Origin of the sequence: Sediminicola luteus, from assembly GCF_040566555.1 — a bacterium.
In the GTDB taxonomy this organism is placed as follows: Bacteria; Bacteroidota; Bacteroidia; order Flavobacteriales; family Flavobacteriaceae; genus Sediminicola.
In genome coordinates this window covers 1-115,343 of the sequence record NZ_JBEWYP010000006.1, presented here as the reverse complement: position 1 = coordinate 115,343, position 115,343 = coordinate 1, and the positions used below count along the sequence as shown (strand labels likewise).

At 39.1% G+C, this 115,343-nt stretch carries 109 protein-coding genes and 1 tRNA gene (1 of these 110 running past the window's edge); 49 read left to right on the top strand and 61 right to left on the bottom strand.

Features of this window, described 5'->3' with window-relative positions:
• The 7 genes from ABXZ32_RS11420 to ABXZ32_RS11390 all read left to right on the top strand — a co-directional run.
• Positions 1-422: the 3' end of a homocysteine S-methyltransferase family protein gene (locus tag ABXZ32_RS11420; RefSeq protein ID WP_354618810.1), read on the top strand. The gene continues 583 nt to the left of window position 1, outside the view; only the last 422 of its 1,005 coding nucleotides appear in the window; its start codon lies beyond the left edge, outside the window; it ends in the stop codon at positions 420-422.
• Between the two features lie 15 nt (positions 423-437).
• Positions 438-3,161, top strand: a complete 2,724-nt coding sequence (metH, locus tag ABXZ32_RS11415; RefSeq protein WP_354618808.1) for a methionine synthase — start codon at positions 438-440, stop codon at positions 3,159-3,161.
• Positions 3,162-3,366: 205 nt separating this feature from the next.
• Positions 3,367-4,320, top strand: coding sequence for a methylenetetrahydrofolate reductase [NAD(P)H] (gene metF / locus ABXZ32_RS11410; RefSeq protein ID WP_354618807.1), 954 nt, complete (start codon positions 3,367-3,369; stop codon positions 4,318-4,320).
• A 115-nt stretch (positions 4,321-4,435) separates the two neighbouring features.
• Positions 4,436-5,536 (top strand): acyloxyacyl hydrolase, encoded by a 1,101-nt coding sequence (locus ABXZ32_RS11405; RefSeq protein ID WP_354618806.1) that lies wholly within the window; start codon positions 4,436-4,438, stop codon positions 5,534-5,536.
• Between the two features lie 59 nt (positions 5,537-5,595).
• Positions 5,596-6,360 carry a head GIN domain-containing protein gene (locus ABXZ32_RS11400; RefSeq protein ID WP_354618805.1) on the top strand — a complete coding sequence of 255 codons (765 nt, stop codon included), beginning with the start codon at positions 5,596-5,598 and terminating at the stop codon, positions 6,358-6,360.
• 102 nt (positions 6,361-6,462) lie between these two features.
• A complete protein-coding gene (locus tag ABXZ32_RS11395; RefSeq protein ID WP_354618804.1) occupies positions 6,463-7,542 on the top strand; it encodes a serine hydrolase domain-containing protein in 1,080 nt (359 codons plus the stop codon).
• A gap of 163 nt (positions 7,543-7,705) precedes the next feature.
• Positions 7,706-10,864, top strand: coding sequence for a WD40/YVTN/BNR-like repeat-containing protein (locus ABXZ32_RS11390; RefSeq protein ID WP_354618803.1), 3,159 nt, complete (start codon positions 7,706-7,708; stop codon positions 10,862-10,864).
• 98 nt (positions 10,865-10,962) lie between these two features.
• Here ABXZ32_RS11390 and gldA read toward each other — a convergent pair whose 3' ends face one another.
• The gene (gldA, locus tag ABXZ32_RS11385; RefSeq protein WP_354618802.1) at positions 10,963-11,859 is read right to left on the bottom strand and encodes a gliding motility-associated ABC transporter ATP-binding subunit GldA; all 897 of its coding nucleotides are present in this window, start codon (positions 11,857-11,859) and stop codon (positions 10,963-10,965) included.
• Positions 11,860-12,347: 488 nt separating this feature from the next.
• On the opposite strand from gldA, the gene ABXZ32_RS11380 reads away from it, so the two are divergent.
• Genes ABXZ32_RS11380 through ABXZ32_RS11365 form a run of 4 tightly spaced genes read left to right on the top strand, consistent with a single transcriptional unit; the run spans position 12,348 to position 16,280 of the window.
• A complete protein-coding gene (locus ABXZ32_RS11380; protein ID WP_354618801.1) occupies positions 12,348-13,178 on the top strand; it encodes a prephenate dehydratase in 831 nt (276 codons plus the stop codon).
• Positions 13,175-14,320 (top strand): pyridoxal phosphate-dependent aminotransferase, encoded by a 1,146-nt coding sequence (locus ABXZ32_RS11375; protein WP_354618800.1) that lies wholly within the window; start codon positions 13,175-13,177, stop codon positions 14,318-14,320. The genes ABXZ32_RS11380 and ABXZ32_RS11375 overlap by 4 nt, the downstream gene beginning before the upstream one ends.
• Before the next feature lie 5 nt (positions 14,321-14,325).
• Positions 14,326-15,186, top strand: a complete 861-nt coding sequence (locus tag ABXZ32_RS11370) for a prephenate dehydrogenase (RefSeq protein ID WP_354618799.1) — start codon at positions 14,326-14,328, stop codon at positions 15,184-15,186.
• A gap of 11 nt (positions 15,187-15,197) precedes the next feature.
• Positions 15,198-16,280, top strand: coding sequence for a bifunctional 3-deoxy-7-phosphoheptulonate synthase/chorismate mutase type II (locus ABXZ32_RS11365; protein WP_354618798.1), 1,083 nt, complete (start codon positions 15,198-15,200; stop codon positions 16,278-16,280).
• Positions 16,281-16,342: 62 nt separating this feature from the next.
• Here ABXZ32_RS11365 and ABXZ32_RS11360 read toward each other — a convergent pair whose 3' ends face one another.
• Positions 16,343-16,786: a hypothetical protein gene (locus ABXZ32_RS11360; protein ID WP_354618797.1), complete on the bottom strand. Its 444-nt coding sequence runs from the start codon at positions 16,784-16,786 to the stop codon at positions 16,343-16,345.
• A 104-nt stretch (positions 16,787-16,890) separates the two neighbouring features.
• Between ABXZ32_RS11360 and rsgA the strand changes: the two genes are divergently transcribed.
• The 12 genes from rsgA (at position 16,891) to ABXZ32_RS11300 (ending at position 30,208) form a co-directional block, all read left to right on the top strand.
• Positions 16,891-17,841, top strand: coding sequence for a ribosome small subunit-dependent GTPase A (gene rsgA / locus ABXZ32_RS11355; RefSeq protein WP_354618796.1), 951 nt, complete (start codon positions 16,891-16,893; stop codon positions 17,839-17,841).
• Complete coding sequence (gene dtd / locus ABXZ32_RS11350) at positions 17,842-18,294, top strand: D-aminoacyl-tRNA deacylase (protein ID WP_354618795.1); 453 nt, start codon at positions 17,842-17,844, stop codon at positions 18,292-18,294.
• An 80-nt stretch (positions 18,295-18,374) separates the two neighbouring features.
• On the top strand, positions 18,375-20,282 hold the full coding sequence (locus ABXZ32_RS11345) for a DUF3857 domain-containing protein (RefSeq protein WP_354618794.1): 1,908 nt from the start codon (positions 18,375-18,377) through the stop codon (positions 20,280-20,282).
• Positions 20,283-20,305: 23 nt separating this feature from the next.
• Positions 20,306-22,318 carry a transglutaminase domain-containing protein gene (locus tag ABXZ32_RS11340; protein WP_354618793.1) on the top strand — a complete coding sequence of 671 codons (2,013 nt, stop codon included), beginning with the start codon at positions 20,306-20,308 and terminating at the stop codon, positions 22,316-22,318.
• A gap of 4 nt (positions 22,319-22,322) precedes the next feature.
• Positions 22,323-22,649, top strand: a complete 327-nt coding sequence (locus ABXZ32_RS11335) for a nucleotide pyrophosphohydrolase (RefSeq protein WP_354618792.1) — start codon at positions 22,323-22,325, stop codon at positions 22,647-22,649.
• Between the two features lie 97 nt (positions 22,650-22,746).
• Positions 22,747-23,979: a 3-phosphoshikimate 1-carboxyvinyltransferase gene (locus ABXZ32_RS11330; protein WP_354618791.1), complete on the top strand. Its 1,233-nt coding sequence runs from the start codon at positions 22,747-22,749 to the stop codon at positions 23,977-23,979.
• 87 nt (positions 23,980-24,066) lie between these two features.
• Positions 24,067-25,116, top strand: coding sequence for a tRNA preQ1(34) S-adenosylmethionine ribosyltransferase-isomerase QueA (gene queA, locus ABXZ32_RS11325; protein ID WP_354618790.1), 1,050 nt, complete (start codon positions 24,067-24,069; stop codon positions 25,114-25,116).
• Between the two features lie 90 nt (positions 25,117-25,206).
• Positions 25,207-26,250 (top strand): 23S rRNA (adenine(2503)-C(2))-methyltransferase RlmN, encoded by a 1,044-nt coding sequence (rlmN, locus tag ABXZ32_RS11320; RefSeq protein WP_354618789.1) that lies wholly within the window; start codon positions 25,207-25,209, stop codon positions 26,248-26,250.
• Positions 26,251-26,432: 182 nt separating this feature from the next.
• A complete protein-coding gene (locus ABXZ32_RS11315) occupies positions 26,433-27,410 on the top strand; it encodes a polyprenyl synthetase family protein (RefSeq protein ID WP_354618788.1) in 978 nt (325 codons plus the stop codon).
• A gap of 210 nt (positions 27,411-27,620) precedes the next feature.
• Positions 27,621-28,187, top strand: coding sequence for an RNA polymerase sigma factor (locus ABXZ32_RS11310; protein WP_354618787.1), 567 nt, complete (start codon positions 27,621-27,623; stop codon positions 28,185-28,187).
• A 90-nt stretch (positions 28,188-28,277) separates the two neighbouring features.
• Positions 28,278-29,042 (top strand): hypothetical protein, encoded by a 765-nt coding sequence (locus tag ABXZ32_RS11305; RefSeq protein WP_354618786.1) that lies wholly within the window; start codon positions 28,278-28,280, stop codon positions 29,040-29,042.
• A gap of 98 nt (positions 29,043-29,140) precedes the next feature.
• A complete protein-coding gene (locus tag ABXZ32_RS11300) occupies positions 29,141-30,208 on the top strand; it encodes a porin family protein (protein ID WP_354618785.1) in 1,068 nt (355 codons plus the stop codon).
• A gap of 22 nt (positions 30,209-30,230) precedes the next feature.
• Here the strand turns inward: ABXZ32_RS11300 and ABXZ32_RS11295 are convergent, their stop codons facing one another.
• Entirely contained in the window at positions 30,231-30,485 is a 255-nt protein-coding gene (locus ABXZ32_RS11295; RefSeq protein WP_354618784.1) for a zinc-ribbon domain-containing protein, read from the bottom strand.
• Positions 30,486-30,599: 114 nt separating this feature from the next.
• Between ABXZ32_RS11295 and dnaG the strand changes: the two genes are divergently transcribed.
• Complete coding sequence (gene dnaG, locus ABXZ32_RS11290; protein WP_354618783.1) at positions 30,600-32,579, top strand: DNA primase; 1,980 nt, start codon at positions 30,600-30,602, stop codon at positions 32,577-32,579.
• Positions 32,580-32,640: 61 nt separating this feature from the next.
• On the opposite strand, the gene ABXZ32_RS11285 is transcribed toward dnaG, so the two are convergent.
• Both ABXZ32_RS11285 and nadE read right to left on the bottom strand, forming a co-directional pair.
• Positions 32,641-33,270 (bottom strand): response regulator transcription factor, encoded by a 630-nt coding sequence (locus ABXZ32_RS11285; RefSeq protein WP_354618782.1) that lies wholly within the window; start codon positions 33,268-33,270, stop codon positions 32,641-32,643.
• A 172-nt stretch (positions 33,271-33,442) separates the two neighbouring features.
• Positions 33,443-34,231: an NAD(+) synthase gene (gene nadE, locus ABXZ32_RS11280; RefSeq protein ID WP_354618781.1), complete on the bottom strand. Its 789-nt coding sequence runs from the start codon at positions 34,229-34,231 to the stop codon at positions 33,443-33,445.
• 93 nt (positions 34,232-34,324) lie between these two features.
• Here nadE and gldB point away from each other — a divergent pair, with 93 nt between their 5' ends.
• The 3 genes from gldB to ABXZ32_RS11265 are packed head-to-tail and all read left to right on the top strand — an operon-like array spanning position 34,325 to position 36,129.
• A complete protein-coding gene (gene gldB / locus ABXZ32_RS11275) occupies positions 34,325-35,287 on the top strand; it encodes a gliding motility lipoprotein GldB (RefSeq protein WP_354618780.1) in 963 nt (320 codons plus the stop codon).
• Between the two features lie 53 nt (positions 35,288-35,340).
• Entirely contained in the window at positions 35,341-35,676 is a 336-nt protein-coding gene (gene gldC, locus ABXZ32_RS11270; RefSeq protein ID WP_354618779.1) for a gliding motility protein GldC, read from the top strand.
• A 57-nt stretch (positions 35,677-35,733) separates the two neighbouring features.
• A complete protein-coding gene (locus ABXZ32_RS11265) occupies positions 35,734-36,129 on the top strand; it encodes a GTPase (protein ID WP_354618778.1) in 396 nt (131 codons plus the stop codon).
• A gap of 7 nt (positions 36,130-36,136) precedes the next feature.
• On the opposite strand, the gene yihA is transcribed toward ABXZ32_RS11265, so the two are convergent.
• Positions 36,137-36,763, bottom strand: coding sequence for a ribosome biogenesis GTP-binding protein YihA/YsxC (gene yihA, locus ABXZ32_RS11260; RefSeq protein ID WP_354618777.1), 627 nt, complete (start codon positions 36,761-36,763; stop codon positions 36,137-36,139).
• 12 nt (positions 36,764-36,775) lie between these two features.
• Positions 36,776-37,540 (bottom strand): alpha/beta fold hydrolase, encoded by a 765-nt coding sequence (locus ABXZ32_RS11255; protein WP_354618776.1) that lies wholly within the window; start codon positions 37,538-37,540, stop codon positions 36,776-36,778.
• A gap of 268 nt (positions 37,541-37,808) precedes the next feature.
• On the opposite strand from ABXZ32_RS11255, the gene mraZ reads away from it, so the two are divergent.
• The 15 genes from mraZ to ABXZ32_RS11180 all read left to right on the top strand — a co-directional run bounded on the left by mraZ (position 37,809) and on the right by ABXZ32_RS11180 (position 53,937).
• Positions 37,809-38,273 carry a division/cell wall cluster transcriptional repressor MraZ gene (gene mraZ, locus ABXZ32_RS11250; RefSeq protein WP_082591131.1) on the top strand — a complete coding sequence of 155 codons (465 nt, stop codon included), beginning with the start codon at positions 37,809-37,811 and terminating at the stop codon, positions 38,271-38,273.
• Positions 38,260-39,156 (top strand): 16S rRNA (cytosine(1402)-N(4))-methyltransferase RsmH, encoded by an 897-nt coding sequence (gene rsmH / locus ABXZ32_RS11245; protein WP_354618775.1) that lies wholly within the window; start codon positions 38,260-38,262, stop codon positions 39,154-39,156. Before mraZ ends, rsmH begins: the two co-directional genes overlap by 14 nt.
• Before the next feature lie 36 nt (positions 39,157-39,192).
• Entirely contained in the window at positions 39,193-39,510 is a 318-nt protein-coding gene (locus tag ABXZ32_RS11240; RefSeq protein ID WP_354618774.1) for an FtsL-like putative cell division protein, read from the top strand.
• On the top strand, positions 39,510-41,516 hold the full coding sequence (locus ABXZ32_RS11235; protein WP_354618773.1) for a penicillin-binding protein: 2,007 nt from the start codon (positions 39,510-39,512) through the stop codon (positions 41,514-41,516). The genes ABXZ32_RS11240 and ABXZ32_RS11235 overlap by 1 nt, the downstream gene beginning before the upstream one ends.
• Positions 41,513-42,976, top strand: coding sequence for a UDP-N-acetylmuramoyl-L-alanyl-D-glutamate--2,6-diaminopimelate ligase (locus ABXZ32_RS11230; protein WP_354618772.1), 1,464 nt, complete (start codon positions 41,513-41,515; stop codon positions 42,974-42,976). The genes ABXZ32_RS11235 and ABXZ32_RS11230 overlap by 4 nt, the downstream gene beginning before the upstream one ends.
• A gap of 42 nt (positions 42,977-43,018) precedes the next feature.
• On the top strand, positions 43,019-44,239 hold the full coding sequence (gene mraY / locus ABXZ32_RS11225; RefSeq protein WP_354618771.1) for a phospho-N-acetylmuramoyl-pentapeptide-transferase: 1,221 nt from the start codon (positions 43,019-43,021) through the stop codon (positions 44,237-44,239).
• Positions 44,239-45,573, top strand: coding sequence for a UDP-N-acetylmuramoyl-L-alanine--D-glutamate ligase (gene murD / locus ABXZ32_RS11220; RefSeq protein ID WP_354618770.1), 1,335 nt, complete (start codon positions 44,239-44,241; stop codon positions 45,571-45,573). The genes mraY and murD overlap by 1 nt, the downstream gene beginning before the upstream one ends.
• A gap of 1 nt (position 45,574) precedes the next feature.
• Complete coding sequence (locus tag ABXZ32_RS11215; RefSeq protein WP_354618768.1) at positions 45,575-46,774, top strand: FtsW/RodA/SpoVE family cell cycle protein; 1,200 nt, start codon at positions 45,575-45,577, stop codon at positions 46,772-46,774.
• Entirely contained in the window at positions 46,761-47,852 is a 1,092-nt protein-coding gene (gene murG, locus ABXZ32_RS11210; RefSeq protein ID WP_354618767.1) for an undecaprenyldiphospho-muramoylpentapeptide beta-N-acetylglucosaminyltransferase, read from the top strand. Before ABXZ32_RS11215 ends, murG begins: the two co-directional genes overlap by 14 nt.
• Positions 47,853-47,871: 19 nt before the next feature.
• Positions 47,872-49,224 (top strand): UDP-N-acetylmuramate--L-alanine ligase, encoded by a 1,353-nt coding sequence (gene murC / locus ABXZ32_RS11205; protein ID WP_354618766.1) that lies wholly within the window; start codon positions 47,872-47,874, stop codon positions 49,222-49,224.
• On the top strand, positions 49,214-49,933 hold the full coding sequence (locus ABXZ32_RS11200) for a cell division protein FtsQ/DivIB (protein WP_354618765.1): 720 nt from the start codon (positions 49,214-49,216) through the stop codon (positions 49,931-49,933). The genes murC and ABXZ32_RS11200 overlap by 11 nt, the downstream gene beginning before the upstream one ends.
• Positions 49,934-49,936: 3 nt before the next feature.
• A complete protein-coding gene (gene ftsA / locus ABXZ32_RS11195) occupies positions 49,937-51,268 on the top strand; it encodes a cell division protein FtsA (protein ID WP_062058499.1) in 1,332 nt (443 codons plus the stop codon).
• Between the two features lie 47 nt (positions 51,269-51,315).
• On the top strand, positions 51,316-53,295 hold the full coding sequence (gene ftsZ / locus ABXZ32_RS11190; protein ID WP_354618764.1) for a cell division protein FtsZ: 1,980 nt from the start codon (positions 51,316-51,318) through the stop codon (positions 53,293-53,295).
• 101 nt (positions 53,296-53,396) lie between these two features.
• Positions 53,397-53,846: a GatB/YqeY domain-containing protein gene (locus ABXZ32_RS11185; protein WP_354618763.1), complete on the top strand. Its 450-nt coding sequence runs from the start codon at positions 53,397-53,399 to the stop codon at positions 53,844-53,846.
• A 17-nt stretch (positions 53,847-53,863) separates the two neighbouring features.
• Positions 53,864-53,937: transfer RNA gene (locus ABXZ32_RS11180), tRNA-Arg, on the top strand.
• A gap of 407 nt (positions 53,938-54,344) precedes the next feature.
• Here ABXZ32_RS11180 and ABXZ32_RS11175 read toward each other — a convergent pair.
• From ABXZ32_RS11175 to ABXZ32_RS11160, 4 genes are all read right to left on the bottom strand, one after another.
• The gene (locus ABXZ32_RS11175) at positions 54,345-54,947 is read right to left on the bottom strand and encodes a YceI family protein (protein WP_354618762.1); all 603 of its coding nucleotides are present in this window, start codon (positions 54,945-54,947) and stop codon (positions 54,345-54,347) included.
• A gap of 245 nt (positions 54,948-55,192) precedes the next feature.
• Positions 55,193-56,170 (bottom strand): YpdA family putative bacillithiol disulfide reductase, encoded by a 978-nt coding sequence (locus ABXZ32_RS11170; protein ID WP_354618761.1) that lies wholly within the window; start codon positions 56,168-56,170, stop codon positions 55,193-55,195.
• 2 nt (positions 56,171-56,172) lie between these two features.
• Positions 56,173-56,832 (bottom strand): ribulose-phosphate 3-epimerase, encoded by a 660-nt coding sequence (gene rpe, locus ABXZ32_RS11165; protein ID WP_354618760.1) that lies wholly within the window; start codon positions 56,830-56,832, stop codon positions 56,173-56,175.
• 132 nt (positions 56,833-56,964) lie between these two features.
• On the bottom strand, positions 56,965-58,203 hold the full coding sequence (locus tag ABXZ32_RS11160) for a DEAD/DEAH box helicase (RefSeq protein WP_354618759.1): 1,239 nt from the start codon (positions 58,201-58,203) through the stop codon (positions 56,965-56,967).
• Between the two features lie 789 nt (positions 58,204-58,992).
• Here ABXZ32_RS11160 and ABXZ32_RS11155 point away from each other — a divergent pair.
• Positions 58,993-59,967 carry an NmrA/HSCARG family protein gene (locus tag ABXZ32_RS11155; RefSeq protein ID WP_354618758.1) on the top strand — a complete coding sequence of 325 codons (975 nt, stop codon included), beginning with the start codon at positions 58,993-58,995 and terminating at the stop codon, positions 59,965-59,967.
• Between the two features lie 107 nt (positions 59,968-60,074).
• Here the strand turns inward: ABXZ32_RS11155 and ABXZ32_RS11150 are convergent, their stop codons facing one another.
• The 8 genes from ABXZ32_RS11150 to ABXZ32_RS11115 form a co-directional block, all read right to left on the bottom strand.
• Positions 60,075-62,273, bottom strand: a complete 2,199-nt coding sequence (locus ABXZ32_RS11150) for a B12-binding domain-containing radical SAM protein (RefSeq protein ID WP_354618757.1) — start codon at positions 62,271-62,273, stop codon at positions 60,075-60,077.
• 289 nt (positions 62,274-62,562) lie between these two features.
• Positions 62,563-63,351 carry a PhzF family phenazine biosynthesis protein gene (locus ABXZ32_RS11145; RefSeq protein WP_354618756.1) on the bottom strand — a complete coding sequence of 263 codons (789 nt, stop codon included), beginning with the start codon at positions 63,349-63,351 and terminating at the stop codon, positions 62,563-62,565.
• A 96-nt stretch (positions 63,352-63,447) separates the two neighbouring features.
• The gene (locus ABXZ32_RS11140; protein ID WP_354618755.1) at positions 63,448-66,564 is read right to left on the bottom strand and encodes a beta propeller repeat protein; all 3,117 of its coding nucleotides are present in this window, start codon (positions 66,562-66,564) and stop codon (positions 63,448-63,450) included.
• A gap of 121 nt (positions 66,565-66,685) precedes the next feature.
• Positions 66,686-67,840 carry a serine hydrolase domain-containing protein gene (locus ABXZ32_RS11135; protein WP_354618754.1) on the bottom strand — a complete coding sequence of 385 codons (1,155 nt, stop codon included), beginning with the start codon at positions 67,838-67,840 and terminating at the stop codon, positions 66,686-66,688.
• Positions 67,841-67,906: 66 nt separating this feature from the next.
• Positions 67,907-68,503, bottom strand: a complete 597-nt coding sequence (locus tag ABXZ32_RS11130) for a GNAT family N-acetyltransferase (RefSeq protein ID WP_354618753.1) — start codon at positions 68,501-68,503, stop codon at positions 67,907-67,909.
• A 56-nt stretch (positions 68,504-68,559) separates the two neighbouring features.
• Complete coding sequence (locus tag ABXZ32_RS11125; RefSeq protein ID WP_354618752.1) at positions 68,560-68,988, bottom strand: hypothetical protein; 429 nt, start codon at positions 68,986-68,988, stop codon at positions 68,560-68,562.
• A 95-nt stretch (positions 68,989-69,083) separates the two neighbouring features.
• The gene (locus tag ABXZ32_RS11120; protein WP_354618751.1) at positions 69,084-69,467 is read right to left on the bottom strand and encodes a VOC family protein; all 384 of its coding nucleotides are present in this window, start codon (positions 69,465-69,467) and stop codon (positions 69,084-69,086) included.
• A 134-nt stretch (positions 69,468-69,601) separates the two neighbouring features.
• Entirely contained in the window at positions 69,602-70,114 is a 513-nt protein-coding gene (locus ABXZ32_RS11115; protein WP_354618750.1) for a lactoylglutathione lyase family protein, read from the bottom strand.
• Between the two features lie 120 nt (positions 70,115-70,234).
• On the opposite strand from ABXZ32_RS11115, the gene ABXZ32_RS11110 reads away from it, so the two are divergent.
• Positions 70,235-70,549 carry a winged helix-turn-helix transcriptional regulator gene (locus ABXZ32_RS11110; protein WP_062058547.1) on the top strand — a complete coding sequence of 105 codons (315 nt, stop codon included), beginning with the start codon at positions 70,235-70,237 and terminating at the stop codon, positions 70,547-70,549.
• 3 nt (positions 70,550-70,552) lie between these two features.
• Here the strand turns inward: ABXZ32_RS11110 and ABXZ32_RS11105 are convergent, their stop codons facing one another.
• Positions 70,553-71,815, bottom strand: a complete 1,263-nt coding sequence (locus ABXZ32_RS11105) for an aminotransferase class V-fold PLP-dependent enzyme (protein ID WP_354618749.1) — start codon at positions 71,813-71,815, stop codon at positions 70,553-70,555.
• Between the two features lie 322 nt (positions 71,816-72,137).
• On the opposite strand from ABXZ32_RS11105, the gene ABXZ32_RS11100 reads away from it, so the two are divergent.
• The gene (locus tag ABXZ32_RS11100; RefSeq protein WP_354618748.1) at positions 72,138-73,442 is read left to right on the top strand and encodes a serine hydrolase domain-containing protein; all 1,305 of its coding nucleotides are present in this window, start codon (positions 72,138-72,140) and stop codon (positions 73,440-73,442) included.
• A 20-nt stretch (positions 73,443-73,462) separates the two neighbouring features.
• Here ABXZ32_RS11100 and ABXZ32_RS11095 read toward each other — a convergent pair whose 3' ends face one another.
• The 10 genes from ABXZ32_RS11095 to ABXZ32_RS11050 all read right to left on the bottom strand — a co-directional run bounded on the left by ABXZ32_RS11095 (position 73,463) and on the right by ABXZ32_RS11050 (position 83,765).
• Positions 73,463-74,431, bottom strand: coding sequence for a zinc-binding alcohol dehydrogenase family protein (locus ABXZ32_RS11095; RefSeq protein WP_354618747.1), 969 nt, complete (start codon positions 74,429-74,431; stop codon positions 73,463-73,465).
• 70 nt (positions 74,432-74,501) lie between these two features.
• On the bottom strand, positions 74,502-75,335 hold the full coding sequence (locus ABXZ32_RS11090; protein ID WP_354618746.1) for a helix-turn-helix domain-containing protein: 834 nt from the start codon (positions 75,333-75,335) through the stop codon (positions 74,502-74,504).
• 124 nt (positions 75,336-75,459) lie between these two features.
• A complete protein-coding gene (locus ABXZ32_RS11085) occupies positions 75,460-76,188 on the bottom strand; it encodes an oxygen-binding di-iron domain-containing protein (protein WP_354618745.1) in 729 nt (242 codons plus the stop codon).
• 135 nt (positions 76,189-76,323) lie between these two features.
• Positions 76,324-76,881, bottom strand: coding sequence for a dihydrofolate reductase family protein (locus ABXZ32_RS11080; RefSeq protein WP_354618744.1), 558 nt, complete (start codon positions 76,879-76,881; stop codon positions 76,324-76,326).
• 80 nt (positions 76,882-76,961) lie between these two features.
• Positions 76,962-78,224, bottom strand: a complete 1,263-nt coding sequence (locus tag ABXZ32_RS11075; protein WP_354618743.1) for a M14 family metallopeptidase — start codon at positions 78,222-78,224, stop codon at positions 76,962-76,964.
• 104 nt (positions 78,225-78,328) lie between these two features.
• Positions 78,329-78,940, bottom strand: coding sequence for a MarR family winged helix-turn-helix transcriptional regulator (locus ABXZ32_RS11070; protein WP_354618742.1), 612 nt, complete (start codon positions 78,938-78,940; stop codon positions 78,329-78,331).
• 70 nt (positions 78,941-79,010) lie between these two features.
• Entirely contained in the window at positions 79,011-79,244 is a 234-nt protein-coding gene (locus tag ABXZ32_RS11065) for a thioredoxin family protein (protein WP_354618741.1), read from the bottom strand.
• 233 nt (positions 79,245-79,477) lie between these two features.
• Entirely contained in the window at positions 79,478-82,684 is a 3,207-nt protein-coding gene (locus tag ABXZ32_RS11060; protein ID WP_354618740.1) for a PAS domain-containing sensor histidine kinase, read from the bottom strand.
• Positions 82,685-82,696: 12 nt separating this feature from the next.
• Complete coding sequence (locus ABXZ32_RS11055; protein ID WP_354618739.1) at positions 82,697-83,143, bottom strand: response regulator; 447 nt, start codon at positions 83,141-83,143, stop codon at positions 82,697-82,699.
• Between the two features lie 226 nt (positions 83,144-83,369).
• On the bottom strand, positions 83,370-83,765 hold the full coding sequence (locus ABXZ32_RS11050; protein ID WP_354618738.1) for a hypothetical protein: 396 nt from the start codon (positions 83,763-83,765) through the stop codon (positions 83,370-83,372).
• 327 nt (positions 83,766-84,092) lie between these two features.
• On the opposite strand from ABXZ32_RS11050, the gene ABXZ32_RS11045 reads away from it, so the two are divergent.
• The 3 genes from ABXZ32_RS11045 to ABXZ32_RS11035 all read left to right on the top strand — a co-directional run bounded on the left by ABXZ32_RS11045 (position 84,093) and on the right by ABXZ32_RS11035 (position 88,002).
• Positions 84,093-85,322, top strand: coding sequence for an APC family permease (locus ABXZ32_RS11045; RefSeq protein WP_354618737.1), 1,230 nt, complete (start codon positions 84,093-84,095; stop codon positions 85,320-85,322).
• Positions 85,323-85,959: 637 nt separating this feature from the next.
• Positions 85,960-87,222, top strand: coding sequence for a putative DNA modification/repair radical SAM protein (locus ABXZ32_RS11040; RefSeq protein ID WP_354618736.1), 1,263 nt, complete (start codon positions 85,960-85,962; stop codon positions 87,220-87,222).
• A 6-nt stretch (positions 87,223-87,228) separates the two neighbouring features.
• Positions 87,229-88,002 (top strand): TIGR03915 family putative DNA repair protein, encoded by a 774-nt coding sequence (locus ABXZ32_RS11035; RefSeq protein WP_354618735.1) that lies wholly within the window; start codon positions 87,229-87,231, stop codon positions 88,000-88,002.
• A gap of 42 nt (positions 88,003-88,044) precedes the next feature.
• On the opposite strand, the gene ABXZ32_RS11030 is transcribed toward ABXZ32_RS11035, so the two are convergent.
• The 12 genes from ABXZ32_RS11030 to ABXZ32_RS10975 form a co-directional block, all read right to left on the bottom strand.
• Positions 88,045-89,976, bottom strand: coding sequence for a S9 family peptidase (locus ABXZ32_RS11030; RefSeq protein WP_354618734.1), 1,932 nt, complete (start codon positions 89,974-89,976; stop codon positions 88,045-88,047).
• 140 nt (positions 89,977-90,116) lie between these two features.
• Positions 90,117-90,974, bottom strand: coding sequence for an RluA family pseudouridine synthase (locus tag ABXZ32_RS11025; RefSeq protein ID WP_408017151.1), 858 nt, complete (start codon positions 90,972-90,974; stop codon positions 90,117-90,119).
• A gap of 100 nt (positions 90,975-91,074) precedes the next feature.
• Positions 91,075-91,713 carry a DUF998 domain-containing protein gene (locus tag ABXZ32_RS11020; protein WP_354618733.1) on the bottom strand — a complete coding sequence of 213 codons (639 nt, stop codon included), beginning with the start codon at positions 91,711-91,713 and terminating at the stop codon, positions 91,075-91,077.
• A 151-nt stretch (positions 91,714-91,864) separates the two neighbouring features.
• Complete coding sequence (locus ABXZ32_RS11015; protein WP_354618732.1) at positions 91,865-92,308, bottom strand: hypothetical protein; 444 nt, start codon at positions 92,306-92,308, stop codon at positions 91,865-91,867.
• 246 nt (positions 92,309-92,554) lie between these two features.
• A complete protein-coding gene (locus ABXZ32_RS11010) occupies positions 92,555-92,983 on the bottom strand; it encodes a hypothetical protein (protein ID WP_354618731.1) in 429 nt (142 codons plus the stop codon).
• 83 nt (positions 92,984-93,066) lie between these two features.
• Positions 93,067-93,996: a TolB family protein gene (locus ABXZ32_RS11005; RefSeq protein WP_354618730.1), complete on the bottom strand. Its 930-nt coding sequence runs from the start codon at positions 93,994-93,996 to the stop codon at positions 93,067-93,069.
• Between the two features lie 256 nt (positions 93,997-94,252).
• A complete protein-coding gene (locus ABXZ32_RS11000) occupies positions 94,253-94,768 on the bottom strand; it encodes a flavodoxin domain-containing protein (protein ID WP_354618729.1) in 516 nt (171 codons plus the stop codon).
• 102 nt (positions 94,769-94,870) lie between these two features.
• On the bottom strand, positions 94,871-95,290 hold the full coding sequence (locus ABXZ32_RS10995) for a nuclear transport factor 2 family protein (RefSeq protein WP_354618728.1): 420 nt from the start codon (positions 95,288-95,290) through the stop codon (positions 94,871-94,873).
• 531 nt (positions 95,291-95,821) lie between these two features.
• On the bottom strand, positions 95,822-96,214 hold the full coding sequence (locus ABXZ32_RS10990; protein ID WP_354618727.1) for a VOC family protein: 393 nt from the start codon (positions 96,212-96,214) through the stop codon (positions 95,822-95,824).
• Positions 96,215-96,248: 34 nt separating this feature from the next.
• On the bottom strand, positions 96,249-96,875 hold the full coding sequence (locus ABXZ32_RS10985; protein ID WP_354618726.1) for a hypothetical protein: 627 nt from the start codon (positions 96,873-96,875) through the stop codon (positions 96,249-96,251).
• A gap of 190 nt (positions 96,876-97,065) precedes the next feature.
• Positions 97,066-97,599 carry a MepB family protein gene (locus ABXZ32_RS10980; protein WP_354618725.1) on the bottom strand — a complete coding sequence of 178 codons (534 nt, stop codon included), beginning with the start codon at positions 97,597-97,599 and terminating at the stop codon, positions 97,066-97,068.
• Between the two features lie 131 nt (positions 97,600-97,730).
• On the bottom strand, positions 97,731-98,270 hold the full coding sequence (locus ABXZ32_RS10975; protein WP_354618724.1) for an SRPBCC family protein: 540 nt from the start codon (positions 98,268-98,270) through the stop codon (positions 97,731-97,733).
• Positions 98,271-98,760: 490 nt separating this feature from the next.
• Here ABXZ32_RS10975 and ABXZ32_RS10970 point away from each other — a divergent pair, with 490 nt between their 5' ends.
• Complete coding sequence (locus tag ABXZ32_RS10970; protein ID WP_354618723.1) at positions 98,761-100,101, top strand: APC family permease; 1,341 nt, start codon at positions 98,761-98,763, stop codon at positions 100,099-100,101.
• Between the two features lie 114 nt (positions 100,102-100,215).
• On the opposite strand, the gene ABXZ32_RS10965 is transcribed toward ABXZ32_RS10970, so the two are convergent.
• From ABXZ32_RS10965 to ABXZ32_RS10875, 19 genes are all read right to left on the bottom strand, one after another.
• Complete coding sequence (locus ABXZ32_RS10965; protein WP_354618722.1) at positions 100,216-101,367, bottom strand: DUF3179 domain-containing protein; 1,152 nt, start codon at positions 101,365-101,367, stop codon at positions 100,216-100,218.
• A gap of 63 nt (positions 101,368-101,430) precedes the next feature.
• Complete coding sequence (locus ABXZ32_RS10960) at positions 101,431-102,018, bottom strand: dioxygenase family protein (protein WP_354618721.1); 588 nt, start codon at positions 102,016-102,018, stop codon at positions 101,431-101,433.
• A 178-nt stretch (positions 102,019-102,196) separates the two neighbouring features.
• The gene (locus tag ABXZ32_RS10955; protein ID WP_354618720.1) at positions 102,197-103,636 is read right to left on the bottom strand and encodes a pyridoxal phosphate-dependent decarboxylase family protein; all 1,440 of its coding nucleotides are present in this window, start codon (positions 103,634-103,636) and stop codon (positions 102,197-102,199) included.
• 257 nt (positions 103,637-103,893) lie between these two features.
• Positions 103,894-104,511, bottom strand: coding sequence for a hypothetical protein (locus ABXZ32_RS10950; RefSeq protein WP_354618719.1), 618 nt, complete (start codon positions 104,509-104,511; stop codon positions 103,894-103,896).
• 99 nt (positions 104,512-104,610) lie between these two features.
• Positions 104,611-105,006 (bottom strand): VOC family protein, encoded by a 396-nt coding sequence (locus ABXZ32_RS10945; RefSeq protein ID WP_354618718.1) that lies wholly within the window; start codon positions 105,004-105,006, stop codon positions 104,611-104,613.
• Positions 105,007-105,415: 409 nt separating this feature from the next.
• On the bottom strand, positions 105,416-105,811 hold the full coding sequence (locus ABXZ32_RS10940; protein ID WP_354618717.1) for a toxin-antitoxin system YwqK family antitoxin: 396 nt from the start codon (positions 105,809-105,811) through the stop codon (positions 105,416-105,418).
• Positions 105,812-106,004: 193 nt separating this feature from the next.
• Positions 106,005-106,694: a DUF6090 family protein gene (locus ABXZ32_RS10935; protein ID WP_354618716.1), complete on the bottom strand. Its 690-nt coding sequence runs from the start codon at positions 106,692-106,694 to the stop codon at positions 106,005-106,007.
• Positions 106,691-107,422 carry a DUF6090 family protein gene (locus ABXZ32_RS10930; RefSeq protein ID WP_354618715.1) on the bottom strand — a complete coding sequence of 244 codons (732 nt, stop codon included), beginning with the start codon at positions 107,420-107,422 and terminating at the stop codon, positions 106,691-106,693. The genes ABXZ32_RS10935 and ABXZ32_RS10930 overlap by 4 nt, the downstream gene beginning before the upstream one ends.
• Before the next feature lie 329 nt (positions 107,423-107,751).
• Positions 107,752-108,519, bottom strand: a complete 768-nt coding sequence (locus tag ABXZ32_RS10925) for a DUF6090 family protein (protein WP_354618714.1) — start codon at positions 108,517-108,519, stop codon at positions 107,752-107,754.
• Between the two features lie 317 nt (positions 108,520-108,836).
• The gene (locus tag ABXZ32_RS10920) at positions 108,837-109,121 is read right to left on the bottom strand and encodes a hypothetical protein (RefSeq protein ID WP_354618713.1); all 285 of its coding nucleotides are present in this window, start codon (positions 109,119-109,121) and stop codon (positions 108,837-108,839) included.
• 1 nt (position 109,122) lies between these two features.
• A complete protein-coding gene (locus tag ABXZ32_RS10915; RefSeq protein WP_354618712.1) occupies positions 109,123-109,620 on the bottom strand; it encodes an RNA polymerase sigma factor in 498 nt (165 codons plus the stop codon).
• A 295-nt stretch (positions 109,621-109,915) separates the two neighbouring features.
• Positions 109,916-110,215 carry a type II toxin-antitoxin system RelE/ParE family toxin gene (locus ABXZ32_RS10910; RefSeq protein ID WP_354618711.1) on the bottom strand — a complete coding sequence of 100 codons (300 nt, stop codon included), beginning with the start codon at positions 110,213-110,215 and terminating at the stop codon, positions 109,916-109,918.
• Positions 110,208-110,459: a type II toxin-antitoxin system ParD family antitoxin gene (locus ABXZ32_RS10905; RefSeq protein ID WP_354618710.1), complete on the bottom strand. Its 252-nt coding sequence runs from the start codon at positions 110,457-110,459 to the stop codon at positions 110,208-110,210. The genes ABXZ32_RS10910 and ABXZ32_RS10905 overlap by 8 nt, the downstream gene beginning before the upstream one ends.
• Positions 110,460-110,734: 275 nt before the next feature.
• The gene (locus tag ABXZ32_RS10900; protein WP_354618709.1) at positions 110,735-111,487 is read right to left on the bottom strand and encodes a DUF6090 family protein; all 753 of its coding nucleotides are present in this window, start codon (positions 111,485-111,487) and stop codon (positions 110,735-110,737) included.
• Positions 111,488-111,650: 163 nt separating this feature from the next.
• Positions 111,651-112,604: a hypothetical protein gene (locus ABXZ32_RS10895; RefSeq protein ID WP_354618708.1), complete on the bottom strand. Its 954-nt coding sequence runs from the start codon at positions 112,602-112,604 to the stop codon at positions 111,651-111,653.
• Between the two features lie 160 nt (positions 112,605-112,764).
• Complete coding sequence (locus ABXZ32_RS10890; protein WP_354618707.1) at positions 112,765-113,130, bottom strand: hypothetical protein; 366 nt, start codon at positions 113,128-113,130, stop codon at positions 112,765-112,767.
• On the bottom strand, positions 113,130-113,513 hold the full coding sequence (locus tag ABXZ32_RS10885) for a hypothetical protein (protein WP_354618706.1): 384 nt from the start codon (positions 113,511-113,513) through the stop codon (positions 113,130-113,132). Before ABXZ32_RS10885 ends, ABXZ32_RS10890 begins: the two co-directional genes overlap by 1 nt.
• 148 nt (positions 113,514-113,661) lie before the next feature.
• Complete coding sequence (locus ABXZ32_RS10880) at positions 113,662-114,189, bottom strand: DUF4304 domain-containing protein (RefSeq protein ID WP_354618705.1); 528 nt, start codon at positions 114,187-114,189, stop codon at positions 113,662-113,664.
• A gap of 161 nt (positions 114,190-114,350) precedes the next feature.
• Entirely contained in the window at positions 114,351-114,830 is a 480-nt protein-coding gene (locus ABXZ32_RS10875) for an SRPBCC family protein (RefSeq protein ID WP_354618704.1), read from the bottom strand.
• Positions 114,831-115,343: the final 513 nt, after the last annotated feature.

The following is a 115,343-nucleotide window of genomic DNA, read 5'->3' as shown; positions in this document are numbered from 1 at the left end:
TGAAGGAGGAAAGGGGCGTAGAAGTACCTATTATGGTCAGTGGTACCATTACGGATGCTTCTGGAAGAACCTTATCCGGCCAAACAGCGGAAGCGTTTTTGATATCGATAAGTCATATCCCTATCCTATCCGTAGGTTTTAATTGTGCCTTGGGAGCCAATCAATTGGTGCCCCATTTGGAGGTATTGTCTGGAAAAACAGAATTTTTTGTCTCGGCACACCCCAATGCGGGGTTGCCAAATGCCTTTGGGGAATATGACGAAACACCCGCCCAGATGGCTGCTCAGATAAAGGAATATTTGGAAAAAGGATTGGTAAATATAGTTGGAGGTTGCTGTGGGACCACTCCGGCACATATCAGGGCCATAGCCGATCTGGCAGAAAATTTTAAGCCGAGAAAGTTGTTGGTTGAAAGTATATAGTTGAAGGAAAGATAAATGAGCATTATAAAGCCAAAATATTTAAAATTATCGGGTCTTGAGCCCTTGGTCATCACTCCGGAAAGTAATTTCGTGAACGTGGGGGAGCGCACCAATGTAGCCGGATCTAAAAAATTCCTTCGTCTAATCAAAGAAGAGAAATTTGAAGAGGCCTTGGATATTGCGCGCGACCAGGTAGAAGGGGGCGCACAGATCATCGATGTCAATATGGACGACGGACTCATAGATGGGAAAGAGGCCATGGTGAAATTCCTGAATCTTATAGTCGCCGAACCAGACATTTCCCGTGTTCCAATCATGATAGATAGTTCCAAATGGGAGATCATTGAAGCTGGCCTTCAGGTAGTCCAAGGGAAATGTGTGGTGAACTCCATCAGTTTAAAGGAAGGGGAAGCAGAATTTATCCACCATGCCAAATTGGTAAAAAGATATGGGGCTGCAGTTATCGTAATGGCCTTTGATGAGGTGGGACAGGCAGATAATTATGAGCGCAGGCTGGAAATCAGCAAGCGTTCCTATGAAATCTTGGTGAACAAGGTGAAGTTTGCTCCCGAGAATATCATTTTTGATCTCAACGTATTTCCTGTGGCCACGGGAATGGATGAGCACAAGCGTAATGCCCTCGATTTTATTGAGGCTACGGCTTGGGTAAAAAAGAACCTCCCACATTGTAGTGTCAGTGGGGGTGTGAGCAACGTGTCCTTTTCCTTTAGAGGCAACAATCCGGTTAGGGAAGCCATGCATTCTGTGTTCCTTTACCACGCCATAAAAGCAGGGATGAACATTGGTATCGTAAACCCCACAATGTTGGAAGTATACGATGATATTCCCAAGGATCTCTTGGAGCGCGTAGAAGATGTTATTTTGAACAGAAGGGACGATGCTACGGAACGTTTGCTGGACTTTGCTGAAACCGTTGTCGGTACTGCCAAGGAAAGCAAGGTAGACCTTACTTGGAGAACGGAAGCCCTACAGAATAGGATTACCAGGGCCTTGGTCAAAGGAATAGACCAGTACATCATTGAAGATGTGGAAGAAGCCAGACAGAGTGTGGACAAGCCCATTAAGGTGATCGAAGGCCATCTGATGACAGGGATGAATGTGGTAGGTGACCTATTTGGAAGTGGGAAGATGTTTTTACCACAGGTTGTTAAGTCGGCTCGGGTTATGAAGAAGGCCGTGGCTTATTTACTGCCTTATATAGAGGAGGAAAAGTTGAAGAATCCCCTACCTGAAGGCAGCAGTTCTTCGGCAGGAAAAATATTGATGGCAACCGTAAAAGGGGATGTGCACGATATTGGAAAGAATATTGTGAGTGTGGTTCTTGCATGCAATAACTATGAGATTATAGACCTTGGGGTTATGGTGCCCCCAGAAAAGATTATCAATGCTGCCAAAGAGCATCAGGTAGATATTATAGGGCTCAGTGGCCTGATCACCCCCTCTTTGGATGAGATGGTTTATTTGGCCAAGGAAATGGAACGTCAGAATTTTTCCGTACCCTTATTGATAGGGGGAGCTACCACCAGCAAGGCCCATACAGCGGTTAAGATAGATCCACAGTATAAGAATACAGTGGTTCATGTGAACGATGCTTCCAGGGCCGTAACCGTAGTGGGGGACTTGTTGCAAAAAGAAACATCAAGGACTTATAAGGATTCCATTAAACTGGATTACGAGGAATTCAGAACTCAATTTGCCAAACGAGGGAAGCGTAAGGAGTATTTGCCATTGTCGGAAGCGCGTGTGAATAAATATAAAATTGACTGGAACCAAAAGGACATCGCTGTACCAAAAAATCTGGGGGTACAGGTGATTAAGGATTTAGAGCTTCGAAAATTAAAGGATTTTATTGATTGGACCCCATTTTTTAGAAGTTGGGAGCTCCATGGAAAGTATCCTGCGATCTTAACCGATGAGGTGGTGGGAAAGGAAGCAACCGAACTTTTTAAGGATGCCCAAACCTTATTGGAAAAGATCTTCGATGAGAAATTGCTCACTGCCAAAGCGGTTTTTGGGCTGTTTCAGGCAAATAGCATTAATGATGACGATATTGAGGTGATTGTGCCACCCGGGCATCATGCCAAAAAACACCAAGGAGAAAAGAAATTTGTGTTTCGGACCTTGAGACAACAATTGAAAAAATATGAGGGCAAACCAAATTTTGCCCTGGCGGATTATATAGCCCCAAAGGAATCGGGGATTGAGGATTATATGGGCTTCTTTTGTGTTTCTACAGGGTTTGGCACCGCCGAGTTGGCCGCCGCTTATGAAAAGGATCTGGATGATTACAATTCCATAATGATCAAAGCATTATCGGACCGTTTGGCCGAGGCCTTTGCCGAGTATTTGCACAAGGAGGTAAGAACTGATCATTGGGGGTATGCCTCCGATGAGCGATTGACCAATGAAGAGTTGATCTCAGAATCATATAAGGGAATAAGACCGGCCCCAGGGTATCCGGCATGTCCCGACCATTTGGAAAAATTGACCATTTGGGAACTGTTAAGGGTAAAACAGCGTATTGGTGTTAAACTTACCGATAGCTTGGCAATGTGGCCTGCGGCCAGTGTGAGCGGCTACTATTTTGCCCATCCTGAGGCCAGATATTTTGGAGTAGGAAAAATAAAGGAAGATCAGGTGTATGATTTTGCAAAACGCAAGGCAATCTCAGAAGAAATGGCTGAAAAATGGTTGGCGCCAAATATTGCCGATGATTGACGGAGTCTTTTAATGAAAACTGATTTGCGTTAGGGATAGGAGCGATATCATTTTTATGAAGGTCTAAAAGTATTGGAAACAACTGAGAGCATGAGCATAAAAATATTTAGCGGATAGCCCGGTGATACGCCCAAAGAGAATTAATAACAAAGTAAAATACCCCAAACAAGCCGAAACTTATGAAAGATTAGGCTGGGGAAAGAATATGAAAGTAATAGATCACATAAAAAACGCCGAAGGGAAAACCTTGTTCTCATTTGAGATCATCCCTCCGGTAAAGGGAAAAAATATACAGGAGCTATACGACAATATAGACCCATTGATGGAATTTAAGCCCCCCTTTATAGATGTGACCACATCAAGGGAAGAATATGTATATATTGACAGGGACGGGCTTTTGGACAAGAAATTGACCCGTATGCGCCCAGGAACTGTTGGGATCTGTGCCTCCATAAAACATAAATACGATGTGGATACCGTACCCCACGTGCTCTGCGGAGGGTTTACCAGGGAGGAAACGGAATACCTTTTAGTGGATTGCCATTATTTGGGCATCCAAAATGTAATGGCCTTAAGGGGAGACGCCATGAAGGAGGAAAAATATTTCAATCCTATACAGGGGGGGCATACCTATGCCATTGGCTTGGTAAAACAGATCCAAAACTTAAACCGAGGTAAATATTTGCACGAAGTAATTGAGACCGATGAATGTGCCGACTTTTGTATTGGGGTGGCGGGTTATCCCGAAAAGCATTTGGAGGCTCCTTCTTTGCAATCCGATCTAAAAAGGTTGAAGGAAAAGGTAGATGCAGGGGCGGATTATGTAGTGACCCAAATGTTTTTTGATAACCAGAAATACTTTCAATTTGTGGAAGCTGCCAAAGCTATGGGAATTAATGTACCCATCATCCCGGGGATAAAACCCATTGCCATAAAAAGGCATTTACAATTGTTGCCACAGGTATTTAGGATAGATATCCCACAAGAATTGATAGAAGCCGTGGATGACTGCAAAAATAACGCTGCCGTGCGTCAAATTGGGATAGAATGGGCCATTCAACAATCCAACGAGCTAAAGGCAGCAGGCGTTCCCGTCTTGCATTATTATTCCATGGGAAAATCGGATAACATTAAGGCGATAGCGAAGGGAGTGTTTTAATGGAATCTTCGTTTCCAAAAAAAAAGTCAGAGTAGGAGTACAAGTTGGATTCTAATCTAAGATTTGGCATTTGCAATGCGGAACGACTTAAATCTATTTGCTATTTTTACGCCCCATGAATCGAAACCTATTTCTCGCCTTCTTTCTTGTAGGTGCCCTTTGCTTTTCTCAGACAGTTGATGTTCCTGAAAAATATACGGTAGATGTCAATCAGTTTTATGGTTCCGTAATTCTGCACAACCCGGACATCTCCCATTTGATCTCTGCCCATCCAGGTGGGTTGATCCTTGGAGTGAATAGAAAGACCTACGGTTTTGAGGAATGGGAGGCAACGTATAATTATCCGGATGTGGGCTATTCGTTCATCTACCAGGATATGAACAATTCTACCCTTGGTAAGAACTATGGGTTGTATGCCCATTACAATTTCTATTTGCTCAATAGAAACCTTCAATTCAGAATTGGTCAGGGTATTGCTTATAATTCGAATCCGTATGAAAAAGCAGAAAATTTCAGGAATAACGCCTATGGATCAGACTTTTTGAGTTCTACCTATTTGATGTTGAACTACCATAAGGGGAATATTTTCAAGGGATTGGGATTCAATGCGGGATTATCTTTGATACATTATTCCAATGCCAATTTTAGGGCTCCCAATACCTCTACCAATACCTTGGCCTTTAATGTAGGGCTGGTATATGATTTGGACGGTGGGGAGACCATAGATTACCTACCTGCACAGGCGGGTGAAGAAATTTCGGAACCTATCCGTTATAATTTTGCCTTTAGAACGGGACTAAACGAAAGTGATGTAATCAATTCCGGGCAGTACCCTTTTTATATTGTTTCAGCCTATGCAGATAAAAGATTGGGAAGAAAAAGTGCCCTTCAATTGGGAGCGGACGTGTTTTTCTCTAAATTTTTAAAGGAATTGATCAGGTTCCAATCCATATCATTTCCAGAATTGGAAGTTTCAGCTGATGACGATTATAAAAGGGTGGGGTTGTTTGTAGGTCATGAACTTTTTATAAATCAAATGTCAGTCATCTCTCAATTGGGGTATTATGTATATTATCCCTTTGATTTTGAAGGAAGGATCTACAATAGAATTGGTCTTAAACGTTATTTTGGTGATAACCTATATGCGGCTATTACCTTAAAATCACATGGGGCAAAAGCGGAAGCTGTAGAATTCGGAATCGGCATACGGTTATAATTTTGGTCGCCATGCTGGCTGGTTAAAATAGAAATTATTTGATATCAATACTATATAAAATGATGATCAAAATATTGAAAGTTGTACCTTTTTTGTGGTTGGTTCTCCTTACTTCTTGTAACGGGGAAAACGCGCCCGATTGTTTTCAAAATGCCGGAGACCTGGTGTTGGAGGAAGTGACTGTTCCTGAATTCAATAAAATAACGATCTACGATAATGTTGAATTGATTTTAAAACAAGGAGATGTTACCAAGGTGGAAATTGAAACGGGCGAATTCTTGCGAAACGAGGTAACTGCCGAGGTCGTTGAAGGGAGACTGTTGTTGCGGGATGAAAACGATTGTAATTTTACCCGTAAATATAACCTCACAAAGATTTACGTGACAGCACCAGATATTGTCGAGATAAGAAGCAGTACTGGATTTCCAGTAAGCAGTGATGGTGTTCTTGAGTACCAAAACTTAACGTTGCTTTCTGAATCATTCACAGTTCCCGATGCTGAAAATACAAGTGGTTCCTTTGATTTACAATTAAATACCGAATCCGTTCGTATCGTTTCAAATGGGATATCCTATTTTAAATTACGGGGTAATACAGTGAACTTCAACATTGTTTTTGCCGCAGGGGATTCTCGTTTGGAGGCCAATGAACTGATGGCGGACAATATCATTCTAAGCCATAGGGGAACCAATGACATGCTCTTGCGCCCAACACAATCTCTAAAGGGTACCTTGAAAGGTACGGGAGACGTTATCAGTTATGAACGTCCATCCGTGGTAGAGGTGGAGGAAATATATAAAGGGCGACTCATATTCAGGGATTAGTGTACTAAGGAGTTGTGCTTTGCTGCACTTGTCAAGGATTTAATCGGGATCCCGGTCCACACAGTTTTGAATGGATATAGTTATGTTTATATTTAGTTGCATATGACCCTTCCACTTTTTACATACCTCAAGAATTTATTTGTTTCCAAAAGAATCTTTGGAGGAGGTTTAGTTCCCGAAAACTTGAGCCAAGCAGATGTTTTATTGCAAGGGCTCATTGAGGCAAGGAAGATACCAGGATTGGCCATTACAGTTTTAAAAGAAGGAGGCACCATTTTTCAAAAAGGGTACGGTTATGCCGATCTGGATACCAAAAAGGGAGTAAACCCAAGGAAAACCATATTTAGGATTGCCAGCGTATCCAAACCTATAGCCGCCACGGCTTTGGCCCAAATGGTTGAAGAAGGTGTAATAGATCTGGATACTTCTTTTTATAAATACGTGCCCTATTTTCCGATAAAGCAATATGATTTTACAATTCGGCAATTAGCGAGTCACACCGCAGGTATAAGAGGATACAGGGGAAAGGAGCATGGGTTGAACAAGCCATACTCCATTAAGGAAAGCATACAAATTTTTAAGGATTCAGATCTGCTTTTTGAACCCGGAACAAGTTATCATTACAATAGTTTTGATTGGGTGATGGTCTCCCTTGCCATGCAGGAGGCCAGTGGGGTCCCTTTTGATGAGTATGTCAGGGAAAAGGTTTTGCTTCCATTAAAATTATACAATACAACTCCTGAAGTTGCCGGTATAAAATATCCCAAGGCGGCAACTTTTTATTCCAAGAACAGGATTGGCTTTAGAAAGGCAATCCCCGTTAATAATTGGTACAAACTGGCAGGAGGTGGATTTCTTTCCACCTCCGAAGATATCGCCAATTTTGGGAATGCCTATCTCCAAAAAAAAGTAGGCAGGGAACACCCTTGGTCCCAATTTGTGACTTCAGAAATGGTGGAGAATAAACCCACCTATTACGGGTTGGGGTGGCAAGTGAGTAGGGATAAAAAGGGGAGAGCTTTTTACGGACATATCGGCAATGGGGTAGGGGGCTATTCCAATTTTTTTGTGTATCCAAAACAACAGGTGGTATTTTCCCTTTTGGTGAACTGCACGAATCCGGAAATTCAGCAAGAGCTGGATGAGGTTGTAGATGAGATTTTAAACAACCTAAAGGCGTAGGTAAACAGGACCGGGGATGCTCGACATTCTATCTTGATTACTTTTTTAAATTCCTGCGAAAAGTTTCTTTATATTTATGCGAACCGACCAAAAATGGAATAGTTTTTCAATTGTTCTTTGATTTGTGTCGGCTTTAATTCATAAATAATCCAACTAAACCAATATGATGAGCACTGTTCGTTTACTCCTGTTTACTTTTCTTTTACTCCCCTTATTTTTATATCCTCAACGCAGCAAAAAGAAAAATCCCGTACCGGAAACCGTACTGGTCGATAAGGATTTTCACCAGCTAAAATGGCGAAATATAGGTCCATTTAGAGGGGGGAGAAGTGTCACGAGTACAGGTGTGGTAGACCAGCCAATGACCTATTATATGGGTTCTACTGGAGGTGGGGTTTGGAAAACCGTGGATGACGGCATTACATGGAAGAATATTTCAGATGGATTCTTTAAGACAGGGACCGTAGGTGCCATAGCAGTTGCTGAAAGCAATTCCAATATTGTGGTAGTAGGGATGGGGGAACATGCCGCCAGAGGGGTGATGACCTCAATGGGAAATGGAGTTTATAAATCCATGGATGCAGGGAAAACGTGGAAGCACATTGGGCTGGAAAATAGCCGACATATTTCTGATGTGGTCATAGATCCCAAGGATCCTAATATTATATTCATCTCTGCCCAAGGGGCTCAATATGGAGCATCTTCGGATAGGGGCGTTTACCGTTCCAAAGATGGTGGCGCCACCTGGGAAAAAGTACTTTTTGTAAACAATCTTACCGGGGCATCCTCTTTGAGTATGGATATGAACAATCCCCTGATCCTATATGCCAGTATGTGGGAACACCAACGATTTCCATGGGCCATGGTTTCTGGCGGAGAAGGTTCCGGTCTTTATAAATCTACTGATGGCGGTACCACTTGGGAAAGGATGAAGGAAGGTTTGCCCAAGGAAATGGGGAAATCGGGTATTTCGGTATCACGTGCAAATTCTGACAGGGTGTATGCAGTTTTGGAGGCCGAAGGAAAGCAGGGTGGGGTATATCGTTCTGATGATGGCGGAAAAAAGTGGAAACAGACAAACAAGGACAGAATCAATATTGCCAGATCTTGGTATTATATGGAAATTTTTGCGGATCCCCAGAATGAGGATTGGGTATATGTACTTAATGCACCCGTGACAAAATCCATCGATGGTGGGGCAAGTTTTAGTCCACTATCCACTCCCCATGGTGATAACCATCATTTGTGGATACACCCAAAAAACCATGATATTATGATCAACTCCAATGATGGTGGGGCAAACGTTTCCAATAATGGGGGCAAAAGCTGGAGTACCCAGGAAAATCAACCCACGGCACAATTTTATAGGGTGATCACGGACAATTTGGTGCCTTACAACATTTATGGGGGCCAGCAGGACAATTCTTCTGTGTCCATAGTGAGCAGGACCACGGATAATGGCATCGATTGGAAAGACTGGCAGCCTGCATCTGGATGTGAAAGTGCATATTTGGCCTTTGATCCCAATAATCCCGATGTGATCTACGGTGGGTGTTACCAAGGGATCATTGAAAAATTTTATAAGGCTTCGCAACAATCAAAATCCATTAAGGAATATCCTGAACTGGGGTTGGGCGTAGCCCCAAGTGATTTTAAGTTCCGTTATAATTGGAACGCACCTATCATAGCCTCTCCTCATGATGTCAATACCATTTTTCACGCAGGGAACGTCGTTTTTAAAACCATGGATGGGGGAACAACTTGGGAGACCGTTTCCGGTGATCTTACCAGAAATGATAAAACCAAACAAGGACCCGGTGGTGGACCGTATACCAATGAAGCCGCAGGTGGTGAAAATTACAATACCATTATGTACTTAGTTGAGTCGCCCCATGAAAAAGGGGTGCTATGGGCAGGTTCGGATGACGGACTTGTGCATATCACCAAGGATGGTGGCACCTCATGGCAAAATGTGAGTCCAGCTGGGTTGGGTGAAGGCATTGTCAATCATATTGAAGTATCTCCCCATAATCCTGCTACGGCCTATGTGACCGTTATGAAATACAAGTTTATGGACCTTGCCCCATACATTTATAAGACAACAGATTACGGAGCTACTTGGGCCAAGGTGGTCAATGGTATTTCCGATCCACATACCTTCGTAAGGGTAGTAAAGGAAGATCCAAAGAAACCGGGACTGCTTTATGCCGGTACGGAGACTGGACTTTATATTTCCTTTGATGCAGGGATCAATTGGCAACCTTTTCAATTGAACCTACCCGTAGTGGCCATTAATGATTTGGCGATACATGACAATGATCTTATTGCCGCCACGGCGGGAAGGTCGTTCTGGATCTTGGATGACCTTAGCGCCCTACAGAATACCGAATTCAATAAAGAGAGTTTGGCATTGTTCCAGCCTAAGGATACCTACCTTCTTTTTGGGGGTAGTAGTGACGAGCCAGTGCCTGGAATAGGACAGAACCCTAAGGAAGGCGTTACCATGGATTATTACTTGCCCAAGGCTGCGGATAGCTTGGATTTAAAATTGGAAGTATTTAAAGGTGATAAGCTAATCAGAACGTACACCAATAAAAAACCAAAGGATTTTAGATCATGGCCAGGAGGTCCGTCCAAGCCTGAAGTACTTTCCTCAAAAAAAGGGTACAACCGTTTCACTTGGGATTTTAGGACCGAAGATATTCCAGTGGTGGAGAAGGTGTTTTCCATGGGTGGGAATAGTGGCTATAGAGTTGGACCCGGTACTTATTCCTTAAAGCTTTCCTTGGATGGCAAAGTTTCTGAGACAACCGTAACTGTTATGATGAATCCAAATATAGAGGCAACTACCGCTGATTATGCAGACCAACAAGACCTATTGGCCACCATAGACCAGACTATTCAGGATATGCATGAAGCTGTTAATCAAATGCGCTCCGCAAAAGGTCAGATTGAGGCTTATAAAAGGTTATTAGAAAAAAACAATACCATAAGCGGCGCCAAAGAACTGGTGGTTCTAGGAGACTCCTTGGTAACCCGTATAGAAACATGGGAGGAGAATTTGATCCAACCAAAACAGGAGACTTTTCAGGATGTCATCAACTTCAACAATAAATTAAGTGCCCAATTGTTGCATTTGAAGGGTTATATAGATGAAGCTTATCCAAAAGTAACCCAAGGTGCCAAGACCAGATTGTCCGATTTATTGGGACAATGGAATACTTTTAAAAAGGAGCGCGATGCAATGGTAGTTGCCGAAATGCAGGCCTATAACGAGATGTATAAAAAATTGGAAATCCCGGCCTTGATTATGGGCCAATAACATGTTTTTCAACTCTTTCGGATGATCCGATGTAGAACTAAGAAAAAAAGAGCCTCCACTGGAGGCTCTTTTTTTATTTATGAAAAACGAATTGGCTTTTAGATATTGGTCAATTCCGTGAACAGGCTTTCTAGATTCTTGTTCTTTCTACTTAATTGTAGGGTCTTAAGTTTATTGTCATGGGCAAAATCAAAGACAACGGGTCGCATATCTACAGAGGTGTTGAAAGTAATATCATAGACAAAGCCTCCGATGTTTTTTACATGGACCACATTGGGCAATTTTTGCAAAAAGGCCTCCTCCACCCTATAGTCGAATTCAACCTCTATAATTTGTTCTTCCTCAGATCTTAATTCCTCCAGTTTCTTATCGGCCACAACAACTCCTTTGTTGATGATAATGACACGGTCACAAACGGCTTCTACCTCCTTCATAATATGTGTAGACAGTAAGATGGTTTTTTGTTTCCCGATCTCTTTGATCAATTTGCGTATTTCCAAAAGTTGATTGGGGTCCAGTCCCGTGGTCGGTTCATCCAAAATCAACACTTCAGGATCGTGCAACAAGGCAGCTGCAAGTCCCACCCTCTGACGGTATCCCTTTGAAAGTTGTCCAATTTTTTTGTGTGACTCTGGAGTCAGACCTGTTTGGTCGATGACAGTTTCAATGCGGTCTTTCCCTACCTTATAAACATTGGCATTGAATTCAAGATACTCCTTTACATACATATCCAAATAGAGTGGATTGTGTTCTGGAAGGTATCCGATACTTTTTTGCACCTGTTTTTTATCGGTTTGCACATCAAAGGAATTTACAGCTGCTTCCCCTTTGTCTGCAAGACTATAAGTCGTAAGAATTTTCATCAGAGTTGATTTGCCAGCACCATTGGGCCCTAAGAACCCAACAATTTCCCCTTTTTCTATGGTAAAGGAAATGTTTGATAATGCTTTTTGGGAACCAAAACTTTTAGAGATGTTTTTGACCGCTATGGACATAAAAATAATTTTTATCAAAAATAAAGCAAATTAACGAAACCAGGATTTCTATTTCTCGGTTGGTAACAGTATACAAAATAGAGAATTTTAAGAACTATTGAATAGAAAGGTTTTGTACTTTAAGGATTCCGGGGATAATTTGAAAATCAATTATTCTCAATATTTGTTATTTTTTACCTCCAATTGAATGGCAATTGTTTAATAAATTGGAATATTTGAAAAAAGAACCTCATAAAAGCTGATTTTTAAATATAATATTTACCTTAGCTGAACATTGCATAAGAAAATGACAAAACAATATATCTGGAACGGTTTTTATTTCTACTTCTTTTTTAAGGGAGGTACGGGACTGTTCTAGCATATTTTAAAAATATAGATAGTAATAAAGTCCCGTGAAAACAGGGACTTTTTTTTTGGTCTAAACTTAAATGGCTTTCTCTTTTAATACGAACAAATATTCCCTTTAAAAATAGGGTAGGATAAGCATAATGGGATTAAAAATAGCAATACAGGGAATAAGGGGATCCAACCACCATCAAGTGGCAAAGGATCACTTTGGAGACGATATAGATTTGGTGGAATGCATGTCCTTCGACGGGCTGGTGGATCAGTTGCTCATCAATAAGGCCGATAAAGGCGTAATGGCCATTGAAAACTCTATCGCAGGGTCAATTATTCCCAATTACGCGCTGGTATTCAAGAATAACCTGCACATTATTGGGGAGCATTATCTAAATATCCACCATCACCTAATGGTGCTCAAGGGTCAACAGATGGCCGACATCCAAGAAGTGCATTCCCATCCGATGGCTTTGTTACAGTGCAAGGAGTATTTTAGAGACTATCCTAAGATAAAATTGGTGGAGGATGTGGATACGGCAGAAACTGCCAAGAGAATACAGGAAGGACAATTAAAACATATTGCGGCTATTGCCCCTAAGGTGGCAGCAGAGCTCTATGATCTTCAAATCATCGCCTCAGAAATACAAACGATAAAGAACAACTCAACTAGGTTTATCATTGTTAAAACCCAAAACAAGGTACTCCCGGAAGAAGAGATAAATAAAGCCTCCTTGCGATTTTTGACAGATCATAAAAGGGGGAGTTTAGCGGCAATATTGAATGTGATGAGCGATTGTAACCTGAACCTAACGAAGATCCAATCCTTGCCCGTAATTGAGCGCCCATGGAAATATTCATTTTTTGTGGATGTCACTTTTACTTCTTATGCCCATTATGCGAAGGCAAAGTCACTCTTAGAGATCATGTCCGAAGAATTTAGGGTATTGGGCGAATATAAAAATGGAAGAAACTTATGATTGCTGCAGATAGATTAAAAACAGTTGAAGAATACTACTTCTCCAAAAAATTGAGAGAGGTAAGGGGTTTGATGGCCGAAGGCAGGCCAATTATCAACATGGGTATAGGAAGCCCTGATTTAGCCCCTTCAAAAGAGGTTATTGAGGCCCTACAGGATTCTGTAAATGGTGCCAATGCACATCAATACCAAAGCTATCAGGGACTCCCTGAATTGCGGGAAGCTTTCGCCTCATTTTATCATGCAAAATTTGGGGTCACCGTGAACCCGGCCAACGAGGTGTTGCCATTGATGGGCTCCAAGGAAGGGATTATGCACATCAGTATGGCATTTTTAAATCCAGGTGATGAAGTTTTAATTCCCAACCCAGGATATCCTACCTATTCTTCCGTTACCAATTTGGTGGGTGCCGTTCCCAAATTTTACGATTTGGTGGCTAAAAATGGATGGTTTCCCGATTTGGAAGTTTTGGAAAAGGAAGATTTGTCCAAGGTGAAAATTATGTGGACCAGTTACCCGCATATGCCTACGGGTGCCACGGCATCGGAGGATCAGCTAAAGGATCTCGTGGCCTTTGCCAAACGTAACAATATTCTTTTGGTCAATGACAATCCCTACAGTTTTGTGCTGAACCAAAGCCCTATCAGTATTCTAGGCGTGGAAGGTGCCATGGAGGTGGCATTGGAACTAAATTCCTTGAGCAAGACCTTTAATATGGCCGGATGGCGGGTAGGAATGGTATTGGGAAGCAAAGCACATATCGATGAGGTCTTAAAGGTGAAGAGCAATATGGATTCGGGTATGTTCTATGGGATACAAAAAGGGGCCATTGCAGCACTTGAAAGCAGTGATGCCTGGTTTGATAAACTGACGCAAGTGTATACCTCCAGAAGAAATTTGGTTTTTCAATTGGCCGATAAGTTGAACTGTACCTATGATGGGCAAAATGCAGTGGGCATGTTCGTTTGGGCAAAATTACCTGTAGGAATTGCCTCGGCAGAAGCATTTATTAATGAGGTGCTGTACGACAAGAATATTTTTATTACCCCGGGAACCATCTTTGGAAGTAATGGAGAAGGGTATATTAGGTTTTCACTTTGTGTTACCGAGGATAAAATTAAGGAAGCAATAAGTAGATTTTAAAAGAGATGAACGTATTTATAATCGGTGTAGGTTTAATTGGTGGCTCCATGGCCAAGGATATCAAAAATTTTGATCCAGAGGCGAAAATATATGGCATAGATAACAATGAAAACCATTTGGAAGAGGCTTTATCACTGGGATTGATAGATAATAGTGCTACATATCAAGATTTGTCAATAGCGGATGTGGTAATTGTTTCTATCCCCGTAGATGTGATGGTTTCAGTGCTTCCCAAAGTTTTGGATGTCGTAAATGACAATGCAGTTGTGTTGGACGCAGGGTCAACAAAAGCGTTAATTTGTAGTACGTTGGACCAACATCCCAAAAGAAGGAACTTTCTGGCATGCCATCCTATTGCGGGAACTGAATTTTCGGGACCTTCAGCAGCCATCAATGGCCTGTATAAAGGAAAGACCAACATTATATGCGAGGTAGAAAAAACGGCGTTTAAATTGCAGGAAAGAGCGTTGGAAATCTTCCAAAAATTGGGGATGAGAATTAGGTATATGAACCCGGAAGCACACGACAAGCATATTGCATATGTTTCCCACCTTTCGCATATAAGTTCATTTATGTTGGGAAAGACAGTTATTGAAAAGGAAAAAAATGAGCGTGATATTTTTGACATGGCCGGCAGTGGATTTGAAAGTACCGTGCGTTTGGCAAAAAGTTCTCCAGCAATGTGGACGCCAATTTTTAAGCAAAACAAGGAAAATGTCATAGAGACCTTGGAGGAATACATCCAAAATTTGGAAGCTTTTAAAAAGATGATCGTTGAAGAGGATTATGAAGGCATTTACAATGAAATGAGCAGTACCAATAGAATAAAAGAAATATTGAACGGAATACCACTAAATAAAAATTAGAATACAATAAAATGGAAAATTCAAAACAAATGAGAACATGGTTGGACGATATGCAATTGGACCATCCGTTAGTAATCGCAGGACCTTGTAGTGCGGAGACAGAAGAGCAAGTATTAAAAATTGCACATGAGTTAAAGGATAGCGATGTTAACTATTTCCGCGCAGGGATTTGGAAACCAAGGACCCGTCCCGGGATGTTCGAAGGTGTTGGAGCCATTGGGTTAAAATGGTTGAAGAAAGTTAAGGAAGAAACGGGAATGAAAACGGCAACGGAAGTAGCCAATAAGGCCCATGTAGACCTAGCTTTGGAGCACGATGTAGATTTACTTTGGATAGGAGCGCGCTCAACGGTGAGTCCTTTTATCATGCAGGAAATTGCCGATGCTTTGGAAGGTACAGATAAGATAGTGTTGGTAAAGAATCCTATCAACCCGGATTTATCACTTTGGTTGGGAGGAATCGAAAGATTATATACTGCCAATATTAAGAACTTGGGAGCCATCCATAGAGGTTTTTCCACTTATGAAAAGACCAAATACAGAAATATTCCGGAATGGCAATTGGCCATTGAATTTCAAAATAGATTTCCAGATTTGCCATTGATCAACGATCCGTCGCATATCACAGGAAAAAGGGATATGATTTTTGATGTATCACAAACAGCCTTGGATCTAAACTTCGATGGCTTAATGATAGAAACGCATTTTGATCCTGATAATGCATGGAGTGATGCCGCCCAACAAGTAACGCCAACAGTTTTGAAACAAATTATGAGGGATCTTAAAATCAGAAAGGAAACTGATTCAGAGGAAGATTTTACCAAGGATCTTAGTAACCTAAGGGCTCAAATAGATGTAATTGACAATCAGTTGTTGGATATATTGGGCAAAAGAATGAAGACTTCAGATAGTATTGGAGCTCTTAAAAAGGAAAGAAACGTTGCCGTACTCCAGTCCACCAGATGGAATGAGATTTTGGGTAAAATGATCTTGGAAGGAGAAACTAGAGGATTGAGTGAGGAGTTTGTGCTAAAAATGTTCAAGGCGATCCACCAGGAATCTATCAACCATCAAGAAAAGATCATCAACGGATAATCTCTGTTGAATGCTATATAAAAAGCCCCACATGTTCTGTGGGGCTTTTTTAGTTGATCGGATTATTGTTTTTTAAAGATGTACCGGGTAATAAAGATGCCCTGCCCGTCATCTTTTCCTGAGTCACTTTCCACCCCACTGGTTACAAAGGCAAGTTCCCAGCCATCAGCAACCATGGCATTAATTTTCGAAGTAATTACCGCATCATTGGCAGCAATGTTCTGGAAACGGATCCCTCCAATGTTGTAGAAGTTCAACAATTTTGTTTCTTCAAAATTCTTCACTCGGATCTCGCTGCGGTCCGACTTGTTTCTGGTATTGTCATCTTCCGTTTGCTCACTTGTAAATTCCTTATAATCTTTTTCCTCAGTGGCACTAATAATTCTGGAACGGCCCAGACCACTTGGAACAATGGATTCTACACTGGTGATTACTTTATACTGTTGTGCGCTTGCTTCCATGTTGGCCAAAAGGACCAAACATGAGACTAAAAAAAGTTTCTTCATGGGATAGTGGTTTAGAGATTAATTATAGACTATGAAACGCTTCAATATCAAAGGTATTAAAAAGGAAAGTTGTTTCTTTGTAAAAATTAAAACCGCAATATTGAATGTTAGGGACCGTTTATAAATCTACAGGGAGTTGGTACACCGTAAAGGCCAATGATGGTGAGTTTTATGAATGTAAGATCAAAGGGAAATTTAGGATCCAAGGGATCAAAAGTACCAATCCAATCGCTGTTGGGGACAAAGTAAAATTTGAGGTGGAGCATATTGGGGATGAGACCCTTGGGATTATCTCGGAAATAGCCGATAGGAAGAATTATATCGTCAGAAAATCTGTAAACCTCTCCAAACAGACCCATATCATTGCCTCTAATTTAGATCAGGTGTTTCTTATGGTCACCTTGAACAATCCCCCTACTTCTACCAGCTTTATAGATCGTTTTTTGGTTACAGCGGAAGCCTATCAGATCCCGGCTGTTATTCTTTTCAATAAGATTGACACCTATACAGAGGAAGAATTAGGGGAGATTAAATATATGGCAGCACTTTATAGGGAAGTGGGGTATACCTGTTTGGGTATTTCCGCCATAACGGGAAAAAATGTAGAGGAGGTCAAAGAAATGATGAAGGGTAAAACCAGTATGTTTTCTGGCCATTCCGGGGTAGGTAAATCTACGTTGATCAATGCCATCGATAAGGATTTGGACCTAAAAACCGCTGCAATATCCCTACAACACTTACAAGGTCAGCACACCACTACTTTTGCTGAAATGTTCGATATGGATTTTGGGGCGCGGATCATAGACACTCCTGGAATAAAAGGCTTTGGAATAGTGGATATGGAGAAAAGTGAGATTGGAGATTATTTCCCGGAATTCTTCAAGTTAAAAAACCAATGTAAATTTAATAATTGTCTTCACTTGGACGAGCCTAAATGCGCTGTCAAGGAGGCCTTGGATAATGATGAGGTTTCTTGGAGCAGGTACAGGAGTTATGTTCAAATGGTGTCTGGAGAAGATGAGAATTACAGGGTAGATATTCATAGTAAAAAATAAATGAGGGCAATTATTCAGAGGGTTTCCAAAGCAAGTGTAACCGTAGACGGGGAAGTGATTTCCAAAATTGATAATGGGCTTTTAATTTTATTGGGCATCGAGGACGCAGATGAACAAGATGATTTGGAATGGTTGTCCAGAAAAATTGTAAACCTTCGAATTTTTAATGATTCGGAAGGGGTAATGAACCAATCCCTTATGGAACATGGTGGAAATGCCATTGTGGTCAGTCAGTTTACCCTACATGCATCCACAAAAAAGGGCAACAGACCCTCTTATATCAAAGCGGCAAAACCAACTGTCGCCATCCCCTTGTACGAAAGGTTTGTCTCCCAAATGGAGCAGGATTTAGGACAAAAAGTGGGAACCGGAATATTTGGCGCCGATATGAAGGTAGAACTGGTTAACGATGGTCCAGTGACTATAGCAATTGATACAAAAAATAGGGAATAAGCAATATTTCATCGAATATACTCGTTAAGTGTGTAAAAAAATTACGATTTTAGGAATCGAAATTTTACACAACCTACAACATGCGACTAATTTTATTCTGCCTTTTAGCCTCTTTCACTAGTATTTTATCCGCACAATTAAATCAACAGGCCCTTCTTTTGGATGCTGATTTATTATCCAATTCCAATGCGATTGTTCGCATGGAGGAAATGACAGTGGCTATAACTTCCAAAAAGGAAATGAATATTTCAATGATTCGGAAAGTAACGGTGCTCAATAAATTAGGTAATGAACATGTGCATGCCTCTGTTGGTTATAGTAATGATAGAAAGGTAAAGAACATCCAGGCTATTATCTATGATGCCCTTGGGAATCAAATAGATAAAATTAAACAGAAGGACTTTAAGGATGTAAGTGCAGTTGGTGGTGGTACGCTTTATTCCGATTCAAGGGTGCTTTATTTGGATTACACCCCTGTTAAATATCCATATACGATAGAATTCCATTACGAATTAACCACAAGCGATACCGGGGCCATTCCTTCTTGGTATTTCTTAGGCGGATATGAGGTCAGCACTGAAAAAAGCAAGTATCAGATCACATATGCCTCCCCAGATTTAAAACCGGAAATTAAGGAAGGGAACTTGGAAGGTATTGTGGTGGTAAAAACAGAAACACCTAATAGTATTGGTTATGAGGCATCAAATATAAAAGCGATAAAGGAAGAGGAAATGAGCCCTTCTTTTGATAAGATAGCCCCTAAACTAATGACCAGATCAATTAACTTTTCTTATGGCGGTTATGAGGGTACATTTAATAATTGGAAGGATGTTGGACTTTGGATGTATACCAATCTTTTAAAGGGACAGGATCAGTTATCGGAAGCGGCAATAAGAAACATACGGAACCTTGTTTCGGGAGTTGAAGACGATCTTGAAAAGGCTAAAATGGTGTATGATTATGTGCAGAAAAACACAAGGTATATCAGCGTTCAAGTTGGTATAGGCGGCTTGCAGCCTATCAGTGCCATAGAAGTGGATAAGGTAAAATATGGGGATTGTAAAGGATTGTCCAATTATACCAAGGCGCTTTTGGAAGCGGTAGGAGTTAAAGCTTTTTATACCCATGTGGAAGCAGGTTCCTATAAGGTAGATTTTCAAGATGATTTCTCTGATTTGGCCCAGGGTAACCATGTTATCTTGGCTATCCCGTATAAGGACACCTACCATTGGATAGATTGCACGTCCCAAGTACATCCCTTTGGTTTTATTGGAGACTTTACGGATGATCGTAGGGTCTTGATCATTAAGCCCGAAGGTGGTGAGTTAGCAAGGACTACCAAATATTCCAGCGAGGATAATTTTCAAAAGACCATCGCCGATTATTATCTTAAAGAAGATGGAAGTATTGATGGCAAGATAATTATAGAAACCTTTGGAATTCAATATGACCAACGCTTTCATTTAGCGGATAGGCCCAAAGAGGACATAGAGAAGCATTATAAAAAGTATTGGAACAATATCAATAACTTGAAAATAAAAAGCTATCAGCTTCAGAACAACAGAAATGACATCGTCTTTTCCGAAGATGTGGTAATTACTGCATCCAATTATGCTTCCAAAAGCGGTGAAAGGATTTTTTTCAGAGCCAATGCCTTCAATAAAAATGAGTTTATCCCAGATAGATATAGAGATCGCAAATTTCCTTTGGAAATACAGAGGGGATTTTTTGATGAGGACGAATATATCATTCAATTGCCGGCGGGATATGCCATAGAAGCCATTCCTGATGACAAGCAAATAGATAATGAGTTTGGTTCTTATAAGGTGGCATATGAGCTGAAGGAAGAAAAAAAACAGTTGGTCTACAAACGATCACTTTTAATAAATGAAGGATTATTCCCAAAAGAGAAATATAATGAATATAGAGATTTTAGGAAGAAAACTGCAAGTTTTGACAATGCACAGATTGTTTTAATAAAAATATAATTCACCAATTCAAACTACCAACCATGATGAACAAACCAATGAAACTAATCGGAATATTTTTCTTCTTTGCAGGTATATTGCAGGCTCAGGATTTTAAATTTGGGAAGGTGTCCGAAGAGGAGTTAAAAGAAAAATTTAATCCTGTAGACTCCTCTGCCGTAGCAACATATCTCTATAAACACAGAAGGACTTATTTTAATTACAACCAAGGAGAAGGTTTTGAGATGGTTACTGAGGTGCATGAAAGAATTAAAATATACAACAAGGAAGGGTTTGATTATGCCACCCAAAAAATAAGTTTATATAAGGATGGGAGCACTAAAGAAGGAATTACCGGTTTAAAGGCCTATACCTATAACTTGGTTGGGGACGAGGTAGAAGAAGATAAACTCAAAAATGATGGAATTTTTGATGTAGAGCTCTCCACTTATTATGATCAGACCACCTTTACCATGCCCAATATTAAAGAAGGGTCTGTCATTGATTATAAATACACTCTAAATTCACCTTTTGTAGGGAATGTAAAGGATTTTCAATTTCAACATGATATTCCGATCAAAGTATTAACGGGTATCTTTGAGGCCCCCGAATATTTTAATTACCGGGTGAACACCAAGGGGTATTTAATGGTTGTCCCAAAGATAGAGGTAACGAGGGACAGGATAACATTCAGGACCAAATCAAGGGATGGTCATACTGCGACCCAAACTACCTTTAGCTCTTCAGATCTTGAATTTAGTAAGAATATATCCACCTATAGTTTAGCAAATGTACCTGCATTAAAGGAAGAGCCCTATGTAAATAATATAAATAACTATCGGTCTGCCGTTAGTTATGAACTGGCTTTTACAAAATTTCCAAACAGTCCACTTGAACACTATTCTACCACTTGGGAGGATGTGGTGAAAACCATTTATAGAAATTCCAGCTTTGGATCGGAGCTTGACAGAACAGGTTACTATGATCAGGATTTGGATGCCTTACTAAAGACAGTCTCTGATCCCATGGAAAAGGCCATGGTTATTTTTAATTTTGTAAAATCTACGGTTACCTGGAATGGTAATTATGGAAAATACACCAATGACGGTGTCAAAAAAGCTTATAATGAAAAGGTTGGAAACGTAGCGGAAATAAACCTTATGCTAACTTCTATGTTAAGGTATGCGGGGTTGGAAGCAAATCCCGTTTTAGTCAGTACAAGAGACAATGGTGTTCCCTTATTCCCAACTAGGGAAGGATATGATTATGTAATCTGTGGTCTAATTTTTCAGGGAAATACCCTTTTGCTTGATGCCACTGCAAAAAATAGCACCCCCAACGTACTGCCTTTTAGGGTGTTAAATTGGAACGGTAGAATGATTGAAAAGAATGGGACTTCTAACTTGGTGGAATTGCAACCCAATGAAACTGCACTAAATGCTATATCAATGAATGTTGAGATTGATGATGAAGGTGGTATCCTAGGAAAATTGAGAAACACGAATAAAGGCCACAACGCGATGTTATATAGGGATGGGTATATGGCGAACAAAAAAGAGGAATATATAGAGGAACTTGAGAACAATTATGGAGGAATGGAAATTAGTGAATTTGAGGTGTTGAACGCAACAGATTTAATGGCTCCAATTTCCGAAACATACAGTTTTATAAAGGATAAACAGGTAGAAGTGATTGGCGATCGCCTTTATTTTTCACCTTTGTTCTTTCTAAGGACCACAGAGAATCCGTTTAAACTAGAAAAGAGAGAATTCCCTATAGATTTTGGGTATGCCTCCGGCAAAAAGTTTATCATTAATATAAAGGTTCCTGAAGGGTATAAAATTGAATCTGCTCCAGAACCCATATCCGTTATGTTGCCTGAGGGATTGGGAGTTTTTAAATATAATGTATCCGTAAATCCAAATAGTCTACAATTATTGGTTAGTTCAGATATCAATAAGTCCATTATTTCTGCTACTAATTATAATTTTCTAAAAGATTATTACAAACAAATGATAGAAAAAATGAATGAAAGGGTAGTTTTGTCCAAAATATGAAACCATGAACATACAGAATGCACAAAAAGCAGTAGATGAGTGGATTAAGGCCCATGGGGTGCGTTACTTTAATGAACTTACCAATATGGCCCAATTGACAGAAGAGGTAGGGGAAGTAGCCCGTATTATTGCACGGCGTTATGGTGAGCAAAGCGAAAAGGAATCCGATAAGAATAAGGATCTAGGGGAGGAACTGGCAGATGTACTCTTTGTAGTTCTTTGTTTGGCCAATCAGACAGGGATAGATTTGCAACAATCCTTTGATAAAAAGTTAGATCTTAAAGCTAAGAGAGATCACGACCGTCATCATGGCAATGAAAAGTTGAAATAGTCCTATATTTACGGTTCATTTTTTCGGGATATATTAAGTTCGTGGTCATTTAGGCCTTAACCGAAAGTATATTCGAACTCTTAAAAAATTTAGGACATTGAGGCTACATCTATCTGCACCTGCATCGCATAAAATAAGGACGAGTATCAAAATTACCGGCTCTAAAAGTGAGTCCAATCGGTTATTGCTGCTACAGGCTTTATATCCAAATATAGAAATATCCAATATTTCCAATTCCGACGATGCCCAAGTCATGCAGCAGGGTCTGGAAATCTCCCATGGGGAAGTTGACATCCATCACGCTGGGACCGCCATGCGGTTTTTAACGTCCTATTTTTCTTCCCAAAAGGGTAAGGAGGTAGTGCTTACAGGATCCCAACGGATGACAGAAAGGCCTATAAAGGTTTTGGTAGAAGCGCTACAAAGCCTAGGTGCCGATATCTCCTATGTTAAAAATGAGGGATATCCCCCGATAAAGATTAAGGGAAAGACCCTAGAAAAATACAAGGTGAGTTTGCCTGCTGATATCAGTAGTCAATATATTTCTGCTTTATTATTGACGGCCCCTAGTCTAAAAAATGGCCTGGAGCTCGAATTAATTGGGAAGATAACTTCCGTTCCCTATATTAAAATGACCTTGGCCTTATTGTCACAAGCGGGGATTGAGAATTCTTTTGAAGGGAATACCATTGTGGTGAAACCTAAAACGGTGGTCCCTAAAATGAACATGGTTGTGGAGTCCGACTGGAGTTCTGCTTCCTATTTCTACAGTATTGTGGCCCTATGTGAAGTGGGGACAGAGATAACCTTGTCTGCCTATAAAAAGAATAGTTTGCAAGGAGATAGTGTCCTGGCCGAGATTTATACCCAATTTGGGGTGGAAACACTATTTGATGGCCATGAAATTTGCCTTAAAAAAAATAAGGAGATAGTAAAGGGTTCTTCTATAACCCTGGACCTGGCCAATGCCCCTGATATTGCACAAACTATTGCAGTAACCTGTTTTGGGTTGGGAATGGCCTGTCACTTGGAAGGACTTCATACCCTAAAGATCAAGGAAACGGATAGGTTGGAAGCTTTAAAAACGGAATTGTCCAAACTTGGTACATCCATTGAGGTTACCGATAAGTCCCTGACCTTAAAGGCGTCACATGAAATCCGGAAGGATGTTGCTATTGACACTTACAATGATCATAGAATGGCGATGGCATTTGCACCATTGGCACTAAAACAGGACCTTTTTATCAATGATGCAGAAGTGGTTTCCAAATCGTACCCCGACTTCTGGAAAGATCTTAAAAAGCTTCTTTTCGGCATCAAAGAATCTTAATTTACATTTAAAGAGGCATTTACTTGACAACGCCCCTTCTAGGGTTGTATATTTGCAGCCGCTAAAAGCGTCACTAAAAAATTATCGATGAAATTATCACATTTTAATTTTGAGCTTCCAAATGAATTATTGGCTGAATATCCTTCGGAAAATAGGGATGAGTCTAAATTAATGGTAGTTCATAGAGAGACTGGAAAAATTGAGCACAAAATGTTTAAAGACCTGATCAATTATTTTGATGAGGACGATGTTATGGTGCTTAATAATACCAAGGTTTTTCCAGCACGTTTATATGGTAACAAAGAAAAGACCGGTGCAAGGATCGAAGTATTCTTGTTAAGGGAATTGAACGAAGAACAACGTCTTTGGGATGTATTGGTGGATCCTGCACGTAAAATAAGAATTGGAAACAAGCTTTATTTTGGTGAGGATGAAAGCTTAGTGGCAGAAGTAATTGACAATACCACTTCTAGAGGTAGGACTTTACGTTTTCTTTACGATGGTTCCTATACCGATTTTAGAAGGAAATTAAGGGAATTGGGAGAGACTCCACTTCCTAAATATATCAAAAGGGAGGTTGAGCCGGAAGATGAGCAACGCTATCAGACCATTTATGCAAAGCATGAGGGTGCGGTTGCCGCTCCAACTGCTGGCCTGCATTTTTCCAAGCACCTATTGAAGCGTTTGGAGATTAAAGGTGTTAAATTTGCTGAGGTTACCCTACACGTTGGTTTGGGAACTTTTAATCCGGTTGAGGTAGAAGATCTGTCCAAACATAAAATGGACAGCGAAGAGCTGATCATAGATGAGAAGTGCACGGAAATTGTGAACACTGCCAAGAAAAACAAGCAAAGGGTTTGTGCCATTGGTACTACTGCCATGCGTGGATTGGAAAGTGCAGTATCCTCTAACCATACCTTGAATACATTTGATGGATGGACAAACAAATTTGTTTTCCCCCCGTATGAATTCAGCATCGCAACAGCTATGGTTACCAATTTTCACTTACCAAAATCGACCTTGTTGATGATGGTATCGGCATTTATGGGACATGATCTAATGAAGAAGGCTTATAAGGAGGCTATCATGGAAGGTTATAAGTTTTATTCCTACGGGGATGCCATGTTGATCATATAATTTTTCAAAAAAAAATTGAAGTCCCGTCTTTTTCCTTACATTATTGAGGGATAGACGGGATTTTTTATAAGATAATATTGCTGCGTAGAAATGGAAACGGTAAAAAAGAAAGACATAAGGGCACTCACCAAGGAACAGCTAAGAGATTTCTTCGTTAGCGAAGGGGACAAGGCGTTCAGGGGGAACCAGGTTTACGAATGGTTATGGCAGAAGTCGGCCCATTCCTTCGAAGCCATGACCAATATTTCTAAGGAGACCCGTCAAATGATGGAAACCAATTTTGTGATCAATCACATTAAGGTAGACCAAATGCAGCGCAGTAGTGATGGAACCATTAAAAATGCAGTGCGGCTCCATGATGATCTGGTAGTAGAATCTGTACTTATCCCCACAAAAACAAGAACTACGGCATGTGTATCAAGTCAGGTGGGCTGTAGTTTGGATTGTAAGTTCTGCGCTACTTCCCGATTAAAACGTATGCGTAATTTGAACCCTGACGAAATCTATGATCAAGTCGTGGTAATAGATAATGAGAGTAGATTGTATTTTGATAGACCTTTGAGCAATATTGTATTTATGGGCATGGGGGAACCCTTGATGAACTATAACAACGTTTTAAAGGCGATAGAAAAGATTACTTCTCCAGAAGGACTGGGAATGTCACCTAAGCGAATTACCGTCTCCACGTCCGGAGTACCAAAGATGATCCGGAAAATGGCGGATGAGGAAGTAAAATTTAAATTGGCAGTTTCCCTTCATTCGGCCATAGATGATATTAGGACTTCCATAATGCCTTTTAATGCCACATTTACCCTAGCCGATCTCAGGGAATCACTGCAATATTGGTACAACAAGACCAAAAGTAGGATCACTTATGAATATGTTGTTTGGGAAGGGATCAATGACCAGCAGAAAGATGTGGATGCCCTGGTTGATTTTTGCAAATTTGCTCCTTCCAAGGTAAATCTAATAGAATACAACCCTATTGACGACGGAGAATTCCGACAGGCTTCAAATAACGCCATAGAGCGTTACGTTCAGACTTTAGAGCGAAATGGGATAGTCGTAACCGTACGTAGGTCGAGAGGGAAGGATATCGATGCTGCATGTGGCCAATTGGCCAACAAACAATAGTTCCAAACATATAGAGCCGACACGTTTGGATTTTAAGTAAATCTCCTTTGTTGAAAGGGGAATAGGTAAACAGTCTTCCATTTTTTCAAACCGATTGTCCAAGTTGTGGCAAAAGCCTTTTATTTTTACTTAATTTTGCAGAACCAATTCTATTCCAAACCAAAATTGGAAAAACATACTTTGTGAAAGTTGTAAACCAGATTAGGGAGCCTATTAATAATGAAATGGAACTTTTTGAAAAAAAGTTCTATGAGTCCATGTCTTCCAAGGTGGCCCTGCTCAACAGAATCACCTATTATATTGTCAATAGAAAGGGGAAGCAGATGCGTCCTATGTTTGTTTTCCTGACCGCTAAGATGGTTTCAGAAGGAAGCATTAATGAGCGGACCTATCGTGGGGCTTCTGTTATAGAATTGATCCATACCGCTACCCTTGTCCATGATGACGTTGTTGATGATAGTAACATACGCCGTGGTTTTTTCTCCATCAATGCCTTATGGAAAAATAAGATTGCCGTTCTGGTTGGGGATTATCTCCTTTCCAAAGGGTTATTATTGTCCATAGATAATGGCGATTTCGATCTTCTTAAAATCATTTCGGTCGCTGTACGGGAAATGAGTGAAGGGGAGTTATTGCAGATAGAAAAGGCACGAAGGCTGGATATTACAGAGGAGGTTTATTACGAGATCATCAGACAGAAAACCGCTACGCTGATAGCGGCTTGTTGCAGTTTGGGAGCCTGTTCGGTAAAACCGGAATCCGATGAAGTGGAAACATTTAGAAATTTTGGGGAATTGATAGGAATGGCCTTTCAGATCAAAGATGACCTTTTCGATTACGGTACGGAGCAGATTGGAAAACCTACCGGAATTGATATTAAGGAACAAAAAATGACGTTGCCCCTGATCCATGTGCTCAATAAAGTTGCGGAAAAGGACCGGAAGTGGTTGATAAACTCAATCAAAAACCACAACAAGGACAAGAAAAGGGTAAAGGAAGTCATCACTTTTGTGAAATCGAACGGCGGATTGGATTATGCCGTAGAAAAAATGCTTGGCTTTAAAAGTGAAGCCCTAGGTCTCTTGGAGTCATATCCCGACTCCCCATACAAAAGGTCACTCATACTTATGGTGAATTACGTGGTAGAGCGTAAAAAATAAAATTCAAACTTATTTAGTGGTAGTAGATAGTTGGACCATCGCCTAAATGATGGCCAAACTTCTCCTGTCCACAGGTTTTACAGTTCTTTTTATGCCATTTAACTAGCTTTATTGAAGGATTTTCGAAATTATTTGATTTTTATTCTCCCCTCAGGCAACCTTTTATAACTTTAAGTCGTCTATAGAAATAGAACTCAACATTAACCCGCTTTGAAGATAATCACCTTTTATACCAACGAAAAACTGCTGATCAAAAAGGCGGCATCCGGTAGGCGTGAGGCGCAGCAATGGTTATATGAAAAGCATTCGCCTAAAATGTTGAGTATTTGTAGGCAGTATATCAAAGACATTCAGTTTGCAGAAGATGTTATGGTGCAGGGATTTTTAAAAGTCTTCACCAACTTGAACAATTTTAAGCACGAAGGTAGTTTTGAAGGTTGGATCCGCAAAATAATGGTCAGGGAATGTATTACCTATCTAAGAAAAAGCCAACCAATAATTTTTGATGGGGAGGTTCTGGAAAATCATTCGCAGGATTATGTATCCATAGGATCCCAATTGGAGGTTGGGGAAATACAAACCTTAATAGACGGCTTACCGGAAGGATATAGATTGGTTTTTGGTCTCTATGCCTTGGAGGGATACAAGCACAGCGAAATCGCAGAAATGCTACAAATCTCTGAAAGCACCTCAAAGTCCCAATTGTTCAAAGCCAGGAAGAGGTTGCAGGAGCAGCTGAAAGTCTTTGAAATGAGTGAGCGGATGCATTCAAAATAGGTCTGTGGATTGCGGTATGGAAATTTGTTTTGTGGTGATTTCACAGCTTAACCGGATCCCAGAATGTAGTTAAAAAATAAAAGTATAGTTATGGCACCAATGAAGTTTGAAGAACAGATGAAGGAAAAGCTCGATCAGCGGAATATAAAACCCTCTGATAGCGCATGGGAAGCCATTGCCTCCCAAATGAATTCTACCAATGATTCAAGAAAAAAGAATTCATTTTTATGGTATGGTATTGCCGCAGGGTTTATTGGAATTATTTTGGTTTCTGTTATTTATTATATAGGTCAGGACAATGCTATAAGTGATCAATACAAGGTGGTGGATACGGAGAAATTGACCGTCCCAACAGAAAAGGCGTTACCTGAAAAAAGTGAAGGGGAGCAGCAACTGACACTAGGAGTGAAAGCAACTTCAGATGTTGAGAAAGAACCTGAAAACACTATGGGTGATGCTGTAGTGAATGTTAAAAACCACAGAGAGGACCATTTGAAAACTAGGTCCAATGATAATAAGTCCCTGGAGAATGCCAAGCTGGCCGAAGGGGAGGGTTTAACAGCTCAGACCAATAAGGTTATCGATGCTAAAATAGCCCAATTGGTAGAACAGATTGATTTTCTGGAACAGCATCAAGTGGAAGTAACCAATGCAGAAATAGATGCCTTATTGAAAAACGCTCAGCAGGAAATACTTCAAGAACAGCTATTTATGAAAGGTAACTCCGTAGATGCCATGGCCTTGTTGACGCAGGTCGAAGGCGAAATGGACCAATCATTTAGGGATCAGATTTTTGACGCCCTTAAAGACGGATTTTTAAAGGTACGTACCGCCGTGGCAACGCGAAACGAATAAATATATAGTAAGCCATTCATCAATCATTAATCAAAAGCCTCCATCATCCCGTTCCAAATAGGAATGGGGATGGGAGAGGTGTGTAAATCAGAACAATTATGAGAACTTTAAGTGTGTTTTTAGTACTAGCGGTAATGTTGCTTTTTACCGGGATGGGTTATTCCCAAGAGGTCAGTAATACTAGGGTAGAAGAATTGAAAAATGCGAGGTTAAAAGTGACCGAGCAGGAGAAGGAAGCCTTGAAAATAGAGATTTCAAAAATTAACAAACGCTTGGAAGCCAAAGAGATCACCGTAGAGGAGTCTCAAATCTTAAAGGAGGAGGCTGCAAAGAAAAGGGCCTTGAACATTGAGAACAGAATAGCCATTATTGAAAATGAAATAGCACTTTTGGAACGCAACCCTGATGGGAATTATCCAGTGATATCTTCGGATACCATTCAGTGGAAAGTAAGAGTTGGCATTGATATGGATGATAAGCCACTTCTTGCGATCAATTCCAGTAAAAAGAAAGAAAAGCCTGTATATGACAGACGCACCTATACAGATTTTGTGATGGCCATAGGATTGAACAATGCCTTGATTGATGGTCAGGGTTTAGAGGATACGCCGTACAAAATTGGAGGCAGTCGTTTTTTTGAAATTGGTTGGGCCTGGAGGACGCGAGTTTTTGAGAATTCCAATTTCATGAGGTTGCATTATGGAGTTTCCTTTCAATTCAACGGTTTAAAGCCAAACGACAATAGGTATTTTGAAATGGATGGGAATCAGACCAACTTGGAAGTATTTCCCGTTGAATTGGACAAGGCAAAATTACGAATGGATAATTTGGTTTTTCCTATTCATTTTGAGTTTGGTCCCTCAAAGGTCGTTCAGACTGCTAATACCATACGTTATTCCCTGGACAAACAATTTAGAATTGGGGTTGGAGCCTATGGAGGGTTTAATATGGGGACGCGACAAAAATTAAAGTATGAAATTGATGGAGATGATGTTAAGGATAAATTGAAAAGGGGCTATAACACCAGTAATTTTATTTATGGCTTAAGTGCATATACAGGTTTTGGAGGAACTTTACTCTATTTGAAATACGATTTAAATCCCATCTTCAAAAATGCGGTTGTGGAACAACATAACATTTCATTGGGCTTGAGGTTCGATCTATAGTCATACTTAACATTAAACTGTATTAATGGGGTTGGCGGCTTTCTATGGCCCGCTTCATCTCCTCGGTAAATTCATTTTCATAATAGGCCTTCCTACAGTGGGAGCATTCCACAAAATGGTTGGTGTTGATTCTAAAGAGTGAGATCCAGAAGAGATGAAAATAAGTAGGGGAAGAAATGGCGGTCAGTGTATTTGCTTGTTGGCAATAAGGACAGGAAATGCCCTCCAATACCTGGGTTTTTTCTTTGCCTCGTTTGGTCCCTAGAAATAAAATCATTTCTTATTCAAATTTAAATAAATATGCTACTAACCAAGGTAAAGTTATGGAATAGATTTATCTTTCAAAAGCGCTCCTATTTTGTTACATTTAACCCCTCTATAAACAACTGCTTTGATTTCAAAATCTACCATAGACCAAGTATACGAAACCGCTAGATTGGAAGAGGTAATTGGGGATTTTGTACAGCTCAAAAAATCCGGTTCCAATTTCAAGGGCCTTAGTCCTTTCACGGATGAACGGTCACCTAGTTTTATGGTATCACCTGTAAAACAGATATGGAAAGATTTTTCCAGCGGCAAGGGCGGCAATGTCGTGGCTTTTCTAATGGAGCACGAACATTTTACCTACCCCGAGGCCATAAAATATTTGGCCAAAAAGTACAATATAGAAATAGAGGAGACAGAACAGAGCAACGAACAAAAGGAAGAGGCCAACGAAAAGGAAAGCATGTACCTTGTCTCTGAATATGCACAGAAATATTTTACGGAAACCTTAAAAGAAACAGAGCTCGGAAAGGCCATTGGCTTAAGCTATTTTAAGGAACGTGGTTTTACCGAGGATACCATAGAAAGGTTTGCACTAGGCTATTGTTTGGATCAATGGGATTCCTTTACCAATACTGCTTTGGATAAGGGATATCAATTAAAATATCTTGAAAAAACAGGGCTCACCATCGTTAAGGAGAATGAAGGTGGAGGTGAAACTAAAAAATTCGATAGGTTTAAGGGAAGGGTCATGTTCCCCATACAGTCCATGAGTGGACGGGTATTGGGATTTGGGGGTCGTATCTTGACCAATGATAAAAAGGCGGCCAAGTACCTGAACTCTCCAGAAAGTGATATCTATCACAAGAGCAAGGTGCTCTATGGGATCTATCATGCCAAACAAGCCATTGCCAAGGAAGATAATTGTTACTTGGTAGAAGGATACACCGATGTCATCCAATTTTACCAACGTGGGATCCATAATGTGGTTGCTTCCAGTGGTACAGCGCTGACACCGGATCAGATCAGATTGGTCAATAGGCTTACCAAAAATATTACCGTGTTGTTTGATGGTGATGCAGCAGGGTTGCGTGCCTCCCTTCGTGGAATTGATCTTATTCTGGAACAGGGCATGAATGTTAAGATTTGCACCTTCCCTGAAGGGGAAGATCCGGATAGCTTTTCCAAAAATAACACCTATGAGGATGTTGTTGCGTACTTGCAAGACAATTCAAAAGATTTTATCCAGTTCAAGGCCTCGCTTTTGGTCAAGGAGGCGGCCAATGATCCCATAAAAAGGGCCGATACGGTCAGGGATATTGTGAACAGTATTTCCAAGATTCCAGATCGGATCAAGAGGGAGATCTATATTCAGGAATGTGCAAGCATCATGAATATCTCCGAAGCGGTCCTCTATAATACCTTGGCGCAAATTGGAAAAAAAGACAGTGCCGATGCAGCCAAAAAAGCGCCCCAAGAACAAAGGGCCTTTGAGGTGGTCAAGAATAATAAAAAGGATGTTGTAAAGGTAGATGTGCAATATGAGCTGGAACGTAAACTGATAGAGCTCTTGCTTTTGTACGGCAACCAAAAACAGAAATTCGAGGATTTGATCCTTAAGGAGAACGAGACCGGGGATCTGGTTTTGGAGCCAGAAGTAATGGAGGCCAAAGTATATGAAAAAATATATCTGGACCTTCAAGAGGACGAGATAGAACTTACCCATGAGCAATTCAAGAATATCTATTACAAGTTAATAGAAGGCCTTAATGAAAAGGAGGATTTTGCCATCAACAGTTTTATGGCAGAATTGGATCAGGAACTAGTGTCAGAAATCTCCTCCATCTTAATGGAAGAAGAAAAGTATATGTTGCACGATTGGGAGCGAAAGGATATTTACCCTAAAGAGAAAGGGGTAGGGGTGGCGCAATTGGTAAGTGAAACCATATTGACCCTTCGTTGTTTTCTGATCAAGCGAAGAATAGACGTCCTACAGCAAAACACCCAAAATATGGAGGAAGACCATAGGGAAACACTGGAGGAAATCATGAACTATTTACAATTGAACAAGTTGTTGAACAAGAAATTGAATAGGGTGCTTTCTTGATTTTTTGCAACAAAAAAAGCCACGGTCTCCCATGGCTTATGTGTATGTCTATTTAGTAAAATTAATACAGTTCCAGTGCCTTAGCCTGTTGTAGTAAATCTACAAGATTGTCCACATTTAATTTTTTCATCAATCTGGCCTTGTAGGTACTAACTGTTTTTTCATTTAGGTTTAACCCTAAGGCAACATCTTTATTTCGTTTTCCGCTGGCTAGTAATTTTAAAACCTCAACTTCTCTAGAAGAAAGTTTTCTGAAAAACCTTCTCGGTTTTTGGGTGCCTTCATCAAAAGCTAGTCTCTGGGCCAATTCATTGGTGATAAACATGTTCCCTTCGCTAACTTTCCTCGTTGCTGTGATAATGTAATCTATGTCGGCCACTTTGGATAAGTACCCATAAGCGCCCGCCCTGATAGTGCTAAGTGCGTAAACATCTTCTGACTGTCCGCTGTAGATCAAAACCTTAACGTCAGGAAAATCCTGTTTCATTTTTCTCAAAGCGGCAATCCCATTGATTTCAGGAATGTCCATTTCAAGAATAACCACGTCGGGAGTCACTACTTCTAATTTCTTAAATAACTCAGTGGTGCTTGAAACGTCATCAATGACTTCAAAATCCGAAGCAGCATCTAAAACGTGCTTAATGCCCATTCGAACGATAGGATGATTGTCTGCAATTAAAACTTTTATCATTATGCTTTGTTTTATAGATCTCAACATCTATTACTACATCACGCAAAAAAATACTGACAGGTAATGTAAGGTTAAAATCTTTAATTCCTGAAACAAATGTTAGTTTTTTTTAACAAAACACCCATTTTTTGGCATTTTATTCGTCTTATTTACTATATTTTCTGCTAAGCGGCTATTTTAACGCAATGGGTATCTCACAAACGGGTATAGGAATCATCTTATGCCGATTCGCAGAATTAAATCTATTATAGATAATAAAGACTTCTTTTTCCCTGCCCTTAAAATCATTTATGGTTTTTCCTTCTTCTTTCATTTTCATTGCCCATTCCAATTCAGGGTAGGATGCCCCAATTTGGTCCTCGTCTGTTCTATCGTCTCCCCAAAGTCCGTCCGTAGGTGCTGCTTTAATGATCTCCTCGTTAATCCCGAGAACTTTTGCAATCTCGTAAACCTCTGTCTTTAATAAGTCTGCTATGGGGCTTAAATCGACCCCTCCATCCCCATATTTAGTATAGAAACCTACGCCAAAGTCCTCTACCTTATTTCCAGTGCCCGCTACCAGATACCCTTCAAGTGCTGCAAAATAATATAAAGAGGTCATACGTAGCCTAGCGCGGGTATTGGCCAAGGACATAAACCTATCCTCTTCCTTCTCCACTGTGGGCAGTACGTCAACTAGTTGATCAAATACAGGTGTTAGGTTGACCTCTTGTCTTTTTACATTCGAAAAATTTTGAGTTAGCCATTCTATATGCCTAGAAGCACGGGTAACCTGACTTTCCGCCTGGTGGATGGGCATTTCCAGACATAATAGATCAAGACCGGTTTTTGCGCATAGCGTAGATGTTACGGCAGAATCTATGCCCCCAGAGATGCCGATCACAAATCCTTTACATTTTGCATTAGTGGCGTAATCTTTTAACCATTTTACAATATGATCTATTACTTTTTCGGTTTGCATAGATGTCTTTTTTTAAGTTGAAAACAATTAACTTTGCTCCGTAAAAATAAAGCGTAAGCGCTTAATATTAAAGTGTAGCGGTAATTACTTTAGATGAAAAATCCAATTATACTCATTTTAGGACTGTGTTTCATGGTTATTGGTTGTGCAGATGACCAAAAAGTAAAAGAAGAGGTTCAGAATATTAATGTAAATGTAAAAGTATTGCGTTTTGACAGGGATTTTGCTGAAGCAGGGCCCTTGGATATTCCAGGGCTTAAAAATACATACCCTTATCTCTTTCCTACACAATATCCCGATAGTGTATGGGAAGCTAAATTAAAGGATACCCTTCAAGTGGAGCTGTTGTACGAAGTGGGGAAGACTTTTCCAAATTTTAACAAAGAGACCCAGGACTTGGAATTGTTTTTTAAACATGTAAAATATTACTTTCCAACTATAAGCCTTCCAACAGTTGTGACGATTACTTCTGACGTGGATTATAATAACCGTGTAATTTTGGCCGACTCCCTATTAATTATTGGATTGGATAATTATCTGGGGCAGGATCATAAATTTTATGGCGGGATACAGAAGTATATTTCCTTTGGTTTGGACAAGGAGTATATGGTATCCGATGTGGCCGCAGCATTTGCGAAAAAAGTAAATCCTTACCCAAGGGACCGTGCCTTTTTATCACAATTGATTTATTACGGCAAAGAACTCTATTTAAAAGATAAACTTTTACCATTGGAATCAGATGCCATCAAAATAGGATACTCACAAGAAGAATTGGATTGGGCGCAAGCCAATGAGCAAATGATTTGGCGGTATTTTATAGAACGTGAACTATTGTATAGTACCGATACCAAATTGGCCATGCGGTTTTTGGATCAGGCGCCATTTTCAAAATTCCAACTGGAGCTGGACAATGAGTCGCCAGGTCGTATAGGAAGATATATAGGATGGGAAATAGTAAGATCTTTTATGGAGAAGAATAATGTGACTTTACAGCAATTATTAAGTCTTCCTGCCGACGAAGTGTTTAAAAGGTCTAAATATAAGCCCAATAAATAAGGAGGTCTTGTAAATTTGCCAAGGGTATTAATTGAATAAAAATAAAAATTGAAATGTCAAAATTAGAAACTTCAGAGATAACGTTAAGGGTTGCCGTTGATGAAAACAGGGTTCCGGAAAAATTGAGCTGGTCAGCACAAGATGGAGGTGTAGACAATGAAGAGGCAAAGGCCATGTTGCTCTCAGTTTGGGACAGCAAGAATCAAGAATCCCTGAAAATAGATTTATGGACCAAGGATATGCCAGTGGACGAAATGAAGATATTCTTTCACCAGACACTGGTTTCCCTGTCTGACACCTTTATGAAAGCTACCCAAGACGAAAAAATGACGGCCACGATGAAGGATTTCTGTGATTATTTCGCGGAAAAACTCGAACTTAAAAAATAGGCTTGAAGCGATAGCATTTTGTAAGGATTTTTTCTTCAGGCGGACTTACTGGGTACTATGGAAAATAGAGTCAGAGTAACCCCCAAGGAAAAATTACTTTTTGTGTATAATGCAAACTCCGGAAAGGGAAATGCCTTGATGGATGTTGCCCATAAAATATTGAGCCCCAAAACCTATGATTGCAATCTATGCGATATAACTTTTGGGGTGTTTTCTGAGAATAAGTTATGGAAAAGGTTTAGAGAGCAGTCTTCTCTAGATATGGAATTTTTGCATAAAGATGAGTTTGCTAAAGGGTATGCCTCCAAATTTGGACACAAATTTACATTTCCCATCATCCTTGCAGAATCAGCAAATGGCTTTGATGTATTTGTGGGTACGAAGGAATTGAATGCGCTTAAAAATCCCGAAGATTTGATACGTGTTCTAAAGAGCAGATCGGAAGCTTCCTAATAGTAAATTACAAAACAGAATTTTGTAATTCTTTAAAGAATTTTTCGTTGAGGTCATCAATAAAAAGGAGTAGTTCTTCCCGCCCAATATCACTGGTGGATGAGGTTACAAAATACTGTGGTGCCTCCTCCCAAATACCTGCCAATAGATCTTTTATGTAGGCATTTATATGGTTTTCAATGGCCTTGGGTCTTAGTTTGTCAGCCTTGGTAAAGACAATGCAGAAAGGAATGGCATTTTCACCCATCCATTCCATGAATTCCAAGTCAATTTTTTGTGGTTCATGTCGGATATCAACCAATACAAAAGCGCAAACTAGTTGTTGACGCTCCCTAAAATAATCCGTAATATATTTTTGGAAGGTTTTTTTGTCCTTTTTAGACACTCTGGCGTATCCATAACCTGGTAAATCTACCAAAAACCAGTTGTCATTAATTTTAAAATGATTGATGAGCTGCGTTTTTCCAGGTCTGCCCGAAGTTTTGGCCAAACTCTTTCTTTGGGTCAACATGTTGATCAAAGAAGATTTCCCTACGTTAGATCTGCCTATGAAGGCATATTCCGGTAATGGATCCTTGGGGCAATGGGTCACTTTGGAATTACTTATCACAAAGTTGGCCGACTTAATTTTCATTTCAATCTTACTTTAGAAGTTGCGCTTGCATAACCAGCTGTCCAATAGAGCGTTAAATTCCTTGGGGTGTTCCATCATTGGGGCATGCCCACATTTTTCAATCCAATAAAGCTCGGAGTCCGGAAGTAATGCATGGAATTCATTTGCTACATTGGGAGGGGTTACATTGTCATTTTTACCCCAAATAATACAGACCGGGGTATGCATATTGGGAAGATCCTTGGACATATTGTGGCGAATGGCGCTCTTGGCAATAGCCAACGTTTTTACCAATTTTATGCGATTGTTGACTGTTGCGAAAACTTCATCAACAATTTCTTTAGTGGCTACCTCTGGATCGTAAAAAACGTCCTGGGCTTTCTTTTTTATGAATTCGTAATCCCCGCGTTTTGGATAACCGTCACCCATAGCGCTTTCGTACAGGCCAGAGCTACCGGTAATCACAAGGGCCTTTACATTTTTGGGATAAAGTTTTGTGTGTAGGAGTCCAATATGGCCGCCAAGCGAATTTCCCAAAAGAATCACATCCTTCAAACCTTTGAATTCAATGAATTGTTCTAAGAATTTGGCGAAACTTTTGACATTAGTTTTTAATAAGGGCATGTCATAAATGGGAAGTTCAGGAACGAGCACTTTATAGCCCTTTTCTGGGAAGTGGGTCATCACGCCATGGAAGTTGCTTAAACCACCCATGAGACCATGTAAAATGATAATGGGTTTTCCTTCACCCATCTCAATGTATTTAAATTTTCCTTCTTTAATAATCTGTTCTTCCATTTAAAGGATGGCTTCTGGTCTTAGTTGACAAATATAGACAATTCCACCTAATAGCAATGCATTTAGTCGAAATGTAAAGGTGGTAATAACTCTCTGTTTTAAAGGATGTTCCGAAAAGTCTACCACTTTTTTTTGAGCTATTTATCAGGATGTTACGCTCTAAATTAATTCTAAAAATAAGAAATTTATTAACAATGTGGTAATTTGTGGTAAATAGTGGTAATAATTTCTATATATTTGAGTTATATAAGTAAACCAACCTTAATTTGTGATAAGTTTCATAGGGACATACGAGTGCAAAGCCGATGTTAAGGGCAGGATAATGATGCCTGTTGCCCTTAAGAATCAGATGGCCCCTATGCTTTCCAATGGTTTTGTTTTGAAGCGCTCCGTTTTTCAGCCTTGTTTGGAATTGTATCCTATGGAAGAATGGAATCTTTTGATGGAAAAGATGAACAAAAAAAACCGTTTCAAAAAGAAAAATAATGACTTTATCAGGCGGTTTTCTGCCGGGGTCAAGGTTGTTGAGGTAGATGCTACGGGTAGATTGTTGATCCCTAGGAATTTAGTTTCCATAGCAGGTATATCCAAAGATGTGGTGTTGAGTTCGGCTATCAATATCATTGAGATTTGGGATAAGGATAGTTATGAAAAAGTAATTGATGAAACTGCAGAGGATTTTGCGGATTTAGCAGAAGAAGTAATGGGAGATGATGGAGATGAGTTATCATAATCCGGTGTTGTTAAAAGAGTCTGTGGATGGACTCAATATTAAAGAGGATGGAGTGTACGTTGATGTCACCTTTGGTGGTGGCGGTCATTCCAGGGAAATACTGAGTAGGTTGGGTGAAAAGGGCAAGTTGTATGCTTTTGATCAAGATGAGGATGCCTTGGAGAATGCTTTGGACGATGAGCGTTTTCAGTTGATCCATGAGAATTTTAGGTACATGACTCAATTTTTAAAGTTCTATGGCATTAGAAAGGTGGATGGTATTTTGGCCGATTTTGGCGTTTCCTCCCATCAGTTTGATAAAGCAGAGCGCGGATTTTCCACCCGTTTCGATGCCGATCTGGATATGAGGATGAGCAAAAAGAATACGATTTCTGCCCATGATGTGGTAAATAATTACTCATATGATGAGCTGAGAAGGGTGTTGTTTGAATATGGGGATCTAAGAAATGCCAATGCCATGGCCAAGGCTATTGAGGCTGCCAGGGAAGAATCTCCGATTCAGACCACAGATCAGTTGAAAGGGGTATTAAAGCAATTTTTGCCTTCTTCCAAAGAGCATAAAATATTGGCACAGATTTATCAGGCCATACGTATTGAAGTGAACCAAGAGATCGAGGTGATCAAGGAGTTTTTGATGCAGACACCTGGAATACTGGAAGCGGGAGGGAGATTGAGTATGATCAGTTACCATTCATTGGAAGATCGTTTGGTGAAACGCTTTATTAGGGCAGGACGTTTTGATGGAGATCCTGAAAAGGATTTTTATGGAAATATAGATGTTCCCTTTAAAAAAGTTGGGGGATTGATAGTTCCTTCAAGAGAAGAAATAAAATTGAACAATAGGGCGCGTAGTGCCAAATTGAGGATAGCAGAAAGAATTTAACCGGTTTGGGCTTTTGGCTCAGGAATATAATAAGGTATGAGAAAAGGATTATTGGATATTTTAAAAGGTAAGTTTTTGGTGAGCGGCGATGCTCCCAAGAATTGGCTTTTTATCATTTTCGCCTCTTTTTTGGCTACCGTAATGATAGCGAGTTCGCATAGTGCCGATAGCAAGGTGCACCGTATTGCAAAATTAAATGAACAGGTAAGGGAGTTGAGGAGTGAATTTGTGGATGTGCGTTCGGACCTGCAAGGGTTGAAACTGGAGTCCGCCATCATGGGGGCCTTGGAAAAGGATGGATTGTATCCTTCCGAAACCCCGCCAAATAGAATAATAGTAAAGTCTAAAGAATAGTGGCTACAACGGAAAAAAACATATTGACCCGATTGTATATAGTGGTGGGATTTCTATTCCTGTTCGCTATCGCGGTTTTGGTAAAACTGGTCAGCATCCAAATGGTGGATGGGGACAAGTACCGAAAGCTCGCCATGGATAGAACAGAAAAGATGTTTACCATTGCCCCTAATAGGGGCAATTTGTATTCTGATGACGGGAGTTTGTTAGCGACCTCCGTTTCCAGATATTCCATACGTTTTGATGCAGAAACTGTAAGCGATAAGGATTTTGAAGAGAATGTAAAGCCATTGTCCGATGCATTGTCCAAAACGTTCAACAAGCCTTCTTCTTACTATCAGCAGTTGTTTCGCAAGGCAAAGGCCAATAAGAACAGGTATAAATTGATAGCCCGCAATCTAGATTATTCAGATTACATAAAGGTGAAGGAGTTTCCATTGTTCAATAAAGGTCCATATAAAGGTGGACTCATTGTAGAGCAAAAGACGGTGCGAGAGCATCCTCTGGGAAAAATGGCAGAACGAAGTGTTGGCTATGAAAGGGTAGATGAAAATGGCTATTACACCCGTGTAGGTCTAGAAGGGGCCTTTGGAGAATATTTAAGGGGTGTTGAAGGAAAGAGATTAAAGCAGAAAATTGCAAAAGGGCAGTGGAAACCCATAGGATTCGATAATATCGTGGAGCCTCAGGATGGGTACGATGTTATATCTACCATTGATATCAATATTCAGGACATAGCTCATCATGCCCTTTTGGGGCAGTTGGAAAAATACAAGGCAGATCATGGTTGTGTCATTGTAATGGAGACCAAGACCGGGGAAATTAAGGCTATTTCTAATTTGGGCATCACCGGTGACGGTAATTATTACGAGCGTTTAAATTATGCCATAGGAGAATCCCATGAACCTGGATCTACCTTTAAATTAATGTCCTTGGTTGCGGCCTTGGAGGACAAGGTAGTGGATACGAGTACAGTAATTGATACTGAAAAGGGGCAATGGCGTGTTTATGATAGGACTGTTAGGGATTCTAAATGGGGAGGTTATGGTAAAATATCCGTAGCTAAGGCATTTGAACTTTCCTCCAATACCGCTTTTGCTAAAATCATACATAACAACTATAAGGATAATCCGGGAAAATTTGTCAATAGACTAATGAACATGGATCTCCACAAAGAGTTGGGGCTCCCTATCAATGGAGAAGGTAAGCCTGTGATCAGATACCCAGGGGACAAAGGTTGGTCCGGAATTTCGCTGGCATGGATGTCTCATGGATATGAGGTTGCCCTGACCCCGTTGCAGACTCTTTCTTTCTATAATGCCATTGCCAATGATGGTGAAATGGTAAAACCCAGATTGATCAAAGAGGTAAGGGAATGGGATAAGACAATACTGAAATTTGAAAAGGAGGTTATCAATCCTTCCATATGCTCCAAAGAGACGGTGAACAAGGTGCAACAACTTTTAAAGGATGTTGTGGAAAAGGATTACGGAACAGGCCACAGCTTGTATTCTCCTAATTTTTCCATGGCGGGAAAAACAGGTACTTGTCAAAAAGATTATGTGTCCAAGGATCCAAACAAGTTAAAGTACATTTCTACTTTCGCTGGTTATTTTCCTGCAGATAATCCGAAGTACTCCTGCATTGTGGTTATTCATGAGCCCGATAAGAGTGTGGGATACTATGGGGCAGATGTTTCCGGTCCAGTATTTAAGTCCATCGCCCAGAAAATTTACGCTACCAATCCATTGACGGATGAGATTGACGATGTGCGACCTGAAGAGTTGCAATTGGAAAAAAACTACGAGCAATACTACGCAAAAGCGCAAGAAGATTATAAGATTCTTCCAAATGTTAAGGGGATGAGCGGTATGGATGCCGTGGCCCTTTTGGAAAATTTAGGAATAGAAGTAGAGGTTAAGGGTAATGGTAAGGTAAGAAGACAGTCCATCTCCCAAGGAACGGCTCTGACCAAAGTCAAAAAAATAATATTGGAACTTTCATGATGTTGTTAAAAGACATATTGTATGGGGTTAGCCTATCCGCTGTTAGCGGAAGTACCAATGTTATGGTCAATGCCATTGTTTTTGATTCTAGAAAAGTAGAATTGGATGATGTTTTTGTGGCGATTAAAGGGACTGTCACAGACGGTCATAAATATATAGAACAGGTGGTTGCGGCTGGGGCCAAAGCAATTATTTGTGAGGAGCTTCCCAGTGTAATGGTGAACGGGGTGGTCTATGTAGAGGTTGATAATGGGAATAAAGCCTTGGCAATCATGGCTTCAAACTATTACGGAAACCCTTCCAAAAATTTGAAATTGATAGGGATTACCGGCACCAATGGTAAAACAACTATCAGTAGCCTTTTGTATCAGTTGTTTAAGAAGGCAGGTTTTAAAGTGGGCTTGATCTCTACGATAAAAATCATGGTAGATGACAACGTTTATGCTACCAGCCATACAACTCCAGATGCCTTGACCATTAATTACCACATGCATTTAATGAACGAGGTGGGGGTTGAGTATTGTTTTATGGAAGTGAGTTCCCATGGGATCCATCAAAAAAGAACAGAGGGACTAGTATTTGCCGGTGCCATTTTCACCAATTTGTCACATGACCATTTAGATTACCACAAAACCTTTGCAGAATATAGGGATACCAAAAAAATACTTTTCGATAAGTTGCCTAAATCGGCCTTTGCCCTCACCAATATCGATGATAAAAATGGCTTGGTGATGTTGCAGAATACAAAAGCCAGAAAATTCACCTACGCCCTAAAGTCTTACGCCGATTATAGGGCCCAGATCTTAGAGAACCAATTTAATGGTCAATTGTTGAAGATTGATGGTGATGAAGTCTGGTCCAGGTTGATAGGGGATTTTAACGCTTACAATATGTTGGCTATTTATGCCACTGCCGATCTTTTGGGATTGGAAAAACTGGAAATATTAAGGTTACTGAGTGAATTGGAAAATGTAGATGGCAGGTTCCAATATTTTATATCCAAAGAAAAAATTACTGCAATAGTCGATTATGCCCATACGCCGGACGCATTAAAAAATGTACTTATTACGATAAATGCATTGAGGACTGGAAATGAAAAAGTCATTACCGTAGTGGGGTGCGGTGGTGACAGAGACAAGTCTAAACGTCCGGTTATGGGTCATATCGCTACAGAATTGAGCAATCAGGCCATTTTTACCTCTGATAATCCACGTACGGAGTCACCTGCACAGATTATTGAGGAGATGGAGGAAGGTGTAGAGGCGCAAAATGTACGCAAGGTACTTGCTATTGAAAATAGGGAGCAGGCCATAAAAACTGCTTGCCAATTGGCAGAAGCCAATGATATCATCCTCATAGCGGGAAAAGGCCATGAGACCTACCAAGAGACCAATGGGGTGCGTGTAGATTTCGATGATTATAAAAAAGTGAAGGAATTATTAAAGATGTTAAATAAGTAGCATTTCCATTTTCATTTGGAAAGAGGAAAATAGAAAAGATATATGTTATACTACCTTTTTGAATATTTAGAAAAACATTACCAAATCCCTGGGGCGGGACTGTTCCAGTTTATAACGTTCCGTGCAGCGATAGCGGTATTGTTCTCATTGATTATAGCTACAGCCTACGGAAAGCGTATCATACTTTTTTTACAGCGCAAGCAGATTGGGGAAACAGTAAGGGATTTGGGACTGGACGGTCAGAAACAAAAAGCAGGTACCCCAACAATGGGAGGGTTAATTATTATCATAGCTACCTTGATTCCGGTGCTGTTGTTTGCCAAGCTGGACAATATCTATATCATCCTGTTGATTGTCACCACCATTTGGATGGGGATCATTGGATTTGTAGATGACTACATTAAGATTTTCAAGAAGGACAAAGAGGGGCTTAAAGGGAGATTTAAAATAATGGGGCAAGTGGTACTGGGCCTAATTGTGGGTTCAACCCTTTATTTTCATCCCCAAGTAACCATGAAGGAAGCGAACAGAACGGTAATAACACAAAATTATACCGTTGTCGCCCAATCTGGCAATGAAATAAAATCCACCAAGACCACGGTGCCCTTTTTTAAGAATAATGAGCTCGATTATAGTGCTTTTATCACTTGGGCGGGAGATGGTCTGCAGCCTTATGCGTGGCTGATCTTTATTCCAATCATTATCATCATAGTTACAGCGGTATCCAACGGCGCTAATTTAACCGATGGCATAGATGGTTTAGCTGCGGGAACCTCGGCGATAATTGTCTTTACCCTGGGTATTTTTGCATTCGTTTCCGGTAATATTATTTTCTCGGACTATCTGGATATCATGTTTATTCCCAGGGCGGGGGAATTGGTGGTATTTATAGCTGCCTTTTTAGGGGCCCTGGTAGGGTTCTTATGGTATAATGCCTTTCCGGCCCAGGTATTTATGGGCGATACGGGTAGCCTTACCATCGGAGGAATAATTGCTGTAATAGCCATTATCGTAAGAAAAGAACTCTTGATTCCTGTATTGTGCGGAATCTTCTTTGCTGAATCAATTTCAGTAATGCTGCAAGTGGGATATTTTAAATATACCAAGAAAAAATTAGGGGAAGGAAAGCGTGTATTTCTAATGGCGCCACTTCACCATCATTACCAGAAAAAAGGGTATCACGAAAGTAAGATCGTGACTAGGTTCTGGATTATTGGAATTCTCTTGGCAATTGTTTGTATCGTAACCTTAAAAGTTCGCTAATGGAGAGATTGGTCATTTTAGGCGGGGGAGAAAGCGGTGTGGGAACGGCCATTTTGGGAAAGAAAATGGGCTATGATGTCTTTGTGTCCGATGGAGGGAAAATAAAGGAAAAATACAAAATCGAACTTGAAAATCTTGGGGTCGATTGGGAAGAGGAAAGACATACGGAGGCTAAAATATTGATGGCCGATGTGGTCATGAAGAGTCCAGGAATACCAGATACGGTTTCCTTAGTGGTAAAGCTTAAGGAGATGAAGATCCCCGTTATTTCCGAAATAGAGTTCGCTTCTAGATATACCGAAGCTACTATCATAGGAATAACAGGAAGCAACGGAAAGACCACGACCACCATGTTGGTCAATCATTTATTGAAAAATGGTGGATTGAACGTGGGAATGGCAGGTAATATTGGCGACAGTTTTGCGAAAATGGTAGCAGAACAGGATTATGATTATTACGTGTTGGAGATAAGTAGTTTTCAATTGGATGGCATTGTAGATTTTAAACCGCATATCGCGATCATAACCAATATATCGCCCGACCATTTGGATCGATATGATTATAAGTTTGAAAATTATATCGCTTCCAAATTTAAGATAATACAGAATCAAACCGAGGAGGATTACCTGATTTACGATGCTGATGATGAAGTAATAATGGATTATTTGGAACAACACAAAATACCATCCAAGTTGATTCCTTTTTCCTTGGAGAAAGAATTTACGGAAGGCGCATATATAAAAAACAACAAAATACAGATTACAACTCAAAATAACACAATGGAGATGGAGCAAGACACTTTGGCTTTAGAAGGCAAGCACAACCTTAAAAATACTATGGCAGCATCAACTGCGGCCAAGTTGGTGCAGATTAGAAAACAGACAATCCGAGAAAGTGTCCAAAATTTTCAAGGCGCCGCCCATAGATTGGAAAAGGTATTGAAGATCCATCATGTGCAGTACATCAATGATTCCAAAGCCACCAATGTAAATGCGACATATTATGCATTGGACAGTATGAAGACACCTACCGTCTGGATTGTTGGAGGTTTGGATAAGGGCAATGATTACAGATCCCTAATGCCTATGGTTAGGGAAAAGGTAAAGGCTATCGTATGTTTGGGGTTGGATAATTCCAAAATAAAGGATGCCTTTGGTAATGCGGTGGATTTAATGGTGGAGACCTTTTCAATGGAAGAAGCGATAAAGGTGGCCTATAAAATTGCCGAGCGTGGCGATACAGTTTTGTTGTCCCCGGCCTGTGCCAGTTTTGACCTGTTTAAAAACTATGAAGATAGAGGAGATCAATTTAAAGAAGCTGTAAAAAACCTATAGTGTGGTAGATTTTTTTAAAAATATCAAAGGAGATAAAGCCATTTGGGGGGTAGTAGCCCTCTTGGCCCTATTTTCTTTTTTACCTGTTTACAGTGCCAGTAGTAATTTGGTATATGTGGTAGGTAATGGGACCACGGTGGGGCATTTGTTGAAACATGCGATGCTGTTGATCCTGGGGTTCGGTGTTATTTATGGCGTTCATAAGATACCGACTCACTTTTTTAAAGGTCTTTCTCTTATTGCAATGCCTGTAGTTTTGTTGTTGTTGGTATACACCTTGGCTCAAGGGACAACTATAGAAGGTGCGAATGCCAGTCGTTGGATACGTCTTCCATTGGTTGGTTTTACATTTCAAACTTCTACTTTGGCGTCCGTGGTTTTAATGATCTATGTCGCTAGGTATCTCACAAAAATAAAGGACAAGGAAATTAATTTTAAGGAAAGTATCCTGCCCTTGTGGCTGCCAGTTTTTTTGGTATTGATACTGATACTTCCCGCTAACTTTTCCACAGCTGCCATTATCTTTTTTATGGTATTGTTGCTGTGTTTTATGGGGGGGTATCCTATGCGATATTTAATGGGGATAATAGGGACGGGAATTCTGTTGCTCACCTTGTTCGTATTGCTGGCCAAGGCTGTTCCAGATTTATTTCCCAACAGGGTTGATACTTGGATCAGTAGGGTGGAAAGCTTTTGGGATCCAGAGGATACGGAGGCTGATTACCAGATTGAAAAGGCTAAAATTGCCATCGCCACCGGTGGAATCGTGGGTAGCGGCGCTGGAAAAAGTGTAATGAAGAACTTTTTGCCACAGAGTTCTTCAGATTTTATCTATGCCATTATCGTGGAGGAATACGGACTTATTGGCGGTTTTGCCATTATGTTCTTTTATCTGTTGTTGCTGTTTAGAATAGTGGTGGTTGCCAATGGAAGCTCCAGTGTTTTTAGCAAGTTATTGGTCGTGGGAGTTGGTTTGCCCATTGTTTTCCAAGCCCTGATCAATATGGCCGTGGCCGTAGAATTATTTCCGGTAACGGGGCAGACTTTACCCTTAATAAGTAGTGGTGGTACCTCAATTTGGATGACCTGTCTTGCAATAGGCATCGTATTGAGTGCAAGTAATAAAAATATGGAAGAAGAGGAAAATGCCTCTGAATTGGATGATACGAACCCTTTAGAAGTGCTAAGTGGACAACTATAGATTTATACTTTCTGGGGGAGGAACAGGCGGACATATATATCCGGCCATCGCTATAGCCAACGAATTGAAATTGAGGTATCCCAATGCTGATATTCTGTTTGTAGGTGCCAAGGATAGAATGGAAATGGAAAAAGTTCCTCAGGCGGGGTATAAAATAAAAGGATTGTGGATTAGTGGGTTGCAGCGGAAACTGACCCTTAAAAATTTAATGTTTCCCGTAAAATTGATAAGTAGTTTGATCGAAGCTCGTAGCATAGTGACAAAATTTAAACCTCAGGTAGTTATTGGTACCGGAGGCTTTGCCAGTGGGCCACTATTAAAAATAGCGTCGAACAAAGGGATACCATGTGTGTTGCAGGAACAAAATTCCTATGCCGGGGTCACCAATAAGATGCTGGCTCAAAAAGTGGAAAAAATTTGTGTCGCTTATGATGGGATGGATAAGTTTTTTCCTGCCGATAAAATTGTAAAGACAGGAAATCCGGTACGCAGTGATTTAATGAAGGCGGTTGTTGATAAAAAGGCTTCGGTTGAATTTTTTGGATTGGACGCTTCAAAACCGGTTTTAGTGATTTTGGGAGGAAGTTTGGGGGCAAGAAGAATCAATCAATTGGTAGAAGAGAAACTGTCTTTTTTTCAAGCCTTAGGACTGCAGTTAATATGGCAGTGTGGGAAGCTCTATTATGAGGAGTACAAGAAACACGGTTCGGATACGGTAAAGGTGTACGACTTTCTGAACGATATGAATTTTGCCTATGGGGCCGCGGATATGATTATTTCAAGGGCAGGTGCCGGTTCAGTTTCGGAATTGTGCATTGTGGGGAAACCGGTGATTTTTATTCCGTCACCCAATGTTGCGGAAGACCATCAAACAAAAAATGCCCAGGCCCTGATATCAGAGAATGCTGCTGAAATGGTGAAGGAAAAAGAATTGGGAACCCAATTCGAGGTAGTTTTCAAGGAGATTTTCAACTCCAAGGAGCGCCAAGAGGAACTAAGTGCCAATATAAAGAAATTGGCAAAGCCGAATGCTACCAAGCATATCGTGGATGAGATAGAAAAGATATTAAACAAATAATGCACTATAGAGGATATTAATGAATATTAAAGATCTACATAGCGTTTATTTTATAGGAATCGGAGGCATAGGTATGTCTGCCTTGGCTCGTTATTTCAAATTTATTGGAAAGAATGTTGGGGGCTATGATAAAACCGAGAGCCCTTTGATCAAGGAATTGGTTGAGGGAGGGATGGAGATCCATTATGAGGATAATATGGAGCTAGTGCCCGAACATTATAAAAATCCAATAGGAACCTTAGTGGTTTATACGCCAGCGGTTCCAATAGACCATACGGAATACCAGTATTTTGTGAATCGTGGGTTTGAGATATATAAGAGGTCGGCCGTCCTAGGATTGGTTACCAACCACAGCTTTTGTTTGGCCGTTGCCGGGACCCATGGTAAAACTACTACGTCCAGTATACTGGCGCACTTGCTAAAGGAGGCAGGGATGCCGATCACAGCATTCTTAGGCGGTATTTCCGAAGATTTCAACAGTAATTTTTTATTAGAGGGGACCGAGGTGTCCGTTGTGGAGGCCGATGAGTTTGATAGGTCTTTCTTGCAGCTTACGCCAAATATAGCCTGTGTAACCTCTATGGATGCGGACCACCTTGATATTTATGGTACAAGTGAGGCCTTGGTGCAGTCCTTTAACGATTTTGCAGGGAGGTTAAAGGCGAATGGAAAACTCTTTGTTCGCAAGGGTCTGCCTTTAGACGGGATAACGTATGGTATAGCTGATGGTTCGGATTATTGTATCGAGAACCTTAAAATAGAAAACGGGGCTTATCTTTTTGATCTGGTTACCCCTGAAGAAACTTTTAAGGGGGTTAGGTTCAGTAAGCCAGGGAAACACAATTTGTTAAATGGTTTGGTGGCCTTTGCGATGGCCTTGCAGACTGATGCTCCAAAACAGGGCTTGGTGGATGCCATGGGAACGTTCAAAGGGGTGCAAAGACGATTCTCATATCGTTTGCGAAGCGATGATTTTGTATTTATTGATGATTATGCCCATCATCCCACAGAAATAAATGCAGTATATGAGGCTATTGAAGAAATGCATCCCAATAAAAAAGTGTTGGCGATATTTCAGCCCCACCTGTTCTCAAGGACGAGGGATTTTATAGATGATTTTGCCAAAAGTTTGGAAAAATTCGATAGCGTGCTCTTATTGGATATTTATCCTGCAAGGGAAAAACCAATTGAAGGGGTAACATCGGAATGGTTGTTGCAAAAAATAAACAATCCGAAGAAAAAACTAATTGCAAAATCGGGATTGATCGAAGAGATTAAGAAACAAGCCCCAGAAGTTCTGGTGACGATGGGGGCCGGTGATATAGGTTTAGAGGTTGTGAAAATAGAAAAAGAATTCGCTCATGAAAATTAATTGGAACTATCTGAAATTGATGCTGTTGCTGGTTTTGGTGATGGGTCTTTACGCGTTTTCTAACCATAGAAGCAGTGTAAAAGCTGTTAATGATATTGATTTACAGTTTTTGGGAGATGAAAATTTGTACACCACCCATGAGATGGTTAATAAATTGTTAATACAAAAATACGGGAACCTTAAAAACGTGCCCAAAGAAAAATTAGTTTTGAATACCATAGAAAAGGTAATTGAGACCGATGAAATGGTAAAGAATGCCCAAGTGTATCTTACTGTAGATGGGAAACTTACGTCGAAAATCATACAGCGAAAGCCAATCGGAAGAGTTGAGGGGGTTAAAAAGTATTATGTGGATGATGAAGGAAGGCGCATGCCCTTCTCTAAAATTCATTCTGCAAGGGTGCCCATTATTACGGGCAACATCACTGGAAAAAGTTTGGAAGATATATACGTAATCCTCGAATATATCAATACGGATAATTTTCTAAGAAAGAATATCATCGGTATCCATGTGGGTGTTGATGGGGATTACCAGTTAAAGTTCCGTATGGAAAACTTTGTGGTGAATTTGGGAGGTGTTGAGAATTTAAAGGAAAAGTTCAACAACTTTATGGCTTTTTATAACAAGGCCACCAAGGACAAGACATTGAATCATTACGATTTAGTGAGTTTAGAGTATAATAATCAAGTAGTGTGCACCAAAATTTAGGGTATGGAACAAGGTAGTTATTCGGTTGGATTGGATATTGGGACCACCAAGATAGTGGCCATTATAGGGAAGGAGAACGAGTACGGTAAAATTGAGATTCTAGGCATCGGAAGATCCAAGAGTCTTGGAGTACATCGTGGTGTGGTCAATAACATTACACAAACCATAAAGTCTATTCAACAGGCCATTGAACAAGCCGAAGCAAATTCGGGTTTAAAGATTGGGTCCGTTGTGGTGGGTATTGCGGGGCAACATATTAGAAGTTTACAACATAGTGACTACATCACTAGGGTAGATTCTGAGGAGGTGATCAATGATGATGATCTGGACAAGCTGTGCAACCAAGTGTACAAATTGGTCATGTTACCGGGAGAAGAGATCATCCATGTATTGCCACAAGAGTATAAGGTTGATGGACAGGCCGAAATCAAACAGCCCATTGGGATGTATGGAGGAAGGCTGGAGGCCAATTTTCACGTAGTGGTAGGTCAGGTATCTTCCATTAAGAACGTGGGGAGATGTATTAAAAGTGCTGGTTTGGATCTGGGCAGTATTACCCTGGAGCCGCTGGCGTCGGCCAATGCAGTTTTGAGTCAGGAAGAAAAGGAAGCAGGGGTTGCCCTGATAGATATAGGAGGAGGTACTACGGATTTGGCCATTTTTAAAGATGGGATTATCAGACATACCGCCGTTATCCCATTTGGGGGCAATGTCATTACCGAGGATATCAAGGAAGGATGCTCTATCATTGAAAAGCAGGCAGAGCTTCTAAAAATAAAATTTGGATCGGCCTGGCCTGGAGAGAACAAGGACAATGAGATCGTTTCCATCCCTGGATTAAGAGGAAGGGAGCCTAAGGAGATCACCCTTAAAAACCTTTCCAAGATCATCCATGCAAGGGTTGTGGAGATCATAGAGCAGGTATATGTGGAGATTCAGAACTACGGTCATGAAGATCAAAAGAAAAAACTGATTGCAGGAATAGTTTTGACGGGTGGAGGAAGCCAATTGAAACATTTAAAACAATTGGTAGAATATATAACAGGGATGGATACCAGAATTGGATATCCCAATGAACATTTGGCCGGTGATTCCGACGAGGAAATAGCTAGCCCATTGTATGCCACGGCGGTAGGATTATTGATGAATGCCATCAATACCAAAGCCAAGGTCAAAGCCATTGAAGAGTCCCATGATGAAGTGGACACGGAAGTTATTTACGATGAAGGTAACGGACAGGCCACTACAGAGCAACCAAAGACATTGAGAGAAAGAAAATCCATATTTGACAAATGGTCCGAAAAGTTGAAAGACTTCTTGGATAATGCGGAATAGGGCATTAAGTAGAGAACACATATCGTATAACCAGTAATACAAAAAGAATGAGCAAGAACACTGAATTTGAAAGTATAGCTTTTGATTTGCCCAAGAATCAAAGCAATGTGATAAAAGTCATAGGTGTAGGTGGGGGTGGTAGTAATGCCATAAATCACATGTTCCAGGCCGGGATCAACGGAGTGGATTTTGTGATATGCAATACAGATTCACAGGCATTGGACAATAGTCCGGTTCCAAATAAAATACAACTAGGGGTTTCCCTAACAGAAGGATTGGGCGCTGGTGCAAATCCTGAAGTCGGAGAACAGGCCGCCATTGAGAGCATGGAGGACATTAAAACCATGTTGGGAACCAATACAAAAATGGTATTCATCACTGCAGGTATGGGTGGGGGAACAGGTACTGGAGCTGCCCCTGTCATTGCCAAGCAAGCCAAGGAATTGGATATCCTAACGGTTGGTATCGTAACCATTCCCTTCCAATTTGAAGGAAAAATGCGTTGCGAGCAGGCCCATGTGGGAATGGAAAAACTGCGTAGAAATGTAGATTCATTAATTGTAATCAATAACAATAAGCTTAGGGAAGTTTACGGTAATTTGGGCTTTAAGGCCGGATTTTCCAAGGCAGATGAAGTGTTGGCAACGGCTGCAAGGGGAATTGCGGAAGTTATTACCCATCACTATACTCAAAACATAGATTTACGTGATGCCAAGACCGTATTGTCCAATAGTGGTACCGCCATTATGGGATCTGCTGCGGCATCCGGATCATCAAGAGCCCATGAGGCGATCATGAAGGCCTTGGATTCTCCATTATTGAACGACAACAAGATTACTGGTGCTAAAAACGTGTTGTTGCTCATTGTTTCAGGATCACAGGAAATTACCATAGATGAGATTGGGGAAATCAACGACCATATCCAAATAGAGGCCGGTCACGGTGCCAATATCATTATGGGTGTAGGTGAGGACGAAAGTTTGGGAGAGGCCATTGCTGTTACAGTAATAGCCACGGGTTTTAATATAGACCAGCAGGATACTATAGTGAATACGGAATCCAAGAAGATTATACACACGTTGGAAGATGAGCAAAAAGCCGAACAGGATTTGATGCTTTCTTCCCGTAATGTCGTGCACAAATTGGAAATGGATGAAGAGGAAGAGGCAACTCCAACACCCGAGCTGGTCGTTAAACATCAATTGGTAGAAGAAGTAGAGGAAGAGGAAGTACAGGCAAAAGATCCTGTAAGAGAAATGGATTTGATACCTACGACAAGTTATCTCAAAAATTTCAACGTCTTTTATGAAGAGGTAATCGCAGAGAATGTTGAAAATGATTTTATTGTAATCGATTCCAAGGATAGCCTTAGTGATATTGAGGTTGTAGAGCCAGTATATGTCTCCTCCAAAAGGCAGGAAGAGGATCAGTTTACATTGAGTTTTGATATGCCTTTGAGCCAGTCTAGAAGAAGTTCAGACGAGGAAGAGGAAAAGGAGCACACCATTACCTTTAGCTTGGACGAGGTCAGGGAAATGGATGTCAAGGATCATATAGAGGTTGTTCCTGTATTGGAATACAACAAGAACGGTGAGAAAAGATACAGCTTGGATGATTATATGGAATTGGAGCAAAAACTGACAGGCGCCAAATCCAAAGCAGAAAAATTTGAACCAAAAATTTTAGAGGACGAATTGGTTTTTGAAAAGAAGACAGTTCAAAAAGAGGATGTATCTCCAATGGATGAGACCAAAGAGATCAACCCGATGGACACCCCTCTGGAAGAATTGTTGAAATCAAGAGCTGATGAGCGCAGGAGAAAATTGAAGGATTTCAATTATAAGTTTCAAAACAGCATGAATAGGATTGAGGAGATCGAAAAGCAGCCCGCCTATAAAAGGCAAGGGGTGAACTTGAACGAGGCTTCAAGGGAAAATAAGGTCTCTAGAACTTCTCTTAGCGAGGACAGCAATGATGAGATCCAAATGCGTTCCAACAATTCATTCTTACATGATAACGTGGATTAAAGGAATTGATGTTTCTTTAATTTTCTAGAAAAGTTTAAACCCGAAAATACAAGTTATTTTCGGGTTTATTTTTTATCTTCGCACCGCTAAAATAAATGGATATGAGCTTGCAACAACGCGTAATGGAAGAAATGAAAACGGCAATGAAAGCCAAGGATACTGTTGCATTGGAATCGCTCAGGGCCATTAAATCGGCTTTGTTGATGGCACAGACTGAAACAGGGGCTGGTGCTGGACTAACAGAAGATGAGGAAGTGAAGTTGGTGCAAAAGCTTGTTAAACAGCGTAAGGATAGTGCGGCCATCTACACCGAACAAGGTAGGGCCGACTTGGCAGAACCGGAATTGGCACAAGCTGCGGTTATCGAACGTTTTTTGCCGGAACAACTAACCGAGGAAGAAATAGAGAAAGTAGTGGTACAGACCATAGAATCTGTTGGGGCTTCAGGAATGAAGGACATGGGGAAGGTTATGGGTATCGTTTCCCAGGAATTGGCCGGACAGGCAGATGGGAAAACAATTTCCAACATTGTTAAAAGAAAACTTTCGTAAATTTGTAAAGTAATAATGGCCTCGTGGCGCAACTGAATAGCGCATCAGATTTCGGCTCTGAGGGTTACAGGTTTGAATCCTGTCGAGGTCACGAATAAACCACAAAAAAGTGGATGTGCAAGCGAGCTTCAAAAATGAAGCTCGCTTCTTTTTTGAAGTATAGCGAAGCAAATCTTTTTGTGGTTTTCAAAGCGGAGCTTTGCAGGAAGGGCGCAGCCAATCCTGATTCTGATCCCTGTTGGGTTTCTTTACTATTTGGAGATAGGCGTGGAGTCTCTATTCGTTGGTTTTCAAAGCGGAGCTTTGCAGGAAGGGCGGAGCCAATCCTGTTTCTGATCGCTGTTCGGTTTTCTTTTTTGTTTGGGGATAGGCGAAGCAAATCTTTTTGCTTGTTTTCAAAGCGGAGCTTTGCGGGAAGGGCACCGCCAATCCTTAGATTTTTGCTAGTTTAGCATGAACTAGTTAGTCCATTTAGCCTATTGACTAGCAAAAAATAGATTACATCTTTCTGTTCAGTTCCATATTGATCTCAACATTCACTTCATCCCCCACGACCATGGTCATGGCCCAATTTCCCGTGCCTACTCCAAAATCTGTCCTATTCAATTTAGTTTCAAAAGCCAGCCCCATAATATTGGTTCCTTTCATCATGGGATTTTCCATTTCCCCAGTAATTTTAAAAGGGATGGATACGGATTTCGTAACATCTTTGATGGTTAAATCACCTACCACTTGATAATCATTGCCTGATAGATGGTTGATTTTGGTTGAAGTAAAAGTGATATAAGGATATGTTTCCGCATCAAAGAAATCACTGGAGGTAAGATGTTTGTCTCGTTTTTCAATATTCGTGTCAATGCTGGCCACGGGTATTTTAAACGTAAACTTACTATTCGGTAGATCTTTAGGATCAAAATGAAAGGTACCTTCCTTTTTTTGAAAAATGCCATTCACCGTATTAAAAAAGTGTTTAACACCAAAATTGACCGAGGTATGGTTCTGATCCAATTCCCAGCTTTTAGCCATCATATCTTGAGCGGTAAGACCGGATGACATTAAAAAGAACAGGGAAAATGCTAAAATGATTTTTAGAATTTTCATGGTTGCTGTATTAAATTATTCATGCTGCATACATCTGCAAAAAATAAAGTGCCAATGAATAATGGCATTTATTTTAAGTAAATTCATTAGTCAATACATATATAGATGTGCAAAATTATAGATATTGGCGGTTTTCTCAAATGATGTACATCATGCCATGATTTTGTAGTTAAGGTAATTTTGTAACAAAAAACACGGGCTTTGGGACCGTGTTTTTTGTTTTTATGAAGTTATGCGAACTGAAATTATTCAGCGGCTACTTTCTTGCCTAGAATAGAATTGATGATGATCTTGGCATGGATCCTTGAATTTTCAATAAACCATTTATGTGTTTCCATCCCGCCACAAATGACCCCGGCTAAATACAGGCCTTCCACATTGGTCTCCATCGTATCTTCATCATAACTCGGTAGTTTCTTGTTGTCATCGGAAAGTTGAATTCCCAATTTTTCCAGAAAACCAAAATTGGGCTTATATCCTGTAAGTGCCAGGACATAATCATTTTCTATGCTTTTGATCCCTTCCGGAGTATCAATCACAATACTGTCTTCAGTGATTTCTGTGACGTTGGCATTAAAGTAGGCCTTTATACTGCCTTCATTAATTCTATTGATAATATCTGGGCGGACCCAATATTTTACTCGTTGTCCCACTTCTTCACCTCTGATAATCAAACTTACATCGGCACCTTTTCTATAACATTCCAAAGCAGCATCCACTGCGGAATTGCTTGCACCTATGACCGCTAATTTTTGACTGGCATAGAAATGAGGTTCCTTGTAGTAATGGGATACTTTATCCAAATCCTCTCCGGGAACGTTCATATAATTGGGGATGTCATAGAAGCCTGTTGCGATTACCACAGATCCGGCCTTATATGTTGCCTTATTGGAGATCAGGGTAAAGGTGTCCTGATCCTTAGAGATGTGTTCTACTTTTTCAAATAGATTGATCTTTAATTTATTGGTCGTTACGATCCTTCTGTAATATTCAAGTGCTTCATCCCTTTTGGGTTTGGCTTCTTTGCTAATAAAGGGAATCTCGTCTATCTCTAATTTTTCAGAGGATGAAAAGAACTGCATGGTCATGGGATAATTGTACAGGGAGTTCACGATACATCCTTTTTCGATGATCAAATACTCTAGCCCTTTTTTCTTGGCTTCAAGGCCACAGGCAATGCCTATGGGGCCTCCTCCTACAATTATAACATCAATCTGCTTCATTATTATCCAACAATTTCTTTTAACTCCTTTATGGTTTGGGTAGGGTTGCTCGAATTGAACACAAAACTGCCCGCTACTAGAACATCTGCTCCAGCATCTATCAAATCTTTAGCATTCTCTGCGTTAACGCCCCCATCTATTTCTATTAGGGTATGTGCCTTTTTTCTATTGATCAATTCCTTTAGGGCCTTGACCTTGTCATAGGTGTTTTCAATAAAAGACTGACCTCCATATCCGGGGTTAACGCTCATAACACATACAAGGTCGATATCATTGATGGTATCTTCCAATAAATGAATATTTGTATGTGGGTTGAGGGCAACTCCGGCGGTCATCCCTTCCGCCTTTATAGCCTGTAATGTTCTGTGTAAATGGGTACAAGCCTCATAATGTACGGTTAGGTTATTGGCGCCCAATTCAGCAAAATCCTTGATATATCGATCGGGATCCACAATCATTAAATGTACATCTATGGTTTTGTCGGCATGTTTGGTAATAGCTTTCAAAACGGGCATCCCAAAAGAGATATTGGGGACAAATACTCCGTCCATTACATCGATGTGAAACCAATCGGCCTCACTCTTGTTAACCATTTCTATATCTCTTTGAAGATTGGCGAAATCTGCTGCCAATAGGGAAGGGGCAATGATTTTTTTGTCCATATGTAGTAACTACCTAAGTTTTCACAAAGATAATGAATTGTTATGGTACTAAAGAAAGCCCTTGATCTGTAAAAAGTAAGGAAAGGAAGAGGCTCGCGTAAAGTTGGGAACTATAGCCTAAAAAGCCGAGGCTTATTTATACCAACGTTTTTTGTTCTTTTTGGATGCTTCTGATTTTCTACCCTTTTTGTGTTTGCTCCCCTTTTTCTTGTGTACTATAGGTTTAGCCTGGGGATCTAAAGGATAGGGATGGTCTTCTTCCACTTCCAATTTCGTGAACAGCATTTTTTGGATACTGGCCAAGTAAGGTTTTTCATCCGCGGAACAGAAAGAATAGGATTTACCGAAATTTCCGGCCCTACCGGTCCTTCCAATTCGGTGTACATATGTTTCTGGCACATTGGGCAGGTCAAAGTTAATGACTGCATCCAATTGATCGATATCCAGGCCACGGGCGGCAACATCGGTGGCAATTAAGATGGCTGCCTCCTTGTTCTTAAAGTTATTGTACGCTTGTTGGCGTTCACTCTGTGATTTGTCGCCATGCAGGCTTTCCGCCTTATAATTATTACGGAGAAGGGTCTGTTCTAACTTATCTACCCCGTATTTGGTGCGTCTAAAAATGATGATATTCCCTTTTATTGTATTTCTTAAAAGGTGAAGACACAATTCAATTTTCTTTGGTTTCGGCACATAATACAATAGTTGTTGTACGTTATCCGCGGCCGAGGAAATTGGGGCCGCTTTAACCGTTTCAGGGTCCTTTAAAATTGCGCTTGCCAATTGCGTCACCTTATACGGCATCGTTGCAGAAAAGAGCATCACTTGTTTGTCCTTGGGACAAAGGCGCTCTATTTTCTTCACATCATCAATAAAGCCCATATCCAACATTAAATCAGCCTCATCCAAGACCAAGGTCTCTACATAGTCCAAATTGATAACATCCTGTTTATGAAGGTCCAATAAACGACCAGGTGTGGCTACTAGAATATCAACTCCTTTTTTAAGGCTTTCAACCTGTGGTTCCACGGAGGTGCCCCCAAAAACAAGAGCGGTGGTAAGGTTTGTATATTGGCTATAAGCTTTAAAATTATCGGCTATCTGAATGGCCAATTCCCTTGTTGGGCTAATGATCAATGCTTTTACTGTCTTCGCCTGGTTAGTGGCGTCTTGTCTGTCAAATAATTGCTGTAAAATTGGGAGGGCAAAAGCAGCGGTCTTACCCGTTCCTGTTTGCGCTGAGACAATAATATCTTTTTTTTCCAAAACTAACGGGATGGTCATCTCCTGCACGGGAGTTGGTTCATCGTAATTCATTTCAGCAATGGCGCGTAAAATGGGTCTGTTCAGCTTTAAATCTTTAAATGACATATGGACAATGGTCTTAAATAATTAAGGCAAAGGTAGGTTAAAAAGGACATTCACTATAGCACTGGGAAGGATGCCCCCTTTTTAGTTTGGGAAATTCGGCTTTTAAGAAGACTATAGAATTCAAAATCCTTTTTTAAAATTAAAAAGTACTACGGTTTTGATATTGGCAGTTCCAGTTAGCTCTCCTGGTTTTTCGGGATAAAATTTCAAGCAGGGCATATTGTTGTCCTTCAGGAAAAACCCAAGAATATGTTTTTAAAATAATGATTATAAGGTGTTTGTGATTAATTCTTCGAAATGAATTATGCTGAAATATTTAATTTTAGCCAAAAGTTAACTCATTTTTTAGAAGGTTGAATCTGAATAATTAGTAATTTTATGTTTACTCGATTGATTGATATCAATAGGGAACAACAATTGGATTTTCAGGTAGCTGAAAAAACCGATTTCTATTGGAATGGTGAAGAACTAAAGCGCGATAATGCCTAGTTTAAGGGCACTGATTCCTACCATTTCAAATATCTATTAAATCAGTAGATACTGTTCAATTTACGATTTTCCATAGTTGGAGGTGCATCATTGAACAATATCCAATACACCCTCCCCCACATTAGATTTTGAGCTTTAGGTGGTAACGTATAACTTGTAGCGAATGGGATTTTCTATCCCATATCCTTTTATTCTTTGAGAAGTTTGGCGCACCATCATTTTACGGTTAGAAGATGCGAATTAAGGCATCATCATAACTGATGTTTAGTATTTATGGAGAAATTTTAAATGTAGTTTATTATGGAAAAGAGGAAAATTATTGCTGTAGTAGGAGCCACAGGGGCTCAGGGTGGAGGCTTGGTCCTGGCAATTTTGAATGACGGATCAAAAGAATTTGAAGTACGGGGCATAACTAGGGACACAACTTCTGCCAAAGCAAAGGAATTGAGCAAGTTGGGCACTCAAATGGTACAGGCAGATCTGGACGATAAGTCAAGCTTGGTATCAGCTTTCAAGGGAGCGCATGGCGTTTATTGTGTCACGAATTTCTGGGAACTTATGTCACCGGAAAAAGAGATGGCACAAGCGAAAAATATGGCGGAGGCCGCCAAAGAGGCTGGGGTACAGCATGTGATTTGGTCTACGTTAGAGGATACCCGAAAGTGGATTCCTTTGAGCGACAAGCGCATGCCCACATTAATGGATAATTATAAGGTGCCTCATTTTGATGCTAAAGGAGCATCTAATTCATATTTTGAAAAAAGTGGGGTTCCCTATACCTTTTTATTGACCTCCTTCTATTGGGAAAATTTCATAAGTTTTGGAATGGGTCCCCAAAAGGATAAGAATGGAAAACTAACCATCGCTTTGCCCATGGGCAGCAAAAAGCTTCCTGGTATTGCCGTTGATGATATTGGCAAGTGTGCCTATGGCATCTTTAAGGGAGGTAAAAAGTATCAGGGAAAAACTGTCGGAATATGTGGAGATCAGCTTACTGTGAAGGAAATGGCAGCTGCTTTTTCCAGTGTTTTTGGAACGGACATCGGATATTCCGATGTGCCGGTTGAAACCTATCGAAGATTAGAATTTCCAGGGGCAGATGATCTGGGGAATATGTTCCAATTCAATCAGGAGTTCGAAACCGATTTTTGTAAGGCTAGGGACGTTAAGGTTGCCAAGGAGTTGAACCCAGAGTTAATGTCATTTGAAGCTTGGTTAAGAAAAAACAAGAACAGACTGGAGCCAAGTATTAGGGGGGAAGCGGCAACTGCTTAGAAGAGAGCTCCCAAGGCATTTGGCAATTCAACAGGAAAGCAAGCATTGATGAAAATCAATGCTTGCTTTGTACTTTGAAGGTTGTTTATTGAAATTTCTACTTGAGTCTAAAGGGTCAGTAAGCCCTGTGACCTTAACGCAAGAATTGGTTTGGAAAACCAAAACAATTCAAAATCCTCAAAATGGGTTTCAAAATCAGTTTTAAGTTGACCAAAGGTGAGTGTGTTTCCAGCGTTGACGGATATTTTTTCCAGAGCCTCCAACAGCCATTCCCCATGTTCTTTGGAAACCGTTATCTCCTTGCTTTCCATTTTTCCGTGAAAAGAAAGTTTTAAAAGCTCCCATGTCCTTCCCTTTTTGGATTTGCTGCTAACTTCCGACAATGGCGTTCCGCCAAGCCATATGATTTTTGCATTTGGCCGCACTGAAAATTGGGGCTGTGCTTCCAGGGCATGGGCGATATAATTTCTTTCGATGGTGGTTTTGGGAATTTTAAAATCGAACCATTGTTGCAGTGGGAAGTCAAACCCTATCCCATGCATAAAATTAAAAAGGGATTTTTTTAGGCCATAGCTAAACTGATCATGGTCTATCCCGGTGGTATCTTTAAACTGAATGTCATTATTGGCAAAGGTTATGGGTTGATAATCCGGGATAATATGATAATCTGTCGGATTTAACCCAACTGGACTATGCGCCGTTAGGGCAAATTGATGCCAGAATCCCGATTGAAGAATCCCCAGTTCAAACATCTGTCGGACCATTTCAAGACTGTTCACTGTTTCTTGCACGGTTTGGGTAGGGTAGCCGTACATTAAATAGCAATGGACCATAATGCCAGATTCCGTGAAATTACGGGTCACTTGGGCGACCTGTTCCACGGTTACCCCTTTTTGGATCAATTTCAACAAGCGGTCCGAGGCTACTTCCAATCCGCCAGAAACGGCAATGCACCCAGAAGCCTTGAGAAGAATGCATAGGTCTTTCCCAAAATTTTTCTCAAACCTGATATTTGTCCACCAGGTCACCGTTAACTTTCGCTTGATTATTTCCAGCGCCAGGGCACGCATTAGGGCAGGCGGGGCGGCTTCGTCCACAAAATGAAATCCACTTTCCCCTGTTTGTTCAATGAGTTGTTCCATGCGGTCCACCAACAATTTGGCGGCAATGGGCTCATATATTTTTATATAATCCAGGGAGATATCACAAAATGTACATTTGCCCCAATAGCAACCATGCGCCATGGTCAATTTGTTCCAGCGGCCATCACTCCAGAGGCTGTGCATGGGATTGGCAATTTCTATAACGGAGATATATTTGCTTAGAAGTAGGTCCGAATAATCGGGAGTGCCTACATCACTTTGCTTGTAGTCTGGTTTTGACGAAAGATTGTTGTAAAATACAGATCCTTCCTTTTTTAAAAAGGTCCTCTTTAAAATGGCGGTACTATCCTTGGTTTCTGGATCTAAACAATGTGAAGCCAAGAGCTCAATAGGAAGCTCCCCGTCATCGAGGGTGATATAATCAAAGAAATCAAACACCCGTGTATCGGAGACAGATCGGAGCTCCGTGTTGGGGAAGCCTCCACCCATGGCTGTTTTTATTTCTGGGAACTTCTGTTTGATAAACTGCGCACATCTGAAGGCACTATATAAATTACCAGGAAACGGCACAGAAAAACAAACGAGTTTTGGTTTTAGACTTGCAATCCGTTCTTCTAAGATTTTTAAGGTGATCTGATCTATATGTGTAGGCTCTTTTTGGAGGTGGTCATATAGTTCGTCAAAGGAATTGGCGCTTCTTCCCAAACGCTCTGCATACCTGCTGAAACCAAAATTTTCATCGAGACATTCAACGATAAAATCGGAAATATCTTCCAAATAAAGCGTGGCCAAATGTTTGGCCTTGTCCTGTACGCCCATGGAGCCAAAAGCCCAGTCCATGTCATCGAGTTGTTCAAACCTGGAAGCTTGGGGTAAAAAATATGGGGTACAGATCTGTCTGCCAAAAGTGGCATTGTTACCCTGCAGGAAGGAGACGATTGGTTCTATGGTTTGCAGGTACTCCTCTTTTAAGGCATATATCCGTTGACTATTGGTACTACTAATGGTTTTATTCGCTTTGGCAAGGTCAAAGATGTCCTGCAGCCCTTTTCGGGAAAATAGTTTCAGTAATACTTCTATCCCCAAATCCATCTGAAAGGCACCGATATTTTTGGTGTTCAGAAACCCCTTTAAATAGGCCGTTGCCGGATAGGGTGTATTCAGCTGGGTAAAAGGAGGCGTTATGAGAAGCAGGTCTTTCAAATGCTCTTAAATTTAATAATGGAAAGTATTTAGATATGAAAATTTCCCTGCAAAAATAGTGGAAAAATAAGAGGGGAAGGCAGGTTAAGACAAACAGTTGTGGTTGGTAATGCCTAAAAGTGGATAATGAGGGACTCAATAAATAAAAAAAAGGGTCCTAGGACCCCTTTTTAGTTAGGTTGGGTTATTGTATCAAAAGGATGACCTCCTGATGGGGGACAGGTTGTACATGCCTTTTTTACTGTGTTGTTTTTTTACTGTGTTACTCTAAAGTGTTGAAGATCAAACGTTAGTTTAAATTTATATTACCTGTCATATAAAGGACACATTGGCCGCTGATCTCGACCCTATCTTTTAAATAGGTGCACTTTAAATATCCTTTGCGATCGGAAAGTTGAATTGCAGTCATATCTTTTTTGTCCAGTACATTGGACCAATATGGGGTGAGCGTGGTATGTGCGGAACCGGTTACCGGATCCTCGTCAATCCCGGATTGTGGGGCAAAAAATCGGGATACAAAATCTACATGCTCACCCATTGCGGTAACAATAACCCCGCGAACAGGCAATGCAGCTATGACCTCCAAATTTGGTTTCAGGGACACCACATCACTTTCGGAATTATAGACCAACAAATAATCTGTTTTTCCTTTATAAGCAGAAATTGGAGCTAAACTAAAACCATCCAAAATTTCTGAAGTTAATGCGATCTCCTCAATAGTATCTGTAGGAAAGTTTAAGGTCAATAACTGTGATTGTTTTACAACGGTCAACCTGCCACTTCTGGGAGAATGGAAGTGAATAATATCGCCCTTATGTCCTTCATGGTTGAACAGGACAAAGGCTGATGCCAAGGTAGCATGGCCGCAGAGATCTACCTCTACCTTAGGTGTAAACCACCGTAGTTGGTATTGATCCTGATCCTTGACATAGAATGCCGTTTCTGCAAGGTTGTTCTCCTTGGCAATTTTCTGTAATAATTCGTCCTCCAACCAATGGTCCAGGGGACAAACTGCGGCAGGATTTCCCGAAAATACCTTATCCGTGAAGGCGTCTACCTGATATATTTTTTGTGTCATTAATGTGTAACTTCTAGTGCAATTTCAGTTCCTTGGGCATTATATTGGTGCCCCTTTCGCTGGGGTATGATATTGCTAATTTTAAATCTACTATTCCTATTTTATTTCTGTTTTACCTTCACTTTTTAAAATACTGTTCACCTTTGGTAGATGAAGCTCTAGCGTCTGTTCAAGATCATTCAATAAACCATCTAATTCAGCAGATAATTCTTTGAATACGAGATACGCCCCATCTGTGGGTTTGGCATCCCCATCTTCCAAACTTCTTCGTAAAGAGGCCAATCTGTTGTTCAGTTTAATTGGAAAATTCAGTGGATCTTGACCAGATTGGTTCTTCACTTGATAAAGCTCTTCCTCTATTTGTGCTATTTTCGATGCTAAAGGAGTTATGGCGTTGTTGAATTCAGAAGATTTTAATTCGTCTTTATAGGTGTTGAGTTGTTTTCTTATGTTTCGTATTCTAATAACAGCTTCATTTGCCTCACTGGTCCTATTCTTGATTTTTGTGGCCAGCTCAAATTGTTCCTGTAGATCCTCAGGGGTGATGCCTTTTAAATTAGGGTCCATTTTAATGGCAAATTCCATTGTCTGTTCTACATCTCCCACTTTCATGCGTACTTTATAATTGCCCAATGGCGCCTTTGGTCCTCGCTGTGGACTGGCACTCCATATGATCATTCCGTCAAAAGTGGTTGCCCCTGGATATCGCAGATCCCACGTAAAAGTATTTATGCCCTTTGCCGTGGTAGGTTTTGAGGAGCCTCCTCGTTCCCACCAGGGAATATTTGGGTCTACTTCATACTTGGGCTTGCTACCCGTGAAGGAAGAAATGAGTTGATCCTTGGCATCTAAAATGTCAATAGTAATCGTATCCATTTCTGATTTTAGGTAGTATTGGACTTGGGCGTCATAAACACCACGAATGGCATCAGCAGGTTGAAAAAGAACGGCTGGCTCGGTCTTCATTTTATCATTGTATTGGCGCAAGGGCTGAATATTGTCCAAAATCCAGAAACCACGGCCGTGGGATCCTAATACTACATCATTGTCTTTGATGACCAGATCGCGGATGGGGGTGTCCGGTAATTTCAATTGTAGACTCTGCCATAGTGCCCCATCGTTCATAGAGAAATATACCCCGTGTTCCGTTGCTAAAAACAGTAATCCTTCCCTCTTAGGATCTTCCCTCACGGCACGTGCAAAATGACCATCAGCAATACCGTTGGTGATTTTTGTCCATGTTTTTCCGTAGTCATGGGTCTTGAAAACATAAGGTTGTCTGTCATCTACTTGATAGCGGTTAGCGGCAACAAATAATGTGCCTGGACGATGTACAGACTCATCGATAATACTCACCCTCGAAAATTTAGGTAGGTCTTTAGGGGTAATATCCGTCCAGTTTTTACCACCATCCCTGGTAATGTGAATTTTTCCATCGTCGGAGCCCGCCCAAATCGTATTGATATCATGATTGGAAGGGGCCAGGGCAAAAACGGTAGCATATATTTCGGGTCCGTTCATATCCATAGTGATCACGCCACCAGTTTTTCCAAGGGTTGAGGGGTCCGCATAGGTCAAATCTGGACTTATCTTTTCCCAAGTTTGGCCATCATTGGTTGTTTTCCAAACATGTTGGGAACAGGTATACATGACTGATTCATCCTGTGGGGCAAACATAATTGGGAAGGTCCATTGCCATCTTTCTGGAAGGGCACTGGCAGGTTCTCCTGAAAAGAATCTTGGATATACTTGTATGTCCCTGGATTGACCATTGCTGCGATCGTAACGGGTCAATAGTGCGCCCTGACTCCCTGCATAGAAGATATCTGGTTTGCTCGGGTGTTGGGTAATCCATCCACTTTCGCCACCGCCAACGGCGTAATACCAACCGTGGTTGGGTCCTCTGGCCATCATATGTTCCCATCCATCGCTAGGTACGGCAACGGTACTATTGTCTTGCTGCGCCCCAGCCACATGATAGGGTACATCGCTGGTGGTCATTACATGGTATAATTGGGTGGTGATATAATCTTGTTCCGTCCATGTTTTACCGCCATTTATGGTCACGTTACCACCTCCATCATTGGCATTGATCATACGATCTGGGTTATTGGGATCTATCCATAGATCGTGATTATCACCATGGGGAACCTCTATGGTCTTATCAAATGTTTTTCCACCGTCGGTCGACTTATATAAGCCTGTATTTAGTCCATATACCGTTTCCTTATCCCACGGATCGGCATATATTCTAGAATAATAAAAAGCCCTTTGGCGTAATTTTCGTTCATCATTGGTGCGTTCCCAAGTCTTTCCACTGTCATCGGAGCGAAAAACGCCTCCTTCATTGGCTTCCACTATGGCCCAAACCCTATTGGAATCGGCTGGGGAAACGGTAACCCCGATTTTTCCCAATGGTCCTTCGGGCATTCCTGGATTTTTGGATAAATCGGTCCAGGTATCACCTCCGTCTATTGACTTCCACAGTTTACAATCGGGACCACCGCCCCACATTTTCCAAGCTTTACGTTGTACCTCCCAGGTACTTGCATAAATAGTTTTTGGGTTATTTCTATCCAAGATGAGGTCTACAGCTCCTGCCTTGGGACCTACATAAAGTACTTTTTTCCAAGTAATTCCACCATCTATGCTTTTGAAAACACCACGTTCTTCATTATCTCCGTATGGGTGTCCCAAAGCCGCTACATATACAATATTGGGATCCGTTGGGTGAATGCGGATTCGGGCTACGGCCTGAGTTTCCTTCAATCCCATATGCCTCCATGTTTTTCCTCCATCGGTGGTTTTATAGACCCCATCCCCTTGGGTGATGCTACCCCTTAATTGTACTTCGCCCATACCGATGTAAACGATATCTGGATTGGTTTCCGCAACTGCCACGGCCCCAACGGAAGAACTGGTCACTTGTCCGTCTGTAACCGGGAACCATTCGGTGCCTCCGTCCACAGTTTTCCACAGACCACCACCGGTAGCCCCAAAATAATATTCATAGGGCCTTCCTGGGCTTCCTGCAGCCCCCAGAGATCGGCCACCGCGATAGGGACCAATATTGCGCCATTCCAACTGCTCGTAAAAATCTTTAGGAATGGAAGTGTCTGTTTCTGTTGTGGTTTTGACCTTGCGCTGGGCAGAAGTAGAAAGAAATGAAAATAAGAATAGGGCTAAAAATGCGGCTTGGTAAAACTGCTTCATAGGTAGTTGTTTTGTTAGGTGATGGACTTCAAAAATTCTCGGTGTTGAAGATAATAAAATCAATAAAATAGAACACTAAGGAAGTCATAAACAATTTCTGATTGATTCTTTCAGATGAAGATCAATAGCCACACAGTTCTTTGAAAATTGTGCTCCAAGAGTGGACATTACCTTGTTTTTTCCCCATTCGTACGATAATAATATTCTTTTCCGGGAAGATATAAAGGAACTGCCCTAAATGACCGGAAGCCGATACGATATAGGGAGTCTTGCCGTTTTTATTGTAGAGCCACCAACAATTTTCATAGTAGAGTTCCTTGCCAAATTCATGCAGTTTGTGATCTGGATCTATGGACATGCTTTTGTTGATCCAATCTTGGGAGATCAATTGTATGTTGTTCCATTGTCCTTTGTTAAGGATAAGGCGACCAAATTTTGCAAAGTCGATGGCCCTCAGATTAAGGCCACTCTCCATTTTGGTCATCCCAGACGCTTCGCTGTCCATGCTCCAAGATCCTGCATATTCCATTCCCATATGATTCCAGATTGCCTCTTCAAAATAGGCGGCAGGGGAAAGGCCTGTAACTTTTTCCAAGATCATTCCCAAAATAATGGGATTGTAAGAATTGTATTGGAAGCGACTATCGGGAGGAAAGGTTATGGGCAGTTCCTTTATCCTTTCTCGCAGATGAGGTTTGTAATAGGCTTTGGGTTTATCTCCCCAGGGCAAATCATGGTCTTTAAATTGAATGCCACTTCGCATGTCCAGGAGATGGGCAATATGAAGGTCATCGTATTGGGTATCCATCTGTTTTAATTCAGGTAAATAGGTGGTCACCTTATCGCCTTCGGATTTAATATACCCATTATCAATAGCTTTGCCAATGAGCAGGGAAGTTATGGATTTGGCCGTGGAGAAGGAGGTGTTTATGGAGGCACGGTCGTAACCGTTGTTATATGTTTCATAGAGAAGGCTATCGTTTCTAATAAAAAGAAAGGCTGTGGTTCCAGTATTTTTAATAACCTCTTCCAAGGGCTCTTTACTGTTTTCTTTTACTGTGACCATTATCGAACCAAAATTCGATTGGGGCGTCGAAAGGAAATGAAAAGGTGCTTTAGAAGGGGCAAAATCATGATTTGGAAATTTTTCATGGTCCAAGATGTCCGATGCCCTCCATTTGAGCCAGCGTCCCATATAGGTGTCCGTGCTGCATTGTGCATAAAGGAGGGTACAAGTGGCAACACCCAAAAGGATGATTTTTGTTCTTGTTTTCATACTTGCTTAAAGCACTTATTTCTTATGGTTTACCCTAGTCGGTTGAATCATAAGAGTTTAGATGTATTAAGATAGTGAAAAGCTTGTTTTGTTTGTATTTGCAAGCTCCCTTTTAATTTGCAGATGATCCAAATGATGTCCAAGTAAGCTCTTGGTACCCACGCACTCAAACCCCATTTTTAGATACAGTTTTTTGGCCTTGGGATTGTTTTCATCTACCAATAATCCTAAGGTCTGTTGCTGCTGAAATACATATAGATTTATTAGGTGGTTCAACAATTTAGAGCCTACTCCTTTTCCTTGCACGCTCTTGTTAATCGCTATGGTATCAATGTAATATTCCCCAGTTTGAGTTTCGTCCTCAATGTGCAGGCCGGAAGCATAATGTTCGGCAATATGATCTAAAATAGGCTGTCTTAGTTCGTATAATTCCGCCCCATTATACAGGTTAACCACCCCAATTATTTCGTTGTCAATTTCTGCGACGTAACAGTTCCGGAAGGAGTATTGGTTATGCTCCTTCTGAAGAAAGTATGCTAAAAATTCTTTCGCTTTGGTATAGTCCGTTTCTCCAATGAACTTATAGATCATTTTTTCCAAAACCAACATTAGAAGTGTTGCGATGGACTCTGCATCCTTAGAGGTGGCCTTTCTGATCTTCATTTGTTATAGGGTTTATTCAAAAATATAAATAGTGTACCTGGAAGATATGAATCCCATTACATTTTAAAAAGTTCCAAGCCCTTGATCGTGAAAAGTTCAGAGCTATAAAAAATAATAGATTCTTTAGTGGTTCTGTTGGATATGTCTCTAGGGGATTTGCGATTGATCCTTGCTTTGGTATTGTTGAAATTCATGGTATGCACGTCATCTATATCATCCTTTTCATCAGTAGAAAAAGAGATTAGATTTTTTTCAGCCTTCCATGTTCCTTTGCCATAGAAGTTTTCCTGAGTACAAGAAGTGCAATTGAGCTTGCGGTAGAAATTGTATAAAAAAGTACCATCCGCTTTCAGGGATAGGGTCCATTTCAAGACATGTCCGGTTTCATTTTCTGGTGAGATACCATAAGTTCCTGCATACGATTCCGTTTGGGCAGATAAGGAAAGGTAACTGACTAAAAATAGTGATAGTAGTAGATTTTTCATACCTATATAGAGGTTGGTTCTTAAGTAATTTGATTGCACTAATCATGCCAGAACAAGACACAAAAACAAGGTTCATTGAAAATAGACATTCATTTTCAATCTGTATTATCAGCGCAAATAGAAATATAATAATCATCCAAATCGCGAAGTGAAAATTCCATCCGTCCTGAATTCTTATTCAAATGTGGCTCCTCCTCTATAAAGGCCTTCAGGTCTTTTGCATTTTGCCATAACCGATCCAAATTATCCACTCGAAAGTACAATATAAGCCCATGACCCGGTTTGATTTTTGCGTTGGTAAGGGTAGGGTGGCCGTGTTCATCCCATTTGTGCAAAGAAAGAATCTGATTTCCATCCATATCGGTCAGAACTTCAAAAGAAGTACCCCCGTGTATACCCTTGCAATTCAGGAGTTTTTGATACCAGGAGGAACTTTTATTCACATCTTTCACGGCAAGGATTGGTTCTGTTTTTATCATTTGTACGGTTTTATCCCTAATTGATCAATTTTAGGTACTCATCATGCTCTTCCAAGATACACAAACAGTAGATAAATGCAAAAAGCCCAAGTGTTGAAACTTGGGCTATTTGAAAATGTATGGGATATTAATTTTTACTTGGCATAGGCCCCAGAGGAATATGTGAGCTCATAACTATGGGTGTACACTTCAAATACAATTCCGAAAGGATCTTCCACATAACACATCTTGTAGGGCTTATCGTTGGGGTAATATTCCCTGATCGGCATTCTTTGCTTACCACCGGCAGCAACTATCTTCTCCACTAAATTTTCAATCTCCGGATCTTGGATACAGAAATGGAAAAGTCCAGTATTAAATGGACTAAATTCAGGGGCCTCCTTAATTCCGTGCGGGAAGGAAAACAATTCTATGCCAATGCCATCCGAAGTGGAAAGATGTGCGATTTCAAATTCGGTCCAAACTTCGCCAAATACGTCAATACACATTTGACCGATCGCGGTATCCCTTTCTTTTTTGACCGTAGAAGGTTCCATAATGATATACCAGCCCATGACTTCCGAATAAAATTTTACAGCTTCTTTGATATTGGGAACTGTAATCCCGATATGGGAAAAGGATCTTGGATAATTAGTATTCAATTTCATAGTGTTCAATTTTAATGATGCAACAAATTTAGGTTATATTTGCCTTAATGGCAATAACTTACCAAAAAGTAATATACCTACCAAAAAGAGTAAAATATTGATATTTAGTTATATATAGATATGAAATTGAAAAAAGAATATGACTGTCCGTTACATTTAACGATGGATCTTATTGGAAATAAATGGAAACCTCTGCTTTTGTTCCATTTACTAAACGGGCCATTGAGATCAGGGGTTTTGCAAAAAACAATTCCTGGAATATCGAACAAGATGTTTACACAGACCGTTAGGGAATTGGAGCGCGATCAACTTGTAAGCAGAAAGGTGTACCCAGTAGTGCCCCCCAAGGTGGAATATGAATTGACCGCAACCGGAAAATCGTTGGAATCCATTTTGAGGGATTTAGATACATGGGGAAAACAGCAAATGCATTAAAGTTTATGCCGCCATTTCCTTTAGAGCTTTTACAAATACATCCAGTTCCTCAGTTGTAGTAAATACATTTGGTGTTATTCTACAGCCGTGAACATTGGCATATTTAATGGCAACCGTAAAAATGTGATAGTCTTCGAGGAGTTTTTTTGCCATGATTTCAGGTTCCATTCCTTCAATGCCAACATTGGCAATCCCGCATGCCCTTTGGGAATCTGCAGGTGTATTCACTACGATTCCTTTGTGGTTTCTCACTTTTTGGGTCCAATATTCCTGTAAATATCGCATTCGGGCTTCTTTCCTGGCCCCTCCCAACATATTGTAATAATCTATGGCACTTTCTATGGTCAAATCGTGATAAACAGGTATTGTTCCCGTATGGTTCAATCGTGAAATATCACCAGGTTCCCTCTTGTCTTCTGCAAAAATTGGCCATATGGTATCTATATGTTCATCTGCGACATACAATAAACCTGTACCTAGAGGAACCGCTAACCATTTGTGCAAACTGGAACCATAGAAATCACATTCTAGGTCATTAATATCAAATTCGATATGACCCACACAATGTGCCCCATCTACCATAACCTTGACACCTTTGCTGTGCGCCATTTGACAAATCTTTTTTATGGGCAATATTTGTCCCGTAATGTTGATCATATGACACACCATTAGCAATTTTGTCTTATCGGTGATTGCCTCTTCGTAAACCGCTACAATTTCCTCATCGGATTTTGGATGATTGGGTACTGAAATTTCTTTGTTTATGATACCATATCGCTTTGCTACTTGTTCAAACATCACCTTCATGGCCCCATAATCCTGAATGGCATATACAGCTTCATCACCTGCAATCCAATTCATCCCGCTAATAATCATATCCAAGGATTCTGTGGTATTTCTTGTAATGATGACATTCTTCGAGGTAGATCCAATGATTTGAGCCAGTTTTTCTGACATCCGTTTTTTGTTTTCCCATTGCACAGTTCGCATATAATATGAACCTTCATAGTTTACCATATCTATGTTTTTGTGAAGGGCGTTAAGCGTAGGGGTGGGGATGATGTTGTAATATCCGCTTTCCAGGTTGATATACTCTGGTTTTAGTTTATAATCCTGGCGCACCTTTAACCAAAAATCTTCATTATGGGCTACTATGTCTGCGGGTATTTTAGCTATGCTCTCAAGAGAAGTTGCCATCGCGCTTCCATAAAATGGGGCCCCTATGACGGCCAAAGACATGTTTTTTAAAAAATCACGTTTGTTCATTCGGTATCAATTTGAATAAAGATACAGAATTATTAAATGTGCCTTTGATCTCGTTTTTCCTTAGCATTATAGAAAATGCTCATAGTATCAAAGTCGGACATTCCTACCCTTTAAATGACATGTCTAAAGGATTGGTTTATCGGGATAAAAACCTAAAGTAAAGGTGGAGAATAGGTAGTATCCTTGTCAAACACACTTCATTATTTTTTTGAAGATTATAATACTTAATAAAATTGTACTAAAATCATGTATTTCAACGTTTAATATGGTATATAATCCTATATTCACGATTTATTAACCGAATCCAATAAATTTTTACCCCATGCGGAGATTCAAGATTTTAGTAGGACCTACACTTCTAATTCTTACACTAGTTGTCTTGGCCTTTTATCTTTTTAAAGATGGCTCCATTATAGAGAAAGACAAGGTTGCCGCAACTTCCAAACCTATTGAGAATTTAATCAGTCAGAAAGAGCGCGAACTTTATAACGTGCACCAACAAGAATTGAAGGAAGCTGTAAAGGCCTATTTTGATAAAGCGATCGCCTCCGGGGATATTGTGGGTGCCGGGGTAAGTATTGTAATGCAAGATTCCATTGTTATCTCAGATGGTTTCGGTAAAAGAAACATCAACTTAAATGACGGGGTCGACGGGGAAACCGTCTTTAGATTGGGCTCCCTTTCCAAAGGATTTGCTGGAATATTGGCTGCCAATTTAAAGAATGAAGGGAAATTGGATTGGAAAGATAAGGTTAGTGACTACCTACCGGAATTTCAATTGGGAGACAGAAAGAATACAGATAAGATCACCTTGGCCAATATATTGTCGCACACTTCGGGTACACCGTACCACAGTTATACCAATCTTGTAGAAGCTGGCCTGTCCTTAAAAGAAATTGCAGGGCGCTTTAAGGCCGTAAAGCCTATAAGCCAACCAGGAATTATGTATAGCTATCAAAATGCCATGTTCGCCCTTTGTGGTGAAATTATGTCCAAGGCTACTGGACAAGAGATCTCCACATCATTGGATAATAGGTTCTTTACGCCATTGGGAATGTGCTCTACCACTATGGATTATGAAACTTTGGAGCATACAGAAAATGTTGCCATGCCACATTCACAAAGACGAAACAGTTGGAAAACATTGCGACTTAATGACAATTACTACAATGCTATTGCTGCAGGAGGGATAAATGCCAATGCCCATGATATGGGTAGGTGGATGCGATTTTTACTAGGGCATAATCCGGAGTTAATGGACAAGTCTGCCTTGGCGGAAGCTTTTAATCCTTTTGTGGAAATAAAGGGGCACAACAAATATTACCAGCGTTGGCCTGGACATTTGTCATCCTACTATGGTTTTGGGTGGAGAATCCATAAATATAGGGAAGACGATTCCAGCCAGGAAAAAACTATCTGGCACCATGGGGGAAGCGTTAATAATTATAGAAATGAGATTGCGGTATTTCCAGAAGCTGATCTGGGCATCTGTGTTCTTCTGAACAGTAACTCCAAGCTTGCAAAAATTGTGATACCAGACCTTCATAAGATCGTAAAAGAGGTGTATGAAAAAAACACCCCCAAACTAGCCTTAAATAGCACTACGGATCCTGTTCCTCATCTTTAGAGGGAATTGTCCGCTCTAATTTATATCGTCACTACTATTTTTCCTATTGCGTTATTGTCTTCCATGTATTGATGAGCCGCTGCAACTTCATCAAGTGGAAAAACTTTGTCAATATTCAATACGATAGTTCCATTTTCTACATGATCAATAAATTCTTGGAACAGTTCCTTGGATAGGTTATCTGATTCTCCCATGTAAACTGTGAGTCGGCCTAAAGATGGGATGTCACCCATAGGGGTAAACTCTTTCATTGTCCATTCGTTTCCTAAGATGCCTGTCATGCAGACCAATCCTTTTGGAGCAATGCACTTCAATGAATCTTTTAGGGTTTTGGTGCCTACCAATTCCAAAACTTTGTTTACTCCCAAGGGATATAATTCTCGTACTTGATCAGAAACAGTACCATTGTCAATTACCACATAATCCGCACCATTGGCCAAAAGAGCCTCCTTCTTTTTGAGGTTCCTTGTTGTTGATATTACGGTTAACCCTTTTGTTTTTGCCAACTGACAAGCCAACATCCCTATAGAAGAAGTACCCCCACGGATTAAAAGTGATTCGCCATTTTCAATTTCAAGGGCTTGGTGGAGTGAGCCCGATACGGTCTGGAACATCTCAGGGATTGCTCCCAAAGTTTCCCAAGGTAACTGGCTTGTAAATGGTAACATAATTTTCAAAGGTACCAAGGCGTACTCTGCATATCCACCATCAAAGAAACGCCCCATGCCTCCCATCATTGCAGCTACTTGCTGCCCTTTCGCGTACGTATGGGAAGGGTCTTCCTCCACGACTCCAACACATTCTATTCCCTGAATCCTGGGAAATGTAACTCCGGGAGATTCCCCTCTCCGCGTATATATTTCAGCACGGTTCAAGCCAAATGCTTTTACGGAAATGAGTGCCCAACCCGATTTAATTTTGGGCTTCGGGACGTCCCTAATTTCAATTACACTTGGACCACCTGGTTGAATTGTTATCGCTGCTTTCATTTATTTTTTAATTCAATATAACGCTTTGTATAAGGAATATGTACAACATATTGTGTGGTAGTTTTGTATTTTACTTTTGGCTATAATGTGCCAAGCCAGGGTTGGCTATGATCTGTCTCCTTTCCCTGATATAAATAGTAGGTTTGATACCCGTTATTCTTTTAAAATCCTTTATAAAATGGGCTTGGTCGAAATAGCCGCAATGATATGCAACACTTGTTAAATCGATCGGTCGATTTGCGCTCAGCATCCGTAGTACTTCATTAATTCTGGTGATACGCAAATAGTGTTTAGGGCTAATCCCTACCTTGTCCTTAAATTCTCTTTCCAATTGTCGTTGGCTAATGTATAACCTGTTTGGGAGGTCCTCTATCTTGATGCCTTTTGTATTGCGGATTAGATCAGCAGCGGAATTGACATAGTTGAGGTCAATCTTATTTTCCAATAGACACTTTAATAAATATTTTTCAGTATTTCTGATCATGCCTCCCACACTTTTCTCCTCTCTTAGCCTGTGGCTAAAGTCCCTAAAACTACTGCCCAACACCATCGACATATCTTCATAACGTTCTTTAAGCTTTGAAGCGGGTACGCCAAAGACGTTATAGATTGCTTCTGGTTTAAAACGTATGGCAAATACTTTCACATGATTCTCAAACCGTACTTCGTAAGGTTGGGTAAACATTCCTATTATCATGTAGTCGGGAGTTTGTGACCAAGAATTGTCTTTTTGAAGATTGCAATGGAGATCGTTGAGATGGATAATCAATTCCAGGCAACCATTAGGAATCAATTGCATGGAAATTTGCCCAGAAGCATTTGCATTAAAACTGCCCTCCCAGAAAAGTTCAACAAACGGTCTGAGACTTTCGCATGGCATATATTCTGTAATCAGGCTACTCATCTATTCTAAAGATAGTTTATTTGCGGATAAGGACGAAATCAGTCGATATGCAAATAGGGGAGTTAAATTAATGATATACAGGTATTTGTGTTCTTAATATGATAAACATTAGTCGGTTTGCCGCTTAGCCCTTAGTGCCCCAGATTTCTTTCATGACCACATTGAGATCCATGAGGGCCTGACTACAATCGCCATAGAATGAGGAACCGTGCATTGTTGCCAATGTTTTTGGTTTAAGATCTGCCAATGAATAAAGTAATTTTTCAGTTTTATGGGTATAAGGGGTGTATTCCATAAGGGGTCCTTGCTCATAGTCGAGCATTGATTTTTTGTGTGAAGCCAAAATATCTTTATCCGTTATATCTGTTGCATTGCCATTTTGGTGAAATAAATCCGAGCACAGCAGTGTTCCATTTGTTTCTTCGAACATTACCCCTGCATCCCAGCCATGCGGTAAATGGGGAGTTCTAATAAAACGATACTTGTGTTTTCCTGTACTAAAAACGGTATTATCTGCCAATGCAAGTGCTGGCCTTATGGCAAAGTCTTCCATATTAACAATGGCACCCGCTTCGCTACATACCGCTTTTGCATTTGGAGCCACTTGTAGCCACTCATTTAGTGCTCCGCATTCATCTACTTCAAAATGACTAAAACCGATCCACATGATCTTAGCAGGGTCAATTAGCTTACGTACTTCTTCCAGTAGCACGGGAAACATTTGTTTCATCCCTGCGTGATAAAGCATGGGCTCATCATCTTTTATTAAAAAATGATTGAACTGTAAATTAAATTCTTCTACAAATACCGAAATTCGGTATACATCCGGTGCAATCTCTGAAACCTTGACCATAACTTTATTTTTAAGGAATGAATATTATATTTCAATAAATCCATATACTTAAAGATAAAAAGGATTTGTTAAGTATGATTGTAAAAAAACGACATTATGCAAGGGATTCTTTTAAAAATGGGGATCAAACGCCAATTACTTGGTAGTTTTTGTTTCTCTATTTCGAATGTAATGGTGCTGAACCAGCTGGTTGAAATAGACTTTAGATTCAACCAATTCAAATGCCAATTCCTTAGGGGTTTCGGAAAATAGAGGAGAGCCACCTCCTAATACAAGTGGGAATACGGTGATGATCATCTCGTCAATGAGGTCTTCCTTCAAAAAATTCTGAATAGTCTTTCCGCCATCAATGTACAGTCGGAAATATCCTTTTTTATGGATTTGCCCTAAAATTTCAACCGTAGTGCCTTTTACAAGGTGCGCCTTTCCTTTATGGCTTTCAGGGATTTCATTTAAAGTGGTACTCAATACAAAGACGGGCTTTTGATAGGGCCAATCCACATCAAATCCCAGGACTGTTTCAAAGGTGGTGCGACCCATTACAAGGGCGTCAATTTCCTCAGTAAACTTCACATAACCCATATCTTCATCATCGGGAATCTTTATGGAATCGAGCCATTCAATTCCTCCGTTTTTGTCAGCTATATAACCATCTAAACTTGTAGCTATATAAACGCTGTTCTTCCTTTCCATTACATTTTATTTTGGTCCTTATAGTGGCTTTAGTTTTTACATGCCGCCTTACGGGTTACAATCTATTGTTGAAGGTTAAATTATTTCAATAGTTGCTCCATCAATTTTAGGGCGGTTACCTCTCCTTTCTTACGAACAAATTCCAGAGGGGTATTATCACCAACCTCATAGGTAAAAGACTCGGCCCCAAATTCGAAAAAGAAGAAAGCCGTAGAATTAATTTTAGTACCGGTTCCTGGACTAGGTCTAATATTGGGTTTGTATCCAGGAAATTCATCTTCTAAACCACTGATTACCTTTGGAACCAATCCGGGCATATTCCCTTTTAGTTCAGGGGAGATGGTATAGAAAATATCTTCCCAAGTGGAATGAAAATCGACTCCAAAATAAAATTTGCCCCCTGTTTCTGTTACTTTTTCACGCATAAAATCCCTTATGGCCCTGGTCTCAGGTTGATTAAAGCTTTCCCAATCCCTGTTTAAATCAACGCCACCATAATTATGTCGCCAATGGCCATTATCGGCCCCATCTGGATTTACAAGAGGAACCACATAGGTATTGTAGACAGCTCTAAAACGTTTTGCAAGGTCGGTCTCTCCAGATATGGTTTCTATGAACGCCTGCATCGCGAGAAAGCCGGTTACCTCCGGTGGGTGCTGTCTGGAAATTACCATGATCATTTTTTGATCGTTGCTTTCTCCTATTTTAAGCAAATTGATAGGTCTCCCTTGGTTACTTTCCCCAATGGTTGATTTTGTAACAAAGGAATTGGTCATTAATTTTTTGTTCGTCCAGCCATCCACTTCTGAGGAAGTGATCAATTCCTGAGCTGAGATCCAAAGGGTGTCTTTGCTTAACGACAGCTTCATGGTAATACTTTCTGCCAATTCCCTTTCATTAAAGATTTTCTTTACAGAGGTATACCTCAAGGAATCCAAGGCTTCCCAAGTGGATCCATTTTTACTGAGTTTTGGAAAGTACCTATGGAAAGCATCTTCATTATAGGTGAGTTTTACGTATTGGTCTTTTTCCGTTTCTGACCAAATTTTGAATCCATACCAGGGGCTTGGATTGATGGGCAAGTTCTCGGGAGTTATTAAAACAGAAAGTAGGGAGTCATTGGTACGGGCAACACCGTTCATTCTGGCACCACTATAATCATTGGACATAAATATGCCATCGCCCAGATCGAAAACTCCTTTGTATTGCCGCTGAATGGGAACAGTTTGCGTGCTGACTTTCTTGATGGGTTCCTGTCCTTTCCATTGGGTAGTTGACTTACATCCCAAGAAACATAAGATGATGAGAATAAAAAGGGGGGCTTTAATTTTAAAGTTCTTCAATGATGTAGAATTAAATGAGTTAGTAAGCTTATGACACGTGCCGATTTAAATGTACGAAATCTTTATTGTTAGTAAATAAGCTATTTAAGAATCAAGAGGCGCTGTTAGCTGCCAGCTCTTTCTATAAACTCCGGACAATCCAACCTAATATCAGAATTGAGCAGTGGCTTATTCAACATATTGCAAAAGTCCGTAGTTTCAGTTTTTTTATAAAATTTGCAACCATAACACGTGCGTTGTACAGTCAAAATACCATTTTGATTTAATTGGTAAATTAATTTGCCCAACGAATCAAAAAGACTTTCTAAATTGGCTGGTTCAATGCCAGTGAGTCGAGCTTTCAAGGGATCAGCAAAATTTGCGGTTTCAGCTACAATTTTACTTCCTGCTTTTGTTAGACGAATGGAATAACTGCGATTGTCAACAGAGGAGAAGTCCTTGCTAATAATGCCCTTTTTATCCATAACTTTGATCGCATCACTGATGGTTGGTTTGGTTATATTAAATTCCTTGGCCAAATGACTTACGTTGCAAAGTTCTTGCTTGTGAAACGCAACAAAAATCAGAATCTGAATTTGAATTGGGCTCAAGCCCACCAATTTTGCCTTATCCCAGAGTAATATTTTAAATACTTCCGAAATACGTTCAAGCCCTACAATTATCTTACTTGAGATATTGTCTTCTTGCTCCCTGGGATTAAAAATGCTTTTGTCCATAAAAAAAAGCCTGCCAATGTTTATTCGACAGGCAAAATAAGTCTTCCTAACATTATTATTCTATATAAGTTTAACCTTTTACATCTGCTATGGAAGCTCCATAATTTAAATGTAAAACATTCCCTTTAGGGGTAAGTAAAGCAGGAACAGATTTAACGCCTGCATTTTCCGCTTCACTGATTCTTGATTTGTTTTCGCCAATATTTACAATTTCTACGTTATCGGCTCCTACCAATTCAAGCACGTCATGTTCAGCGCTGATACACACTGGACAACCTGCATGATAAAAAATTGATTTGCTCATGTTGATGGAATTTACTGGTTAATGCACTATTGCCACATAAATATAGTAAGGAATCCTAACTAATAAAAATATAAACAAGTATATTTTCGTGTAGATTTGAAAAAATAGGGGACGGAGCTTCTTAGAGCTTGCAAATATTTTTATGTGAAGTATTCTTTAAAATCCTTAACAGAATTGGTTTACATAGCTCGGCAATCCACTCCAGACCACAGTTGCCTACATTTTGCTCTCGGTCAAATAGATGGTATATAAATATCAAATGTTGCCCCTTTATTTAATTCGCCTTTTGCAAAAATAAATCCGTTATGATTTTCTACTATTTTCTTTACAATGGCAAGCCCTATTCCTGTTCCCTGAAATTTCTCTTTTCCGTGTAAGCGTGAGAAGACATCAAAAATCTTTTCGCTGTATTCTTGATCAAATCCAATCCCGTTATCCGAAATATTGATGTGGCAATATTCCATATTTTTGGATAGCTTCTCTATGTTGAATTTTTTTCCTTTCGCAATTTCACTTGTAATTTTGATGTGTGGAGCATCGTCCCCCTTTGTAAACTTAATAGAGTTGCTTACGAGGTTGTAAATCAACTGTCTGAATTGAAATGGTATCACCTTTATCTCACACATTTCACCGGTTTCAACGGTGCCATTTTTTTGCAGAAGTTCCTCTTTTAAATCTTCCTTGACCAACTCAACAATATTATTCAGGTGAGCGTCTTCAAAATTTCTTTCCTCCGTACTGGTGCGGGAATAGGCAAGTAGGTCCTGAATTAGGTGTTGCATTCTATTGGCTGCCTTTTGCATACGTTGAAATTTATCCTTCCCACTCTCTGTTAGGTTCAGATATTCCTTCTCGATGATTTGTGAGGCAAAAGTTTGAATTTTACGCAACGGTTCTTGTAAGTCATGGCTGGAGATGTAAGCGAAAGCCTGTAGCTCCTTATTCATTTTTTCAAGATCGAGGTTATTTTGATTAAGCTCTTTTGTTCTTTCAAAAACCTGTTTTTCGAGTTCATTGGCAAACATTTTCTGATCTTGTATATCGGTACTCGTGCCAACCCACATGGTGATATTGCCATTCTTGTCTTTTTGTGGAAGAGCCCTGCTTAATTGCCATCTGTATTCCCCATTGTGTTTGCGAAATCGATGCTCCAGTAAAAAATCTTCTCCGGTTTGGATGCAGCGCGTCCATTCTTTGATATTCTTGTCACGGTCATCGGGATGCACTATTTGTAGCCATCCATACTCATTTAGTTGTTCCAAGGTCAACCCCGAATATTCAAAAACCGATTTGTTGAAATAATTTAGTTTCCCATTAGGATCGGACGTCCACACATGCTGCGCCATAGAATCGGCCAGCAGTCGAAACTTTTGCTCCCTTTCCAATAATAGGTTTTGAAAGTTTTTTTCTTCGGTAATATCACGCATGGTACCAATGACCCGCTCTGGTTCATTCCTACTATTATAAAAAACCTTCCCTTTTGATTCTACCCAATGAATGGTGTTGTCCTTCCATAGGATTCTACCCTCGTATTGAAGAACACCGGTACGAAATGATTCTTCAATTGCCTTCTCCCGTAAGATCTGGTCATCGGGGTGGAAGTAGGAGGAGGGCTCTAAATTTTCTCCATTCTTCTCATCTAAAATCCCAAAAATTTCTTTGCAGCGTTTAGAAGTTATATTTGTTTTAGTTTTTAAATTATATTCCCAAATCCCTAGTTCACTGGCCGTGATAACGATGTTAAGTCGTTCTTCGTTCTCTTCAATTTTACGGAACGCACTTATAACATCCTGTTCAGCTTTTTTACGTTCTGTTATATCCCTAGCAACAGCGAATAATAAGGTTTCACCATCCTGTTGGATACTTCCAATACTTATCTCCACCGGGTATATAATGCCTTTTTTGTTTTTATGAAGGGTTTCAAAAGGAGGGATATTTTGTTTTTGCGAAAGCTGAAACATATCTCGGAATTTTTCCTCATTATAAATAGGGTCTACATCAGGTACCCTTAACTGCTTTATTTCCTGCTCTGTATATCCCCATTTTTGTATTGCCATGTCGTTGAGATAAACAAAACGGCCCTCTTCGTCCATCAGGATGAAGGGGTCCCCTGCCGTATCCGCCATAAACTTAAAAAGATTGATCTCTGTTAAGGCAGCTTCTACCTTTTGTTTGGCTTCGAGCAGTTCGGTTACTTCAGCAGCCGTGTTCATTACCCCATACACCTTACCGGAAGCATCAGATAAGGGTGTGAAACTGTAATTAAAATAATGGGCTTTTAATATTCCATTTTTAAGGAGATCCACTTTTTGGTTTTTAGCATGAAAAGGAATTCCTGTTGAAAAGACTTCTTTTACCTGCTCAAAAATTTTCTGACTTTCCAGCTCTGGTAAAATATCGGTGTATAACTTTCCTATGACATTATTTCCTTTGCCCCATACCTCCATTATGGATTGGTTGGCGAGGGTAATGCGCATTTCCTCCCCAGTATAAACCGCAATTGGGAATGGTGCATTTTCAACCAAAGTGCGTATGCTTTGTTCGCTTTCTTGAATTTTTTGTCGTGCAATCACCTGCTCGGTAACATCTTCTAATGTTCCATTTAGGCGATAGGCTATTTTATTTTCATTGAACCATGCCCTACCTTTGGCATGAACTATGATTTCCTTTTTAGAGATAGGATTGATAATAGTGTATTCCACATCATACTTTCCTCCTGAAGAAAAGTCCAATGCCTTTTGTATAGCGTTGGTTAATTTTGTCCGGTCTTCATCTACGACGACTTTAAGTGCATCTGAAAGTTCAATTTGTTCATCAGGCGATAATCCAAACCATTGTTTTAACCTGTCATTTGCAGAGAATTTATTGGTAAGTGGATTAAAATCAAAGGTTCCTAGTTGTGCCGCCTCAATGGCAAAGTGCAATTCATTTTTGCTTTCCTTTAGTTCAATTTCAGCATTCTTTTTATTGGTCGTTTCAATTACCGTAACCAATACACCCCCCACTTCTCCATTGCTCATTCTAATAGGGCTATAGGCGAAATCGAAATAACAGGTCTCTAAAAATCCGTTTCTGTTGAGCTCCAACATAAAATCGGGGAAACCTACAGGTACGCCATTCATAACCCCGTCAAACATGGATTCAATAATGTGCCATATTTCGGAGAAAGTTTCCTTAGAGCTAATTCCCAACGCTTGTGGGTGTTTGGTAGTTCCTAAAATTGGGCGATAACCATCATTATAAATTTGAGTATATTCCTTGCCCCAAGCGATATACATTCCAAAAGGATTTTCCAACATCACAGAAACCATGGTACGTAAACTTTCAGGCCAGTTTTCTGGATTGCCCAAGGGGGTTTTGTCCCAATCTTTATTCCGAATGAGTTCGCCCATTTCTCCGCCACCTTTCAAGAAATAATGCTCTGTGTTTTTACTTTTCATTAAAATACTTATTTACGGAAGAAGTATAAATTTATCCCTATTGGGGTGTTTGGAATTAGCATTGTTGGTTAGGGTTATAGCTTCAAAAATCACCTTTTTTAAGGCAGAAAAATCCCCAGGCTTTCGGATGTAATAGTTGGCGCCTTTTTCATAAAGTGAATCCACCACGTCTAGATCAAGGGAGGTTGAGAATATGATTATTGGGAGATGCTTCAATTCATCCGTTACTTTTATTTCTGTCAAACATTCTAAGCCTGATTTTCGTGGCATGTTCAAATCAAGGAAAAGAGCGTCAGGTAGATCTCCTGAATTTGAAGATAAAAAATCCATAAGTTGCACTCCATCATTTACTGTGGAAAGAGATGCGTCCACTGGCAATTCTTCTAAAGCTTCCTTAAAAAAAAGACAATCATCTGAATCGTCATCAGCAAGTAAGAGATTATATTTTATAACGTCCATTGTGAAGGGTTCAAATATTAAATATGATGTAAAATTAATTTTTATTCCTAAATCTAAAGTGAAAAATAGCCATGTTCAATCAGTATAGTTATGCACTTATATTGGATTTGAAATGAGACCATTGCACCGGAAATGTTCAGCTTGCACTAAGATAGTTAATTGATAGGATTTATATTTGGGAAATTTCAATACCAAGAACCACAACTTGTTTGTGGTACGCCTAGATTTATTTCCGCTCTGTTTTTTTATTTGCCGTAAAAGCATAAATAATAAATCCGCCAAACACCATACTAAGGACACCGCTCAACGGAGCATAGGGTTCCACTTCGGGAATAACGGAGTTGATAAGGTGTTGAAAACCAACATGACCTATAAAAATTAAGACAAAAGAGGCTGCTATGAACAGGTAACCGAAAAGTTTAATTGCCACAGGATATTTTGATTGCTTGGCAACCACTATAAATAAAAGACCAATAACCAACCTCACAATTATAGCAGTGATATACAGTGAGGTGTTCTCTATATTATCTCCTATCCAACCGATAATGAGTTCAGGATAAATAAGCAGCGATATCCCCGCCACCAACAGTAATATTCCAAATAGTTTGATGATTAATTTCATTTATGGAGTTGATTTGAATGGGTTCATTTTTTAAAATGACCAGCAACAATCTTGGACAGCAATAGGTACATGATTGGATTTACTATTCTATAAGCAAGATACTTAATAAATACAAGAATGGTTTAGGGAAACCTCTAAACCGCTATTTACTACATCCTATTCAGTCTGCTTCGTTTCAGATGGGAAAAGGCCGATTATTCATAGAGATAAGTTGCTAATTGAAGGACCTAGGATCAACAAACTAAATGCACATGTGGTATGGAGAAAAAAAGCCTCTTTTATATTTCTCATTAAACAATCCCTTAACTTAGGGAGAAATCCTTAAGTATGGACGGTGGACAGGAAGGTGTAGGGCTAAAGAAACAACTCGGTACAGTTCAAATTCTCTTGTATGGAATTGGAACCATGTTGGGTGCAGGTATTTATGTGCTGGTGGGAAAAGTGGCAGGATATGCCGGATCGCTGGCTCCCCTTTCGTTCCTAATTGCCGGTGTTTTAGCAGGATTGACCGCTTACTCCTATTCCCTTCTTTCGCCGCGGTTTCCGAAAAGTGGGGGGGAAATTGTCTATGTGAAAAATGCATTCAACTCTAAGCGATTGGCCACCTTGGTTGGGTGGGGTGTGATTTTTACCGGGTTCATTTCAGCTGCAGCCATCATCAAAGGATTTGTTGGTTACTTGGACGTGTTCATAGAAATCCCCGATGCATTGGTCATCATCGTTAGTATGACGCTCCTTTGTATGCTCGCCATATGGGGTATTGGTGAATCTTTGAATGTAATAGGGTTCATAACACTGATTGAGGTTGGTGGACTCCTATTTGTCATCTTTGTGGCAGACATCGATATAGAGAAATTTACTTCGCATTTTTCACAAATGTTCGTTAGGGCACCTGGTTATGATGTATTAGCAGTGTTTCAAGGCGCGTTCTTGGCTTTCTATGCTTTTGTTGGCTTCGAAGACTTGGCAAATGTTGCCGAGGAGGCCAAAAACCCGAAAAAGAGCATGCCCGTGGCCATTATGGGCAGTTTATTCATCGCATTGACCCTCTACGTAGCTGTAGCCGTTGTAGCCGTAATATCCTTACCGCTGACTGAGCTTTCATCCACAGATGCCCCTATGGCGGAAATTGTGGCTAACAAAGGGCAGCATTACGCTTATTTTATAAGTGTGATTAGTTTGGTTGCGGTATTAAACGGGGTTTTGGCTCAGGTAATTATGGGCTCAAGGGTCCTTTACGGATTGGCCGGTCAGAACAGCGCACCAAAATTGTTTCACAGGGTACATAAGAAGTTTCGGACTCCTTTGTTGGCCACCATCGTCATTTCCATTGGGATTGTGGTCTTGGCCGTATTCCTCCCTATTGTTCAACTTGCCAACATGACCAGCTACGTTATCATTAGCGTCTTCGTGCTCGTAAACCTCTCACAGGTAAAGTTGGCGTTTATGGATTTTGGCAAGAAGAAATGTTGGGGGAACCGGAAGTTTTTCCTGCCCCTGATTGCCACCATTCTATGCATTGTATTCCTTGCGTATAAGATAGTGGCCGTAGTGTAATGCACATCAATGGGAAAATTGGCCCAATACCAAAGTATAATTTCAATCCTATGATGATTCAAAAATTTAATATTCACAACCTTTATCAATTGCTGTTATAGGTTAATCTAGGAATCTGTTGCTGAGTTATGAGTCGGATTATAATTGCGAAAATTTTTGATTTACAGTAAATAGGCTAATTAGGGGGGTAGAAACGTTGTAACCGATTTTAGTTAATCGGTTCAATTTTAAAAGGTGTGTTATTACCTATGTTTTTACATTTATTCCGTGTATAGTTCAAGAGAGAGGTAGTGAAGAAGAAATAAAATGGAATTTCTTGTCTATTATTTTAAAGGTTTGTGAAGGGGCAATTGTAACCACGTATTATACCATTCTTTACATCATATATGAAGACCCTTAGTGCCATTATATTTTAAGTTAAAGACTCTTGTCATCTATCCTTGATTTAAGGATAGGACATGGCCTAAAATTTGAAGGGGCATATAACAAAACTAAATTTTATAGCGACTTGCCAATGATTAAGTATTAGTGGGAGGGAAGGTTTGTTTTTTATGTGGATTGGCATAATTATTGCAAACACTGCTTACTTTATCATCGGTGAATTATTACAAATAAAGTTCACAAAATCACCCCATTTATGTCCTTTGAACGAACGCAAGAAAAATTAAAAATACTCGCAGATGCCGCTAAATATGATGTATCCTGCGCTTCCAGTGGCAGTAAGCGAAGTAATGCTAGCAAGGGTCTTGGTGATGCCACTGGGATGGGTATCTGTCATTCGTATACAGAAGATGGTCGTTGTGTATCCTTGTTGAAAATTTTATTGACCAATTATTGCATTTTCGATTGCGCGTATTGTGTCACACGAAAAAGTAACGACATAAAGCGAGCTGCATTTCAAGTTCAGGAAGTGGTAGACTTGACCATTAACTTTTACCGTCGTAATTATATAGAAGGTTTGTTCTTGAGTTCTGGAATTTTTAAAAGTGCAGATTATACAATGGAGCGCTTGGTGGCAGTTGCGAAGAAGCTGCGGTTGGAAGAAAATTTCAATGGATATATCCACCTAAAATCAATTCCGGGAGCTTCTGATGAATTAATGAGGGAAGCTGGTCTCTATGCCGATAGGTTGAGTGTTAATATTGAGATTCCGACAAGAGAAGGTTTAAAACTCTTGGCACCCGAGAAAAAGAGGGAAGACTTTATAAATCCAATGGTGAAAGTTAAAAATGAAATTATCCTTTATAAATCTGAAAAGGACATTATTAAGAGCACACCAAAGTTTGCGCCTGGGGGTCAAAGTACACAAATGATTATTGGCGCCAGTGGCGAAAGTGATCAGCAGATAATGTGGACTTCCAATTACTTCTACAAAAACTTTAATTTGAAGCGCGTTTATTATTCTGGGTATATACCGATCAGTTATGATCCACGTTTGCCGCAAATTGGAACAGATGTTCCAATGCTCCGAGAAAACCGCTTATATCAGACGGATTGGTTGATGCGCTTTTATGGGTTTGAGGTTCATGAGATATTGAACAATGAACACCAGAATCTCGATTTGGATGTAGATCCAAAATTAGGTTGGGCCCTTCGTAATTTAGATCAATTTCCAGTAGATGTGAACAGGGCCGAGAAAAGAATGTTGGCACGCGTTCCAGGACTGGGAATGAAGTCTGTTCATAAAATTATAGAGGCTAGACGCTTTCGCAGTCTCAATTGGGAACATTTGCACAGAATGGGCGTGGCATTGAACAGGGCAAAATATTTTCTAATCTGCGAATCAAGGGATTTTGAGCGTCGGGATTTAACAGGACCGCAACTTAAATCACTTATTCTTCAAAACTCCACGAGTAAATATCAAAAAGTCTTGAGTTCACAATTGAATTTATTTGAATAGATGTTGGTGCCTCAAGAAATCACACTCGTTTACGATGGCACTTTTGATGGATTTCTGACGTGCGTATTTCAGGTCTATGATTTGAAATTAAAACAGGTCAATATCCAAAAAAAAAACCATGCTCAAGAGTCGTTGTTTGGTAGCAGCGATGAGGTACTAACAGATCATAATAAATCAGATAGGGTTTGGAAGGGGATTAAAAAGAAAACGACGGCGACTGGAAGCTCTCGTTTGTACTATGCATTTTTAAGTGAGCAGCATCAGATAGAGAATCTGTTGTTGCGCTATATACAAGCTGCATTAAAAAGCACTATGCCAATTGATTCTGACTTTGGCGACCAAGATGTACTAAAAGTGACCCAAATTGCAAAAAGTGTTGGTCGGGAAAAACATCGAATGGAAGCTTTTGTGCGGTTCAGATTAACTAAAGACGATATGTATTTTGCTACCATATCGCCCGATTTTGATGTTTTGCCCCTTATTTCCATCCATTTCAAACGTCGCTATGCGGACCAAAAATGGGTAATCTATGACCTTAAGCGCAATTACGGACTCTTCTACGATTTGGAGAAGGTAGATATTATGAACCTATCATTACCAGAAAATTTCGATGCCACTAAAACGTCCGGAGATTTTTTTGCGGCCGAAGAATTGGAATTCCAGACCTTATGGCAAGACTATTTTGAAAGCACCAATATACCATCGCGAAAAAACATGAAACTTCATGTCCGGCATGTGCCAAAACGATATTGGAAATATTTGAGCGAGAAACTGAGGTAAAATTTTGGTTTTTTTTGGTTGGTTGCGTCTCCAAGAGTTATGTCATTTCAATTTGGTAATAAAGAACTTAATCATTTGAGGCAGCCAGTTCCTATCTCTCATTACAATATGGTCTGCACCATCATAAACAACAAATTCATAATTGTTATAGTTCAACTTTTCCAATTGACTAACAAGTTTGTATGAATCATCAATAGGCACATCATCATCGTAGGTTCCATGGACTATCATCAATGGAGCTTTAAGCCGATTTAATTTATTAGAGATTGCCGACTTTTTATATTTCTCCGGGCATTCATCAGGTAAACATCCCATGAATGGTTCAATTGCAATTCTAAAATCAATAGGATCTAGGGCTGCGGCGTTAATATGGCCTGCTTTATAAAACTCTGGTGCCTCCAATAAAGCTCTTAATGCAAAATGACCTCCCCAACTATGTCCAAATACTCCAACTCGGTTTAAGTCCATATACGGCCTTTTTTTGCCGAGTTGTTTTAAAGCTCCAATATGGTCCTGCAATTCAATTTGACCAAATTTCCCGTAACTATAGTCCTGAAATTTTTTTCCTCTTTCTGATGTGCCCCTACCATCTATAAATACAACAATAATTCCCTCTTGTACCAACTTGTTCATATCCCAAAGCCAATTGTTAAGTAGGTCTCTCACCACTACATTGTTGAATGAAGCTCCATAAATATACTCTACAACCGGATATTTCCTGTTGGGATCAAAGTCCATGGGTTTTAAGATTAAACTCTGTAATTGCGTGGTGCCATCTGCTGCCATGACCCATTCGTACTCGTGATTTAACTGGTTATCGGATATAATTGATGAATCAACTTGCCAGGGCGTATCAATATATCTTCCATCAATAGCGTAACGTTCTATTTGCAGCGTTTTGGGAAGTTGTGACCGAAATAACCATAAAGTGTCCTTACTCTCCTGAAAAAAAACATCCAGGATTCCCGAAGCATCAGTTATTTTTTCTATACCTGGATTGTTCAAATTGGTTCTGAACAGTTGTATTTCATAAGGGTCGTTTTTATTTGCATGTGCTTTAAAATAGATCCAATCATTCAGCTTGTCAATTTCAACTATGGAAATCACAATTCTATTTTCTGAAAATGTTGTCAATGGCCTAACAAGGTTTCCAAGATCATCATACAGATAAATTTGGTTGTATCCGTTGCGCTCGCTCATCCATGTGAATTGATTGCGATCTTCAAGAAAAACCACCTGTTTACTGTCGATAAGTCGTTTACTGTATCCTTGCAGTAAATCAAGTCCAATTAAATAGGTGTCAGAGGTTTCAGATAATAATATGGTTTCCTTACCGGTTTTAGCATCAACAGATATTAGAAGAACTTCCTTCAACAATCTATCAGACATTAAAAAATACAATTCTTGGCTGTCATTGCTCCATTGTAATAAATGGATATATGGGAGATTCTCATTACGCTTAACTTCAACCTTGTCCCCAGTTTTAACATTGATAACATAAAAACGGTGTTCAGGCAAAGCATCACCGGCTCGGCTATATTTTTTTTTAATTGTTTCTTTTGGATTTGACTTGATGATTTCAATTTCAGGCACTTTACTATCATCTATTTGTTTGGAAGCAAGGTATATCCCATTAGGAGACCACATGGCATTGGACATTGACCAATACCAGTCATGGTCGGGCTCCAATAAAATTTTTATAGAGTCTGTGGTTTGATTGCGCAAATATAGCTTCCCATCCCGTGTTCCTGCAAATTTCTTATTTGAATCAGAATACAGTTCTGTTACAGGTGCAATATGTGTAAAAAGACCATTTTCTAGGATTTTTGCATCTGGATGAGGTCTTTCTCCTTTTTCGTTAATCCAACTCGGAAACTCCTTCATCAACTGCCGTGGTACATTCTGACTATAGACCATGTCGAGAAAAGCTACCGAAAGTAAAAAAATTATAAATATTTTGTTTTGAGTTTTCATGACGTATTCGATTCAAGCTAATGTCAAAGTCTAGAAGCCCTTATTGAATATAGATACAAACTAGATCTAGCTAAGGGGTTAAGAATCAAATAAATATACGAAAACTATTGTATTGTAGTATATATGCTAAACAATGCATTTTAGCCTAGGTCAGCAGTATTTTCCACTATTTTAGAAGTAAATAGTTTCTTGAACCTTTGTGGAAATTCATCCTTTATATGGACTGGTTTATTGGTAAATGGATGTATAAAGTTCAACGAATAGGCATGTAGATACAAGCCCTTGCCGCTTAAAATTAAATGTTCAGTTCCATAAGCTACATCTCCTAATATCGGATTATCGATACTGGACAGATGTTTGCGCAATTGGTGCCTTCTGCCCGTTTTAGGGTCCAATTGGACCAGGTTGAGTTTACCGAATCTTTTTGAAAAAACGGATTTGAATACCTTATAATTCGATTGTGATTTCTTGGTGTCAATTTCTGAAGTGATTTCTCCTCCATCTTTCATTTCACCAATTGTAACCGCATAATATGTTTTTTTAACCTTTTTGTCTTCAAACATGCTGTTTAAAGCACGAATACAACTACTCGTTTTTCCAACCAATAAAACACCTGTGGTTGCATAATCCAATCTATGTACAGGCTGAGGTTTGGTTGCATCAGGAAGATTACTTTGTTGCAGGTTCTGCACTAGGGCATTGGCAATGGTTTTAAAGCTATTGCCGCTGACCAAAATTCCCGCAGGCTTATGGATCACTGCTAAATGATCATCTTCAAATAAAACTTTTAGTGGAAACAACAGTCTTTTATTCGAACTGACTTCTTTTGGAATAGATATGCATATGCGGTCACCTCCATTTATTAAAGTGGCAGAAGTTGCAATCACTTCATTAACGGTTATGAATTTTTTCTTAAGTACTTTTTTAAGCGCTGATTTGGTGAGTGCAGCAAGGAAAATACCTACCCCGTATTCCTGAAGTCGAATTGGGGAAGGGATAATGGGTACAATATGTATTTCGGTTGAATTTTGAATGCTTTTTATTTTTACTGGCGTTTAATAATACGCACGTGGCCTGCCGATAGTCGGCTACATTTAATTATAGATTCTTGCTCGCCGGGATTTTGTTTTTTATGCTAAATGCACAGGTTAGTATCCAAATAACAAATACGGACTCTATAATTCGCTGATAGATCCCATTATATGCAGGATCTGAGTTAGAGAACAATAAATATACAAACAGCATGCTTGTGATACCATAGATGATTGCTTGGTTTGATAATCTATTGTAAAATGGTGATTTTTTTAGTCCAAGACCAATAAGGATAATACTCAAAGGAACGAATATATAGGTTAAGAACCCTATAATATTATGTATAATTTGAGAAATGCTCGGATCTATAAACTCTTTATTGCAACCACTATCACAGGGAAAGACACCAACCATTACAGTTGCAATACCATAAAAGATTCCTAGGCCATAAAATCCGATTTTAGTTAGCTTGGATGCCGGAAACATTTTATTTCCTACAAAAGCAAATATGGTCAATAGAATGCCACTCGGGATAATACCATATATTCTTAAATTAGTTCCGTATTCAGTGTCAATAGCATAGGTTTCACTTATATATTGGCTTGTGGCACTATAATTTTCAATTAGTAATCCACCAATGATTGCAGAAGCAACAAATAAACTTACTCCAAGGACACCGATGAAAAAGATAATTTTATTGCTCATTAAATTAGTGTTAGGCGGTAGGTTTTACCACTTTCAGGTTCTTGTATAGTTTTGCCCACAGTTTTTATTTTAATTCTTGCAATTCTTGTTTTGAATGTAATTACGTACAAAAGCTACATGTATGTGCCTTATTCATGGTAGAAACGCCTTGTCAAAGGCAGTTGTTTTTTATCTTTTCCAATGCTTTTGGAAAAGTGTTTTTCATAAAGTCGAGATGCTCATCCAGGACATCTATATCAACGGTAAGGGTGTTGTAGTCTGTTCCTTCGGTAAGCGTATACATTTCTGTGGTGCCCGACCATTTTTTTGTCTCATCATCTATGGGTTGTTCCTTTCCATTTACTACATTTCCCTGATGCTCAAACATCATGATTTTATTGGGTATGTGTTTTTTGATGATGCTGTAGATGCCATTCTGATCTGGGGAAAGAAATAAAACCTTACTGCCTTCTTTCCAATCATCGGTGATGGCATAGGACCCTTCGAAGAATACACTGGCCCAATCCCGATAAGACTTCTCGTCCCAGAGCGCTTTCCAAATCTCGGTTTTCCCTGCCTTAATATCAATTGAAAATTGTAGCCTATTTATTTTCATAGTTTTAGATAAGGTTTAGAGTTGATTATTATAATAAGAAAACTACAGCTATTAGTATTGAGAGTGATTTGGTAATTTTGGTTAATCAAATCAGTTTCAGGATATCCTGAAGACTAAAAATAGTGAAATTTATACGGTTATAGATTCTACAAGTCAAATATGATCCGCGTTATTAGCTGAAATTTCAAAATATAAAAGGCTACCGAATGGGTAGCCTTTAGTCTGTTAGCGAATATGAAATAGCTCTTAATTTCCAGCACTCAAAGAATAACTTCCATCTCCATTAAAGGATTCAAGGTTAATAGTAACAGTCCAATTGCCAGGCTCACCGGCATCAGTAACTCCGTCAATACTATCGGGTTCAGACCCTCCGTTAAGGCTTCTATCAAGGACCACAGTGCCATTTGCATCTGCAACTATTATTTGGAATTTTCCTGAAGCTGTAGCTGTAATATCAGCGTTATAGTCGGCTGTAGCCAAGTTGTTTGACCAAGTTATTGTTCTTGATCCACTTCCGCCATTTCCTGTAAAATCTCCACCGATATCCCCTGAAGGTCCTTCATTGACCGTAATATTTACGGTTGGGCCATCGTCATCAGAGCAAGAGGTGAAAGTAGCAATGAACAGTATCATTGCAGTTAATATGCCTAGTTGTTTAAAATTTGGGATTTTCATTTAAATTTATTTTAGTGATTAGTTATAATGCAGAATAAGTATTTGCATCATATGCTCAGCTTTTAAACGAAAAAATAGGATTGTTATTGTTCAGCAATAAAATCGAGATTTTTTCCCCATGCTGGACCCTCATTTCTTCCGGTCGTATTGGTCAATTGTATCTTCTGTTTCGTTTCGAGGTTGATTTTCCAAATATTATATACTCCTTTTGTACCTGCGGTATAGACCAACCACTTTCCATTTGGTGACCATTCAGGAGAGTAGCATTCGATTGTATCATTCGTCAAATTATATAAATTGCTTCCGTCCGAATTCATTATGAATATATCCCAATGATTATTCTTTACCCCGTAAAAGGCTATTTTTTGGCCGTCTGGAGAAAATTTGGCACCTGAATCATAACCCTCCTTATTTGTTAGTCTTTGTACATTGCTTCCGTATGAATCCATAATATGTATTTCCCCATTGGCGGCGTGAGAATTGTCAGTAGAGTCCCTCAACTGACGTGTGAAAATAATTTTCTGCCCATTGGGAGACCAGGCTGGACTTTCTTCGTAGAATTTGTTTTGGGTTAGAGGTTTTATATTGGAACCATCTTTGTTCATCACATAGATATTTCTACTCAATGAATCTCTTTCGCTCATAAATAAAACGAACTCACCATCAGGGGAGGGAGCAGGAAGCACATCTGCATAGGGATGATCTGTTAAGCGATTTAGTTTCTTTCCTGTGGTATCTACACTATAGATTTCAGCATTACCATCTCTTTTGGAATAGAAATATAGAATTGAACCATCGGAGGACCAAGACGGACTGAAATCAAGAGAATCATGGTTTGACAAATTTTGAAGATTTCCTCCATCAATATCCATCAAATAGATTTCAGCATTTCCATCCCTATCTGTTACGAATGAAATTCTCTCTTTTGCAGAATTGCGAGATTCAGTATGTTGTTTTGAATCTTTACAAGAAACAATCAAAAACAAGATCACTATTATTAGATGTTTATTCATGTTAGGTTTTACTTACTGCCAACATTCCCCGTAAAGGGGAGTTGGGTGTTTCAACATCTAATTTAGCAATTACAAACCAAATAGAATTCTGATCCCGATCCCGATAGCTATCGGGATCGGGGTCGGGATTCAGAATGAGTAAGAATAAGTATTGACGATTCCAGGGTTTTATGCATTCGTTTTAAATCCAAAGGATCCATCGATTTGATTGTACTTTGTGAAATTCGGATGCGACACTTTTAATTATGCTTTAAGATCAAGTTGTCGCCTGTGTAGATTCAATCTGTTGGATCATTTTAATGATAGGTTCAATACTGGCTTTGTCCATATAGTCAAATCCTCCACGTTCTTCCTTTCTTGATTGTGGGTCAGGGTTAAAGAGCGAACCAATCCACAAGATGATTCGGATCCACCAACTGACTTTACTATGGTCTAACTTGCCATGAAGGGGCACATGCTCCATCTGTGATAGAAGCCCAGATGGGAGGGAAGCGGCAACCCATCTATTGAGTTTGGCACTTGCCCCAGCACCGGAAACCGAGAATAAAACCTTTGACCTGCCTTCTAGCTTGTCCAAATTTGCTTTTGTCCATTTGTTGATGGTCAGCCTAAAATAGATAATAGAACTGCCCAATATTAAGAACTCGTATTTTGATGGATCGGCATTGGTATCTTTGATATTGAATATGGGTAATCCAGTAGCTTCACTGATCCATTTAGCATATTGCTCGGTACTGCCGTACTGTCCTGAGTAAAAAATTGCTCCGTTCATACTATTAGATTTTATTATTGATTACTATAATTCTATAGGCCATGATGGTGCCCTTTGCAATCAACCCGGCTAGGCCTGCTCCGATTACTACCGTGTTATATTTCATTCTTTTTGTTTGGTGTGGGTACTATTATTCTTGTTTATCGTTTCAGCGGTATAAACAGCGGGAATATCCCATGCTTCCTTAATTTTTCCATCAAGAATTCGCCAAACCACCACGGCATCAATTACTAATTGCTGACCATCTAAAGTCATGCTATCTTTTACATGTGTAACCACTAATTCATTGCCCATTGGAGTAATGGACAGCGGGGTGACCTTGAATGTCCCTTTAGTTTGACCTGCTATTTTCCCAAAAAACTCCATAAACCCTTCCTTGCCGAGGTAATCACCATGCATGTCCGGGAGCATGGGGTTATAATAATGGAAAATGATATCCTCAGCGATAATATTGATAGAGGCAGAAATATTGTTGGGGTTAAACTGTTGTAATACGGCAACGTTTGGATGTATAGTATTCATGATGGTCCGCTTTTTTAATTTGAATTCATATTAAAGAATGTTAATGAATCTCGTTTCAATGATCTTCTGCTCTGTAACTAACAATTAATGTTACAGTAAATTGAAAGCCCAGTAAAGAGTCGTGGGCCGCTTGAGTATTTGAGGCACGGATAAAGGCCGAAATGTTAAGAGCGTACCAATATTCACTACATATTCTTTGAATTATCTTATAGATTTATAAATAAGAGTAAGGATTGGCATAGATGAGATGAAACTTCTCTTCAATGACTGCAAGACTGTTTTTTGTTATTACTAAACATATAGCTCCGCTTAGTCTGTCCTCCATGGTATTTAAAATTCAGAACTAATTTCAATAGATTATTATCTAATTGCAATGACTTTGGTCAGACCATTAATTACTATTAAACATTTTACGTCCAATTCCATTTACGGTAGTCGCAGGCTTCGGTAATTTCTAGTGGATTAGGGTGTAGTCGTCCAAAGAGTTTTAAGGACGCGGAATTTGCAGTTTTTTTTTATGTGTTGTGTTTTTTATTCTGGCTTATTTTCTTCTATTCGCCATGGCGGGTTCAGTCTGTTTTCCCCACCATAAAATAATATCAATTGATTTCCGTCCAGGTCCTTTAATCTCGCTTCTCTCCACAACCATCTTTGGTCCGTTGGCTCTTGGTCAAATTCAATACCATGTCTTTTCATTTTTTCAACATGTTCGTCAAGATTCTCGCATTCAAAGTATACATGAATACCGTCTCCTTTTGGTAGTTCCTCCGTTTGATGGATTGAAAAAGTGGCGTTCCCATCTGGGCATTCAAATCTTGCGTAATGCGGTAGTGCTTGCACTATCAATTTAAGTCCTAACTTTTCATAAAAAGGAATTGATTTTGTCAAATCCAATGACGGAATAGTTACTTGATTTAAGTTCATAGTTTTATTTAGTTTTTCATTGGAAATTGGCGATTTATTTTGTTTTTCTCCCATATGGCCGACCCAAGGCTTCTGTTAGTAAGATCCACTGAATTATGGTTGCTGCCACAGCAATTTTTACTAGCCAATTAAACCCACTGCCTAACTTAAAAAACAGCAGTGCCACTGGAAATAGTAATAGAGCAATAACCAGAGGCTTCCAATTAAGCTTTGACCAATCGAATAATGGAATTAAATGCGTTCCTTTTTGTTCTTGAACCACTAAAGCAATGGTCAAGAATAAAAACAAAATAAATGGAACTAGAAGCCAAATAAATGAAATTTGGATACCCCAGGTATCGAACGAAACTGGGGTGTTGGACTGTAAGCTGCCATAAGCAATAAGTCCTGTAAGCAGTATGTTCCAGCTAATTATCAGTATGTGATAGAGGATCCTGAATTTGCCACGTCCTTCGAGATAAAAGACAAGTAGAGCAATTATTACGATGAGGGGAGGTAGCCAATAATCTCCCATAAATCCTTTTCCGCCGAAATTGAAAATACCCCAGGTTGAAATTTCAGGCTTTAGCAATATTCTCATGGTAGTAGTCCAAAAAAAAGTGGTGGTCAATACATTCCAAATCAGAACTGGTAACCTAAGTGGAGCTTTTATTATTTCCATACTTTTTCCTTTTTAAAGACGCATAACGGTTCAGCTAAAATCAAGTCGGCTTAATCAACTACCAGGAGCAGTCGAGTTATTGGCATCCACATATTTTTTAGATTTATCTTTTTTGTCCAAATCCCAAGGGATGCGATTCTGTGTTCTTATAAAGATACCCAAAACATTCAATAGCCTCCAAGCCGTGGTTTTAGTAAAGGGGTTTTGTGTTTAGCGTTTTCCCATCCTTTACATCGGTATTATATAAGCCCAACACCCTATATAAATCCGTTGAATCATTTAGTGGGTAGAAATATTCCAATTGCCATTTTTGAGTGCGTTCTGCCTGTTTGCTTTTTACAATATCCCAAGATGGATAAACACGGAAGGCTCTTTTTCCTTCTTTCTTAGCCGTTGAGAGTATGCCTTTCTTAAGAAGTATGGTTTTGGGAAAAACAAACTGTCCAAATTCCTCGTTGGCGCGAACATTTACCACATAAAAATCAAATCTATCGGACTCATCGAAGGGATCGATTGGACCATCTCCATTTCGTTTCCAGAACGTCACAAACTGACCGACCTTTTTTGGGGTGATTTTAGCAGTTCTGCTTATAATTTCTCGTCCTCCTAGATGATATTGGCAAGCACCATACTCCTTGCTTTCAGGTTCCATTTTGAAGTCCGAAATATCAAGTGCACATTTTTTATAGACTTCCGTTTCTACTAATGCTAGATTACTGTTCATTTAATTTCTATTGCTCCATTAATAAAAAGGAGCACTATTTTTTGCATGTCACACTCAATAGAATCCCTATAGTTTTTGGGCATCCGAAGTAGGGTGAGATTAAGTTTTTAATTTTTCGGTGATATCAACCGTTATTGGTTTTCAGAAAGTTGTTTTAATTTCGTTAATCCGAGATCGAAATCCTCACCTATGGCTTCTTCAATATCCATAAACAATTGCATTAAATTAAACGGGTAGGGCATTTCACTATCAAATCCCCAGGTAACGATTGTATTATTGCCTTCTGGTTTTAATTCAATAAATCCTTTCGCTTCACTTTCGTAAGGGGTGTAAAATTTTAAATCTGTTGCAAAAAGATTGGGTTTGTCAATTTTAGTGATTGTTTGACTTCCTTTTCCCACTTTTTCATGGTCGCTCTCCCAAGTAACTTTGGCACCTATTGTTCCATCTGTTCCAGATAACTCTTTCTTCATGTTTGGGTCATATTCCATCCAAGGACTCCATGTGTCAATAGCTTTCAGACTCTTTGTGTTTTCCCAAACTTCTTCTATGGGTTTGTTTATTGTAATTGATTTTTCGTAATGAAAGTCATTCGACACAAAAAGTGCTACAATTAATAGTAGTCCAATAATTACAAGGAGTCCTATTCCTATTTTCTTCACTATTCTCATTATTTCTTGTTTTTTTGTTCGTAATCTTTATGTTCTTATAATTCTGAATTTCCCTGAACTTATTAGTTCATCCAAAGTATCATTTCTAGGAAAATATTCTGATAAACTTAACGATATATTGTGTGGGATATTAAATTCATCTTCTGTTTTTAGTTAAAAGTTGTTTATTTAAATGTCTAAAGAACATTATCATGCTTGTCTATTGTTATTTCAGCGTGGCAAGCTGGTTCATTCGTTACAGATTTCGACTAGACGATTTTTCAATGGCCTGCTCTATAAAGAATTTTATCATTGAAGAGTAGATTGATTTCTCTAAAGATATTATAATTAATTAACTAGCAGGATATTGCACTATAGAGGATAATGGCTAGGTAGTTATCTTAGGAATTGTTAGTAGGTATTGTTCCTATGGCTTCAAATCAAAAAAGCATCATTTAACAATATCACGGCCAAAGGCCAGGGTTTCAATTTTTATGTCTTAACTTGTTGGATGAATTTGAAGGAAAAGTCTGGTTTAAAACGGCAATTGGGAGCCGGATCACTAGCTATCAATGCCATAAACTTGACCATCGGAACCGGAATATTTATTTTGCCTGCCTATGTAGCAGGTTATTTAGGTGCCATGAGTTTCCTGGCCTATCTATTTTGCTCCCTTTTGATAGGTTTGATTATGTTGTGCTTTGCTGAGATGGGTAGCAAGGAGACGAGTACAGGAGGCGCATATGCCATGATTAAAGATGCCTTTGGTCCTTTAGCAGGTTTTTTGTCAAATACACTCTTCTGGTTGGGATATGGTATTCTTTCAGACGCAGCAGTTCTAAATATAATGGCAGATATGTTGGGTATCTGGTTTCCTTCCTTTACCGAGTATTGGTTTCGAGCGGTTTTTATTTTTGTTGTTTTAGCGGTATTTGCCATCATAAATATTCGTGGGGTGAAATCTGGAGTCAGAATGGTGGCCATACTGACCATCTTAAAGCTTACTCCCTTAGTACTACTTGTGCTGTTAGGACTTTTCAGCATCAATTCCGAAAATTTGGCTATGACCGCGCTTCCCGATGTTACTACTTTTGGCGCTGCTTGCCTATTGCTCTTTTTTGCTTTTGGAGGCTCAGAATCAGCACTGAATATCAGTGGGGAAATGAAAAATCCAGGAAGATCCATTCCACGTGGGATTTTCATGGGAATTGCTGGAATTTTGGTCATTTACCTGCTTATTCAATTTGTGGCTACAGGCGTCTTAGGGGCAGAACTGTCCCTATTTAGAGAAGCTCCCCTAGCCGAGGTGGCCATTCGCTTAACAGGTCCGATTGGTGGCACGATATTGATTGCTACTGGAGTAGTTTCTATGTATGCGGTAGTAGGCGGTGATATTATGGTTACATCTAGGTTGCCTTTTGTTGCTTCAGAAAACGGATTTCTTCCTAAAGTGCTGAGCAGCGTTCATCCAAAATACAAGACACCACATATCGCTATTATTTTATATTGTAGTATCATGTTCCTAATGGCTATAAGTGGAGGCTTCAAAACATTGGCCATCTTGTCTAGTTCTGCAGTTCTAATAATTTACCTTGGCGTAGTATTGGCTATGTTTAAAAGTAGGTTAAAGCCAGATTTGGCTAATCCTCCTATGTTCAAAGTGCCCGGCGGATTGTTTGTTCCAATTCTTGCGTTAGTAGTTCTAATTTGGGTACTATCCTATGTTCCTTTTAATGAATATATAGCTATTGGTATTTTCTTTATGGTCACCACCTTGTTCTATTTCGGCTTTGCGTGGTGGAAGAGGTCAAAAAAGCCTGTCATTGAGCCCCAATTGAAAAAGAAGCATTAAAGGAACTAATATCTCAACACAAAAAATCAATACCAGTAACACTCAGGATATGAATAGTGGACTAGGATAATCGATAGGCTTGTGCTACTATGATGTACTGCCTATGGTCAGATACTATTGTTTTTCTCCATAAATTTCTGATTCTGGATGAAAAGCTAGCCATGCAAAAGCAAAGTGATTACTATATCTTTCAGGTACTAATTCCTTTCCTTTCATACTTCCCTGTATGCATCTACCTGTAATGTCCCAGACACTTCCTGTTTCAATATCGATAAAATCGTCATCAACTTTTTTAAATGTAAGGGTTCTTCCATCTACAATGGATGAGAACATGGTAGCTGACCCAATTGCTTTGGATTTTGAGATCTCATATTTATCCAAAACCGAAATAGTTCCTTTTTTATGGAATATCACAATATTCCTATCGTCAAAACGGTCGTTGATTACCCCCATTTTAGCAATGATTGAAAAAGGATATATTTTATAACTGTTTTTACCCTCCAAGTCTATTACTCTTTCCATCGGAGGAAGGCGATTATCTAATTTATCTTGATCAAAAAAGCTTGCCCACGGTTTATTGCCTAAACTATCATAGTTTGTGTACGGATTGGTCCCGTATCTTTCTTCTGCTGCTGTACCCGTTTTTGGAGATAATATTTTTCCGCTTGGGTATCTTTTAAAATAATCCTTGACTGAGAGAACCATGGAAGGAATAACATCTAATTCTACCCCCTTTAAATCTCCAACTAATCCAATCCCCGTCAATTGTTGCCACCAAGTTTGAGTTTGCTTATCGGCCATTATCATATCACTATTTCGAAGCATTCCTGATACTTCAAATTCTAAAACATACTGTTGTCCCCCATGACCTAATCTTCTATCGTAGACTACACTTGAATTGCACAATGGACAAAAAGTGGGTAAAATTGGAATTCCTCCTAGACTATCATTGGAGATTTCATGCATGGTCAGCATGTTTAACGGATAGGCTTTTGATTCCCCATTTATAGTAACTGAAATTACGGGTTCATGCTCATAGAAACGATCAAGGCCTTCTGCTTTACCTATAAAATTAGGATAATCAATAGTAGGGAAAGTCTGTCTTGGAACTGCTACTGTAATTTCGGAAAGCTCAATATTTCGTTTAGTAGTATCAGTCTTCCAAGTGTAGGGGATATTTTGCGGGTTTTTTAATTGCGCTGAAACTTCACAAAATGGGAATCCCAAAAGTGATAAGATCAGAAATAATGTAATCGTGTTCTTCATGGTAAATTGTTTCAATCGTCATAACTATAAGTAATTATAAAAAACCATGGTGATAGGTAATTTTTAATTATCAGCTTGATAAGGATTCTTTACCTCAATATTTAAAAAAGCAACCAATTCATTTTCTTTTGTCCTTTTTAAGTCCGCTAAAAAATGTTGGTCACTGCCTTTACTAAAGTTTTTCCCCATGTAATCGGTGTATTGCTTAAAGTGAATATCATAAGCTTCGGGTTTTGCTCCAAAAACCGTTGTATGAATATGCCGATTGTCATTAGCACTACCATAATCTCCTGGTAAAATGGTTTCAATATATATCTGCCCTTTTTCGTTAGTCCATGCCTGTCCACCTAATCTTGCCGTTGACTCGTCAGTAGGGTCGGTTTGATCATAATTCCCAAAGGTAGAAGTGTGGTAAAATTTCACCAATTGATCTGGGAGAATACTTTTACTTTCTTTATCAATATAGGTCAAACAAAGTTGAAGTTTTTCTCCGGGCTCATTCTTATCGGTAATATACAATCTACTTTTGCTCTGTAATTTTTGGAAATTAATGAGCGTATTATTTTCAATTCCAGATACCTTGCCAATAGTTCTATCTATAGCGCAACTGACTAGAGAGATAAAAAAAATAATCATTATGAATCGCCCCATTTTTGGTCTGGTTAAATTACTTACAACGATCTTGAATAAGTTAAGTTGGGTATTTACAACATCTAATTTACCAAATATATAGCGAATAGAATTCCGATAACCTTCTGGAACGGGTCCGGATGCTTAGTTATGCTGGTTAGCAATTAATAATACAGAGTTGACCCTTGATTAATTTAACCTATCTCAATTTTGATTTTAAGTGTTCTTTGATAATATCCAACAATAGATTTATCTGTTCAAGGTGAGTTCTAAATTGCACTACTGCTATCCGAATCCAAAAGACATCATTTATGTTCGTAGATGAAAGAAATATACGACCATCATTTTGAATCGCTTCAATCAAATTTCTGTTGAACAAATCTGGGTCTTCATTTTTGGGAACATACCTAAAAATAGCCACAGAAAGTTCCGGTTCCGGTCCTACCTCAAACCCTTCTATTTTTTGAATTTCCTCATAGAAATACTTAGTTAGGTATAGTTTTTCTTCCAATGCGGCTCTAAAAGGCTTTAAACCAAATAATTTTAATGGTAACCACACCCTCATTCCTCGAAAGTGTTTTGTCTGTTCTGCTGATATATCTGCAGGTGAAATTTCATCCTCCTTACCAATTACATCTTGCATATAATCTGCTAAGCAATGATAAGCCTTTAATAAATGTGCTTTATCCTTTATAAGTATAGCTCCCGTTCCGTAAGGTAGAAAAAGCGTTTTGTGAGGATCCAAGGTAATAGAATCTGCTTCTTTTATGCCTTTAAATTTTGAGTCTAATTCATGCACTAACTTAAAGAAACCTCCATAAGCTGCATCTACATGAAGCCATAACTTGTGCTCTTTTGCAATTGCAGCAATAGATTCTAAAGGATCAATAGTTCCTGTATTAGTGGTTCCAAAAGAAGCATTGATATAGAATGGGATTAAACCATTGTTTTTATCTTCAATAATTGAATTTTCTAAATGAACTGGTGAAAGCTTTAGATTTTCATCTAAAGGGATATATCTTAACTGAGCTTCGGACAACCCTGAAATTCGGATAGCTTTTAATATCGAATGATGTGCTTGTTCTGAAAGGTAAATTACGCATCTTTCAAAATCTCGAGCTTTGATGTTATGGACTTCCCTAGCTGTCACCAAGGCCATTAAATTAGCAATTGATCCTCCAGAGGTTAAATTGCCAATGGCATTATCAGGATAATCCATTAGACGACACATCCATCTAATAAGCATGTTTTCTAAACGAACTGCTCCTGGCGCAGCATAAAAGACTCCTGCATAACGATTACTAACTGCTGCCATGTAATCTCCAAGTGCAGAAGGATAAAGTCCCCCACCAGGAATATAGCCCATATGTCCACCTGAAGCAGGGTTTATACCCACCTTGTCAATATTTTTTGTTGTGCTATCTAATAATGCCGTTAATTCAACAGCTTGTTCTTCAATGTCTAACTTGTAGATCTCCTTGCCATTTTCTTCAGATTTGATATAGGCTTTGGAAGTTTCTAAATTGTTTATGAAGGTATTTGAATAACCCAAAACCTCAGAATTCCATTTTTCTCTTTGACTCGCTTTTGGATCTAGAAGTCGTGATAATTTTTCTAACTCCTTAATTTTGTTCATCATAAATAGGTGAATTTTCAAACTATTATTGCATTTATTTTTTGTGACTAACGGACACGGCCATAAGTGGTTGCATTGGTTGGGCGCCTAATTTAGCAAATACAAACCGAATAGATCATGATAGCCATCTGGACTCGCCGTCCTATAGTTATCGGGATCGCTATTCTTAAGTAGGTTAGAACTATCAATTAATTATTAAGGGTGTTGGCAGTGGTAATTATTTTAACCATTTGTCAATTCATAAAAAGTGCGTGCCATGGTTATTCCTTGATTTCAATTAAAGGATCTGCGTCAACTAATTCAGGAAAGTCGGGTATTAGGGCATAACTTCCTTCTATCGAACCCATGCACTCTTTGCCAGTTATTTTATCTATGAAGTATTCGCCAAACGCCGTTTCGTTATTTATGTAAATGCTGTACATCTCGGGACCTTCAACAATAGCATTGTTAAAACCTACGCGTGGTAAACCAAACGCTTTGATGATAAAATTAATTTTCTCTTGCTCTTCTGTAGTTGGAATGTAAAACGTTTCAAACCCCCGAAAATCAAATGGGGAGACCTCTCGGTGGGTTAGGTTAACCTCAAAATCATAATCCAAGTTTTCATCCTTTTTGTCAAGAGGGGTAAATTTGATTATTCGCCTGTAGTTAACGATTGTTTTTTCGGAGTTTTTCCAAACTGTGATTTCATACAATAGAGAATCGATGACAAATTCTGGATATTTGGAGGAAATGATCTGATTGGCTTGGTCTATAAGTTGATCCTTTGTCTTATTTATAACGTTTTCATTTTTAGGGATTATGTCATACAATGCATTCTGTTGAGCGTAACTTGATATAATAATAATGAGTATTAATAAAGTAAATAGCTTAGTCATATTAATTGCTCTTATTTCTGCTAACGTTCTAGGCTATGGCAAGAAGGGCGGCTACCTACCAAACATTCCCCAAAGCCCGTGTTAGCCACAGTTTTTTATTTACAGGTTCTCAACGATTTGAATGTTATTTCCGCAAGTATCATTAAAAACTGCGTATTTCCATGTTTCCATTACGGTTGGTTTTACACTAAAACCTACACCAAGTTTGGTCAATCTATCATATTCGGCATCAACATTGTCAACGTCAAATTGAGTGTAAGGGTAGCCTGCTTCCATCAATGCGTCTTGATAGACTTTACAAGGCTCAAAGTGATTAGGGCCAGGTTCCAATAATAATTCTGGTCCATCCTGCCACTCTGGTGAAACTAGGGTTAACCATCTATTTCCACCTCCCAATGGCAAGTCCTTCTTCTTTATGAAGCCCAACTTCTCTGTATAAAATTTTAAAGCTTTTTCTTGGTCTCGTACAGGAATGCTAATTAGTGTTACTTTCATATTTATTTTATTTATACTCCGAATTTTTAGAATTCCTTTGCTCTTTTTGAAATTCAGTAGGTGATTTTTTCAAATTGGTGCCAATGTGTTTGTCTATGGTTAGTGGCGTGTTCAAGTACCTAATTTAGCAAATAAAAATCAGATAGAATCCTGATCCTGATCCCGATCCCGACCCCGACCCCGATAGCTATCGGGACCGGGATTCGTTAACAGGCTAAGACTAGCAATGAATTATACAAGGTGTTGAAGCCAGTTTTTTCTATTCTTTGATTAATCCTGTTAATCAAGTTTCAGTTTAGTCAGAGAATTTGTTGAATTCTTTTTATTAACGTTTCACAAAATATTTTGAAACGGATTGCTCAAATCATCTGTTATCAAGCATTGAAAATAGACTGAGACATTCCTTTCACTACTTGAAAGTTTGCTCGGTAAGGAGTTCGCCAGTCTCGTTATAGACTTTCCAAGTACCATTCTTCTTGCCATGTTCGAAGCGCCCTTCGTCCCAAAGTTGTCCATTGGCATGATATCGCCTCCATTCACCGTGTTTATTCCCATTATCATCGAAGCGGCCTGTACCCCTAGGTTCGCCATTTTTGAAGAACCATTTCCACCGACCAACAATCTTCCCGTTTTTGTAGTTGCCAGATGACCGCAACTGTCCATTATTAAGAAAGTATTTCCAAGCACCTGACTTTTTCCCGTCCACAAATTCGCCTTGACAAGATATTAGTCCATTCTTGAAGAACAACTTAAATGGACCATTCTTTGGGTTTCCATTTTCATCGATTCCTGAGATATCTTTCATTGTATTTGTTTTAATTGGCTACAACGTGATTGTGTAAGATTAGTGGTGTATTTAAGTATCTAATTTAACAAATAAAATCAAATAGAATCCCGACCCCGATAGCTATCGGGGCCGGGATCGGGATTTGTTGTAGGCGAGTACTAGCAATGGATTATACTAGGTGATGTGCTTTCGTTATTGTAATAATATTAGTTTATTCTATTTTTTCTAATATTTTATCAATCTCTCGATTGGCATCTATTAATTGATTTTGATACCAATGCATATGCACAAAATGGTGATACATGTCATCCAAGAGTTCAGAAAGCTGTGAATCATTCAAGTTTTGAGTAATTCCAATTCGTCTTTCATGGCGATATTTTCTACTTAGATAATCCCATCTATCATCGCTGATTTTACCATTATCAATTAACCTTCCATATGTGGTATTATAAAGTTTGATAAGAGAACTTGAAATAACTTTGTCTTTATAGGAATTGATTTCATTCCCTGAAACGGCCGATTGAAAGGAGCCAGAAATTGGATAAAATGTACGCTGGCTGGTAAAATATATTTTAAATAAGGAATCAACTGCAATTTTATTCTCATGTTTGAATTCTGGTAATTCGGAGTTTAAATGATCAAATACATCAATTTTTGGTTTCTGTAGTTGTATAACAAGATTAATATATTCTTTATCCTTCTTTAAGTCAGTTTTAATGCCTTGTAAAAATTCCTTTTCGGCATTATTTTGCTTTCGAGATTGATTCCAATTGTTTATGCTAAGCGCAATTAAAATTCCTATTACTACAAGTATAATTTCTCCAATCGCATAAATAAGATATTTACTGAATTTATTTTCAGAGAGTAGTCGCTGGCGGATACTTCTAAAGAATTTTATCATCGTTGCCTGCTTTCGAGTTCACGTTCGATTTTACCTAATAAATCTTTCAATTGATTTTCAATGTCCGTGTACTTCCCAATCATAAATGATCTTACGAAGATATTGTTTCTTAGTAATCCTTTAAAGGCATCATCATTCATCAATGCATTGAAATCAATTGGGTATCCGCTCTGCCACATGGAATCAATTACAATCTTGGCATTGATTTGTGGAAGCATCTCATTCATTTGGATCTTGTTGTCGAAGTCGGATTCCAATCTTTTTAAATAAGGGTATCGTTCAGAATACAAGACGGTAATGCTACGTCTTAAGCTATTGTTTCTTATTAGGTCGAAACCAATAGAGTTCAAGTTATCATAGGCCGAGGTATTCATTGTCTGAGTGGTGCCTCCCCATAATCTACCATAATGCAATTTTAGTGAATCATGAAATGGATTCCTTGCTTCCAACTCCTGAAGAACTAATTTGTTTGAGATATGTAGCCGCTCATTTACTCTAATGTTATACTGGCAATCGATTAGGTCACTTTCAAGATTTTCTCTCATCTCAGCAAGAAGACTCAACTCCTGGGTTTTCGCTTTGCTATCAGAATTCCAATTGTTCAGTGCCAATGCAATCAAAATTCCAATAACGACAAGAATTATCTCGCCAATCGCATAAATAAGATATTTACTGAACTTATTTTCAGAGAGTAGTCGCTGGCGGATTCTTCTAAAGAACTTGATCATGATGAATGCTTTTGCGTTTTTCCGCAAGCGGCTATCTCCATCAAAGGTCTACTAGACCTTTGATTTTGCTTTGCAAAATTTTGTTTCGATAATCTAAAAAATTTTATCATTAGAGGTTGTTTTCTCTAAAGATATGATATTTAACTAAGTAGCCTGATAAAATAGTGGAGCACAACCGGTTTGTGTATGATTACTTTACTAAGAAATCCGCTTGGATTTCGGAGTGGGAATCGTACACACGCTAAAACACAAATTCCCCCTAAAAACAACGAAAACGTGCAATGTATTATACAAGTTGTCATGCTTTCGCTATTTATGGATCGGTATTGTCATTTTATATTAGATTCAATAAGTTCTAAGGTATCGATCAAATAGTTTAGAAATACTTTGTACGAATTTATAACCCACATATAGTTTAATGCATTATTAGATACTTGATTTTCAAATTCAAATGTCTTAATAGCCTTATTATAGTCAGGTTTAAAGCCAGAATTTGATATCTTTTGTAAATCAAGATCATCTTCAAAAATTAAAGGAACTGATAAGTTTCTTAATCTGACTTTGGTTGTTAAAGAGGGGATAAAAAAACCAAATAAATAGTCTCTGTAAATTACCATGTCATCTTGAGTATCAGTAAAATAATAAGACCAATTTGATATCTGTTTTCTCAGCGCAGGATCACGAATTAAATGGAGCGAGCCAGTATTTATTATTTCGTTTGTCGATCCCGTTATGAAATCAAATGACATCGGTTTATTGACGATTTCATTAATCAAATGATCAACTTCTGTCGGATTTATATCTTTATCATCTTTTATAATTTCAAGTAACATTGCAGAAGCTTGATAAGCCTCTTTAAAACGATTATAGGCGAGGTCTAGGTTGTCAATATTATTTTTAAAATCTATTTGAAGATTTTTTAAAATTGCCTGTTCTTTTGACTTTTCAATTCGACGGTTATTCCAATTGTTCACTTGAAGGGCGAGCAAAATACCTATCATTACAAGTACAATTTCGCCAATAGCATAAATAAGATATTTACTGAATTTATTTTCAGAGAGTAGTCGCTGGCGGATTCTTCTAAAGAACTTAATCATGATGTATGCTTTTGCGTTTTTCCGCAAGCGGCTATCTCCATCAAAGGTCTACTAGACCTTTGATATTGCTTTGCTAAATTTTGTTTCGATAATCTAAAAAATTTGATCATTAGAGGTTGGTTTCTCTAAAGATATGATTTTTAACTAAGTAGCTTGATAGAATAGTGAAGCGCAACGGTCTTGGTGAACGCAACTAGCGTGGAGTAAGGACGGCTTCTTGTCGGCTTAGTTGTTTGTTACTTGATGTCTAAAAAATAACTTTTACTTGAAAGCCCGCTATTTGCGATAACCGATGTTGGCAATAGTAGGTTAAAATACTATTTCTTCCTTTTAAATATTGGAAGAAAGTTTTTTAGAGTTTTAGTTAACTTCAATAAATCATTTTTTACCGAGTCTTTTTCAAATTGACTTGTCTTCGATTTAAAATCTTCCCAATATGGAGTTAGAAACGAAATATCCGATTTGATAGAATTCTTTTCAAATTCACTTGCTTTACTTTTTAATTCTTCTTGCAATTGGGAAATATGAATATCAATCTTCTTTGTTTGTGAAGAATTTTTCCAAATTTCTTTTATTTCTTGCCATTCTATTTTCTGTGTCATATTAATCTATTTTAGAAATTATACAATCTAATAGTTCTTTTCTAATTCGTTTCATTTTAACAGCAACATGATTTTCTGTTAATCCTGTAATTTTTGCTATTTCTTTATAGGGTAAGTCTTCTAAGGAAAAAATAACAAGGGCTTGATTTATTTTACTTAGTGTGTTTATGCATTCTTGAAGTGCCTTATATTTTTTCTCCAAATCTTGGTCTGGATAAATTGATGTGGGTTGAAAATTAATTGTTTCTAATCTCACACTTTTATTGTTGACCCTATTTAATTTGTTTTTAGAGCGAATGCATACATTCAATGTAATTCTATAAACCCAAGTATCTATACTAGATTTATTCTCAAACGTAGACAAAGCCTTCCATATCTGATAAGTTACTTCCTGAAATAAATCTTCTGGTTCAATTGGAGAAACAGCATAAATTTTACAAATTCTGTAGATCTTTTCTTTATTCTTCTCAAGAACCTGCTCAAATGATTGTTTTTCCATATTGTACAATTAAAGTCTTTCGACCCTCCATTATAGTTAGTTACAAGAATCGTATAAATATGACAATATGATTATAAATACTTTTGAAGATTAGATATGAAATGGAATTCGATGCTATTATTGCCTACGGTTAGGCTATGATTTCGTTGTGATGACATCTGCGAAAGCATTGGGCGAGTCGGTGCGTTGGCGTCGTAGACTTCTCCACTTATGAAACCAGGCCGTTTGTTGGTTTACTTTTTTGTTTTTTGCATGCTGCCACTATGGATTATAGCCCTTGTTGTGTGTAGTTTTTTTATTCTGCTATTCTCTTTTTTAAGTCCAATCTCTCGTGTAAAATCCTAGTAATTTCAACATAGCTTTCAGATAAAGTCCGATAGAAAATGATATGTCGGTTGGTTTGCATTCCGAGTAGACTTGGAGTAATACCATCATAGTTTTTTCCCAAAATCGGATTGTCTGCAATTTCTTGACAACTTGAAATCAACATTTCGTAATATTTGTCGGCTTGGTTTTCAGACCAGACCTCAAAAGTATAATCCCAAATTTTCGATAAATCTTCAACAGCTTTATTTGTCAATTTAAAATCAGCCATTCGAGTGCTTTTTTGCTTTTAGAGATTCAAGATGTTTTTTGGGGTCAAAATCATGCGCAATTCCGCTATCGATTCCATCCTGAATTGCGTTTTTTAATGCAATTACTTTACTTTCTTCTTCCTCTAAAAGTCTTAATCCAGCGCGTATAACTTCGCTAACATTTTTAAATCGACCTTCTTTTATTCGGCTTTGAACAAATTGATCGAAATAATTTCCTAGTGATATAGATGTGTTTTTATTCATTTTGAAACTTTTTACTCAAATATACCAAAAATTGGTATTTTCACCAAATTACACACAATGCCAAGGCTATGATTTCGTTGTGACGACATCTGCGAGAGCAGTGGGTGGGTTGGCGCGTTGGCTCGTAGACTTTTCCACTTATGAAATCAGGCCGTTTGATGGTTAATATTTTTATTTTTTGCATGATGCCACAATGAATTATCGCCATTGTTGTGCTTTCGTTATTTTTTTCTTTCAGTTCTGAATTTAGTATGTTTTTTATTTTGCTTATTTCTTCAATAGCTATTTAATTCATCGGCTATCAAACTTTTTAAATGTTCTGCATTTGTAATGAGCTGATCGCTTATATAATCCATGGAACCAGCACTTTGAAAAGAAATGTGCTTTATGTTTTTATTAAATTCGGCGTCTATAGCTATAGACCTCAAATCAAAACTTACTCCTATATTTGGTAAGAGGGGTTTAATTAAATTAGAAGCCTCAGGCATTCCATTAAGATGACCAATAGCCAACCTTTCGGTTTCCTTTAAGCCAAGATTATAGGTTGATAAAATTTGCCGATTCAATTCAACTTTTGATTGATAGTCAGCCAATGCTTTTTTAAGATTTTCTGATTTAATGTACGATAGTTTCCCTGAACTAATAATTTCAGTATAGGTAGGAAGCATTTGAGAATAGTCCATAATCCAACCTACCCTTGTAATGGCCGTAATAAATATTGTGGAATCTTCTACATTTTGATCATTCAGAGATTTGAGAATAAGATCTGCCCAATCTTTTCGAATCTTAAATAGATTTTGTTGGTCTTTCAGGTTTTTGATATTCTCTTCAATATCTAAGCTAAGATTGCCCAATAAAACTTTGGTTTCTTTATGTTCTATACGGTCTTGATTCCAATTGTTTATGGAAAGTGCAATCAAAATTCCTATAACAACAAGTACGATTTCTCCAATTGCGTAAATCAGATACCTGCTGAATTTATTTTCAGAGAGCAGTTTTTGTCTAATTTTTCGAAAGAATTTTATCATTGGTTAGCGGTTTCTGATAATGAAGCACAACGCCTAGGCTATGATTTCGTTGTGGGGAACGTCGTATACTTGCTCACTTATGAAATCAGGCCGTTTGGTTGTTTCTATTTTAGTTTTTTGCATGATGCCACAATGAATTATAGCCCTTGTTGTAGCATGTTTTTTAATTGTAATAGATTAATTCAATAATAGTTTTGTCTAAACTTCTTGCTTTTTCCCTTTCTATATCCACTACTGTTTCTCTAATTGTTTCTATTTTATGAGGTATACCAGGATTATAATAAAATTCATAAGTGTTTCTATCTTCTACCTTAAAAACTGCTGTTTCGAGTGCTCTTCCAATTTCTTTATCGTCAAGTTTCATTAGCACAAATAGTTGATTTAACAATTCCTTTGTGTCTTTTGGATCCATACTTAATTCTTGTTTTACAGTGCAATAGCTTTCTGTAAAATCCACGTTTTCAAAATAAAGTTTGGCTTGTGCTTTTATAGGATTACCACCAAACATATTTGGTAATGACTCTTCGTATATTATTGGTTCGGAAATGTCATATTCCAAGCCCATTAATTGATGAAAATATTGTAATTCTTTAACAACTAATTGTTCAATTCCTTGTTTCGAACTATAAATTTGTTTCAGCGGTTGCATTGCTGTTTTTAAAACATCTATTTGCTTTCCATTCTCCTCCCCTTGGAATGTAATAAGGTCGTCAAACATATTATTCATTATGTCTCCAACTTCTTTCCAATTCAGTATTTCAATGAACTCACCAAGTTCTGTAGTTTTATAAATTATTTTATTCAACTTGTATTTAGAAAATTTTTCCACCAATTTTTCTGGTATTTTATAAGTACTCCCTAGGTCGACTTCATAACTCCAATTAATAGTGTATGACGTATCAGTTGAATCGAGGACAGTGAAATTGGCAATGTAATTTTGATGTTCGTCTTTAGTTAGATTTCCGTCTTTCCATTTTTGTTTTATTTTAGAAACATTAAAATCATAACTATCTCCAATGGACCAATATGAAACAAATGCAACTTTGGATGAGTCAATTTGGCTATAAATCGGCGTAGAAAAAATTAATGCAAGTATTATGATTTTATATCTGTTCATTATTATGTTTAAATATGCTACAACGGTCTCGTATAACCGTCAGTTACGGGTTAAATTAGCGATTATTTTCGGTTTAGAACTAGCGCTCGCAATTCCGAGTGGATTCGGACGTAGTCGAATCCGCCGTAATTGCGGTTATACATTGTTGTACACCGTTTTTTTATCTCATATAATACAGATAAATCGCAAAATTTAAAATCCGAGACATATCTGAATCATTTATTTTATCATATTTTTTCAGGAAATCACCTTTCATTTTTTCATAATCAAAGTCAGTGAATTCCGCAAATTCCGATTTTGATGGAATGTAATATTCTGACTTATCATAAAGTCTAATCTCTTTGAACAAGTTGTTTTTTAGTTTTCTGACATAGTCAACTCGTTCCTGGTCATATTTTCCAAGTCCATAATACCTTAATTTCCGCTTAATCTTTTTTTCAGCTTCTTTTAGGTCACAAAAGTCAAATTCATAAGCTAAATCACTAAAGCAGACATAGTCATATGATTGTTCGCTTGTTTCTGCCATTATGATTGACCATTCATTATCTGTTCAACGTATTTTCTGTGATTTTTAAATCCGTTTTTCTCTGGATTTTCCAAGTCGACCATTCCGTCAATTCCAGAGTCATAAATTTGCCAATTATGTTTTTTGGCTAATTCAATTAGGGCATAAATTCCGTTTTCTCCATATAATGACAGCATAAAATTGCTCGATTGCTCATTGTCTGTAAAAAAGTCAATCGTAAAGCCAGTTCCGACAATTTCTCTATGGTTGTCTTTTTTATTAATTCGGTCAAAAGAAGATTCCAAAATTCCGCTAAAATCAGTCGATACCAATTGATTTTCGTCTAATTCAGCAACTGAATTTATCTTCTGTTTTGAATTAAAAAGTACAATGTCCCAACTCATTTTTTCGGTTTTTCTTAAATGGTGTACAACGCCTAGGCTATGATTTCGTTGTGGGGAACGTCGTAGACTTTCCCACTTATGAAATCAGGCCGTTTGTTAGTTTCTATTTTTGTTTTTTGCATAATGCCACAATGAATTATAGCCCATGTTACCTGCTTGCTTTTATTCTAGTTTTTTCAATTTCTTCTATTTGCTGTTTTAGGTTATCTCCCCAAAAATCGAACTTTTCATAGAATTGCAGACAGTCCTTAATAGATTTCAGTCCACTTAATTTTAGTAATATTTCTTTTTCAAAATCTTTATTTAATTCATTCGTAAAGTCATTCAAATCGGTATTGTCTTTTATCAAATAGCCAAGCCAACCGTCTTGTCGATATTTGTGTTTTTTTCTTGAATCAGACAAATATGCTTCTTCTCTTAGAATAGTAGCGAGGTCAAAATATGATGGCTTTTTCCTTTTAGAGTCAGTCATTTTTTCGGTAAGTCCTACTCCGATATTAAAACAAAAGCTCAATTCAAATTTACTGTTCCATTGAGAATTTTGAAGATTTATCAGAATGAAGAAGTCTTCATAGATTTTCCACCAGTTTTGGCCAGAAGTCCGAAATCCATCTTCTTTCAATTTAGGTTTCAAATAACCTTTTATGAATTCTATTTGCTTCTCTTTTGCGGTCATTTATAAGCTTGCAGGTAACGGTTAGGCTATGATTCCGTTGTTGAGATTTGATGTTAATCAAATCGAGCTTGGGATCATGCCGGTCTAAAGTACGAAAACTTTTGATTTGTAGTAAATATGCTAAATAATGGATTATAGCCATTGTTACCATATGTACTTTTTTAATTTTTAGGTAACACTTCTCTCCATTTTTCAGATTCAGCGAATTCCTTTATGGTTTCATTTCTTTTTAATAAAAGGCCGGTCATATATTGTTTTAAGAATAGCTTGTCAGCTAAACTGCCTAACAACCCAAGCGGAGATTGATATTCAAATACGTCTATCAATTCAGTCCCGTCATCAAGATCGTAAAATTGGTGTACGTGTTTGAAGTTTTTAAAAGCTCCTTTCACCATTTCATCTGTAAACAACTTTGGTCGAGAAAATTCGGTCACTTTGGAGGTAAGGGTTTGATAAATTCCAAAATGCTTGGCCCTCCATGTAACGGTTTCATTTAATCCAATTAAGCCTTCGGTCACGCCATCAATGGCCTCTTCATTTGTATGTTCAGTCGATATTTTGTGTAAATCGATACTCCTAGACAGGTCGAACACTATATTCTTGTCAGCTTTAATATATGTCCGCAATTCAATTCGAGGCATTTGATAGTATGTATGGTAACGGTTAGACTATGATTAGTTGCGGTGTGAAATCCGACAGGATTTCCGCCCGCAGACTAAACATACTAAATGAGCGTGGATTTTCCGAAGGGAAATCCGCCCGCAATTAATTATAGTTGTTGTTGTAAGTAGTTTTTTCTTTATTAATTAATTAAACTGAAAAATAGGAATATCGTTAATACTATAACAACCAGATAAAATACCAATTCTTTTCTTTTTTGTATACGTATATCAGTACGTATTTTCCCTTTTAAATCCTCCAAATCCGCATGACTTAATACGGGAAAATCAAATTCCGTCTTAGATGCAGTAGAACTATAATCCAAACTATTCCGGTCAAATTTCCCACTATTCTTGTCCTTTCTCGCCTGTCTTCGCGCTAAAGTTGCTTTGAATTGGGATAAACTACCATCTGCCATTTTTTAAATTACTTACAACGTTTAGGCTAAGAATCCGTTGTTGAGATTTGATGTTAATCAAATCGAGCTGGGATTC

Coding starts and splice junctions, on each gene's coding strand:
- metH (WP_354618808.1), top strand. CDS start 438: ATGAGCATTATAAAGCCAAAATATTTAAAATTATCGGGTCTTGAGCCC.
- metF (WP_354618807.1), top strand. CDS start 3,367: ATGAAAGTAATAGATCACATAAAAAACGCCGAAGGGAAAACCTTGTTC.
- ABXZ32_RS11405 (WP_354618806.1), top strand. CDS start 4,436: ATGAATCGAAACCTATTTCTCGCCTTCTTTCTTGTAGGTGCCCTTTGC.
- ABXZ32_RS11400 (WP_354618805.1), top strand. CDS start 5,596: ATGATGATCAAAATATTGAAAGTTGTACCTTTTTTGTGGTTGGTTCTC.
- ABXZ32_RS11395 (WP_354618804.1), top strand. CDS start 6,463: ATGACCCTTCCACTTTTTACATACCTCAAGAATTTATTTGTTTCCAAA.
- ABXZ32_RS11390 (WP_354618803.1), top strand. CDS start 7,706: ATGATGAGCACTGTTCGTTTACTCCTGTTTACTTTTCTTTTACTCCCC.
- gldA (WP_354618802.1), bottom strand. CDS start 11,859: ATGTCCATAGCGGTCAAAAACATCTCTAAAAGTTTTGGTTCCCAAAAA.
- ABXZ32_RS11380 (WP_354618801.1), top strand. CDS start 12,348: ATGGGATTAAAAATAGCAATACAGGGAATAAGGGGATCCAACCACCAT.
- ABXZ32_RS11375 (WP_354618800.1), top strand. CDS start 13,175: ATGATTGCTGCAGATAGATTAAAAACAGTTGAAGAATACTACTTCTCC.
- ABXZ32_RS11370 (WP_354618799.1), top strand. CDS start 14,326: ATGAACGTATTTATAATCGGTGTAGGTTTAATTGGTGGCTCCATGGCC.
- ABXZ32_RS11365 (WP_354618798.1), top strand. CDS start 15,198: ATGGAAAATTCAAAACAAATGAGAACATGGTTGGACGATATGCAATTG.
- ABXZ32_RS11360 (WP_354618797.1), bottom strand. CDS start 16,786: ATGAAGAAACTTTTTTTAGTCTCATGTTTGGTCCTTTTGGCCAACATG.
- rsgA (WP_354618796.1), top strand. CDS start 16,891: ATGTTAGGGACCGTTTATAAATCTACAGGGAGTTGGTACACCGTAAAG.
- dtd (WP_354618795.1), top strand. CDS start 17,842: ATGAGGGCAATTATTCAGAGGGTTTCCAAAGCAAGTGTAACCGTAGAC.
- ABXZ32_RS11345 (WP_354618794.1), top strand. CDS start 18,375: ATGCGACTAATTTTATTCTGCCTTTTAGCCTCTTTCACTAGTATTTTA.
- ABXZ32_RS11340 (WP_354618793.1), top strand. CDS start 20,306: ATGATGAACAAACCAATGAAACTAATCGGAATATTTTTCTTCTTTGCA.
- ABXZ32_RS11335 (WP_354618792.1), top strand. CDS start 22,323: ATGAACATACAGAATGCACAAAAAGCAGTAGATGAGTGGATTAAGGCC.
- queA (WP_354618790.1), top strand. CDS start 24,067: ATGAAATTATCACATTTTAATTTTGAGCTTCCAAATGAATTATTGGCT.
- rlmN (WP_354618789.1), top strand. CDS start 25,207: ATGGAAACGGTAAAAAAGAAAGACATAAGGGCACTCACCAAGGAACAG.
- ABXZ32_RS11305 (WP_354618786.1), top strand. CDS start 28,278: ATGGCACCAATGAAGTTTGAAGAACAGATGAAGGAAAAGCTCGATCAG.
- ABXZ32_RS11300 (WP_354618785.1), top strand. CDS start 29,141: ATGAGAACTTTAAGTGTGTTTTTAGTACTAGCGGTAATGTTGCTTTTT.
- ABXZ32_RS11295 (WP_354618784.1), bottom strand. CDS start 30,485: ATGATTTTATTTCTAGGGACCAAACGAGGCAAAGAAAAAACCCAGGTA.
- ABXZ32_RS11285 (WP_354618782.1), bottom strand. CDS start 33,270: ATGATAAAAGTTTTAATTGCAGACAATCATCCTATCGTTCGAATGGGC.
- nadE (WP_354618781.1), bottom strand. CDS start 34,231: ATGCAAACCGAAAAAGTAATAGATCATATTGTAAAATGGTTAAAAGAT.
- gldB (WP_354618780.1), top strand. CDS start 34,325: ATGAAAAATCCAATTATACTCATTTTAGGACTGTGTTTCATGGTTATT.
- gldC (WP_354618779.1), top strand. CDS start 35,341: ATGTCAAAATTAGAAACTTCAGAGATAACGTTAAGGGTTGCCGTTGAT.
- ABXZ32_RS11265 (WP_354618778.1), top strand. CDS start 35,734: ATGGAAAATAGAGTCAGAGTAACCCCCAAGGAAAAATTACTTTTTGTG.
- yihA (WP_354618777.1), bottom strand. CDS start 36,763: ATGAAAATTAAGTCGGCCAACTTTGTGATAAGTAATTCCAAAGTGACC.
- ABXZ32_RS11255 (WP_354618776.1), bottom strand. CDS start 37,540: ATGGAAGAACAGATTATTAAAGAAGGAAAATTTAAATACATTGAGATG.
- rsmH (WP_354618775.1), top strand. CDS start 38,260: ATGAGTTATCATAATCCGGTGTTGTTAAAAGAGTCTGTGGATGGACTC.
- ABXZ32_RS11240 (WP_354618774.1), top strand. CDS start 39,193: ATGAGAAAAGGATTATTGGATATTTTAAAAGGTAAGTTTTTGGTGAGC.
- ABXZ32_RS11230 (WP_354618772.1), top strand. CDS start 41,513: ATGATGTTGTTAAAAGACATATTGTATGGGGTTAGCCTATCCGCTGTT.
- mraY (WP_354618771.1), top strand. CDS start 43,019: ATGTTATACTACCTTTTTGAATATTTAGAAAAACATTACCAAATCCCT.
- murD (WP_354618770.1), top strand. CDS start 44,239: ATGGAGAGATTGGTCATTTTAGGCGGGGGAGAAAGCGGTGTGGGAACG.
- murC (WP_354618766.1), top strand. CDS start 47,872: ATGAATATTAAAGATCTACATAGCGTTTATTTTATAGGAATCGGAGGC.
- ABXZ32_RS11200 (WP_354618765.1), top strand. CDS start 49,214: ATGAAAATTAATTGGAACTATCTGAAATTGATGCTGTTGCTGGTTTTG.
- ftsA (WP_062058499.1), top strand. CDS start 49,937: ATGGAACAAGGTAGTTATTCGGTTGGATTGGATATTGGGACCACCAAG.
- ftsZ (WP_354618764.1), top strand. CDS start 51,316: ATGAGCAAGAACACTGAATTTGAAAGTATAGCTTTTGATTTGCCCAAG.
- ABXZ32_RS11185 (WP_354618763.1), top strand. CDS start 53,397: ATGAGCTTGCAACAACGCGTAATGGAAGAAATGAAAACGGCAATGAAA.
- ABXZ32_RS11175 (WP_354618762.1), bottom strand. CDS start 54,947: ATGAAAATTCTAAAAATCATTTTAGCATTTTCCCTGTTCTTTTTAATG.
- ABXZ32_RS11170 (WP_354618761.1), bottom strand. CDS start 56,170: ATGAAGCAGATTGATGTTATAATTGTAGGAGGAGGCCCCATAGGCATT.
- rpe (WP_354618760.1), bottom strand. CDS start 56,832: ATGGACAAAAAAATCATTGCCCCTTCCCTATTGGCAGCAGATTTCGCC.
- ABXZ32_RS11160 (WP_354618759.1), bottom strand. CDS start 58,203: ATGTCATTTAAAGATTTAAAGCTGAACAGACCCATTTTACGCGCCATT.
- ABXZ32_RS11155 (WP_354618758.1), top strand. CDS start 58,993: ATGGAAAAGAGGAAAATTATTGCTGTAGTAGGAGCCACAGGGGCTCAG.
- ABXZ32_RS11145 (WP_354618756.1), bottom strand. CDS start 63,351: ATGACACAAAAAATATATCAGGTAGACGCCTTCACGGATAAGGTATTT.
- ABXZ32_RS11140 (WP_354618755.1), bottom strand. CDS start 66,564: ATGAAGCAGTTTTACCAAGCCGCATTTTTAGCCCTATTCTTATTTTCA.
- ABXZ32_RS11135 (WP_354618754.1), bottom strand. CDS start 67,840: ATGAAAACAAGAACAAAAATCATCCTTTTGGGTGTTGCCACTTGTACC.
- ABXZ32_RS11130 (WP_354618753.1), bottom strand. CDS start 68,503: ATGAAGATCAGAAAGGCCACCTCTAAGGATGCAGAGTCCATCGCAACA.
- ABXZ32_RS11125 (WP_354618752.1), bottom strand. CDS start 68,988: ATGAAAAATCTACTACTATCACTATTTTTAGTCAGTTACCTTTCCTTA.
- ABXZ32_RS11120 (WP_354618751.1), bottom strand. CDS start 69,467: ATGATAAAAACAGAACCAATCCTTGCCGTGAAAGATGTGAATAAAAGT.
- ABXZ32_RS11115 (WP_354618750.1), bottom strand. CDS start 70,114: ATGAAATTGAATACTAATTATCCAAGATCCTTTTCCCATATCGGGATT.
- ABXZ32_RS11110 (WP_062058547.1), top strand. CDS start 70,235: ATGAAATTGAAAAAAGAATATGACTGTCCGTTACATTTAACGATGGAT.
- ABXZ32_RS11105 (WP_354618749.1), bottom strand. CDS start 71,815: ATGAACAAACGTGATTTTTTAAAAAACATGTCTTTGGCCGTCATAGGG.
- ABXZ32_RS11100 (WP_354618748.1), top strand. CDS start 72,138: ATGCGGAGATTCAAGATTTTAGTAGGACCTACACTTCTAATTCTTACA.
- ABXZ32_RS11095 (WP_354618747.1), bottom strand. CDS start 74,431: ATGAAAGCAGCGATAACAATTCAACCAGGTGGTCCAAGTGTAATTGAA.
- ABXZ32_RS11090 (WP_354618746.1), bottom strand. CDS start 75,335: ATGAGTAGCCTGATTACAGAATATATGCCATGCGAAAGTCTCAGACCG.
- ABXZ32_RS11085 (WP_354618745.1), bottom strand. CDS start 76,188: ATGGTCAAGGTTTCAGAGATTGCACCGGATGTATACCGAATTTCGGTA.
- ABXZ32_RS11080 (WP_354618744.1), bottom strand. CDS start 76,881: ATGGAAAGGAAGAACAGCGTTTATATAGCTACAAGTTTAGATGGTTAT.
- ABXZ32_RS11070 (WP_354618742.1), bottom strand. CDS start 78,940: ATGGACAAAAGCATTTTTAATCCCAGGGAGCAAGAAGACAATATCTCA.
- ABXZ32_RS11065 (WP_354618741.1), bottom strand. CDS start 79,244: ATGAGCAAATCAATTTTTTATCATGCAGGTTGTCCAGTGTGTATCAGC.
- ABXZ32_RS11060 (WP_354618740.1), bottom strand. CDS start 82,684: ATGAAAAGTAAAAACACAGAGCATTATTTCTTGAAAGGTGGCGGAGAA.
- ABXZ32_RS11055 (WP_354618739.1), bottom strand. CDS start 83,143: ATGGACGTTATAAAATATAATCTCTTACTTGCTGATGACGATTCAGAT.
- ABXZ32_RS11050 (WP_354618738.1), bottom strand. CDS start 83,765: ATGAAATTAATCATCAAACTATTTGGAATATTACTGTTGGTGGCGGGG.
- ABXZ32_RS11045 (WP_354618737.1), top strand. CDS start 84,093: ATGGACGGTGGACAGGAAGGTGTAGGGCTAAAGAAACAACTCGGTACA.
- ABXZ32_RS11040 (WP_354618736.1), top strand. CDS start 85,960: ATGTCCTTTGAACGAACGCAAGAAAAATTAAAAATACTCGCAGATGCC.
- ABXZ32_RS11030 (WP_354618734.1), bottom strand. CDS start 89,976: ATGAAAACTCAAAACAAAATATTTATAATTTTTTTACTTTCGGTAGCT.
- ABXZ32_RS11020 (WP_354618733.1), bottom strand. CDS start 91,713: ATGAGCAATAAAATTATCTTTTTCATCGGTGTCCTTGGAGTAAGTTTA.
- ABXZ32_RS11015 (WP_354618732.1), bottom strand. CDS start 92,308: ATGAAAATAAATAGGCTACAATTTTCAATTGATATTAAGGCAGGGAAA.
- ABXZ32_RS11010 (WP_354618731.1), bottom strand. CDS start 92,983: ATGAAAATCCCAAATTTTAAACAACTAGGCATATTAACTGCAATGATA.
- ABXZ32_RS11005 (WP_354618730.1), bottom strand. CDS start 93,996: ATGAATAAACATCTAATAATAGTGATCTTGTTTTTGATTGTTTCTTGT.
- ABXZ32_RS11000 (WP_354618729.1), bottom strand. CDS start 94,768: ATGAACGGAGCAATTTTTTACTCAGGACAGTACGGCAGTACCGAGCAA.
- ABXZ32_RS10995 (WP_354618728.1), bottom strand. CDS start 95,290: ATGAATACTATACATCCAAACGTTGCCGTATTACAACAGTTTAACCCC.
- ABXZ32_RS10990 (WP_354618727.1), bottom strand. CDS start 96,214: ATGAACTTAAATCAAGTAACTATTCCGTCATTGGATTTGACAAAATCA.
- ABXZ32_RS10985 (WP_354618726.1), bottom strand. CDS start 96,875: ATGGAAATAATAAAAGCTCCACTTAGGTTACCAGTTCTGATTTGGAAT.
- ABXZ32_RS10980 (WP_354618725.1), bottom strand. CDS start 97,599: ATGAACAGTAATCTAGCATTAGTAGAAACGGAAGTCTATAAAAAATGT.
- ABXZ32_RS10975 (WP_354618724.1), bottom strand. CDS start 98,270: ATGAGAATAGTGAAGAAAATAGGAATAGGACTCCTTGTAATTATTGGA.
- ABXZ32_RS10970 (WP_354618723.1), top strand. CDS start 98,761: ATGAATTTGAAGGAAAAGTCTGGTTTAAAACGGCAATTGGGAGCCGGA.
- ABXZ32_RS10965 (WP_354618722.1), bottom strand. CDS start 101,367: ATGAAGAACACGATTACATTATTTCTGATCTTATCACTTTTGGGATTC.
- ABXZ32_RS10960 (WP_354618721.1), bottom strand. CDS start 102,018: ATGGGGCGATTCATAATGATTATTTTTTTTATCTCTCTAGTCAGTTGC.
- ABXZ32_RS10955 (WP_354618720.1), bottom strand. CDS start 103,636: ATGATGAACAAAATTAAGGAGTTAGAAAAATTATCACGACTTCTAGAT.
- ABXZ32_RS10950 (WP_354618719.1), bottom strand. CDS start 104,511: ATGACTAAGCTATTTACTTTATTAATACTCATTATTATTATATCAAGT.
- ABXZ32_RS10945 (WP_354618718.1), bottom strand. CDS start 105,006: ATGAAAGTAACACTAATTAGCATTCCTGTACGAGACCAAGAAAAAGCT.
- ABXZ32_RS10940 (WP_354618717.1), bottom strand. CDS start 105,811: ATGAAAGATATCTCAGGAATCGATGAAAATGGAAACCCAAAGAATGGT.
- ABXZ32_RS10935 (WP_354618716.1), bottom strand. CDS start 106,694: ATGATAAAATTCTTTAGAAGTATCCGCCAGCGACTACTCTCTGAAAAT.
- ABXZ32_RS10930 (WP_354618715.1), bottom strand. CDS start 107,422: ATGATCAAGTTCTTTAGAAGAATCCGCCAGCGACTACTCTCTGAAAAT.
- ABXZ32_RS10925 (WP_354618714.1), bottom strand. CDS start 108,519: ATGATTAAGTTCTTTAGAAGAATCCGCCAGCGACTACTCTCTGAAAAT.
- ABXZ32_RS10920 (WP_354618713.1), bottom strand. CDS start 109,121: ATGACACAGAAAATAGAATGGCAAGAAATAAAAGAAATTTGGAAAAAT.
- ABXZ32_RS10915 (WP_354618712.1), bottom strand. CDS start 109,620: ATGGAAAAACAATCATTTGAGCAGGTTCTTGAGAAGAATAAAGAAAAG.
- ABXZ32_RS10910 (WP_354618711.1), bottom strand. CDS start 110,215: ATGGCTGATTTTAAATTGACAAATAAAGCTGTTGAAGATTTATCGAAA.
- ABXZ32_RS10905 (WP_354618710.1), bottom strand. CDS start 110,459: ATGAATAAAAACACATCTATATCACTAGGAAATTATTTCGATCAATTT.
- ABXZ32_RS10900 (WP_354618709.1), bottom strand. CDS start 111,487: ATGATAAAATTCTTTCGAAAAATTAGACAAAAACTGCTCTCTGAAAAT.
- ABXZ32_RS10895 (WP_354618708.1), bottom strand. CDS start 112,604: ATGAACAGATATAAAATCATAATACTTGCATTAATTTTTTCTACGCCG.
- ABXZ32_RS10890 (WP_354618707.1), bottom strand. CDS start 113,130: ATGGCAGAAACAAGCGAACAATCATATGACTATGTCTGCTTTAGTGAT.
- ABXZ32_RS10885 (WP_354618706.1), bottom strand. CDS start 113,513: ATGAGTTGGGACATTGTACTTTTTAATTCAAAACAGAAGATAAATTCA.
- ABXZ32_RS10880 (WP_354618705.1), bottom strand. CDS start 114,189: ATGACCGCAAAAGAGAAGCAAATAGAATTCATAAAAGGTTATTTGAAA.
- ABXZ32_RS10875 (WP_354618704.1), bottom strand. CDS start 114,830: ATGCCTCGAATTGAATTGCGGACATATATTAAAGCTGACAAGAATATA.